This window comes from Paraburkholderia sp. BGA-UO-ETr-F21, assembly GCF_059567925.1.
Genome location: NZ_JCAQOY010000007.1, coordinates 228,575 through 342,911, shown reverse-complemented (window position 1 = coordinate 342,911; position 114,337 = coordinate 228,575). Strand labels below are relative to the sequence as shown.

101 protein-coding genes (2 of these 101 cut by a window edge) are annotated in these 114,337 nt (G+C 62.7%); 60 read left to right on the top strand and 41 right to left on the bottom strand.

All coding sequences use genetic code 11. The features are described 5' to 3' along the window. Window positions 1–338 carry the start of a helix-turn-helix domain-containing protein gene (locus tag AC57B1_RS06385; RefSeq protein WP_496416989.1) on the bottom strand. The gene continues 466 nt to the left of window position 1, outside the view, so 338 of the gene's 804 nt are visible here — the first part of the coding sequence; its start codon is at window positions 336–338; its stop codon lies off the left edge, out of view. A gap of 239 nt (window positions 339–577) precedes the next feature. Continuing rightward, a complete protein-coding gene (locus AC57B1_RS06380) occupies window positions 578–1,045 on the bottom strand; it encodes a universal stress protein (RefSeq protein ID WP_496416988.1) in 468 nt (155 codons plus the stop codon). 300 nt (window positions 1,046–1,345) lie between these two features. On the opposite strand from AC57B1_RS06380, the gene AC57B1_RS06375 reads away from it, so the two are divergent. Further along, window positions 1,346–2,035: a FadR/GntR family transcriptional regulator gene (locus tag AC57B1_RS06375; protein ID WP_408342171.1), complete on the top strand. Its 690-nt coding sequence runs from the start codon at window positions 1,346–1,348 to the stop codon at window positions 2,033–2,035. A 200-nt stretch (window positions 2,036–2,235) separates the two neighbouring features. Here the strand turns inward: AC57B1_RS06375 and AC57B1_RS06370 are convergent, their stop codons facing one another. Then, complete coding sequence (locus AC57B1_RS06370) at window positions 2,236–2,829, bottom strand: acyl-homoserine-lactone synthase (protein WP_091806628.1); 594 nt, start codon at window positions 2,827–2,829, stop codon at window positions 2,236–2,238. Window positions 2,830–2,983: 154 nt separating this feature from the next. Between AC57B1_RS06370 and AC57B1_RS06365 the strand changes: the two genes are divergently transcribed. Further along, window positions 2,984–3,298 (top strand): helix-turn-helix domain-containing protein, encoded by a 315-nt coding sequence (locus tag AC57B1_RS06365; RefSeq protein WP_091806631.1) that lies wholly within the window; start codon window positions 2,984–2,986, stop codon window positions 3,296–3,298. On the opposite strand, the gene AC57B1_RS06360 is transcribed toward AC57B1_RS06365, so the two are convergent. After that, on the bottom strand, window positions 3,282–3,986 hold the full coding sequence (locus tag AC57B1_RS06360) for a helix-turn-helix transcriptional regulator (protein WP_496416987.1): 705 nt from the start codon (window positions 3,984–3,986) through the stop codon (window positions 3,282–3,284). The two genes, AC57B1_RS06365 and AC57B1_RS06360, sit on opposite strands and share 17 nt — an antisense overlap. Window positions 3,987–4,499: 513 nt before the next feature. Between AC57B1_RS06360 and AC57B1_RS06355 the strand changes: the two genes are divergently transcribed. The 6 genes from AC57B1_RS06355 (at window position 4,500) to araD (ending at window position 11,626) form a co-directional block, all read left to right on the top strand. After that, on the top strand, window positions 4,500–5,444 hold the full coding sequence (locus tag AC57B1_RS06355) for an SMP-30/gluconolactonase/LRE family protein (RefSeq protein ID WP_496416986.1): 945 nt from the start codon (window positions 4,500–4,502) through the stop codon (window positions 5,442–5,444). A 239-nt stretch (window positions 5,445–5,683) separates the two neighbouring features. Then, the gene (locus AC57B1_RS06350; RefSeq protein WP_091806641.1) at window positions 5,684–6,853 is read left to right on the top strand and encodes an extracellular solute-binding protein; all 1,170 of its coding nucleotides are present in this window, start codon (window positions 5,684–5,686) and stop codon (window positions 6,851–6,853) included. Between the two features lie 84 nt (window positions 6,854–6,937). Next, a complete protein-coding gene (locus AC57B1_RS06345; RefSeq protein WP_496416985.1) occupies window positions 6,938–8,017 on the top strand; it encodes an ABC transporter ATP-binding protein in 1,080 nt (359 codons plus the stop codon). After that, window positions 8,014–8,892: an ABC transporter permease gene (locus tag AC57B1_RS06340; protein ID WP_496416984.1), complete on the top strand. Its 879-nt coding sequence runs from the start codon at window positions 8,014–8,016 to the stop codon at window positions 8,890–8,892. Before AC57B1_RS06345 ends, AC57B1_RS06340 begins: the two co-directional genes overlap by 4 nt. Then, window positions 8,892–9,830 (top strand): ABC transporter permease, encoded by a 939-nt coding sequence (locus tag AC57B1_RS06335; protein WP_496416983.1) that lies wholly within the window; start codon window positions 8,892–8,894, stop codon window positions 9,828–9,830. Before AC57B1_RS06340 ends, AC57B1_RS06335 begins: the two co-directional genes overlap by 1 nt. A 44-nt stretch (window positions 9,831–9,874) precedes the next feature. Then, complete coding sequence (gene araD / locus AC57B1_RS06330) at window positions 9,875–11,626, top strand: L-arabinonate dehydratase (RefSeq protein ID WP_496416982.1); 1,752 nt, start codon at window positions 9,875–9,877, stop codon at window positions 11,624–11,626. Window positions 11,627–11,729: 103 nt separating this feature from the next. Here araD and AC57B1_RS06325 read toward each other — a convergent pair whose 3' ends face one another. After that, a complete protein-coding gene (locus AC57B1_RS06325; RefSeq protein ID WP_496416981.1) occupies window positions 11,730–12,335 on the bottom strand; it encodes a short chain dehydrogenase in 606 nt (201 codons plus the stop codon). A 219-nt stretch (window positions 12,336–12,554) separates the two neighbouring features. Beyond that, window positions 12,555–13,007 (bottom strand): DUF3005 domain-containing protein, encoded by a 453-nt coding sequence (locus AC57B1_RS06320; RefSeq protein WP_496417043.1) that lies wholly within the window; start codon window positions 13,005–13,007, stop codon window positions 12,555–12,557. Between the two features lie 312 nt (window positions 13,008–13,319). Between AC57B1_RS06320 and AC57B1_RS06315 the strand changes: the two genes are divergently transcribed. The 3 genes from AC57B1_RS06315 (at window position 13,320) to AC57B1_RS06305 (ending at window position 15,535) form a co-directional block, all read left to right on the top strand. Beyond that, window positions 13,320–13,553 carry a hypothetical protein gene (locus tag AC57B1_RS06315; RefSeq protein ID WP_091806656.1) on the top strand — a complete coding sequence of 78 codons (234 nt, stop codon included), beginning with the start codon at window positions 13,320–13,322 and terminating at the stop codon, window positions 13,551–13,553. Between the two features lie 162 nt (window positions 13,554–13,715). Next, window positions 13,716–14,642 (top strand): serine O-acetyltransferase EpsC, encoded by a 927-nt coding sequence (epsC, locus tag AC57B1_RS06310; protein ID WP_408342184.1) that lies wholly within the window; start codon window positions 13,716–13,718, stop codon window positions 14,640–14,642. A gap of 71 nt (window positions 14,643–14,713) precedes the next feature. Then, a complete protein-coding gene (locus AC57B1_RS06305; protein WP_091806659.1) occupies window positions 14,714–15,535 on the top strand; it encodes an AraC family transcriptional regulator in 822 nt (273 codons plus the stop codon). 63 nt (window positions 15,536–15,598) lie between these two features. Here AC57B1_RS06305 and AC57B1_RS06300 read toward each other — a convergent pair whose 3' ends face one another. The 3 genes from AC57B1_RS06300 to AC57B1_RS06290 form a co-directional block, all read right to left on the bottom strand. Next, window positions 15,599–16,054 (bottom strand): metal-dependent hydrolase, encoded by a 456-nt coding sequence (locus AC57B1_RS06300; protein WP_496416980.1) that lies wholly within the window; start codon window positions 16,052–16,054, stop codon window positions 15,599–15,601. A gap of 140 nt (window positions 16,055–16,194) precedes the next feature. Next, window positions 16,195–16,665: a hypothetical protein gene (locus tag AC57B1_RS06295; RefSeq protein WP_091806663.1), complete on the bottom strand. Its 471-nt coding sequence runs from the start codon at window positions 16,663–16,665 to the stop codon at window positions 16,195–16,197. A 190-nt stretch (window positions 16,666–16,855) separates the two neighbouring features. After that, window positions 16,856–18,007 carry a porin gene (locus AC57B1_RS06290; RefSeq protein ID WP_496416979.1) on the bottom strand — a complete coding sequence of 384 codons (1,152 nt, stop codon included), beginning with the start codon at window positions 18,005–18,007 and terminating at the stop codon, window positions 16,856–16,858. Window positions 18,008–18,632: 625 nt separating this feature from the next. Between AC57B1_RS06290 and AC57B1_RS06285 the strand changes: the two genes are divergently transcribed. Both AC57B1_RS06285 and AC57B1_RS06280 read left to right on the top strand, forming a co-directional pair. Further along, window positions 18,633–19,169: a hypothetical protein gene (locus tag AC57B1_RS06285; RefSeq protein ID WP_091806669.1), complete on the top strand. Its 537-nt coding sequence runs from the start codon at window positions 18,633–18,635 to the stop codon at window positions 19,167–19,169. 209 nt (window positions 19,170–19,378) lie between these two features. After that, window positions 19,379–21,331: a PhoX family protein gene (locus AC57B1_RS06280; protein ID WP_496416978.1), complete on the top strand. Its 1,953-nt coding sequence runs from the start codon at window positions 19,379–19,381 to the stop codon at window positions 21,329–21,331. Between the two features lie 233 nt (window positions 21,332–21,564). Here AC57B1_RS06280 and AC57B1_RS06275 read toward each other — a convergent pair whose 3' ends face one another. Next, window positions 21,565–21,999 (bottom strand): hypothetical protein, encoded by a 435-nt coding sequence (locus tag AC57B1_RS06275; RefSeq protein WP_091806675.1) that lies wholly within the window; start codon window positions 21,997–21,999, stop codon window positions 21,565–21,567. A 237-nt stretch (window positions 22,000–22,236) separates the two neighbouring features. On the opposite strand from AC57B1_RS06275, the gene AC57B1_RS06270 reads away from it, so the two are divergent. From AC57B1_RS06270 to ggt, 6 genes are all read left to right on the top strand, one after another. Continuing rightward, window positions 22,237–22,938: a CDP-alcohol phosphatidyltransferase family protein gene (locus tag AC57B1_RS06270; protein ID WP_408342191.1), complete on the top strand. Its 702-nt coding sequence runs from the start codon at window positions 22,237–22,239 to the stop codon at window positions 22,936–22,938. Further along, the gene (locus AC57B1_RS06265) at window positions 22,935–23,747 is read left to right on the top strand and encodes a HalD/BesD family halogenase (protein ID WP_496416977.1); all 813 of its coding nucleotides are present in this window, start codon (window positions 22,935–22,937) and stop codon (window positions 23,745–23,747) included. The genes AC57B1_RS06270 and AC57B1_RS06265 overlap by 4 nt, the downstream gene beginning before the upstream one ends. Continuing rightward, a complete protein-coding gene (locus tag AC57B1_RS06260) occupies window positions 23,744–24,763 on the top strand; it encodes a flippase-like domain-containing protein (RefSeq protein ID WP_408293762.1) in 1,020 nt (339 codons plus the stop codon). Before AC57B1_RS06265 ends, AC57B1_RS06260 begins: the two co-directional genes overlap by 4 nt. A gap of 27 nt (window positions 24,764–24,790) precedes the next feature. Further along, window positions 24,791–25,555, top strand: coding sequence for a phosphocholine cytidylyltransferase family protein (locus AC57B1_RS06255; protein ID WP_091806687.1), 765 nt, complete (start codon window positions 24,791–24,793; stop codon window positions 25,553–25,555). Window positions 25,556–25,789: 234 nt separating this feature from the next. After that, window positions 25,790–27,193 carry an MFS transporter gene (locus AC57B1_RS06250; protein WP_408342194.1) on the top strand — a complete coding sequence of 468 codons (1,404 nt, stop codon included), beginning with the start codon at window positions 25,790–25,792 and terminating at the stop codon, window positions 27,191–27,193. Window positions 27,194–27,413: 220 nt separating this feature from the next. Continuing rightward, window positions 27,414–29,147, top strand: a complete 1,734-nt coding sequence (gene ggt / locus AC57B1_RS06245; protein WP_408342196.1) for a gamma-glutamyltransferase — start codon at window positions 27,414–27,416, stop codon at window positions 29,145–29,147. A gap of 119 nt (window positions 29,148–29,266) precedes the next feature. On the opposite strand, the gene AC57B1_RS06240 is transcribed toward ggt, so the two are convergent. After that, the gene (locus tag AC57B1_RS06240) at window positions 29,267–30,313 is read right to left on the bottom strand and encodes a S1C family serine protease (RefSeq protein WP_091806696.1); all 1,047 of its coding nucleotides are present in this window, start codon (window positions 30,311–30,313) and stop codon (window positions 29,267–29,269) included. A gap of 241 nt (window positions 30,314–30,554) precedes the next feature. Between AC57B1_RS06240 and AC57B1_RS06235 the strand changes: the two genes are divergently transcribed. Both AC57B1_RS06235 and ppk2 read left to right on the top strand, forming a co-directional pair. Then, window positions 30,555–30,953 (top strand): VOC family protein, encoded by a 399-nt coding sequence (locus tag AC57B1_RS06235; RefSeq protein ID WP_496416976.1) that lies wholly within the window; start codon window positions 30,555–30,557, stop codon window positions 30,951–30,953. A 153-nt stretch (window positions 30,954–31,106) separates the two neighbouring features. Continuing rightward, window positions 31,107–32,033, top strand: a complete 927-nt coding sequence (gene ppk2, locus AC57B1_RS06230; protein ID WP_091806702.1) for a polyphosphate kinase 2 — start codon at window positions 31,107–31,109, stop codon at window positions 32,031–32,033. Between the two features lie 97 nt (window positions 32,034–32,130). Here ppk2 and AC57B1_RS06225 read toward each other — a convergent pair whose 3' ends face one another. Continuing rightward, window positions 32,131–33,717 (bottom strand): inorganic phosphate transporter, encoded by a 1,587-nt coding sequence (locus AC57B1_RS06225; RefSeq protein ID WP_496416975.1) that lies wholly within the window; start codon window positions 33,715–33,717, stop codon window positions 32,131–32,133. A 269-nt stretch (window positions 33,718–33,986) separates the two neighbouring features. Here AC57B1_RS06225 and AC57B1_RS06220 point away from each other — a divergent pair, with 269 nt between their 5' ends. Beyond that, entirely contained in the window at window positions 33,987–34,874 is an 888-nt protein-coding gene (locus AC57B1_RS06220; RefSeq protein ID WP_496416974.1) for a CHAD domain-containing protein, read from the top strand. Window positions 34,875–35,000: 126 nt separating this feature from the next. Next, window positions 35,001–36,575: a GGDEF domain-containing protein gene (locus AC57B1_RS06215; RefSeq protein WP_496416973.1), complete on the top strand. Its 1,575-nt coding sequence runs from the start codon at window positions 35,001–35,003 to the stop codon at window positions 36,573–36,575. 31 nt (window positions 36,576–36,606) lie between these two features. Here AC57B1_RS06215 and AC57B1_RS06210 read toward each other — a convergent pair whose 3' ends face one another. Further along, window positions 36,607–37,653, bottom strand: coding sequence for a VTT domain-containing protein (locus AC57B1_RS06210; RefSeq protein WP_496416972.1), 1,047 nt, complete (start codon window positions 37,651–37,653; stop codon window positions 36,607–36,609). Between the two features lie 282 nt (window positions 37,654–37,935). On the opposite strand from AC57B1_RS06210, the gene AC57B1_RS06205 reads away from it, so the two are divergent. After that, complete coding sequence (locus tag AC57B1_RS06205) at window positions 37,936–38,841, top strand: DMT family transporter (protein ID WP_496416971.1); 906 nt, start codon at window positions 37,936–37,938, stop codon at window positions 38,839–38,841. A 27-nt stretch (window positions 38,842–38,868) separates the two neighbouring features. Here AC57B1_RS06205 and folE read toward each other — a convergent pair whose 3' ends face one another. Together folE and AC57B1_RS06195 are read right to left on the bottom strand one after the other, a co-directional pair. Next, entirely contained in the window at window positions 38,869–39,507 is a 639-nt protein-coding gene (gene folE, locus AC57B1_RS06200) for a GTP cyclohydrolase I FolE (protein WP_408342210.1), read from the bottom strand. A gap of 152 nt (window positions 39,508–39,659) precedes the next feature. Then, window positions 39,660–40,589, bottom strand: a complete 930-nt coding sequence (locus tag AC57B1_RS06195) for a LysR family transcriptional regulator (RefSeq protein WP_408342212.1) — start codon at window positions 40,587–40,589, stop codon at window positions 39,660–39,662. 386 nt (window positions 40,590–40,975) lie between these two features. On the opposite strand from AC57B1_RS06195, the gene AC57B1_RS06190 reads away from it, so the two are divergent. From AC57B1_RS06190 to wecB, 11 genes are all read left to right on the top strand, one after another. Further along, a complete protein-coding gene (locus AC57B1_RS06190; RefSeq protein WP_408342214.1) occupies window positions 40,976–41,683 on the top strand; it encodes a 3-oxoacid CoA-transferase subunit A in 708 nt (235 codons plus the stop codon). A 13-nt stretch (window positions 41,684–41,696) separates the two neighbouring features. Then, entirely contained in the window at window positions 41,697–42,356 is a 660-nt protein-coding gene (locus AC57B1_RS06185) for a 3-oxoacid CoA-transferase subunit B (RefSeq protein WP_091806724.1), read from the top strand. 47 nt (window positions 42,357–42,403) lie between these two features. Next, complete coding sequence (locus AC57B1_RS06180) at window positions 42,404–43,783, top strand: 3-carboxy-cis,cis-muconate cycloisomerase (protein ID WP_408342216.1); 1,380 nt, start codon at window positions 42,404–42,406, stop codon at window positions 43,781–43,783. 5 nt (window positions 43,784–43,788) lie between these two features. Then, window positions 43,789–44,580, top strand: coding sequence for a 3-oxoadipate enol-lactonase (gene pcaD / locus AC57B1_RS06175; RefSeq protein WP_496416970.1), 792 nt, complete (start codon window positions 43,789–43,791; stop codon window positions 44,578–44,580). Continuing rightward, entirely contained in the window at window positions 44,577–44,972 is a 396-nt protein-coding gene (pcaC, locus tag AC57B1_RS06170; protein WP_091806734.1) for a 4-carboxymuconolactone decarboxylase, read from the top strand. The genes pcaD and pcaC overlap by 4 nt, the downstream gene beginning before the upstream one ends. 63 nt (window positions 44,973–45,035) lie before the next feature. Next, the gene (locus AC57B1_RS06165) at window positions 45,036–45,257 is read left to right on the top strand and encodes a hypothetical protein (protein WP_496416969.1); all 222 of its coding nucleotides are present in this window, start codon (window positions 45,036–45,038) and stop codon (window positions 45,255–45,257) included. 236 nt (window positions 45,258–45,493) lie between these two features. Further along, a complete protein-coding gene (locus tag AC57B1_RS06160; RefSeq protein WP_496416968.1) occupies window positions 45,494–46,342 on the top strand; it encodes an ABC transporter permease in 849 nt (282 codons plus the stop codon). Between the two features lie 12 nt (window positions 46,343–46,354). Further along, on the top strand, window positions 46,355–47,713 hold the full coding sequence (locus AC57B1_RS06155) for an ABC transporter ATP-binding protein (RefSeq protein ID WP_496416967.1): 1,359 nt from the start codon (window positions 46,355–46,357) through the stop codon (window positions 47,711–47,713). Window positions 47,714–47,929: 216 nt separating this feature from the next. Next, window positions 47,930–50,473 carry a glycosyltransferase gene (locus tag AC57B1_RS06150; RefSeq protein ID WP_496416966.1) on the top strand — a complete coding sequence of 848 codons (2,544 nt, stop codon included), beginning with the start codon at window positions 47,930–47,932 and terminating at the stop codon, window positions 50,471–50,473. A 66-nt stretch (window positions 50,474–50,539) separates the two neighbouring features. Next, on the top strand, window positions 50,540–51,727 hold the full coding sequence (locus tag AC57B1_RS06145) for a methyltransferase domain-containing protein (protein WP_496416965.1): 1,188 nt from the start codon (window positions 50,540–50,542) through the stop codon (window positions 51,725–51,727). 67 nt (window positions 51,728–51,794) lie between these two features. Next, window positions 51,795–52,898: a non-hydrolyzing UDP-N-acetylglucosamine 2-epimerase gene (wecB, locus tag AC57B1_RS06140; RefSeq protein ID WP_408342228.1), complete on the top strand. Its 1,104-nt coding sequence runs from the start codon at window positions 51,795–51,797 to the stop codon at window positions 52,896–52,898. A gap of 21 nt (window positions 52,899–52,919) precedes the next feature. On the opposite strand, the gene AC57B1_RS06135 is transcribed toward wecB, so the two are convergent. Beyond that, window positions 52,920–53,648 (bottom strand): TetR/AcrR family transcriptional regulator, encoded by a 729-nt coding sequence (locus AC57B1_RS06135; protein WP_408184293.1) that lies wholly within the window; start codon window positions 53,646–53,648, stop codon window positions 52,920–52,922. Window positions 53,649–54,021: 373 nt separating this feature from the next. Between AC57B1_RS06135 and AC57B1_RS06130 the strand changes: the two genes are divergently transcribed. The 11 genes from AC57B1_RS06130 (at window position 54,022) to AC57B1_RS06080 (ending at window position 68,190) form a co-directional block, all read left to right on the top strand. Then, on the top strand, window positions 54,022–55,629 hold the full coding sequence (locus AC57B1_RS06130; protein WP_496416964.1) for a 6-hydroxynicotinate reductase: 1,608 nt from the start codon (window positions 54,022–54,024) through the stop codon (window positions 55,627–55,629). Window positions 55,630–55,696: 67 nt separating this feature from the next. Then, complete coding sequence (locus AC57B1_RS06125) at window positions 55,697–56,635, top strand: UPF0280 family protein (RefSeq protein ID WP_496416963.1); 939 nt, start codon at window positions 55,697–55,699, stop codon at window positions 56,633–56,635. Beyond that, window positions 56,611–57,201 carry an amino acid synthesis family protein gene (locus tag AC57B1_RS06120; RefSeq protein ID WP_408184290.1) on the top strand — a complete coding sequence of 197 codons (591 nt, stop codon included), beginning with the start codon at window positions 56,611–56,613 and terminating at the stop codon, window positions 57,199–57,201. Before AC57B1_RS06125 ends, AC57B1_RS06120 begins: the two co-directional genes overlap by 25 nt. Window positions 57,202–57,261: 60 nt before the next feature. Next, window positions 57,262–57,846, top strand: a complete 585-nt coding sequence (locus AC57B1_RS06115; protein ID WP_496416962.1) for an amino acid synthesis family protein — start codon at window positions 57,262–57,264, stop codon at window positions 57,844–57,846. Window positions 57,847–57,986: 140 nt separating this feature from the next. Further along, complete coding sequence (locus tag AC57B1_RS06110) at window positions 57,987–59,927, top strand: ABC transporter permease (protein ID WP_496416961.1); 1,941 nt, start codon at window positions 57,987–57,989, stop codon at window positions 59,925–59,927. Next, the gene (locus AC57B1_RS06105; protein ID WP_408184287.1) at window positions 59,924–60,733 is read left to right on the top strand and encodes an ABC transporter ATP-binding protein; all 810 of its coding nucleotides are present in this window, start codon (window positions 59,924–59,926) and stop codon (window positions 60,731–60,733) included. Before AC57B1_RS06110 ends, AC57B1_RS06105 begins: the two co-directional genes overlap by 4 nt. Further along, the gene (locus AC57B1_RS06100) at window positions 60,730–61,443 is read left to right on the top strand and encodes an ABC transporter ATP-binding protein (protein ID WP_408342236.1); all 714 of its coding nucleotides are present in this window, start codon (window positions 60,730–60,732) and stop codon (window positions 61,441–61,443) included. The genes AC57B1_RS06105 and AC57B1_RS06100 overlap by 4 nt, the downstream gene beginning before the upstream one ends. A 74-nt stretch (window positions 61,444–61,517) precedes the next feature. Next, complete coding sequence (locus AC57B1_RS06095; RefSeq protein ID WP_408342238.1) at window positions 61,518–62,717, top strand: amidohydrolase family protein; 1,200 nt, start codon at window positions 61,518–61,520, stop codon at window positions 62,715–62,717. A 40-nt stretch (window positions 62,718–62,757) separates the two neighbouring features. Further along, window positions 62,758–63,276: a (2Fe-2S)-binding protein gene (locus AC57B1_RS06090; protein WP_496416960.1), complete on the top strand. Its 519-nt coding sequence runs from the start codon at window positions 62,758–62,760 to the stop codon at window positions 63,274–63,276. Then, window positions 63,273–66,881, top strand: a complete 3,609-nt coding sequence (locus AC57B1_RS06085) for a molybdopterin cofactor-binding domain-containing protein (protein WP_496416959.1) — start codon at window positions 63,273–63,275, stop codon at window positions 66,879–66,881. Before AC57B1_RS06090 ends, AC57B1_RS06085 begins: the two co-directional genes overlap by 4 nt. A gap of 100 nt (window positions 66,882–66,981) precedes the next feature. Then, window positions 66,982–68,190: an ABC transporter substrate-binding protein gene (locus AC57B1_RS06080; protein WP_091806787.1), complete on the top strand. Its 1,209-nt coding sequence runs from the start codon at window positions 66,982–66,984 to the stop codon at window positions 68,188–68,190. 177 nt (window positions 68,191–68,367) lie between these two features. Here AC57B1_RS06080 and AC57B1_RS06075 read toward each other — a convergent pair whose 3' ends face one another. Beyond that, window positions 68,368–68,619, bottom strand: coding sequence for a hypothetical protein (locus tag AC57B1_RS06075; protein WP_007178046.1), 252 nt, complete (start codon window positions 68,617–68,619; stop codon window positions 68,368–68,370). Between the two features lie 285 nt (window positions 68,620–68,904). On the opposite strand from AC57B1_RS06075, the gene AC57B1_RS06070 reads away from it, so the two are divergent. Then, window positions 68,905–69,423, top strand: coding sequence for a DUF6496 domain-containing protein (locus AC57B1_RS06070; RefSeq protein ID WP_408184282.1), 519 nt, complete (start codon window positions 68,905–68,907; stop codon window positions 69,421–69,423). A gap of 93 nt (window positions 69,424–69,516) precedes the next feature. Here AC57B1_RS06070 and aptA read toward each other — a convergent pair whose 3' ends face one another. Beyond that, a complete protein-coding gene (aptA, locus tag AC57B1_RS06065) occupies window positions 69,517–70,845 on the bottom strand; it encodes an omega-aminotransferase AptA (RefSeq protein WP_408342246.1) in 1,329 nt (442 codons plus the stop codon). Between the two features lie 218 nt (window positions 70,846–71,063). On the opposite strand from aptA, the gene AC57B1_RS06060 reads away from it, so the two are divergent. Continuing rightward, the gene (locus tag AC57B1_RS06060) at window positions 71,064–72,479 is read left to right on the top strand and encodes an aminotransferase-like domain-containing protein (protein ID WP_496416958.1); all 1,416 of its coding nucleotides are present in this window, start codon (window positions 71,064–71,066) and stop codon (window positions 72,477–72,479) included. A gap of 8 nt (window positions 72,480–72,487) precedes the next feature. On the opposite strand, the gene AC57B1_RS06055 is transcribed toward AC57B1_RS06060, so the two are convergent. The 6 genes from AC57B1_RS06055 to AC57B1_RS06030 all read right to left on the bottom strand — a co-directional run bounded on the left by AC57B1_RS06055 (window position 72,488) and on the right by AC57B1_RS06030 (window position 79,067). Next, a complete protein-coding gene (locus AC57B1_RS06055) occupies window positions 72,488–73,111 on the bottom strand; it encodes a LysE family translocator (RefSeq protein WP_091806795.1) in 624 nt (207 codons plus the stop codon). Window positions 73,112–73,307: 196 nt separating this feature from the next. Then, entirely contained in the window at window positions 73,308–74,780 is a 1,473-nt protein-coding gene (locus AC57B1_RS06050; protein ID WP_496417042.1) for a DEAD/DEAH box helicase, read from the bottom strand. Between the two features lie 28 nt (window positions 74,781–74,808). Continuing rightward, window positions 74,809–75,105, bottom strand: a complete 297-nt coding sequence (locus AC57B1_RS06045; protein WP_408342252.1) for a hypothetical protein — start codon at window positions 75,103–75,105, stop codon at window positions 74,809–74,811. A gap of 43 nt (window positions 75,106–75,148) precedes the next feature. Further along, window positions 75,149–76,477, bottom strand: a complete 1,329-nt coding sequence (locus AC57B1_RS06040; RefSeq protein ID WP_496416957.1) for an NAD(P)/FAD-dependent oxidoreductase — start codon at window positions 76,475–76,477, stop codon at window positions 75,149–75,151. Window positions 76,478–76,707: 230 nt separating this feature from the next. Continuing rightward, a complete protein-coding gene (locus tag AC57B1_RS06035) occupies window positions 76,708–77,526 on the bottom strand; it encodes a class I SAM-dependent methyltransferase (protein WP_496416956.1) in 819 nt (272 codons plus the stop codon). A gap of 239 nt (window positions 77,527–77,765) precedes the next feature. Continuing rightward, window positions 77,766–79,067, bottom strand: a complete 1,302-nt coding sequence (locus tag AC57B1_RS06030; protein WP_496417041.1) for an aspartate aminotransferase family protein — start codon at window positions 79,065–79,067, stop codon at window positions 77,766–77,768. Between the two features lie 76 nt (window positions 79,068–79,143). Here AC57B1_RS06030 and AC57B1_RS06025 point away from each other — a divergent pair, with 76 nt between their 5' ends. Next, window positions 79,144–80,028, top strand: a complete 885-nt coding sequence (locus AC57B1_RS06025; protein WP_408342258.1) for a LysR family transcriptional regulator — start codon at window positions 79,144–79,146, stop codon at window positions 80,026–80,028. Between the two features lie 117 nt (window positions 80,029–80,145). Here AC57B1_RS06025 and AC57B1_RS06020 read toward each other — a convergent pair whose 3' ends face one another. Continuing rightward, window positions 80,146–81,033: a LysR family transcriptional regulator gene (locus AC57B1_RS06020; protein ID WP_408342260.1), complete on the bottom strand. Its 888-nt coding sequence runs from the start codon at window positions 81,031–81,033 to the stop codon at window positions 80,146–80,148. Between the two features lie 128 nt (window positions 81,034–81,161). Here AC57B1_RS06020 and AC57B1_RS06015 point away from each other — a divergent pair, with 128 nt between their 5' ends. The 5 genes from AC57B1_RS06015 to ilvD all read left to right on the top strand — a co-directional run bounded on the left by AC57B1_RS06015 (window position 81,162) and on the right by ilvD (window position 89,758). Beyond that, a complete protein-coding gene (locus tag AC57B1_RS06015) occupies window positions 81,162–81,821 on the top strand; it encodes an NADPH-dependent F420 reductase (RefSeq protein ID WP_496416955.1) in 660 nt (219 codons plus the stop codon). 1,034 nt (window positions 81,822–82,855) lie between these two features. After that, window positions 82,856–83,926, top strand: a complete 1,071-nt coding sequence (locus tag AC57B1_RS06010) for a formylglycine-generating enzyme family protein (protein WP_496416954.1) — start codon at window positions 82,856–82,858, stop codon at window positions 83,924–83,926. A gap of 133 nt (window positions 83,927–84,059) precedes the next feature. Continuing rightward, window positions 84,060–85,616: an arylsulfatase gene (locus tag AC57B1_RS06005; RefSeq protein WP_496417040.1), complete on the top strand. Its 1,557-nt coding sequence runs from the start codon at window positions 84,060–84,062 to the stop codon at window positions 85,614–85,616. 71 nt (window positions 85,617–85,687) lie between these two features. Then, on the top strand, window positions 85,688–87,667 hold the full coding sequence (locus AC57B1_RS06000; RefSeq protein WP_496416953.1) for a bifunctional metallophosphatase/5'-nucleotidase: 1,980 nt from the start codon (window positions 85,688–85,690) through the stop codon (window positions 87,665–87,667). 228 nt (window positions 87,668–87,895) lie between these two features. Then, window positions 87,896–89,758, top strand: coding sequence for a dihydroxy-acid dehydratase (gene ilvD, locus AC57B1_RS05995; protein ID WP_408185514.1), 1,863 nt, complete (start codon window positions 87,896–87,898; stop codon window positions 89,756–89,758). A gap of 214 nt (window positions 89,759–89,972) precedes the next feature. Here the strand turns inward: ilvD and AC57B1_RS05990 are convergent, their stop codons facing one another. Further along, a complete protein-coding gene (locus tag AC57B1_RS05990; protein ID WP_408185515.1) occupies window positions 89,973–90,620 on the bottom strand; it encodes a TetR/AcrR family transcriptional regulator in 648 nt (215 codons plus the stop codon). Between the two features lie 89 nt (window positions 90,621–90,709). Between AC57B1_RS05990 and AC57B1_RS05985 the strand changes: the two genes are divergently transcribed. Then, window positions 90,710–91,591, top strand: coding sequence for an aldo/keto reductase family oxidoreductase (locus AC57B1_RS05985; RefSeq protein WP_496416952.1), 882 nt, complete (start codon window positions 90,710–90,712; stop codon window positions 91,589–91,591). A gap of 249 nt (window positions 91,592–91,840) precedes the next feature. Then, a complete protein-coding gene (locus AC57B1_RS05980; protein WP_496416951.1) occupies window positions 91,841–92,629 on the top strand; it encodes an alpha/beta fold hydrolase in 789 nt (262 codons plus the stop codon). 65 nt (window positions 92,630–92,694) lie between these two features. On the opposite strand, the gene AC57B1_RS05975 is transcribed toward AC57B1_RS05980, so the two are convergent. The 4 genes from AC57B1_RS05975 to AC57B1_RS05960 all read right to left on the bottom strand — a co-directional run bounded on the left by AC57B1_RS05975 (window position 92,695) and on the right by AC57B1_RS05960 (window position 96,855). Continuing rightward, the gene (locus AC57B1_RS05975) at window positions 92,695–93,663 is read right to left on the bottom strand and encodes a LysR family transcriptional regulator (RefSeq protein WP_496416950.1); all 969 of its coding nucleotides are present in this window, start codon (window positions 93,661–93,663) and stop codon (window positions 92,695–92,697) included. A gap of 114 nt (window positions 93,664–93,777) precedes the next feature. Next, complete coding sequence (locus AC57B1_RS05970) at window positions 93,778–94,581, bottom strand: sulfite exporter TauE/SafE family protein (RefSeq protein ID WP_496416949.1); 804 nt, start codon at window positions 94,579–94,581, stop codon at window positions 93,778–93,780. 33 nt (window positions 94,582–94,614) lie between these two features. Further along, window positions 94,615–95,934 carry an NAD(P)/FAD-dependent oxidoreductase gene (locus AC57B1_RS05965; protein WP_408300152.1) on the bottom strand — a complete coding sequence of 440 codons (1,320 nt, stop codon included), beginning with the start codon at window positions 95,932–95,934 and terminating at the stop codon, window positions 94,615–94,617. Between the two features lie 39 nt (window positions 95,935–95,973). Beyond that, on the bottom strand, window positions 95,974–96,855 hold the full coding sequence (locus tag AC57B1_RS05960) for an MBL fold metallo-hydrolase (RefSeq protein WP_496416948.1): 882 nt from the start codon (window positions 96,853–96,855) through the stop codon (window positions 95,974–95,976). A 318-nt stretch (window positions 96,856–97,173) separates the two neighbouring features. On the opposite strand from AC57B1_RS05960, the gene AC57B1_RS05955 reads away from it, so the two are divergent. The 3 genes from AC57B1_RS05955 to AC57B1_RS05945 all read left to right on the top strand — a co-directional run bounded on the left by AC57B1_RS05955 (window position 97,174) and on the right by AC57B1_RS05945 (window position 101,040). After that, window positions 97,174–98,532, top strand: a complete 1,359-nt coding sequence (locus AC57B1_RS05955; RefSeq protein WP_496417039.1) for a sigma-54 interaction domain-containing protein — start codon at window positions 97,174–97,176, stop codon at window positions 98,530–98,532. 342 nt (window positions 98,533–98,874) lie between these two features. Then, window positions 98,875–99,819, top strand: a complete 945-nt coding sequence (locus AC57B1_RS05950; RefSeq protein WP_496416947.1) for a cupin — start codon at window positions 98,875–98,877, stop codon at window positions 99,817–99,819. A gap of 306 nt (window positions 99,820–100,125) precedes the next feature. Continuing rightward, window positions 100,126–101,040, top strand: a complete 915-nt coding sequence (locus AC57B1_RS05945) for a LysR family transcriptional regulator (protein ID WP_496416946.1) — start codon at window positions 100,126–100,128, stop codon at window positions 101,038–101,040. A gap of 48 nt (window positions 101,041–101,088) precedes the next feature. Here AC57B1_RS05945 and AC57B1_RS05940 read toward each other — a convergent pair whose 3' ends face one another. The 8 genes from AC57B1_RS05940 to AC57B1_RS05905 form a co-directional block, all read right to left on the bottom strand. Then, window positions 101,089–101,490: a hypothetical protein gene (locus AC57B1_RS05940; RefSeq protein ID WP_496416945.1), complete on the bottom strand. Its 402-nt coding sequence runs from the start codon at window positions 101,488–101,490 to the stop codon at window positions 101,089–101,091. An 84-nt stretch (window positions 101,491–101,574) separates the two neighbouring features. Then, window positions 101,575–103,254 carry an FGGY-family carbohydrate kinase gene (locus AC57B1_RS05935; protein ID WP_496416944.1) on the bottom strand — a complete coding sequence of 560 codons (1,680 nt, stop codon included), beginning with the start codon at window positions 103,252–103,254 and terminating at the stop codon, window positions 101,575–101,577. Between the two features lie 94 nt (window positions 103,255–103,348). Further along, window positions 103,349–104,077 (bottom strand): SDR family oxidoreductase, encoded by a 729-nt coding sequence (locus AC57B1_RS05930; protein WP_408185527.1) that lies wholly within the window; start codon window positions 104,075–104,077, stop codon window positions 103,349–103,351. A 25-nt stretch (window positions 104,078–104,102) separates the two neighbouring features. Next, window positions 104,103–105,386 carry a sugar ABC transporter permease gene (locus AC57B1_RS05925; protein WP_218157140.1) on the bottom strand — a complete coding sequence of 428 codons (1,284 nt, stop codon included), beginning with the start codon at window positions 105,384–105,386 and terminating at the stop codon, window positions 104,103–104,105. A 14-nt stretch (window positions 105,387–105,400) separates the two neighbouring features. Continuing rightward, entirely contained in the window at window positions 105,401–106,204 is an 804-nt protein-coding gene (locus tag AC57B1_RS05920; protein ID WP_408185529.1) for an ATP-binding cassette domain-containing protein, read from the bottom strand. A gap of 68 nt (window positions 106,205–106,272) precedes the next feature. Continuing rightward, window positions 106,273–107,331: an ABC transporter substrate-binding protein gene (locus AC57B1_RS05915; protein WP_408483447.1), complete on the bottom strand. Its 1,059-nt coding sequence runs from the start codon at window positions 107,329–107,331 to the stop codon at window positions 106,273–106,275. Between the two features lie 79 nt (window positions 107,332–107,410). Next, on the bottom strand, window positions 107,411–108,394 hold the full coding sequence (locus AC57B1_RS05910) for an AraC family transcriptional regulator (RefSeq protein WP_496416943.1): 984 nt from the start codon (window positions 108,392–108,394) through the stop codon (window positions 107,411–107,413). A 347-nt stretch (window positions 108,395–108,741) separates the two neighbouring features. Next, window positions 108,742–109,593 carry an alpha/beta fold hydrolase gene (locus AC57B1_RS05905; RefSeq protein WP_408483449.1) on the bottom strand — a complete coding sequence of 284 codons (852 nt, stop codon included), beginning with the start codon at window positions 109,591–109,593 and terminating at the stop codon, window positions 108,742–108,744. Window positions 109,594–109,719: 126 nt separating this feature from the next. Here AC57B1_RS05905 and AC57B1_RS05900 point away from each other — a divergent pair, with 126 nt between their 5' ends. Next, window positions 109,720–110,541, top strand: a complete 822-nt coding sequence (locus AC57B1_RS05900; RefSeq protein WP_177205202.1) for a LysR substrate-binding domain-containing protein — start codon at window positions 109,720–109,722, stop codon at window positions 110,539–110,541. A gap of 30 nt (window positions 110,542–110,571) precedes the next feature. Here the strand turns inward: AC57B1_RS05900 and AC57B1_RS05895 are convergent, their stop codons facing one another. The 3 genes in view from AC57B1_RS05895 to AC57B1_RS05885 are tightly spaced (at most 32 nt apart) and all read right to left on the bottom strand, a layout consistent with a single transcriptional unit that may run on beyond the window. Continuing rightward, window positions 110,572–111,501 (bottom strand): CobW family GTP-binding protein, encoded by a 930-nt coding sequence (locus tag AC57B1_RS05895; protein ID WP_408342288.1) that lies wholly within the window; start codon window positions 111,499–111,501, stop codon window positions 110,572–110,574. Next, window positions 111,498–113,159: an amidohydrolase gene (locus AC57B1_RS05890; RefSeq protein ID WP_496416942.1), complete on the bottom strand. Its 1,662-nt coding sequence runs from the start codon at window positions 113,157–113,159 to the stop codon at window positions 111,498–111,500. Before AC57B1_RS05890 ends, AC57B1_RS05895 begins: the two co-directional genes overlap by 4 nt. 32 nt (window positions 113,160–113,191) lie before the next feature. Continuing rightward, window positions 113,192–114,337, bottom strand: partial view of a sodium:solute symporter family protein gene (locus AC57B1_RS05885; protein WP_091806949.1) — the 3' portion only. It continues 240 nt past the right edge of the window; 1,146 of the gene's 1,386 nt are visible here — the last part of the coding sequence; the start codon falls outside the window, past its right edge; the stop codon is at window positions 113,192–113,194.

Genomic DNA, 114,337 nt, shown 5'->3' with positions numbered 1-114,337 from the left:
TGTTCGCGGCCACCGCGGTGCGCCATGATGGTTTTCATCGAACCGGAACGCACCGCGTAAATATTGTCGAAACGGTCCCCGCTGCGATACAGCGCCTCACCTCGCGGCACGGAGCGCGCGGAGCATATGAGCGTTTCGAGTTTCGCGAGTTCGTCGGGCGACAGGCCGTGAGGCATGCAGAGTTGCCGCATCGCGCAACTCGAACAGCGCGCAGTGGTGCGCGTGCTTGCCCTTGACGACACCGCACGGCGGCTGCCGCGCGTTGGCAATGCGCTAGCGGCGGACGCGGTGGATTCAGCAGTTCCGTCGGAGCGCGTAACAGCAGTAGGAGTGAGCATGTTCTGCAGCCAATGGTCAGGTATTGAAGGATTGTCCCACCGGCCACACTGCCTGCTTCGCGACAAAATGACGCGTTCGGGAAGTTAGGTATCTTGATCGATATCGCTGGCGGCGATTCTGATGGAACTGCTATAAGCAATGAGCGGTGTGGCCCTGCTAGCGCTCCCGCACAAGGTCGTGCGTTGTAGCTCCGGCGCACGAGCAGCGAATACGCCGCGTGCGTGGCGCGGCGCTGCTTTCAGTCTGCGTCGCCGGTCTTACCTGCGGCGGATGGAACCAGCAGCACGGGCAAGCTCGCCTGGCGCACGCAGCGTTCGGCGACACTGCCGAGGATCAGGCGCTGAAAGCCGCGCCTTCCGTGCGTGCCCATCACCAGCAGATCGGCCTTGAAATGGGCGGCGGCTTTGAGCACTACCGTTGCCACATCATCGAGCGACGACGCCTCGCCTACCGCCAGCTCGCCCTTCACGCCGTGTTCGATCATGGTCTTGGCGAATTCAACGCCGAGTTCCTTGCCCTCTTCGACGAGACGGTTACGCAATACGGAGGGATCGTAGCCGGGCGCTTCGAAATAAAGCGGTGTGTTTTCGACGACATAGAACGGCCGCAAGATTGCGCCGTTGGATTTGGCGAGCGCGAGCGCTGCTTCGAACGCACGGCGCGAGGTATTGCTGCCGTCGACCGCTACAAGGATGCGTGTGTACATATCGACTCCGTGTCTCGAGGAATTGAATGCCGCTGCCGTTTCGATTGGCTGGGGCGATTGCCACGTTGATTGGCACTTCATTGCCAACGAAAGCTTAAATGGTCGCTGAAGAACATGCACTCAACCTGGATGTAAATCAAACTCTTGTCAAATTTTGCGTCGAGGTGTCTTGCCGGATAAGCGCCGGGCGGCCGGCACCTGTGGCATTCGCCGCACTTTGGACCGCATGGACGTGATCAGACCAGCACCGGGTTTGCCTTACAATTGGAGCCTACTCAGACAAGCTGCCGCAGCCCGCCGATGAACGAGCGCAAAACGAAGGGTTTGCCCGACAGAATTTACGGCGACATCCTCAACCGCATTGTCGAAGGCGAGTACAAGGAAGGGGAGCGCTTGCCAACCGAGCATGCGTTGGCCGAACGTTTTGCCACATCACGGCCAACGGTGCGCGAGGCGCTGGCGCGCTTGCGGGCCGACGGCATCATCGCGACGCGGCACGGATCGGGGACAACGGTTGCGCGTCGCCCGGACCCCGACGTGCGCCGCTTCGCCCCACTCGAAACGCTGTCCGACATACGCCGCTGCTATGAATTCCGCATCGTCACCGAAGCGGGCGCGGCGGAGCAGGCGGCGCTCAAAGCCGATGCCGACGACATGGCTGCCATCCAGCATGCATGGGACCAGTTAGAGCGCATCATCGAAACTCAGGGTATCGGCGCCCAGGACGACTTCATGTTCCACCTCGCGGTGGCGCGTGCGTCGAAGAACCCGTTCTTCATCACCGTCATGTCGTTCATCGAAGAGCAGATCCTTTTCAGCATGAACCTGTCGCGCAATCTTTCGCTGGTGAAGACGGTAGAGCGGCAGCGACTCGTGCAGGCGGAGCATAAGGCGGTGCTCGAAGCGATCCGCCGCAAGGACGGGCCGGCCGCCGGAAATGCGATGCGAGCGCATCTCGAGAACGCGCTCGACCGAATGTTCGGCTCCTGAGTCTCCCGCGCGCCGACGCCGAACGGTTGGGCCGAAGCGCCATGGCGCCGGCGCCCGCGGGGCGGAGCGGGCCCGGCAAGGCTCGCCCCGGCAAGGCCCGGCCCGTCCCGGCACCGCCCCGCCCCGTCCCGGCACCGCACGGCACGGCACGGCCACGCCAGCTGCGGCGAAATGGCGGTGCAGCAACTGCCGTGCAGCAGCTAGGCAGCAACGGCGATCGGTCCGAATAACGCGGTACGGGTCTTCGGACTCACCGCGATATCCAGCGCCACGGCCCGCTCCACGCCGATCTGCAACGGCGACCCAAGCCGGCTGATTTCGATCCCGGTCTTGCGCAGCAACCGCTCGATCGGCGTCGTGGTGACCGTGACATAACGCGTAATGCCCATCTGGTCGGCGAATGTCACCAGTTCGTGAATCGCCTGCATGGTGACGTCCGCAAAGCCAAACGATTGCTCCTCGCCGCCGGTTTCGATCGCGAACCGGCTCAATTCCCAGATATGCCGCCCAACCGGCGCCGCCGCGCCGTGGAGCAATTGCGGGAAAGTGTCCTTCAGCATATTCGGCCCCTCGGTCGGCATCAGGCGCCAACAGCCGCGCACCTGCCTGTTGTCGCCCTGGATCAGCATGTAATGCGGCCCGAGCGCGTCATAGCCGTCGATTTCCATGCCGGCGATTGTCGGAATATCCCACCCGAGCCGCCCGTGAAATACCCGGGCGCGCAGCCGGTACATCTCGTTGATGTCCTCGTTGTCGAATTCCTGACGCATTCCAATCCGGATTGCTGTTTGCATGACGTTCTCCTGAACGTGTTGGGGTACCCAATACGCAAGAAAACTTATGCATTTTGAATCGTTCCGCCACCTACCTACCTGGATAGGTGTGCATGCTTATCGGGTAAAGCAGAATTCGAGACAAGCACTTGCCCTCAACCGACAGGACACGAAAATGGAACTTCTCGAAAATCATTGGCAGCCGCAAACCGGCCTTCAAACGCGCCCGGCAGAGCCTTCCACGGCGGTTGACCGGGTTCTGATCATTGCTTACCGCAAAAAGAAAAAAGAGAGTCAGCGCCGTTTCTGGGCCCGCTTCGGTGTGACGCAGTCGCGTGGCAGCCGTTTCGAGTCGGGTGCTGAAATCCCGGCGCCGGTCGCCATCCTGCTCGGCCTGTATTTCACCAAAACCGTGTCCGACGCCGATCTGGGCCGCGCCGAGCGCGTGCTCTACAGCCGCGACGCCGCCTTGCTCAACCCGGGTCAATAAGCCCGAGCTGGGCTGCGATTACGGCCGCCGCGCGCCGCGAATTCACACCGAACTTCGTTCTGATGTTCTTCATGTGGAAGTTCACCACGGCTTCCGAACAGTTCAGGATGTGGGATATTTCCCACGTGGATTTGCCGCGTGCGGTCCATTTCAGGCATTCGCGTTCACGCGGCGTCAATTTGGGCAATAAGGTCTGGGCGTGCGTATTCAAATGCCGCTGGCTGATATCAATGACGAGATCACGCAGCAGTACGAGATTCGGCAATGCCAGGTTGATATGACGCCAGAACTCGTCGTTGGGATTGCTGTCATTGACGAAGCAAATCATGCCGGCTTCCTGGTTCGGTCCATGAATCGGCAATGTCACGCCGGCGCGCAGTCCGTGAGCACGCGCTTCCTCGTACATGGAAAGCTGCGGCGCGGTCGTGAAAATATCCGGTGACCAGATCAGCGGCGCCGCGCGTGTCGCGCAATGCGACACGGTCGGATCGATATGGACCAGTCCCTGCTCGTCATATTTACGGCGCCATACGGGCGCGTACGTGCTACGCACATAGGCGTCTTCGAGGCGGATCGTCGGGCGCGGCAGCATGGCGATCAGCAGCTTGTCGAACCCCCACGTCTCCGCAAGACCCGAGATTGCACCGAACCATTCCGCTTCGTCGGCGGCGTTCAGTAGCGGTGCCATCTCCTCGATAAAATGTAGCGGCAATTTTTACTCTCTCAGGCTCGCAAACATCCCGTTGCGGTTAATTGCGGTCGGCATTCGGTCCGGTGTTTTTTTATCTGCACAATCTATCACTAAAATTTAATTTGCAAAGCCAGAATGATTTCTAACAAAAAGGTTAAGGCCGCGCTATGGCGATCAGTGAGTTGCCTGTTTTGCCGCGATTTTATGGGCCAATTAAAATTTGCCGACTGTTAATGTCTCGCAACAGTGTTTTGATGCCAATCGTTAGCAACTTTATTGTGAAACTATTCTGATTGGCGATTCTTGCCAATATATCAGTCATAATCCCACTAATTGCCGAAATCGACCGGCACTGCCAGCCGACTGCCGCAGCATGCGCACCGCACGGCTCTATTGTCATACAAAAGCGAGGCGGAGTAATCTGCGATCTTCGCCGACAATACCGACAATTCGCGAGGCTCGCGTTGGAGCACGAATTCGCGCAAGCCAACCCCTACTTGAACCGCCAGCATGACCGACAACAGCCGACGCTATCCCGATCCTTCCATCTGTCAGTTCGATCCGCGCTTCAAGCCGCTGATTCTCGCTTCCGCCTCCGTCGAGTGTTTGTATCAAGGCGCGCGCTGGTCCGAGGGGCCGGTCTGGTTCGGCGACGGACGTTATCTGTTGTGGAGCGACATTCCGAACGACCGGATCCTGCGTTGGGACGAACCGAGCGGCACGGTGTCGACGTTTCGCCAGTCGTCGAACAACGCCAATGGGAATACGCGCGACCGGCAGGGTCGCCTCGTCAGTTGCGAGCATCTGACGCGCCGCGTTACGCGCACCGAATACGACGGCTCGATCACCGTGCTCGCCGATCGTTATCGCGGCAAGCGCTTCAACTCGCCGAACGACGTGATCGTGAAATCGGACGGCTCGATCTGGTTCAGCGATCCGACCTTCGGTATCGACGGTTTCTATGAGGGTGAGCGGCAGGAGTCCGAACTGCCGGCATGCGTGTACCGGGTCGACGGCCAAACCGGCGAAGTCTCCGTGGTTGCCGACGAGGTGTTGGGACCCAATGGCCTCGCGTTTTCGCCGGACGAGTCGGTCCTGTACATCGTCGAATCGCGCGGCGAGCCGCGCAAGATCCGCGCGTTCGACGTGGAAGGCGCCGGCACCGGCACCACGCTGACGAACAACCGGGTATTGATCGACGCGGGTCCGGGTACGCCGGACGGCTTTCGCGTCGATATTCACGGCAATTTGTGGTGCGGCTGGGGCATGGGCACGGACGAACTCGACGGCGTGCGCGTCTTCACACCGCAAGGCGAGCCGCTCGGCCATATCGCGTTGCCTGAACGTTGCGCGAACGTGTGTTTCGGCGGGCGACATCGCAACCGTCTTTTCATGGCGGCAAGCCACGGGCTTTATTCGCTCTATGTGAATACGCAAGGTGTGCAAGGCGGCTAGTTGTCTGGCAAGTTGTCATCAGATTTCATGAACGGCTCCGGGTTTGCCCTTGGATGCCGCGCGCAAACCATTGAACGGCAAGGATTCAGCGCCAGAACTGTTATTTTCGGCAGCCGGAAGCTGCCGCGAGCATTTGCTTGACATCAGCTGTCCCGCTTCGCTATGTTCCATTGGTAGAAAGACACCGTCCGCAGCGCAACCGATCGGCGGACTTACATACCAAGAAGCGAGGAGACGCAATGACTGTTTCAGACAGGTTGGCGCTCAGGCTGGTGTCCGTATGTCTCGCGGCGAGCGCCGCTTTCGCATCCGCCGCGCACGCGGCCGATCCGGTCACGCTCAATATCGTCGACGTGGCCGGCGATCTTCAACTCACGCAAAAGGGCTTCGAGGCCTTCAAGGCGAAGTACCCGAACCTCGTCGCCAATCTCACCTTCACGAACGCGCCCGCTCCACAACTGCCCGGCAAAATCAAGGCGATGCAGGCCGCGGGCCGCTCCGATATCGATCTCGTGCTGACCGGCACCGACGCGCTCGCCGCCGGCATCGAACAGTCTCTGTGGATGAAGCTGCTGCCCGACAACGCAGCGGCGTTCCCCGGCGTGCTCGACAAATACGCGCCGGGCCCGCGCAAGATGCAGGATCTCGCGCAGGGTTTCGGCCTCGAGGTCGCCTATATGCCGGCCGGTCCGCTGCTCGAGTACAACCCCGCCAAAGTCAGCGATCCGCCGAAAACGCCTGAGCAATTGCTGCAATGGTGCAAGGCGCATCCAGACAAGCTGATCTACGCACGGCCGGCGAATTCCGGCCCCGGCCGCACGTTTCTGATGGGCTTGCCCTACGTGCTCGGTGACAAGGATCCGCAGGATCCGATTCACGGTTGGGACAAGACGTGGGCCTTCCTCAAGCAACTGAACGATTGCATTCCTTACTATCCGGGCGGCACGTCGGCAGTGATGAAGGAGCTCGGCGAAGGCACGCGCGACATGACCGTTACCGTCACGGGCTGGGACATCAATCCGCGCGCGCTCGGCATCGTGCCGGCCGAATTCCGCGTGCAGGCGTTCGACAACATGACGTGGGTGAACGACGCGCATTACATGGTGATTCCGAAAGGCGTGCCGAAGGAAAAGCTGGACGTGCTCTACAAGCTGATGAATTTCATGCTCGAGCCGGCGCAGCAGGCCATGACCTACGACGACGGTTATTTCTATCCTGGTCCCGCGATCAAGGGCGTGAGCGTCGAGCAGGCGCCCGCGCACAGCCAGGATGTGCTGAAGAAATACGGCCGGCCGGAATACGCGAAGCTACTCGCCGAGCGTCCGCATGCATTGCCGCTCAATGCCGCCGCGATGGTCGCGGCATTCAAGAAATGGGACACCGAGGTCGGCGCGCAGAAGACCAAATAGTCTGCGCGTGTGGCCATGCATGCATGGCGTTGCGATCCACGCGTGGTGCGTGACACGACGCGCCACGCGCATCAGGAAACCGCCATGAAGCATCACTTTGAGCAGTTGCGGCTCGATTCGGTGAGCCGCAGTTTCACGAATGCGGAAGGCCACGCGATCGCGGCGCTGCGCGGACTCGACCTGACGATCCGGCGCGGCGAGTTCATCGCGTTACTCGGGCCTTCGGGGTGTGGCAAATCGACGGCGCTGAATTGCATCGCCGGATTGCAGCCGTTGAGCGGCGGCGGCATCTGGCTCGACGACAAACGTATCGACGTACTGCCGCCGGAGAAGCGCGGCTTCGGCATGGTGTTTCAGAACTACGCGCTATTTCCGCATATGAGCGTGCTGGACAATGTCGGCTTCGGGCTGAAAATGCGCGGCGTCGGCAAGAGCGACGCCATGCGCCGCGCGCGCGAAGCGTTGCAGCTCGTGCAACTGGTCGGACATGAACGCAAGCTGCCCGGACAACTTTCCGGTGGCCAGCAGCAGCGTGTGGCGATTGCGCGCGCAATCGTGATCGAGCCGCCGCTGATCCTGATGGACGAACCGCTATCGAACCTCGATACCAGACTGCGGATCGAAATGCGCGCGGAGATTCGCCGCATTCATAGCCAGCTCGAACGCGCGACGCTCTACGTGACCCACGATCAGGACGAAGCGCTTTCCATGGCCGACCGCATTGTCGTGATGAAGGAGGGTGTGGTGCAACAGGTGGCCACGCCGAAAGAGGTCTATACGCGGCCTCAGAATCTGCATGTCGCACGTTTCATGGGCTATCGCAACGTGGCCGAATTCGAACTCGAAGGCATGCAGGGCGAAGGCGTGCTGGTGAGTGCAAACGGTGTACGTTTGATCGGCATGCCAATGGCCGGTTTCAACAGCAAACGCGTGAGTGTCGCGCTGCGTCCCGAAGATATGGAACGCGCCGCGCCCGGCGCGGACAATGCCTTCGACGCGCTGGTGACTACCGTCGAATACGGTGGCCGCGATTCGTTGCTGCGGGTGAAGACCGCATTCGGCGATATCTGGGCGCGCGTGGGCGGAGAATTCGCGGAGGGCGAGCGCATCAGCCTGCGTGTGCCGCCCTCGCGCACGCTCGTCTACGAGGCAGAGGCCGCATGAATACGCCCACGCTGTCGCCGCCGCTCGCGCCGCGCGACGCCAAGGCGTGGCTCGTCACGCCGGCGTTGACCTTCATTGTCGCGTTGTTCATCTATCCGTTTGCGTATGGTCTGGTGCTGTCGTTCCGGCCGATGAACGGCGGTGGCCTCTGGGCCAACTATCTGGCGTTCTTCACCGACACGTCGATGTGGCCGACCATTCTCGTCACGCTCAAGCTCGCGGTGCCCGCCACGCTCATCAACGTGGGCGTCTCGGTGCCGGTGGCGTTCGCACTGCGGCGCTACTCGCGCTATCAGAAGCTGGTCACGACGCTGCTGGTGATTCCCGTGACTCTGGGCACGGTGTTGATCGCGGATGGCATGCTCACGTACTTCGGCCCGAACGGCTGGTTTCCGCAGGCGCTGCAGGGTCTGCATCTCTATACGCGCGAAGTGCGCCTCACGCATAACTTCTGGGGCGTGCTGATCTCGCTGATCGTGTCGGGTTTTCCGTTCGCGTTTCTGCTGACGCTCTCGTACGTGACCGGCATCGACCCGACGCTCGCGAGCGCGGCGGCGACGCTCGGCGCCAGTCCGTGGCAGCAGTTTCGCCGCATCTATCTGCCGCTGCTCGTGCCGGGGTTGACGATGGCGGCGTGTCTGTCGTTCGTGCAGGCGTTTTCGGTGTTTCCTTCGGCGGTGCTGCTCGGCGCGCCCGCCGGCCCGACCCGAGTGATGTCGATCGCCGCCGCCGAGGCTGCCTTCGAAAGCTACGATTATTCGCTGGCCTCCGCGATCGCGATGGTGATGGGCTTCGTGCAACTCGTGGTGGTTGCCGCGATGCTCGGCGCGCGTCGCTTCTTCTACAGCGGTCCGGTGACGGGAGGCAAAGGCTGATGACGACCGAGCATCGCGCGGCGCCGCGTTCGTGGCCGGCGTCGGCTTCGAAAGATCACGACGACGGCGCGCACGAGCCGGATAAGCGTACCGGCCACGGCCGGCAGCGCACCAGCGTGCCGGGCCGCATCTGGCGCGTGCTCGTATGGGGCGCGATGGTGTTCTTCCTCCTCAACGTGGTGCTGCTCATCGCGACCGTGGCGGTCAATTCGGTGGCGACGCGCTGGTTCGGCACCCTGTTGCCGCAAGGCTTCACGTTGCATTGGTATGCGCAGGCGTGGGGCGATTTTCAACTGGCGAGCGTGTTGTGGGTGACCGTCGAAGTGGTCGGCGCAGTCGTGCTGCTGTCGGTCCTGCTCGGCGTGCCGGCGGCCTATGCGCTTGCGCGCGTGCAATTTCCCGGCAAGCGCCTCGCGATGCTGATCTTCCTGTTGCCGTTGATGGTGCCGCCCGTCACGTATGGCATTCCGATGGCGACGGTCATGTACAAGGTCGGCCTTGCCGGCACGCTGAGCGGCGTGATCCTGGCGAACCTCGTGCCCGCACTGCCGTTCGTCATTCTCGTGATGACACCGTTCATCGAACAGATCGATCCCAATCTCGAAGCGGCGGCGCGCATTTTCGGCGCCAACACGTTCCGCTATTTCCGCTACGTGCTGCTGCCGCTGCTCGTGCCCGGCATGCTGGCGGCCGGCTTGCTGGTGCTCGTGCGGACCATCGGCATGTTCGAGCTGACATTTTTCACCGCGGGGCCCGCGACGCAAACGCTCGTGGTCGCGCTGTACTACGCTGTATTTTCGACCGGCGTGCGCGCACCGCAGTCGATCGATGCGATGGCGATGATTTACATGGCGATCACGCTGATCTGGGTGCTGATCGCCCTGCAATTCGTGAGCCCGACGCAAATCGTGTCGCGCGTGAAGGAACAGAAGCGCTGAAGCAGACCCGAAAAAACGGGCGAAAGAGAAACGTGGAGTGGACATTGACGAAGAGAAAGCAACCCGAGGAACTGCGCAGTCACCGCTGGTACGGCGTGAACGATCTGCGCTCGTTCGGCCATCGCTCGCGCACCGCGCAGATGGGCTACAACCGCGAGGAATACGCCGGCAAACCGGTCATAGCAATTCTCAACACGTGGAGCGAGATCAACGCTTGCCACACCCATTTCAAACAGCGTGTCGAGGAAGTGAAGCGTGGCATCTGGCAGGCCGGCGGCTTTCCGGTCGAACTACCGGTGCAGACGCTCTCCGAACCCTTCCAGAAGCCGACTACGATGCTGTACCGCAACTTCCTCGCCATGGAAGCCGAAGAGACCCTGCGCTCCTATCCCGCTGATGGCGTCGTGCTGATGGGCGGTTGCGACAAGACCACCCCGGCGTTGCTGATGGGCGCGATCTCGATGGACCTGCCGGCCATCTTCCTGCCCGCCGGCCCGATGCTGCGCGGCAACTGGAACGGCGTGACGCTCGGCTCCGGCTCCGACTCGTGGAAGTATTGGGCCGAACTGCGCGCGAGCACGATCACGCAGGATGACTGGCAAGGCATCGAAGGCGGCATCGCTCGTTCGCCGGGCCACTGCATGACGATGGGCACCGCGTCGACCATGACGAGCGCGGCCGAAGCGCTCGGCTTCACGCTGCCCGGTTTCGCGTCGATCCCCGCCGCGGATTCCCGTCATGCGCAGATGGCGGCGAAAACCGGCATGCGCATTGTCGAGATGGTGTGGGAAGACCTCAAGCCTTCCGATCTCCTCACTGCCGGTTCCGTCGATAACGCGGTGACCACGTGCCTCGCGCTCTCCGGTTCGACCAACGCGATCGTGCATATGATCGCGCTGGCGCGCCGCGCGGGCATCGAGTTGACGCTCGATCGCTACGACGACATTGCGCGCCGCACGCCGGTGCTGGCGAACATTCGTCCGACCGGCGCGTATCTGATGGAGGACTTTTTCTATGCGGGCGGTTTGCGCGCTTTGCTCGCGGAACTGGGTGAACTGATCGACCGATCGCAGCAAACCGTCAATGGCCGCACGCTCGGCGAGAATCTCGAAGGCGCGCGGATTTTCAACGACGAGGTGATTCGCCGCCGCGACAAGCCGCTTCTGCCCAACAGCAGCCTTGCGGTGCTACGCGGCAATATCGCGCCCGACGGCGCCGTGATCAAACCCGGCGCCGCCGAGCCGCATCTGCTCGTGCATACCGGCCGCGCGGTGGTGTTCGCGGATTACAACGACATGGCCGCGCGCATCGACGACGAGACGCTCGACATCGACGAGAACTGCGTGATCGTGCTTCAGCATGCCGGGCCGGTCGGGGCGCCGGGCATGCCTGAATGGGGGCAATTGCCTATACCGCGGAAGTTGCTGCAAAAAGGCGTGCGCGATATGGTGCGTATCTCGGATGCGCGGATGAGCGGGACGAGTTACGGCGCGTGCGTGCTGCATGTGGCGCCGGAGTCATTCATCGGCGGGCCGTTTGCCCTGATTGAGAGCGGCGACATGATCGAACTCGACGTTCCGCAACGCAGACTCAACCTGTTGGTGACGGACGAGGAACTGGCGCGGCGCAAGGCCGCGTGGGTCAAACCGGCGCCGCGCTTTACACGCGGCTACGGCGCACTGCATCAGGCGCACGTGATGCAAGCGAATCAAGGTTGTGACTTCGACTTCCTGCAGCGCGGCGGCGCGCATGCAGCGCCGGAGCCGGACGCCGCGGGCGAGCCGGAGATTCACTGAGTTTATCGAGGGCCGTCGAGAGCTTGACGTAGCCGCCGCAGAGTGGCGACAACACTGAGCGGGGCGCGCGATACGGCCGGGCCGCATCGCGCGAATCCTTGCGTCAATATCCCACGCGATACACGCGGCCGGTTTGCGCGCCTTCCACACTGCGCAGATAGGCCATCGCCGCACGTTGCGCCGTAACCGGCTCGAAGCCGCGGAAGTAGGGCGCATAAGCGTCCATCGCTTCAGTGAGCACGGTCGGGCTCACCACATTGATGCGAATGCCACGCGGCAATTCGATCGCCGCGCCGCGCACGAAACCTTCGAGTGCCAGATTCACGGTGGTCGCGCTCGCGCCCTGCAGAATCGGCTCGTCGCCGATGATGCCGCTTGTCAGCGTGAACGAGCCGCCGTCGTTCACATATTGCTGGGCGGCGAGCACCACGTTGATCTGCCCCATCAGCTTGTCGCGCAGCCCGACCCAGAACTGTTCGACGCTCATGTCGGGCAGCGGACCGAAATGCACTTTGCCGGTCGTGGTGACGACGCCGTCCACTTTGCCGATCTCGCGAAAGAGCCGCTCGACGCTCGCCGGGGCGGTGCTGTCGACCTGATATTGGCCGCGCGTCGCGCCGACTTCGATCACCTCATGGCGCGCCTTCAGTTCTGCGCTGACTGCCTGGCCCAACGTGCCCGTGGCGCCGATCACGACGATTTTTTTCATCTCATGCTCCGTTGAGGGTTAACTTCCCGTCGATTGTGCCGGCACTTGTCAGAGGGAAAAAGACTCGCCAGCGCGCAGGTCCTGCAACCCGGAGTTTCTAATCACAGTAAAAAGCGCGCATCGTGAATCAAACGATGCGCGCTTCGCAATATACGGATTAATCGGGGCCGCCGTCGAAATTCAAACGGCGACGATAAATAGAGACGCAAGGCGAATGTTTTATTTCACCCGATGTAATTCGATCAGCCGGGTAGGCCGCAGATGATTCAGCGCGTAATGAATGCGGCCGCGTTCCTGACGGCTGCCGACCGGGCGCGGATCGTCGAATTGATGATCCGCCGAATACGCGCCCTGGGGCTCGATCATGCCTTTGTCGATGACCGTATAGCCCGGCTCGAGCGCAAGCAGCAGATGATTGCCGCCAACCCGGCTGTCAAAGCCGGCCATACCGTCGTGCGCCTCGGGCACGCTGTTCGAAAGGGTGGCATTGCTGGTGGTGATCTCGTCGGGCGAGATCGGGCTGTGGCCTGCTATGCGCGCGGCTTCGAGATTCTTGCCGTCGGTGTCGACGGTGCTGTCATGCGTGCGGTCGTTGTGCAGTTCCGTCGAGTTCGTGCCGCTGCTGGCCGCGGGTTGAGTCGCATCTGCTGGCTTGTTGATATCGCTGTTCATCATGCATTCTCCTTTAAAGAGGACATGGTGTGACGTGCAGCAAAACCCGTTCCGCCTCGCACAAACCCTGATTTACTTGCGCACGCACCGCGCTTTTGCCGCAGTGGCGTGACAAGGTATTGCGCTGGCGATTGCGACCGCTATTCTTTTCGTTTTTTTTAATGGACGCGTATTTTCTACAGAGTATGATCTTACTCCGACGAGCGAAGCGCGGTTAAATTCACGACACAGGGCACGGCTGTTTTTTCACAGTCGGCAGCCCGTCTGCGCGCTACTCAAAACATTCTACGGGGCCGTCAGGGCGGGTGACACATGCACTTCGATGCTGCATTCACACATCGCGGCTATTTGTTGAATTGCGCGCCTGCGCGCGCGGGAGATGGTACTTGGCAACCTTACGTGGTCATCTCCCGTTCGAGCGACGGCGAACTGGTCGCCAATCGTTTCTTCCCCACCGACTTGCGCTTTCCTGACGAAGCGGGCGCCATTGCCCACGCGCGCGATTGGGCAGTGCGCTGGATCGATGCGAGCAGCGTGACCATCTGAGCAGCGCCTGCGCCTGCGCCTGCACCTGCACGTCATGGGCCGTATCTCATGACCCGCGTGTCGTGCTCACGCTCGCGCGGCGCTGCGCGAGCCGCGGGAAAACGCGGTAATCTCTTGGCATAATCACTTCGAACCGTGCTCATCGCACGGCGCTGTCCTTTTATGCCTAATGTGCCTTCCCAGAACTGGGGCCTCGAACAGATCGTCGCGGACCTGCGCGCGTCGCGTGAAGAATTGCATCGCACGCGGCATCCGCTCGGCATTCGCGAACTGCCTTCGCGCGAAGCGGTCATCAGCATCGTCGCTGGCCTGCGCGCCGCGCTCTTTCCCACGCATTACGGCGCGCCTGATCTGACTGACGAAACCGTCGACTACTACGTCGGCCACACGCTTGAAAGCACGTTGCGGCTGCTGGCGGAACAGATTCGCCGCGCCTTGCGGTTCTTGCCCGAGTTCGGCGAAACACCGGATGCGGATCTGCAGGCGCGCGCGTTCGACGTCGCGCGTGAATTCGGCACGCAGTTGCCAGGCATTCGCGCGCTGCTGGTCAGCGACATACAGGCAGCTTTCACCGGCGATCCGGCGGCACAGCACATCACCGAAATTCTGCTCTGCTATCCGGGCGTGTGGGCGATGACACATCATCGGCTCGCCCACGCGTTGCATCGCCTGGGTGTGCCGCTGCTCGCGCGGTTCATCAACGAGATCGCGCACTCGGCAACCGGCATCGACATTCACCCGGGCGCGACGATCGGGCCGAGTTTCTTTATCGACCACGGCACGGGTGTCGTGATCGGCGAGACCGCGATCATCGGCGAACGCGTACGGGTGTATCAGGCAGTGACCCTAGGTGCGAAGAGTTTCGCCGCGGACCTCGACGGCACGTTGATCAAGGGCAATGCACGCCATCCGATCGTCGAGGACGACGTGGTGATTTATGCCGGCGCGACGATTCTCGGGCGCGTGACGATCGGGCGTGGCTCGGTGATCGGCGGCAACGTGTGGCTCACGCACAGCGTGCCGCCGGGCAGCAGCGTGTCTCAAGGCAAGATTCGCGAAGGCGAGCGGACCGACGAGGGGCGGCAGTGATACGCTGCCCGGCTGGCGAGCCTTGGCGTGCCCTGACGCGCGAACTTCACGTTAGCGGCTGAGAAGCGACCATGCCGCGCGGCCGCGTTCACATGCCTCGCTGCGCGATTGCGGGCGTCGAAGCGACGGTCGCCGAAACGGCGCACGCGTTTCCACGTCATTCGCACGACCGCTTCGGCGTTGGCGTGATCGTCAGCGGCGGGCATCGGTCGGCGAGCGGACGTGGCCTCGTCGAAGCGCGAGCCAACGACGCGATCATGGTCAACCCCGGCGAAGTCCACGACGGCAGTCCGCTCGACGAGCGCGGGCGCGCATGGCGCATGTTGTATTTCGAACCGGCCATGCTCATCGGCGCCGCGGCCGAACTGACGGGCACGGCGGCGCGCGAAATCGAACTCACGCAGCCGGTGGCGCACGATCCCTTGCTGAAGCGTTGGTTCGAGCGGCTCTTCGCCGTCGCGGTGGAGGCGCGATCCGTGCAGGACGAGTTGATGCGCGAGGAGGCGTTGCTCGACCTGTTCGGCCATCTGGTTCGCGTGCATGCCACGCAGCCCGCACGCGCACGGTCGACTGACGCATGGGGGCCGATTGCGCGCGCGAAAGCACGCATCGACGACGATCCATCCTCTCCGCTCACGCTGGCCGATCTCGCGGCCGATGCCGGCATGAGCCGATTCCAGTTGTTGCGAGGCTTCGCGCATGAGACGGGGCTGCCGCCGCACGCGTACCGAATGCAGCGTCGCGTGGCACTCGCGAGGCACTGCATCGCGCAGGGCGCAGCGCTTGCCGATGCAGCCGCCGCAGCGGGCTTTGCCGATCAGAGCCACATGACGCGAGCGTTCGTGCGCCTGCTCGGCGTGACGCCCGCGAACTTCGCCGCAGCGTTGCGCTGACGTTTATCCGATTCTCAAATGCTGCAGCAGAGAAACGCCATGTACGCCGTGCAACCAGACGTGCTACCCGACAAACCACGCCGCCGCCCACGAAGCCGCCACCACGATCAGATCGCAGTGCCCGCTATTCCAAAGATTCAACGAATGCCTGCCGGCGACCCAGGGCACGCCTAGCGGATTCGGCCAATCGGCAAACAGATGCATCAGGCCGCCGCAGGCGAATCCGAACGCCGGCGCGGCATAGACCGAATGCCCGAGCCAGTGGTACGACATGGCGAGCAACGCGAGCCATCCCACGCCCCAATGCGTGAGCGTGCGATGCGTGATCCACAAACGCCGGGCGCGCGACCACCACGCCACTTCGAGCCAGTCCGGCGCTGTACTCCCGGCCACGCCGGTGATGAAACTCAACAGCACCCCAAGATGAAATGAACCGCCGCCGCCGATGCGCGCGACGATCGCCGCCGCGATGACGCCGGCCGCGAAACCGGTAGCGTGATGTGCCTTGCTGGATGCCATCGAGACTCGCGGCGCAGCGCCGCGTAAAAGACAAAGGGCGGCTATGTTCGCAGATGCGCGGATAAAAAAATAGCCGACACGCGAGTTAAAAAAAATCGCGTATCGGCGTGGCGTTCGAGACGTGCGCGTTTGACCGAAGCTCAGGTCGCGCAGCGTGCAATGTCGAAGCGCATTTCCGGTTCCGGTGGATCGTCCGGAGCGTTCGCGGGATGCATCACCTTGATGACGGATCCTGCGTGCGACGGCGTCAGCGTGACGAAATACGAATTGTTCGAATCCGAGCCGACCGCGATCTCCGTCGTGCCGCCCACGCGCGACGTGCGCATGCGTGACAAACGGCTTTCAAGGCAATCGGCTATGTCGGCAGGAGCGCGTGACGAAGACACGTAGATCATCGGCAGGGACGCGTCGCGGGCGGGGCCGCTGGATGAGCCGCAGCCGGCCAGAACGGCAAGCGTGGCAGCAGCGGGGACAAGCAGGAGAAGTCTTTTCATGGTCCGGTCGTCGGCGTCCCCGGTCGTATGCGGGAACTTGGGGCGCGGGCGAAGCGCAGTGCGATTGAACGCGACGTGATGCTTCGCGACGAAGCTGCCGTTCAGCCGCAACGACACGCAGGTGTGACGGCAAGGAAGGCAGCCGGGCTCAGTATACCCACCGGGTGCGCGCGCCGTCACTAGTCATAGCCGCCTGCATTGTGTCCAAACGTAAGGCCATGAAAAAACCCGCGACGCGATCGTGTCGCGCGCGGGTTGACCGCGCAGCGAATCGGTAGACTCGCTGCGCACAGACCACTGAAAAGGCTTAGAAGCGGTGACGCAGGCCGACTGCCGCCGCCACCTGATTGCCGGTCGACGAGGGCGCCAGCGTGTTGATCGCCGCGACGTTCGAGCCAAAGTTGCCGAGCTCACCCGAAGCATGCTGGTACACGCCTTCCACGTACACGTCGGTGCGCTTGCTCAGCGCGTAGTCGCCTTGCAGCGACACCGTGTGCCACTTCGGATCGCCCGAGCCGTTCGAGCCGGACATCTTGCCGTCGGTGAACGTGTACGACGCCGCAAGGCTCAGTGCCGGCGTCAGTGCGTAGCGGCCGTTCACTTCGTAGTTGTCCATATGCAGGTTGGTGCCTGCGACGCCAGGCAAGGTCGTGCCGCCGACGTCCACGCCGCTGATGCCGTCCAGTTGCGTGTGCGTGTAGACAAAGCCGACCGTCGCCGGGCCGTACGTATAGTTGATGCCCGCGCCGTACGTGCGTTGCAGATCGGCCGCGACTGCTGCGGTTCCGTCGCCTTGCGACACAGCACCGCTCAGGTTCGAGCTGCCCGACTTGTTCAATTGCAGGTAAGCCGCGGCAAAGCTCAGCGGACCGTTGTCGTAAGAAGCACCCACGCTCCATGCGCGGTTGTTCGAGAACTCGCCGGACGCGTTGCTGAAGCCGTACAGGCCGCCGAACTTGAGGCCCGCATAATTCGCGCTCGTGTACTTCACGGCGTTCTTGATCGAGAACGAGTTGTCCAGATTGTCGTTGTCGAGCGGGTGAGCCGCGAGGTTGTTGCCGTAACCCGCGCCGGCTGCGGACAGCGGTGCCAGGTAGTCGACCACGGAGTCATATTGACGGCCAAGCGTCAGCGCGCCGTACTTATCGCTCTGCAGACCGACGAAGGCCTGGCGATTGAACATCGTGTTGTTTTCCGAGTACTTGCCGTTGTTCAGATTGAAGCCGCTTTCCAACGTGAAGATGGCGTGCAGACCGCCGCCCAGATCTTCATTGCCGCGCAGGCCGAAGTACGTGTCCGATGCCACGCCGCTGCCTTGTTGCCAGTTGCTGTGGCCGCCCTGGTTGTTCGAGTACACGATACCGGCGTCCAGCGTGCCGTACAACGTCACGCTGCTCTGCGCGTGGGCGGTGATGGCAACCGCGCCCAGGAGGCCTGCTGCGATGAGGTTTTTTTTCATGGTTAGATAGCTCCGAAACAGTGCGTAGAGAATCGCATCCCAGTGCTTACCGCCGATTACGCCGGCTGCCTGACGATCCGGGGCGAAGTGTAGTCCCGTTATTCCTATCTTAAATTGCAAATGACACAACAATTAGTTTTGAAATTCGTAATAGATGGCTGTTAATTGGGTAAGTGCGGATAAATAAAGAAGAAACATGTCGGGTGAGGAATACACTCTGCCCATGTCAATACCAAAGATGTTGCCAGACTGCGACGCCACGTCGCAGCCCATGAGCAGAAAGGGTTGGCGTTATTTAGAGATACATTGGGATTCATTCTGTTTTCTGCAACGTACTCTTCCATTTCATGTGCTCTATCCTCGTGAATTAGGGTTATACAATTCGGCTCACCCCTTGACCAAGGGTGTCTTTTTCATCTTTTAATACGCGGCTCAAGGGCCGCGTTTTTTTATGGTTTTTATAATCGGCTTATAGCTTCCGCGAATAGCGGCATTGATGATTGCCATTGGCGATTGCATGGTCCCGGCTTGTCCGTTCGTCAGAGGGCGGCGTTCGCCGCGTGTGAGGCGGGTAGAATTGCGTGCCTGAGAATGTTTCCGCCCCGCGAACGTGAGTGAACCTGCAATGACCGATACACCCCTTCCATCGTCCGACTCCCCTGAAGATTTCACGACGGAAGGCTCGTCCGAACTGGGCGAAACCGTGCACGAAGCACGCCTGTGGCGCGACGACGGTTGGACCGCGCGCGTCATCAAGAATGAAGACGACGAAGGCTGGGCCGTCGAAATGATCAAGGACGGCGAAGCGGAACCCGCCCTCGTCGGACCGTGGACGATGGGCCGCAACAAGAAAGATCCGAAGCCGCTGGACACGTCCGCGTTCAATACGCTGGTGAAGACGGCGTCTGAAGTGCTGCGCCGTCATGAGCAGCAACTGCGCGCGCAGCTGCATAAGGAAGTGCGGGTGGCGAGCGCGGATGGCAACGACGAACTCGACATCACGCTCGACATCGTTCCCGACGAAGACGAACCGTACGCCGTGCTGACCGCGCTCGACACCTTCGGCGAACAGCTCGCGCAAGTGCAGGTCGCGCCCAATTTCAAGCTCAGCAAGGCGAGCGCCGCGGCGTGGGTCGAGAACGAATTTCGCCGGCCGGGTTAGAAACCGGTCGCGCGTGAGAGCGGATTGGGTGAGCCGGGTGGCTGACCGAAGGCTAAATAAAACATTACCAAAGCCTGTCAATATACTTTCACAATCACTTCATAGAATCCTCGCGTCATAGCGGCGCGAGCGTGAACCATGTGGTTTGGGTCTGAGTGCGTGCCGGCTGTGCATTCACCCACGCTACCCAAACACTGGATCACGACAACATGGCAGAGCCGTTCGACCTTTCCCGCCGCAAGGCCCTGAAACTCATCGCGGGCATGCCGATGCTGCCGCTCGGCGGGCTTGCCACGGCCTCGATGCTGACCGCTTGCGGGGGCAGCGACGATCTGGCCACGCCGGTCAAACCGGCCGCCAACTTCGTCTCCGCGGCGTTCGCCAGCATGGCCGCGCCGACCCTGGCCGATCCGGCCGCGATGGCGAAAACCACAGTCGGCTCGACCTTGACGGTGCAACTGAGCGACGGCAGCAGCCGCACGTTCAAGCTCGCGTACCAGCCGTTCTTCGTGACCGGCGACAGCGTGCCGAACATCAAGGGTGGGACGATCCTGGCGGGCGGCTATTTCGACATCAACAATCAACCGATCATCGATAAGTCGGTTGCGGGCAAGGAGCGGCAGTTCTACTCGGATTGCCCGGACGGCAGTTCGCTGATCCGTCTCGACAATCCGACGGTGAAAGGTCTCAAGGGCAACGCCGTATTCGCCGTCGTGCAGTTCGAATACACGACGCGCGATCAGAGTCTGGTGTCGATGTACGGCCAGCTGCCGTCGCCGATCGCCGTGCTGACGCTCGATCAGGACCCGGCCACCGGCAAGCTCACGCTCGCGGGCTATTCGAACGTGGATACGTCGACGGCACATGGTTTGTGGATTACCTGCGGGGCGAGCCTGTCGCCGTGGAACACGCATCTGTCGAGCGAAGAATACGAGCCGGACGCCACCACGATTGCCACGAACAGCCAGTTCAAGGGCTTCAGCCGCAGTCTGTATGGCGACGAAACGACCGCGAACCCTTATCACTATGGCCATCTGCCGGAAGTGACCGTCAATCCGGATGGCACCGGCACGATCAGGAAGCACTATTGCCTCGGCCGTATCTCGCACGAACTGATTCAGGTGATGCCGGACAAGCGCACCGTCCTGATGGGCGACGACGCGACCAACGGCGGCCTGTTCATGTTCATCGCGGATCGCGAAGCCGATCTGTCGGCGGGTACGCTGTACGTCGCAAAGTGGACCCAGGTGTCCGCGAGCGGTGCGGGCGCGGCGACGCTGTCGTGGATCAACCTGGGTCATGCGACCAGCGACGAAATCGAGGCGCTTGCCAACCGGCTGCGCGCGAGCGACATCATGGACGTCGCGACCAAAGACCCGCTCGATCCGACCTACACGAAGATCAACTACAACGGCACCTTCAACTGGGTGCGCATCAAGCCCGGCATGACGCAGGCGGCGACCTTTCTCGAAACGCATCGCTATGCGGCGCTGGCCGGCGGCAGCATGGGTTTCACGAAGCTCGAGGGCACGACGGTCAACATCAAGGACAAGGTGCTGTATTCGGCGATGTCGCGTATCGAGAAGTCGATGGTGCGCGGCAATGCCGCTTCCACCGACGTGGCCGTCGACAAGACGATCAACGCCGGCGCGGTCTACGCGCTGAATATGAAGGGCGGCCAGCGTGACCGCAGCGGTGGCGCGATCAACAGCGAATGGGTGCCGGTGGATATGGCCGCACCGGCGGCGCTGGTCGGCGAGGACCTGTCAGCGCCCGACGCGCTCGGCAACACCGCGAATCCGGAGCGCATTGCGAACCCGGACAATCTCAAGTTCTCGGAAAAGCTGCGCACGCTCTTTATCGGCGAGGACAGCGGCCTGCACGTGAACAACTTCCTGTGGGCGTACAACGTCGATACAAAGACGCTCGCTCGCGTGCTGTCTTGCCCGGCGGGCGCCGAGTCGACAGGCCTGCACGCCGTCGACGAAATCAACGGCTGGACTTACGTGATGAGCAACTTCCAGCACGTCGGCGACTGGGAAAGTCCGTTGCACGACAAGGTCAAATCGACGCTCGACCCGCTCGTGCGGGCGAACTACAAGGACCGCTTCGGCGCGACGGTGGGGTATCTGACGGCGGACCCGGCGGCGATCAAGTTGTAACGTTGGGAGACGGGACGGCCTGTCTTGGGCCATCTGGCTGAGGAGTCAGCAAAGGCGAATCTCGCGATAATTTGCGGTTTCTCCTTGGCTGGCTCATGCAGTGGACCAGCACGGCTGGGCCCTGTTGGACAGGAGGCGGATAGACGCCCTGGCAGGCCCCGGAAAATCCATCTGCCATCGTTATAACGGGGGGGCTTCGGCTTTCTATCCGCCTATTGGCCATTCCACCCGCCTCAACTCCGCTTGCAGAAAATCGCGGTAATGAGCGGTGCTACGCGATGCACGATCGCCGTGCTGCCCGAGCCGGCCACCGCTTTCTGCACCTTGGCCTCGCTGCCGACCACTACGACCCCATAGGCCGAGCGGGCGACCGGCTCGCCGTCGCCGACGCGGAACATCGGGTCGTCTTTTTCGTATCCGACCACCGCGAACACGTGAAAGCCGTATGCGGTCAGATCCGCGCCTGACACCGGCGAGAAAGCGTTGATCGAATTGCTTTCCACGCGCGTTGGCTTCGGATCGATCATCTGTTGCTGCGCGAGGTCGGCAATGAACTGGTGACCGCTTTCGTTACAGGAGAGCGGTGCGTCGAGCGCGGTGGCGTAGCTGACGAGCGGCAGCGCGGCGGCGCCCAGAGCAAGGAGTACAGACGAAAGAAAGCGTTTCATAAGCGTGGACGGCGGCCCGGTTCGATGTAGTGTGTTCGCAACGGGCGGGCGCGATGTCGAGACCCGGAGAGAGCTTGCGCATCGAAATGTTCCCGCGTGGCAGGCGCAACTGCCTTGCACTTTATCGCGATTCGGCAAATCTTGCTTCGCGGCCGGCACCGATCGGCAACGATCGAAGCGAAAGGAAACATACAGGAAGAAAGCAATCTTTTTCGATCCCGTATATATTTCCGGGTTATGAATTCGCGACCCCAAACTCCAACTTCCGTTCCGCCGCCCAGAACATGGGACGCGCGGCTCGCTCGCCGGCTCGTGACTCCGCTTGTGAACACGTGGGTCACGCCCAATCATCTGACCACGCTGCGCCTCTTGATCGGGCTGGCAGGCGCGCTGTGCCTCGCTCACGGCGAGTTTGCGTGGGTCAACGCAGGCGCCTTGCTGATCGTGCTGTCGAACTTCGTTGACCATACGGATGGCGAACTCGCTCGCATCGGCGGAAAGTCGAGCCGGATCGGTCATTTTTACGACCTCGCTTGCGACGCCCTCGTGACCGTCATGCTGTTCGTCGGCATGGGCGTCGGGGCGGGCGCCACGCGCATCGGCGCACTGAACGTTGCCCCGGGTGTGCTCGGCGCCGTGGCCGGCGTGGCGATCGCGCTGATCTTTTTCCTGCGCATGCGCATCGAGGAGATGGCCGGCAAGGCGGGCACGAAGCAGGCCTTCGTCGGCGGTTTCGAAACCGAAGACGTGTTGTATCTGCTGCCCATCGTCACGCTGACGAGCGTCGTCATGCCCTTCGTCGTAGTGGCGTCGATCGGCGCGCCGCTCTTCGCCGCCTGGGTGGTGGTCGACTACTGGCGTGTGGCGCGCCGTGCCGCCCGCCCGGCGTCCGTTAAAGCCGACGCTTCCGAAACCAGTGAAATGTGGGCCAGCGAATGAGTATGCACGCCGAAGACGACGTGATTGCGCCTGTGCCCGTAGAAGGTTTGCCGGCTGCGTCGCCCGCACCGAATGCCGATCGTGCGGTCGCGAGCCGCACGCGCACGTTCGACAACTCGCGTCTGCGCAAGGATTTTGCCGACCAGGACGCGTTCCTTTATCTGGAAGACTTCCTCGCGCCCGAAGTCACGGCGCAGCTCGTCCACAGCGCCCGATCGCTGCTCGACGAAGTAAACCGCAACTATTTGCCGGGGCATAAGCAGGGCGGCAGCGTCAGCCGTCATACGATCGACCGCCTCGCGCCGTTCATTGCCGAGCTGTACCGCTCGAAGGAATTGATCGGCTGGCTCGAGCAACTGAGCGGCGACAAGCTGCAGGTTTCGCCTGCCGACGATCCGCATGCCTACGCGCTGTACTACTACACCCGGCCAGGCGACCACATCGGCTGGCACTACGATACTTCGTACTATGATGGTCGCCGCTACACGCTGCTGCTTGGCGTGATCGACGAATCGTCGTGCCGGCTCGACTACGAACTGCACACGCGCAATCCCGATGTCGCGGATCAACCGGGTTCGGTGCAGATCCCGCCGGGCGGCCTCGTGTTTTTCGACGGCGACAAGCTGCGCCACCGCATCACGCCCGCCGGCCCGAACGAAATGCGCGTGTCGCTCACGTTCGAGTACGTGACGGATCCCAACATGCGGCCGTGGCGTCGCTTCATTTCGAACATGAAGGACGCGATTGCGTACTTCGGTTTCCGCCAGGTTTTTCGTCAGATGACCCAGCGCGGGAAGGACCACGCATGAGCCGCGCGGCCCTGATTCTGCTGTCGATCGGGACGGCGTTGTTTGTCGGCTTGCTCGCGTGGCAGGGTTTCGGCTCGGTCGCCTCGACGCTGCTTACCGCCGGCTGGGGGCTCGCGCTCGTCGCGGCCTTTCACCTCGTACCGCTCGTTCTCGACGCCGGCGCGATCTCGGTGCTGTTCCAGCGCCGTCGCGACGGCGTGCATCACGATCTGTCGTTGCGCGACGCGATGTTCGCGCGCTGGATCGGCGAATCGGTGAATAGCCTGTTGCCGGCCGGCCAGATCGGCGGACCGGTGGTCATGGTGCGGCAATTGTCCCAGCGTGGCATGCGCATGCGCGACGCGGCCGCCGCGATCACCGTCAGCACGACCGCGCAGGCGCTCGCGCAAATCGTCTTCGCGCTGGGCGGCCTGCTGCTGTTCGGCGCTTATGCGGCGCACGGCGCGCTGCACGACCTGCAAACGGCCACGCTGATCGCCACCGGCGTGCTGGGCGCGATGATCGTCGGGTTCTACTATGCGCAGCGGCGTGGTCTGTTCGGCCGGCTGCTCGGCGTGGTCTCGAAGGTGTTCGGCAAGCGCGACTGGTCGTCGTTGATGACGCGGGCCGAAGCCGTCGACGCCGCCGTACAGGCCATGTACCGCGAACGCGGCCGCGTGGCGGCGAGCTTCGCCATGAGTCTCGTGGGCTGGATCGTCGGCACGGTGGAGGTGTGGCTCGCGCTGCGCTTTCTCGGCCATCCGGTCGACTGGGTCGACGCACTGTTGCTCGAAAGTCTGGGGCAAGCCATTCGCGGCGCCGCATTCATGATTCCCGGCTCGCTCGGCGTGCAGGAGGGCGGCTACCTGTTGCTCGCGCCACTGGTCGGTTTGCCGCCAGACGCGGCGTTGGCGCTGTCGCTCGCCAAGCGCGCGCGCGAAATCCTGCTAGGCTTGCCGGGTCTGCTGGTTTTGCACTTCAGCGAAAGAAGCTGGCAACGGCGCCGCGCCTTGGGGCGCGTGCCCGCTGTCGATTAATCTCCGTATTTTTTCAAAGGACCGCGCATGCGTGCCATCATCCTCGCAGCGGGCCTCGGCCTGCGTCTCCAGCAACCGCCACAAGCTCAGTTCCCGAAGTGCCTGCTGCAATTCGACGGCGTGAGCCTGCTCGAACGGCATCTGCAAATGCTCGAAAACGCCGGCGTGACCGAAGTCGTGCTGGCGCTCGGCTTTCAGCCGGAATCGGTGCAGGCGGAACTGGAGCGCATCAACTGGCCGCATAAGGTCGAGACCGTGCTGAACACGCGTTACGACCTGGGCAGCGTGCTGACGGTACACACGGTGGCCGAGGCGCTCACGCGCGGCGGCGACGTGCTGTTGATGGACGCCGACGTGCTTTACGACGAGCGTATTCTGAGCGCGTTGGTAGCGGGTGAGACGGTGAACCGCCTGTTGATCGACCGCGATTTCGAAGCCGGCGACGAGCCGGTCAAGCTGTGCCTGAAAGACGACGTGCCGGTCGAACTGCGCAAGCAGCTCGCCGTGAATCTGGAGTACGACACCATCGGCGAGTCGGTCGGGTTCTTCCGCTTCCGTCAGGAAACCGCGCAACGCTTCGCGCAGATCGTGGCCGGCTATGTGGATAGCGGCCGGGCCAACATGCCGCACGAAGAGGCGGTGCGCGACCTGCTGCTGGAGCGCAGCCAGGTGTTCCATACCGCCGACGTGACCGGCGCGCCGTGGATCGAAATCGACTTCCCGAACGACGTGGCTCGCGCGAGCACCGAGATCCTGCCGCAATTGCAGCCGCTGGTCAGCGCGTCGCGCTGAGTTTTCCGGCGCATTGCCGTCGACACTGAAGGATCAGAGCTTGGGCCGGCTGAATGCCGGCCCAAGCTTTTTTGCGCTTATCCCTCGCGGTTTCGCCTCGTCCGCTGCTTCGTTGCGCGCTCAACCATCGCGCGCGCATGCATACGAAAACACCTTGCGCAACAACATCTGTTGCCGATGCGATGCCATAATCGACGCTTTACACCGACGGCCTTGCAACCCGTCGTCCTGCCAATGCCTCTTGCTTTAGGCACTTTCATTGTTCCGCTGATCGTCGCGTGTGCGATGTTCATGGAAAACGTGGACGGCACGGTCATCGTGACGTCGCTGCCGGTTCTGGCGCGCGATCTCGGCCAGGATCCCATCACTCTCAAGCTGGCCGTGACCGCGTATGTCATCGGCCTCGGCGTCTTCATTCCTATCTGCGGCTGGGTGGCTGACCGCTTCGGTTCGCGCACGGTGTTTCGCACGGCCATTGGCATTTTCATGGCCGGCTCGCTGATGTGCGCGGCCTCCACCTCGCTCGGCACCTTTGTGGTCGCGCGCTTCGTGCAAGGCATTGGCGGCGCGATGATGGTGCCGGTGGGCCGCATCATCATTTTCCGTTCCGTGCCGAAATCCGACTTCATTCGCGCGGTCAACTATCTGACCGTGCCGGCTTTGCTCGGACCCGTGGTCGGGCCGCCGCTGGGCGGTTTCATCACCACCTATCTGCATTGGCGTCTCATCTTCTTCATCAACATTCCAATTGGACTGCTGGGGATCTGGCTGGCGAACAAACACATCGCCAACGTGCGCGAGGCGCATCCCGGCCGGCTCGACTGGACCGGCTTCGCTTTGTCCGCGAGCGGCGCGTCGCTGTTCATGCTTGGGCTTTCGCTGGTGGGCGGCGAGCTGGTGTCGAACACGGTGTCGGTTGGCATGTGCGTGGTCGGCGTGGTGTTGCTGTTGCTTTACGCGCTGTACGCGAGCCGGGTCGAATTGCCCGTGCTCGATCTGCGGCTGTTGCGCATTCCGAGCTTTCACGCGAGCGTGGTGGGCGGCTCGCTGTTTCGCATCGGTTTCGGGGCTGTGCCGTTTCTGCTGCCGCTTGCCTTGCAGGAAGGCTTGGGCATGACCGCGTTCAAGTCGGGGTCGATCACGTGCGCGTCCGCGTTCGGGTCGATTTTCATGAAAGCTGCAGCGTCGCGCATTCTCGGGCGGTTTGGTTTCCGCACTGTACTAATGTTCAACGCGGTTTGCGCGGGTCTTGCCATTGCCGTATACGGTCTGTTTTTTCCCGGCACGCCGCACTGGCTGATCTGGGGTGTCGTGCTGTTCGGCGGCTTCTTTCCCTCTCTGCAATTCACGTCGCTCAATACCTTGGCCTATGCGGACATTCCCAGTCGCGACGTGGGGCGCGCGACGAGCGTGGCGAGCGTCATCCAGCAGATTTCACTGGGTCTCGGTGTGACGATCGCGGGCATCGTCCTGCAAATTTCGCATAACGTGCAGGGTCATTCCGCCATCGTGTTCTCCGATTTCTGGCCGGCTTTTCTCGTGGTCGGCCTGTTCTCGCTCATGTCGATTCCCATCACTGCGCGGCTGCCGCATGGCGCCGGCGATGAGATTGCGCGCGGCAGTCGCGGCCGCGCATGAGCAGAACGCATGTTGCGCATTGGCGCGGCATGCATTTTGCTGACCACGCCTGTTCAGGGCGTTTCGAGCGGCGATTCTCCGCGCGACCAAACCGGGTTCTTTGTTGTGCCGCTATATCGACCCTACGATAACTAGCGGCTTTGCAACGAGCGGTTCACATGGTAAAAGCCCAAGGCAATGCTTGTAATCATTAGTCGAAGGTCGTCCTGGGGGATTGGCAATGAGGTTGTTCCGCAATGTTAAATCGTCGGTCAGCGGATTCGCGCTGGTCACGCTCGTTTCTGTCTCGACCGGTTTTCTGGAGGCCACGCCCGCACTCGCGAAGCCGCCTGCAAAAGCCCAGCCCGCCGTACTCACCGCCTCTGCAATTGCGGTGGCCGACAAGTTCAGCGCCGATGCTGCCGAGCAGATCTTCAAGGAAGGCGGCAATGCCGTCGACGCAGCGGTCGCGATTGCCTTCACGCTCGCCGTGACGTATCCGGAAGCGGGCAACATCGGCGGCGGCGGGTTCATGACGCTCTACGTCGACGGCAAGCCGTATTTTCTCGACTATCGCGAGCGTGCTCCGCTCGCCGCGACCAAAAACATGTATCTCGACGACAAGGGCGAGGTCATCAAAGGCATGAGCCTGTTCGGCTACCGCGCGGTGGGTGTGCCGGGCACCGTCGACGGCATGTGGCAGGCGCAGCGCCGCTTCGGCAAGCTCACGTGGAAGCAGGTGCTCGCGCCGGCCATCCACTACGCGCGCGATGGTTTCGAGGTCAGCCAGCAATTGCAGGAACGCCGCGACGATGCCGCGAAAGACTTCGCCGGCAAGACCAACTTCGATACCTACTTCGGCAATCTGAAACAGGGCGTCAATTTCAAGCAACCTGACCTCGCCGCTGTATTGCAGCGCATTTCCGATCAAGGCGCCAAAGACTTCTATCAGGGCAAGACGGCCGATCTGATCGCGGCGTCCATGCGCGGTCACGGTCTTATCACCAAGGCCGATCTGCAGCAGTACAAAGCAGTATGGCGTGAACCGATTCAGGCCGACTGGAATGGCTATCGCGTCTACACGGCGCCGCCTCCGAGTTCGGGTGGCATCGGTCTCGTGCAATTGCTGAAGATGAAGGCCGACATTGCACCCGACTTCAAGGACGTCACGCTGAATTCCGCGCAATACGTGCATCTGATCGCGGAGATCGAAAAGCGCGTGTTCGCCGACCGCGCGCAGTATCTCGGCGACCCTGACTTCTACAAAGTGCCCGTCGCTCAACTGACCGACGACGCGTATATCGCCAAACGCGCCGCCGAAGTGAATCCGAATGCGCCTTCGGACACGAAGAGCGTGCAGCCCGGCCTCGGCACGTCGATGCCGGAGAAAGCGGAAACCACGCACTTCTCGGTGATCGACAAGTGGGGTAACGCCGTGTCGAATACTTACACCATCAACGGCTATTTTGGTTCGGGCGTGGTGGCGGACCGCACGGGCATCGTGCTGAACGACGAGATGGACGACTTCTCCGCAAAACCGGGCGTCGCGAATATGTTCGGCGTAGTGGGCAGCGACGCGAACTCGATCGAACCGAAGAAGCGGCCGCTCTCCTCGATGAGTCCGACCATTCTCACGAAGGACGGCAAGGTCTCGCTCGTGATCGGCACACCGGGCGGCTCGCGCATCTTCACGTCGATCTTCCAGGTGATCAACAACGTCTACGACTACAACATGCCGCTGCAGCAGGCTGTTGCCGCAATGCGCTTTCATCATCAACTGTTGCCGCCGAATACGATCTTCTGGGAGCCGTACAAGCCGATCGATGGAGAACTGGCGAAGCAGATCGAAGCCAAGGGCTACACGCTGAAGGGGCAGGACTTCAGCGGCGATATCCAGGCGATCAAGGTCAACGGCGATACGCCGGAAGCCGCAGCCGATCCACGCGGGCGTGGTGTGACGCGTGTAATTCAGTAAGCGTTGTTGCAGGGAGTCGGGCGCTGCATTTCCTAAGATGCATCGCCGCTAATGGAAAGCCTCGCGTTCAATCGAACGCGAGGCTTTTTTGCTTCGCGGGTGCGCCCAGTGCCCTTGCATCAGCCAGCCTGCTCGACCGGTGTCAGCGTCAATTCGAGCCGCTGCGCGCCGCGCAATACCGTCACGTTGACGGGTCTGTCGATACGCGATGCGTCGAGTGTGCGCTGCAGGCTGTCCACGTCCTGCACGGTCTGCGTATCGATCGCAATGATCGTATCGTCCGTGCGCAAACCGCCGAGCGCGGCCGGGCTGCCTTTGACGATCTCCATGACGTGCACGCCGCTTTCCGAGTTCAGGCCGAAATAGCGCTGCACACGGCGCGACAGCGGCGTGGTGGTGCCGGCCACGCCGATATACGCCCGCCGCACGCGGCCATGCGCGAAGATCTGCATGATGACCCACTTGGCGGTGTCGATCGCCGTGGCAAAGCAGATCGCCTGCGCGCCGGGAATGATCGCGGTATTCACGCCGATCACCTGACCCGCCGAATTGATCAGCGGCCCGCCCGAATTGCCGGGATTGAGCGCTGCGTCGGTCTGGATCACGTCGTAGATCATGCGCCCGGAGTTAGAACGCAGTGAGCGGCCGAGCGCAGAGACCACGCCGGTAGTGACGGTTTGCGCGAGGCCGAGTGGATTGCCGACCGCTATCGCGATCTGCCCGACGCGCAGCTTCGACGACTCGCCGAGTTCGACGTGCGGCAACGGCTCGGGAGAGCCGATCCGCAAGACGGCCAGATCGCTGCCGGGATCGTCGCCGACCAGATCGGCGTCGAATTTCGCGCCGTCGGCGAGCGTCACCTCGATGTGGGTGGCGCCGTGTACGACGTGACTATTGGTGAGCAGATAACCGTCGGGTGTGAACAGAAAGCCCGAGCCTGTGCCGCCACGCGTGTCGCGGCGTCCGCGACTCGACGGGTCGCCGGGCAGCCGGCGTTCGACGGAAATGAAGGCGACCGCCTGCTGGACGCGTTCCAGCGCGCCAATCACCGTGCGGGAGTAGGCGTCGAGCAGGGCGTCGTCGGCTAAAGGATTGAGTGTTTCGGGCCCGGGGGCGTCGGATGCGGCGCGCGACAGGTCATCGATGAAGCGTGGGCGGCTTCCCATGGGGATGCTCCGGATAAACGGAATTGCAGATGCGGGGCGTCGCGAAGGTTTTCAAGTGCGCTGGGGCGAGTTGCGCAGGCGCGGCCTGTGAGACACTTTCTGAGTGAGCCGCGAGCCGCAAACCTGCAGTCCGGCCGGCCCAGCCCAATCCAGCCCGCTCGGCACGAGCGCCACGTTCGCCGGCGCGGCATGCACCATGCTGATCACATCGCGAGCCCGCCATACCCAGGAGACAGCCGCCATGAACTCACCCGCCACGTCACCCTCGTCGAACGGGCCCATTGAACCGCGCATCGAATCCATCAGCGCGATCACGCTCGCCACCCACGATATGCCGCGCGCCGTGCTGTTTTACGAAGCGCTCGGCTTTCCCATGAAATTCGGCGGTCCACAGGAGGCGTTTACATCGTTCGCCTTCGGCGATTCGTATCTGAACCTGATCGTGGATGCGCGCGCACCGGTCGCCTGGTGGGGCCGCGTGATCATCTATGTCGCCGACGTCGACGCGCTTTATCGCAAAGCGCTGGCGGCGGGCCTCAAGCCGTCGCTGGAGCCGTCCGATGCGCCGTGGGGCGAGCGCTATTTCCACATCACGGATCCGGACGGCCACGAAATCAGCTTCGCGAAACCGTTGCGCTAGCGCCGGATCGCCGCACAAACTCGCTATCATGGACGTCGAAAGGCGCGGGCGCTGCCGGTAACACGGCTGACACTTGCCGCTTCGATAATCGAGCGCGTCTGCGTCGCGCTTCCCGCCGCGCGCCTAATCATTTCCGTTGCCAGGAGAGCCGCAATGAAAGAGCAGGACCCGAGACCTGAAGCCGAATTGATGGCAGAGCGGCAGCGCCGTTTCGAAGAGGACCTGATCGATGCGTACGACGAGGAACTCGAGATGGAGGTCGACGACCGCATCATCGACGGCGCGGAGGGTTTCACACCGGAGCACCGCGAAGCGCGCAAGATGTACTTCCGCGAGCTGTTCCGGCTGCAAGGCGAACTCGTCAAGCTGCAGGACTGGATCGTGCAAACCGGCCACCGCCTCGTGGTCATTTTCGAGGGGCGCGATGCGGCCGGCAAGGGCGGCGCGATCAAACGCATCACGCAACGGCTCAATCCGCGTGTGTGCCGCGTGGCGGCGCTGCCCGCGCCGAACAACCGCGAACGCACGCAATGGTATTTCCAGCGATATGTGTCGCATCTGCCGGCGGGCGGCGAAATGGTGCTGTTCGATCGCAGCTGGTACAACCGCGCGGGCGTCGAACGCGTAATGAATTTTTGCAGCGACGAAGAGTACGAAGAGTTCTTCCGTTCGGTGCCGGAATTCGAAAAAATGCTGGCGCGAAGCGGCGTGCAGATCCTCAAGTACTGGTTTTCGATTACCGACGAGGAACAGGAAATCCGCTTTCAGAACCGCATTCACGATCCGCTGAAGCAGTGGAAGCTGAGTCCCATGGACCTCGAAAGCCGCCGCCGCTGGGAGGCCTATACGCAGGCCAAGGAAGTGATGCTGCAACGCTCGCACATTCCCGAAGCACCGTGGTGGGTCGTGCAGGCGGTGGACAAGAAGCGCGCGCGCTTGAACTGTATTCATCACTTGCTGAGCCAGGTGCCGTATCACGAGATCGAGCACTCTCGTGTCGAATTGCCCGCGCGCGTCTATCACGACGAATACAGCCGCCAGCCGGTGCCGTCGTCGATGATCGTGCCCGAAGTGTATTGATTCTTCGGCATACGGCGGGGTGAAAAAAAGCGCGGCCAAATGTGAGCCGCGCTTTTTTACGCCGCGGCCGGTTCCGGAACCGGCCGTCGCGCGGAGTTCAGAACACCGCCCGGAAAACCCAGTACAAGCCCGCAGCCAGCGCGATGGAAGCCGGCAACGTCAGCACCCAGGCAAGAACCAGACTGCGCACGGTGCCCCATTGCAGGCCGGAACCGTTGGCCGCCATCGTGCCGGCCACGCCCGAGGACAGCACGTGCGTCGTGGAAACCGGCAGGCCGTATGCGTCGGCGGCGCCGATCGTCAGCATCGCCACCAATTCCGCCGATGCGCCCTGTCCGTACGTCAAATGCTGCTTGCCGATCTTTTCGCCGACCGTCACGACAATGCGCTTCCATCCCACCATGGTGCCCAGACCGAGCGCAATCGCCACCGCGACCTTGACCCACGTCGGAATGAACTTGGTGGCGTGATCGGTCTGCGCCTTGAAGTTGTCGATCGCTTTGGCGTCGTCGGGCGCGAAAGCCGGTTGCCTGGCTTTGTCCATCAGGCGGATCGCCTCGGAAGCCACGTACATGTTGTTGCGCACGTTATCCACGAGGCCCTGCGGCACCGCGGCCATCGATCCAGACGCGCCGACCTGGCCGGCAATGATCTCGGTCAGTTGCTGCAAGGCACGCAACGTGGCGGGCGTCAGCTGGCGCGTGCGGACATAAGCCTCGACGTCGGCGCGTGGATTGGTGGAAGGCGCGGCGCCCTGGGTGTATTTGGCGAGCGTCGCGGAGGTTTGATGCGCGACGGCGAGGAAGGTTTGCGTTTCCGCCGGCGTGACAGCCTTGTTCAGCGCGTAGGCGGTGGGCACCGTGCCGATCAGGATCAGCATGATGAGGCCCATGCCTTTCTGGCCGTCGTTCGAGCCATGCGCGAACGAAACGCCCGTGCAGGTCAGAATCAGCAGGCTGCGGATCCAGAACGGCGGCGGCTCCTTGCCCTTCGGTTCGGCATACAGCGCCGGAATGCGCACGACGGCCTTCAGGATCAGCAGCAGCAAGCCAGCTGCGAGAAAGCCCACCAGCGGCGAGAACAGCAGCGACTTGCCGACGCCGAGCGCCTGGTTCCAGTCCACGCCGCTCGTGCCGTTGCTGCCGTGTATCAATTGATTCATCAAGCCGACGCCGATAATCGAGCCGATCAGCGTATGCGAACTCGACGACGGCAGTCCGAAATACCAGGTGCCGAGATTCCAGATGATCGCGGCGATCAGCAGCGCGAAGACCATGGCAAAACCGGCGCTGCTGCCGACCTGCAAGATCAGCTCGACCGGCAGCAACTGCAGAATGCCGAAGGCGACGGCGCCGCTCGACGTGAGCACGCCGAGAAAATTCCATCCGCCCGACCACACCACGGCGATGTTCGGCGCAAGCGAATGCGTGTAGATGACAGTCGCGACCGCGTTCGCCGTATCGTGAAAGCCGTTGACGAATTCGAAGCCGAGCGCGATCAGCAGCGCAACACCGAGCAGCAGATAAGGCAGAGCCGAGCTTTCGCGAACGGGCTGTAAATCATCCATTAAGTGCACGGCGCAATACACGGCGCCGACCAGAATCACCGCGAGAAAGATGACGAGGCCGATACTGCGCCCCTTTCCGCTAGCAGTGCCTGATTGTGGATACGAAAGTTCCGGCATGACGGGAGCCTCAAGGTTTGTCGCGGAACTTCCGATGCTGCGGGGGCGGTGTGTCGCAATGATGACAGTGGCGTGACGCCCGAGGCGCGCAGCCGCTGGACGCGCACCTCGGTGGAACACGGCGTGAAAAATTGTCCGATCGGAATGCTCAGCTGTCCGAAAAGGACTTTGATGGGCGGACGACCGGGAGGCCGAAATGCTGGCTAAGCGCTTACCGACTGGGCCCTTTTTTTGCTAGGCTGTCAGAACGGTGTATTCAGGGATCTTCAATGAAACGCGAGAGCCACAAAGCCGATCCACGCTCCAGTGACAGCGATCCACCCGCTGCTGCGCCTTCCGCGCAAGCGGCCTTCGCCTCGTTCGCGGCGCCGCTCGTCGATGAAGCGATCGAACACACCAATGCGGTGCGCGAAGACGCATCACCTGAAGCACTGCACAAATTGCGGGTCTCGCTGCGGCGTTTGCGTTCGTTGTGGTGGGCCTTCGCACCATTGCTCGAAAAAGGCGAGAGCACGCGGCAACGCGCGCTCTACCAGTTTCTGGCCACGGCCGCCGGCAAAACGCGCGACTGGGACATTCTGATCGAATTGCTGACGAGCGACGACCGTGGCGCACGTTGCGCCGGCCCCGCTCTGGCGCCCAAACTTCAGGACGCTCGCGGCGGCGCAATGGCGACGAGCCGCGAAACGCTCTCGAATGCCGACGTCAAACATCTGTTGCGCGAAGCCTTGTCGAGCGCTTCCAAAGAACTGAACACGTCCCATGAACGCACGCCGCTGCGGAAATTCGCCATGCAACGCGTGGCGACTTCCGAGAATTCCTTGAAAAAGCGGATGAAACGCGCGCGTCGTGCGAAGCGATCCAATTACGCTGCCTTTCACAATGTCAGGAAGGCGGGGAAGAAGCTGCGCTATCTGCTCGAGTTTTTCGGGCCAGTCCTGAGCGGCGGGCGCAAACGTACTCTCAAACGCCTGAAGCAGATCCAGAAACGTTTCGGTGCGCTGAACGACGTGGTCGCTAGCGAGATGTTGTTGCACGAGAATAGGACCCTGCTTGACGGCGCCGGCACTGGCGATACCGACTCGGCGCTTCAGTGGCTCAAGCAGGAACGCAAACGGAGGATGCGCGCGGCAGCGGGACTGCTGCGCAAATTGTGATGCTGCGCGCATCGTCGCGCGCTTCTGCGAACGAAATGGCACAGATGGCATCCGAATAACAACATGGGACGCGCATCCGCATGAGCGGGACGCATGCGGATTATTTGCGAAGGAGGCGATGCGCACGTGGCACATCAAACGCTTTCGCTGCGTCGGCGCTTGCGCAAGCGATTGCGCGTCTATAGCGCCGGTGTTTCGCGATACGTGGGTAACCATCCGTCTTTCGTCGGGGTAGCGGGCACGCTGGTGGCCGTTTCGATGGCGGGCTTGACACTGCTGACGCTCGGCAACGGACGCGCCGACGCGCTCGATCACGCGCGTGAGACATCGAGAAACCTCGTCGCGATCATATCCACTGACCTCGCGCGCAACGTCGAAATCTACGATCTGTCGCTGCATGCCATGGTGGACGGGGCGCGCAACGAAGCCTCCTGGACGTTGCCCGCCGACGTGCAGCGCGCGGTGCTCTTCGACCGGGCGACAACCGCGGCGTACCTGGGCGGCGCGTACGTGATCGGTCGAGACGGACAGATCATCGCCTCGCAGAACGGCGAGGTGAATGACGCGATCCGCCTCGCCGACCGCGACTATTTTCTCGTGCATCAGCGCAGCCCAGCCGTTGGCCTGTATTTCTCGCATCCGTTCCGTTCGCGCCTGCGCGACGGCAAACTCACCATCGGTCTGACGCGACGCATTGGCGAAGCGGACGGCAGCTTTGCCGGCGTTGCGCTGCTGGCCATTCGCATCGAATATTTTCAACATCTGCTGGACCGGATCGACACGGGCCGGCTGGGATCGGTATTCATCGTGATGGACGACGGCACCCTGGTCGCGCGCAAGCCGTTTTCCCCGCGCGATATCGGCTCGAGCATCGCGAAGTCGCCGACGTTCCAGGTCATGGCCGCGCACGACGCGGGCGCGTACGAGGCGAATTCGGCCGTGGACGGCGTGCGGCGTATCTACACCTACGCACGCGTGCCAGGCACGCCGCTGATCGCGGTGGTCGCTCCCGCCGTGGACGACGTGCTGGCGCCGTGGCGCCACCGCAGCCGGATTACCGCGGCACTCACGCTCGCGTTCGGGGCGGTATTCGTGATGGTGTCGTGGCTGTTGTCGTTGGCATTGCGTGACAAGCTGCGCGCGCAAGCGGCGCTGGTCCGGCTCGCCGCGACCGACCCGCTCACCGGACTGAGCAATCGTCGCGTGCTCGACACCCGGCTCGACGAAGAGTGGCGGCGCGCGCGGCGCAGCGGGCAACCGTTGTCGGTGCTGTTCATCGACATCGATCACTTCAAGCAATTCAATGACACCTACGGCCATGCTAGCGGCGACGAGGCCTTGATCGCCGTGGCCGAATGCATTTCGGCGACGGTGCGCCGTTGGGTCGACCTGGTGGCGCGGTACGGCGGCGAAGAGTTCGCCGTGATCTTGCCGGAGACGCCGGCCGAGGGCGCGCTCACCGTGGCCGAGATGATTCGCCGCCAGGTGCAGGAGCAGGATGTCATTCACAGGGACGGCGAAGCGGTCAGCGTGACGGTGAGCGTGGGTTGCGCGACCTGCGTGCCGGCCGAGGGCGCCAACGCTCTCGATCTGCTGGCAGCAGCGGACCGGCAGCTTTACGCAGCCAAAGCGGCCGGCCGTAATCGCATCAGATCGGCTGGGTGGGCGGAGCGTCCCATAGCGCAAGATTCGCCATCGTAAACGGCCCGGACTGAGCCGCTAATGGTGCGGCTCAAGTGCCTTGATTGCTGCGCGGGGCGAAGCCGCGCAGCGTAATGGCGCCGTGGGCCTCACCGCCGAGTTGCGGCGCGCGTCTGCCGGTGAACAGCTCGTCGGTGGGTGGCAGCGGTTCGACCGGAAAACCGCGCCGCTGCCAGGCGTCGAGGCCGCCCCTGAGTGCGCGAATCCTCGTATAACCGTTGTCCCGCATGCGTTGCGTGATATCGACAGCCGTCGCGCTGTCCGGGCAGATGCAGTAGATCACCGTATCGTGCGCCCGCAGGGCGCCGTCAATCTGCTCCGGCGAGTGCGGATCGAACGCGAGCGCGCCCGGAATGCGGCGCGGCGCTTCGAGCGAAAAGGCTTGCGGGCGGGCGTCGAGCACCTTGGGCGGCGCGACGAGGCGCCAGCCAGGGACGGCGGCTTGGGCTGCGGCATCCGCGGCGGCTTGCGCGAAACGGCGGCGCTCGCGGCGCCGTTGTTGCAAACGAAACATGAGATAAATCAGGGCGGCGGCCAGCAGAATGTCGATGACAGTGCCGCCGCGCGCTTTGACGAACTCGACCAGCATGTGCAGTTGCCGTTCCGCGGCAGCGCCGCCGAGCAGCCAGAAATTGGCCCAAGCGAGGACGCCGGCAAGATCCCAGGCCGCATAGATGCGCGCATCGACGGCGGTCGTGCCCATCAGCGGCGGGGTGATGAGTGCGAGTCCGGGGACGAACTTCGAGATCGACACGAGCGGCACGCCGAAACGCTCGAACAGCGCGCGCGCTTTATTGACCTTCGGATAGACAGCCGGCGAGAGGCGGCCTAACGCGGCGATCAGCTTGCGGCCATACAGGCGGCCGGCCGCGAACCATGCGCCGTCGCCGATCAGCGCGCCGAGCACGGCGGCGGCGAGAATCGGCCAGAAGGACAGGGTGCCGGCAGCGATCGCGGAGCCCGCGAAGAGCAGCACGGGAACCGCGGGAATCGGCACGCCGAGTCGCGTCAACAGGACGTTGAGGAACACGACCGCGCCGCCCCAGGTCGATACTGCCGAAGACGGAAACTCTACCAATTGAGAAACTCCTGTTCTTGCGGTTGAGCCGGCGTGCCGTGCGGCCTTTCTGGAGGGAGGCAAAGTGTGTTCCCGAAGAGCCCGATTGCGGGGTCCGCGCCGACCGTTGTAGCCGCTCGCTCAGGATACTCGATGGATCTGGCGCGGGGGCAGCATTGAAGGCGTCGGCGTGATTCCGCAAACCCGAGTCATTGACTCACTCTCTCGCTGCAATTTCATTCAAGACCGTCGGCTGGCGTACGCCTAATCTTCGTGCTCGTTCCAACTACACAGGACAGCACCATGAACTCGCGGCATGCCGGATACCTGTTTTGCGCGCTGGCCATGATTGGGGTCGGCAGCACGGTGGTGGTCAGTAAATCGATCGCGGCCGGGCTGCCGCCGTTCAGCGCCACCGCGCTGCGTTTCGCGATTGCCTTTCCCCTGTTCGTGCTGGTAATGCGCTGGCGCGGCGTGCGCTGGCCGCGTCTGGACCGGCGCGATACCTTGCTCGTGATCGCCCAGGCAGGTGCGGGCAGCGTCGGCTACACGGTGTTGCTGATCTGCGGGATGAAGCTCGCCTCGGCTGCCGATGCCGGCGTGATTGCCGGCACCTTGCCCGCCGTGTCGGCCGGTGTCGCCATGCTCGCGCTCGGTGAGCGCCCCGGGCCCGCGCTGCTCGGCGCGATCCTGCTGGCGACGGCCGGCGTGCTGGTCTGCACCGTGCATCTCGACGCGTTCCCTGCGCCGCATGCAGCCAGTTCGCTGGCGGGCAACGTGCTCGTGTTCCTTGCGATTGTCTGCGAGGCGTTGTTCATCCTGCTCAATCGCAAGCTGCGCACGGCGGTTGCGCCGTTGCCGCTGTCGGCGTTGATGTGCGGTATCGGCTTCGCGGTCGCGATCGTGCCCGCCTGCTTCGAACGACCGTGGACGCTGCCGGTCGATGCCAGTGCACTGGTTGGCGTGCTCTATTACGCGCTGGTGCCGACCGTGGCGGGCTTCGTGCTCTGGTACGCGGGCGCCGCGCGAATCAGCGGCGCGGAAGCGGGGCTGATGACCGCGCTCGTGCCGGTGAGCGCGGTGGCGTTGGCCGCGCTGCTGCTGCGCGAACCCGTCAGCGCGGCGCAATTGGCCGGTGTCGCGTGCGTGCTGGGCGCGGTGTTGCTGGCCACCTTCGGGGAGATGCGCAGAAGGCCCGGCGTGGCATGAGGCGCTGTTGTCGAAGCTGGGCTGTGCCTACGTGTTGGAGACAGCCACCACGCCCGGATTGCCGACGATCGACAGAAACTCGCGGCGCGTGGACGGATCCGTGCGGAACGTGCCGAGCATGCGCGAGGTGACCATCGTCACGCCGGCCTTGTGCACGCCGCGAGTCGACATGCATTGATGCGCGGCTTCGAGAATCACGCCGACACCCGCCGGTTGCAGCACGTCGTTCAAGGTGTCGGCGATTTGCACCGTCATCTTTTCCTGGATCTGCAGGCGCTTGGCGAACGCATCGACGAGGCGCGCCAGCTTCGAGATGCCGACCACGCGATGCTGCGGCAAATACGCCACGTGCGCGCGCCCGATGATCGGCACCATGTGATGTTCGCAATAGCTCTCGAAGCGGATGTCTTTCAGCACGATCATTTCGTCGTAGCCGTCCACTTCGGAGAAGGTGCGGGCAAGGATCTCGCGGGGGTCGACCTGGTAGCCCGCGTAAAACTCCTCGTATGAGCGCACCACGCGCGCGGGCGTATCGATCAGACCTTCACGCGCCGGATCGTCGCCGGCCCAGCGCAGCAGCACGCGAACGGCTGCTTCGGCTTCCTCGCGGCTCGGGCGCTCTGCTGCGGCCGTGGGTTTGATCTTCTTTGCCTTGCTGCTGGTCATCCGTCGCTCCTCCGGGATCGCGCGTCGACGCTGTACGGAGCGCGCGGGTTCAATGAGTGCGGCCATTGTTCCATGTTTTTCACCATGCCGTGGCGATGTCCCTTCTCGTCTCATGCAACATCGCCGCTATCAGTGCGCTGATAGTCCGCCGCTCATTTCGGCCATTCGTCCATCGCGTCGTTGAACAGTTCGGCGACCACGCTGCGCAGCCAGCCTGCGCGCGGATCGTTATGAAACTTGCGATGCCAATGCTGCCGCAGATCGAAATGCGGCAACGGCAGTGGCGGCTCGACCAGCGTGATCGACGCGTGCTCCGACACGTACGCGAAGCCGATCGCGTGCGGCACGGTCGCCAGCAGGTCGGTGCGCGCGAGGATGAAGGGCAGGCTCATGAAGTGGGGCGTTTCGAGCACCGCGCGGCGCTTGATGCGCTTCTTCTCGAGGTAGTGTTCGAGCACTTCCTGGCTGCGTCCTTCGGCGCGCACGACCGCGTGGCCCGCCGCCACGTATTGCGCCAGCGTGAGCGGCGCCTTCGAAAGCGGATGACCCGTGCGCATCAGGCAGATGAACCGATGGGTGAAGAGCCGCTGCTGAAAGAAGTTGTTGCCCGACAGATCGGGGAAATAGCCGACGGCGAGGTCGATGTCGCCCGATTCAAGCCCGCGCTCCACCTGCGACGGTGAGAGCGTTACAGAGCGCAGGTTTGCGAACGGCGCGCGTTCCGCGAAAAGTTGCAGAAGCCGCGGCAGAAACACGATCTCGCCGACGTCCGAGAGCGCGATCGAGAAAGTGCGCGTGCTGGTGGCCGGGTCGAATTCCTGCACGTCGAGCATGCCTTTCTCGATACGCAGAAGCGCGTCGCGCGCGGCGGGCAGGATGGCGAGGGCGCGCGGCGTCGGCTCCATGCCTTTGGACGTGCGCACGAACAGTGGATCGTCGAAGTACTCGCGCAATTTTCCCAGCGCGGTGCTCACGCGCGGCTGGCTCACGCCGAGCTGCTCGGCCGCACGGCTGACATTGCGGGTGTCCTCCATGGCGACGAGGTAAGGGATCAGGTTCAGATCCAGGTTCGTTTCAGACATGCTTCCGTGACCTGTGAGGCGGGGCGGGGTATGCGATATGAGGATAGAGGTTAGCCCAATAATCCTTGTCTGGGATAGTGCGGCTTGCCCGCTATCGGCAGGCGAAGCACACAACAAAACCTGCACAACGCGCGGTAAAACCTATGATTAAGGGGAATTCCCTGCCTTGACAACCTGCCCGAAGGACAACCATAATCGCCTGAACGTTCGCTAAACGAATCCATGTTCATACAGCGAACAAATTTGAAGCGAGCTAACCGACGGCGCCAGCCCGCATCCGCACTTGGCGAGCCACCGCCCGCATTGGCCCGGAGACCGTTCCGCCCACGCTCTGCCTGAAACGCAGCCAGCCTCGCGGCACGCAGCGCCCCAAAAGGAAATTCGACATGATCAACAAGATTTTCGAGTCACTTCAGTCGGCCGTCGCCGATGTCCAGGACGGCGCGACCGTCATGATCGGCGGCTTCGGCACGGCCGGCATGCCGTCGGAATTGATCGACGCGCTCATTGAACAGGGCGCGCGCGACCTCACCATCGTCAACAACAATGCCGGTAACGGCGATATCGGCCTCGCGGCGCTGCTCAAGGCCAAGCGCGTGCGCAAGATCATCTGCTCGTTCCCGCGCCAGACCGATTCGTATGTGTTCGACGCGTTGTATCGCGCCGGAGAGATCGAACTGGAACTGGTGCCGCAGGGCAATCTCGCGGAGCGCATTCGTGCGGCAGGCGCGGGTATCGGCGGCTTCTTCACACCGACCGGTTACGGCACCAAGCTCGCCGAAGGCAAGGAAACGCGCCTGATCGACGGCCGGCACTATGTGCTGGAGTCGCCGCTGCATGCCGACTTCGCGCTGATCAAGGCGTACCAAGGCGATCGCTGGGGTAATCTCACGTATCGCAAGACGGCTCGCAATTTCGGACCGATCATGGCAAGCGCGGCGAAAACCGCGATCGTGCAGGTGTCGCAAGTCGTGCCGCTCGGAGCGCTCGATCCCGAAGTGATCGTTACGCCCGGCATTTTCGTGCAGCGCGTGATCGAAGTGCCGCAAGCGGCGCACGCCCCGCTGCCCAATCCTCACGACGCTGCCGCCTGAACCGGAGACCGACATGAAAAAACTGACCCGCGATGAAATGGCCAAGCGCGTTGCGCTGGATATTCCCGAAGGCGCCTACGTGAACCTCGGCATCGGCGTGCCGACGCTGGTGGCCAACCATCTCGCCGCCGACAAGGAAATCTTCCTGCACAGTGAAAACGGTTTGCTCGGCATGGGCCCGGCGCCCGCCAAAGGCGAGGAAGACGACGAACTGATCAACGCCGGCAAGCAGCACGTCACCTTGCTCACGGGCGGCTGCTATTTCCACCATGCGGATTCGTTCGCGATGATGCGCGGCGGCCATCTGGATTTCTGCGTGCTCGGCGCCTTCCAGGTGTCGGCCACGGGCGATCTGGCGAACTGGCACACCGGCGCGCCCGACGCGATTCCCGCCGTTGGCGGCGCGATGGATCTCGCGATCGGCGCGAAGCAGGTCTATGTCATGATGGAGCACCTGACCAAGCAGGGCGAGAGCAAGATCGCCGCCGAATGCAGCTACCCGGTAACGGGTGTGGGTTGCGTCGACCGCATCTATACGGACCTTGCGATGATCGATGTCACGGATCAGGGGCTCGTGGTGCGCGAGATTTTCTCGGATATCGATTTCGATGCACTGCACAAGCTGACCGGCGTGCCGCTGATCGACGGTACGCAAGCCGCAAACGCGGCCTGACGCGCGGCGGCGCTTTCAATTTCGATACTTCGGCCACTCACGCCATCATGCTCGACTCCAGCGCCCGCCTGACGGGCCTTCTTTGCGGCACGCAGCCCATGAACGACATCTGGGCGCCGCGTGCCACGCTGCAACGGATGCTCGACGTGGAAGCAGCGCTCGCGCGCGCGTCAGCCGCGCATAACGTCATCCCACATACGGCGGTGGGCGCCATCGAGGCCGCCTGCCAGGCCGATCAACTCGACGCCGACGCGCTCGCGCGCGACGCCGCGCTCGGCGGCAATCTCGCGATTCCGCTCGTCAAGCAGCTCACCGCGCGCGTCAAGGCGGCCGACGCCGAAGCGTCGAAATACGTGCATTGGGGCGCCACCAGCCAGGACATCATCGACACGGCGACGGTGCTGCAATTGCGCGACACCTTCGATCTCCTCGACGACAGCCTGCAATCCACCTGTCACGCCGTGGCGAAACTCGCGGCCACGCACCGCGCCACGCCGATGATCGGCCGCACCTGGTTGCAGCAGGCGCTGCCCATCACGCTCGGCCTGAAATTCGCGCAATGGCTCGACGCATTGCTGCGTCATCGCGAGCGGCTCGATGCGTTGCGCACCCGCGTGCTGGTGCTGCAATTCGGCGGCGCAGCGGGCACGCTGGCGAGCCTGCGCGATGCCGCGCCGCAAGTCACCCAATCGCTTGCACGAGAACTTGGCCTTGCCGTGCCGACGCTGCCCTGGCACACGCAGCGTGATCGCATAGCCGAAACGGCCTCGCTGTTCGGCATGCTGATCGGCACGCTCGGCAAGATCGCGCGCGACATCTCGCTGCAGATGCAAACCGAAATCGACGAACTCGCCGAACCGGCCGCGGCCGGCAAAGGCGGTTCGTCGACCATGCCGCACAAGCGCAACCCGGTCGGCTGCGCGGCGGTGCTGACGGCGGCCACGCGTGCGCCGGGGCTGGTCGCCACGGTGTTCGCGGGCATGGTGCAGGAGCACGAACGCGCGCTCGGCGGCTGGCAAGCCGAGTGGGATGCGTTGCCGGATCTGGCGCGCCTCGCGGGCGGCGCACTCGCCAACATCGAACAGATCGCCGTGGGGCTGAACGTGAACGTGCCGCGGCTCGCGGCCAATCTCGACATCACGCATGGCCTGATTCTCGGCGAAGCGGTCATGCTCGCGCTCGGCGACAGCATCGGCCGGCTCGACGCGCATCATCTGGTGGAGCGTGCGTCGAAAGCCGCGATCCGCGACGGGCAAACCCTTTTCGACGTGCTTGCCGCAGACCCGGCCGTGACCGAACATCTTCCGCTCGAGCGTCTGAAGCAATTGCTCGATCCTGCTCACTATGTCGGCCAGGCGCACGCTTATGTGGACGCCGCGCTGGCACTTCACACCACGCGCTCGCAGCGCGACCATTCCAGGGAGTAACCGGCATGCCTTACGCCGCAGTCAACGGCACCGAGCTTCATTATCGAATCGACGGCGACCGCCACGGCAACGCGCCGTGGATCGTCCTGTCGAATTCGCTCGGCGCCGATCTGTCCATGTGGGCGCCGCAAGTCGCGGCGCTGTCCAAACACTTTCGCGTGCTGCGCTACGACACACGCGGCCACGGCCATTCGGAAGCGCCGAAAGGCCCCTACACGATCGAGCAACTCACCGGCGACGTGCTCGGCCTGATGGACACGCTGAAGATCGCCCGCGCGAATTTCTGCGGACTCTCGATGGGCGGGCTGACCGGCGTTGCGTTGGCGGCGCGCCACGCGGATCGTATCGAGCGCGTCGTGCTGTGCAATACGGCCGCGCGCATCGGTTCGCCGGAAGTGTGGGTGCCGCGCGCCGCGAAAGCGCGCAGCGAAGGTATGGCCGCGCTGGCCGATGCCGTTCTGCCGCGCTGGTTCACGGCGGACTATATCGAGCGCGAGCCGGTGGTGCTGGCCATGATTCGCGACGTGTTCACGCACACCGACAAGGAAGGCTACGCGTCGAATTGCGATGCGATCGACGCCGCCGACCTGCGCCCCGAGGCACCCGGCATCAAGGTGCCCGCGCTGGTGATCAGCGGCACGCACGATCTGGCCGCCACGCCGGCGCAAGGCCGCGAACTGGCGCAGGCGATAGCGGGCGCGCGTTACGTGGAACTGGACGCCTCGCATATTTCGAATATCGAGAAAGCCGACGCTTTCACGAAGACCGTGATCGACTTCCTGACGGAGCAGAAATGAACGACGAAGACCGTTACGAAGCCGGGCTCGGTGTGCGCCGTGCGGTGCTCGGCAGTGCGCACGTCGACCGGTCGCTCGCGAACCGTACTGAACTGACGGAAGAGTTTCAGAATTTCATCACGCGCTATGCGTGGGGCGAAATCTGGACGCGCGACGGTTTGCCGCGCCACACGCGCAGCCTGCTGACCATCGCGATGATGGTCGCGCTCAACCGCAGCGAAGAGCTCGCCCTGCATCTGCGGGCCGCGAAGAATAACGGTGTGACGCGCGAGCAGATCAAGGAAGTGCTGCTGCAAACCGCGATCTATTGCGGTGTGCCGGCGGCGAATTCGGCGTTTCACCTGGCGGACAAATTGTTTCGTGAGGATGATGCCGCGGCCGCGCAGCCGTAAGCAATGCAATCGAGATGACGAGCCAGGCAGCGTGCGAATGCACGCTGCTTCCGAACATCGACGATGTTCGATTTCATCCAGCCTGCAACGGGCTGTGATACGGATACCTGGTATCCGGCGGGCGCTCGACATGAACGCCGCGCACTGCGGGATTCGGTCGCATTCCACTTCTCTCGATTTTTGCAGAAAATTCCTGCACTGAAGTCGAATATTCCCGCAACCGTTTCTGACTTTCTTCTTTGCGCATCATCATTTTCTAAGGTTTTAGCCGACCCAATTCGTTGACAATACGAATGCTGGTGAGCTTTCGGTTATTAATCTTTTGCACATTTTAGATGTGAATTTAACTACTTCAAGATAGTGATATTCGTTCGCGCGAGTTTGGCAAGACCGTAGGGTTATTCAAGCGCAATGGAGCAGGCACCGACTGGCGAAATCCCGGCAGGTTCATTCGTCGCCGCATGATTTGCCTCTTCGTTGACCGTTAAATCAGCCGGCGCTGTTCAAGGCGATCTGCCAATATGAGCTTTACCTATAAACACGATGGTCGCGAGGAATCTCATCCTCGTGCTCATTTTCGCGATCTTTTGTTGGTTCCCTGGCAGCAACGCCAGCTTATCGTCGCGCTAACCAGGCGGGATATATTGAGCCGATATCGCGGATCGGTAATGGGGCTGGCGTGGTCTATCGTTCAGCCGTTGATCATGCTCGCCATGTACACGGTTGTTTTCGGCACGCTGTTGAAATCGCGCTGGCCAGGAACCGACACTAGTTTTCAGTTCGCGGTGATTCTGTTCGTGGGCCTCATTCTCTTCAATTTCTTCGCCGAGTGCCTGAATAGAGCGCCGACCATTATCACGACCAACGCGAACTACGTGACAAAGGTCGTCTTTCCTCTTGAAATCCTGCCGTGGATTACCGTCGCCTCGGCGGCATTTCACTTCATGACGAGTCTTGCCGTCTGGGTTGTCTTCGCGCTGTGCGTCTACGGAAAGCTTCAATGGACGATCGTCTTTTTGCCGGCGCTCTTCATTCCGCTCGCGTTTGTCGGCGTGGGTGTGGGTTGGCTGTTCGCCGCCACCGGCGTCTACGTGCGCGACCTGACCTATGTCACCACGCTGCTTTCATCCCTGTTGATGTTCCTGTCGCCGGTTTTCTACGCGCTCGATACTTTGACGCCCGCTTTCAGGGCACTCATTCTGGCCAATCCGCTGACTTTCATCATCGAGCAGGCACGAGCGGTCATGATCGCGGGCGAGTTGCCTGACTTTGCGGGGATCGCGATCTATCTGCCATGCAGCATCGCTTTCGCGTGGCTCTGTCTGGCCTGGTTCCAGAAGACACGCGAAGGATTCGCGGACGTTCTGTAAAGGCCGAAGCTCATGGAAATGAATCAGGTTGGCAAGCCTGAAACCACGATTCAGGTGACAGGTGCGTCGAAGCGTTTCGACATATACGAAACGCCGCTCGACCGTCTCAAGCATATCGTCTTCCCAAAACGCACCGGGTATTCGCGGGAATTCTGGGCGCTTCGGGACGTTTCGCTCTCGGTCACACGCGGCGAAACGGTCGGCATCATTGGGCGCAACGGGTCCGGCAAGTCCACGCTCTTGCAGATAATTTGCGGAACACTGCGCCCCACCCAGGGTGACATCGCGATCAACGGTCGCGTGGCGGCGCTGCTCGAATTGGGAGCCGGTTTCAATCTGGAGTTTTCCGGTCGGGAAAACGTCTATCTGAACGCCGCCATGCTGGGAATGACTGCCGACCAGATCGATCGGAAATTCGCCAGCATCGAGCAGTTCGCGGAAATTGGCGATTTCATCGATCAGCCAGTCAAAACTTACTCGAGCGGCATGTATGTGCGCCTCGCGTTTGCCGTGGCCATTCACGTCGACCCGGCGGTCTTGATCATCGACGAAGCCCTTGCCGTGGGCGACGCGCGCTTCCAGGCCAAATGCTTCAACAAGATCAAGGAACTCAAGGATTCAGGTGTCACGATTCTTTTCGTGTCGCATGACGTCGGCTCGGTGCGAACCTTGTGTGAGCGTGCCGTCTGGCTCGATGGTGGGCGGGTTCGGATGGCGGGCAACGCGTTCGCCGTTACCGCGCAATACACGCAGTTCATGTCCGAAGGACTCGGCGAAAGCGAAGCGATCGGAGTGTCCGGTCAGTCGGCAGACAGCGCGGCCGGTGTTGAGGAAGAAGCGAAGCAGAACGATCAGGCCGCTGAAAGCGCGGGGCGGATCGCCCCAACTGCCAGTGACGAACCGATCAACCATTGGGGAACGCACGTCGGATCGATCGTGTCGGCCCAGGTCCTGAACTCGGCCGGTCGGCGCCAAAGCGTGTTCACGGCATTCGAGCCGATGATCGTCCGCCTGGCGATCCAGATTCCTGAAGGCATCGATCGCCGCGCGCTGAGCGTGGCTTTCTCCATTAAGGATACGAAAGGCACGGATCTGATCGTCCGGACCACTCACGACGAGAAAGGCATTGACTTCGATTTCGAAGGCAGTGAGTTCGACATCGCGTTTCGCCTGAGAAACCAGCTCAACACAGGCCGGTATCTGCTCGTGGCGGCCCTCGAAGACCGGTCTGCCGCAGTGCCGCAGTACTACGAGTACATCGAGGGCGCCGGCTATTTCTCTTCCTATGTTGAAAGCGATAGATACGGGCTGTTCCTGCCGGATATCACAGAAGAAATACGCATGGAAGAAACGCCTTCAGACAGGCGGTGACGGCATCAGAAAGAGCAATTGGAATAACGGCGACTCGAGAGGTTGGCCATGGACAGACAAGAAGCAATGCCAAACGTAACGCGGAGACACACCCTCGCATCGGTCACGAAGCGGAGCACTTCGATCTCAGACGCGGATGCTCTCATCACGCAACACGAGCAGATTGCAGAGGAGCAGCGTCTCGCGCGCAGAGACCGGTACACACTGGCGAAGCGGTTGTCGGACGCGCTGTCGGAAATCCATAGTCTCAAGCGCTCGCTGAACGACGTGTCGAGCGAGCTTGTGCGCGAGGTTCGCGAGCGCGAGCGTGTGCAGGGCTCCCTTGGCGAAATTTTCGAAAGCAGTTCGTGGAAGTTGACCGCGCCAATGCGACGGATTGCGAGCGCGGTTTATGCGCTGGCGGCGCGCGGCAAGACGCAGACGCCGGCGGTTGCCGTTGTACCCATGCATGACGTCCTGCCCGTAGCCGGCGGAGACTACGAAGTCCATACACGCGCCCAGGCGGCATACTTTGGGAACTACGCGAAGGAACCCTCGAAACAAAGAAGGCACCAGATCAGCCGCCTGCTTACGGCGCATCCGGACCGCCGGGGTGTGGTGCTGTGCCCGGTTGCCTACGATCTTTCGCTCAAGCAGCGTCCCGACCACCTCATGGCCGAGTTCGCAAAGGCGGGCTATCTTTGCGTGATGCTGGAGTACGGCGGTCTTTATCCCGTGATCCAGCCCAAGTCAAACAACCTGTACGTGTCCAACATGGTCGAGGATTTCCTCGGCTATTTTCAGGACGAGCCGGTCACGCTCTATCTTCACTGGCCCGGTTTCAAGTACGTCGCCGAAATCTGCCGTGCCGCATTGACGATTTACGATGTTCTCGATGACCTGACCATCTTCGCGAACTACTCCGACGTCATGCGTTGCGACCACGAGGTCTTGCTGCAGATCGCGAATGTCTGCCTGTTCTCGTCGAATCGGCTGTACGAGGCGAACCGCGCGAAGGTCACGAATGCGCTGCTGCTGGAAAACGGGGTTTATCCGGAAGACTTCGTTCACGGCGAGCGCGAGCGATGCGACGTGCCGGCGAAGCTGTACGAGATGGTGGCGAACCGGAAGGTAGTCGGCTACCACGGTGCAATTTCCGAGTTGCTCGATTTTGATTTGCTCGACGAAATCGTGCGACTCGACGGCGTGGTGATGCTGTTCGTCGGTCCTGTCGTCGCTTTCGAGCCGCAATACAGCGTCGAGGTTCAGGAGCGCATGGAGCGTCTGAAGACGTTCGACAATTTCATTCACCTCGGCCCGAAACCGTATGCCGAACTGAAGCACTATCTCGCCTGGATCGATGTCGGTATTGTGCCGTTCGTTGTCAGCGAGAAAACCGACCCCGTTTCGCCGCTGAAGCTGTTCGAGTATCTGGCCGCCGGGAAACCGGTGATCGGCACGCCGACCCGGACCATCAGGGAATACGAACACGCCATTATCGTCGCCTCGGGAATCGACTTCGTCGACGCAGTAGCGAGCGGCCAGTGGTCCTCCGCGTACACGGAGGCGTCCGCAGAGGTTGCGAACGCGCACGCCTGGCCGGTGCTTCACGCGCCGTTGCTCAGACAGGTCAACGCCGGGAACGTGACGAGGCTGACGGCCGCTTGCGCACGGCGCACGGTGAAGGTGGACATCATCAACGTCAACTTCTACGACTGGAACGGCGAAACCGTCTATAAGGGCGGGGCGGAACGCTACGTCTACGACCTCGCAGTCGTGCTGCATGGCATGGGCTGCGAGGTTCGTCTGTTGCAGAACGCCCGGGAGCCGTTCGAGCGCGATTTCCGAGGCGTCAAGGTAGTCGGGATCAATGCCGCCGACAATCTGGATTTCGACGTGATGTCTGGCAAGTACGCCCAATTCTGCGCGGATGTCGATCTCATTATCGCGTCACCGACTGAACTTGCCGCGTCGCTCGGGAAAAACAAGCGCGTTATCTCGATCAACCACGGCATTCATTGGGACGGAGCCTCCAATAACCTCGCCACATTTGACCGGGGACGCTATGAACCGTTGTTCCGCGCGCTGCGCAACAGCGACCAATGCGTGTGTGTCGATACGAATTTCATCAACTGGGTGCGAACCTATGACTGGGCGCTCGCCAATACACTCACGTACGTCCCGAACTACGTCGATCTCGAGTCTTTCAGGAGCCATCCGAAGAACTTCGAGACGGAGGAGTTATGCGTTCTGCTGCCGCGCCGGCTTTATGAAGCGCGAGGTCTCTATCTGACCATCAACGCGTTCGATCTCCTGTTTTCGCGGCGCCCGGACATCCGCCTGGTCCTGTGCGGTCAGGCGATCGACCACGATGCGCAAGCGGTGAAAGCGTTCATGGCGCGTCATCCGCACAGGGTGACGTGGATCGAATACGACATGGAGGACATGTACAAAGCTTATGTCGACAGCCATATCGTGCTGGTGCCGACCATGTATTCGGAAGGAACCTCGCTATCCTGTATCGAGGCGCTGGCGACCAATAACGCGGTCATAGCGACCAACGTCGGCGGACTGCCGAACCTGATCGTCGACGGGTACAACGGCAAGCTGATCCGTGCGGACTATATCGAGCTTGCGGCCGCTATCGAAGAACTGGCCGACGATCGAACGAGGCTCGCGAGACTCGCGGCGCACGGACTCGAGTCCTCGGCCGCGTTTGCCAAGCAGGAATGGGAAAAGCGCTGGCGCGAAGTCATCGAAAGCACACTGACTGTCGACTAGGCATCTTTGCTCCCTATCGCGAACGTCCGCGCATTCAATCGAATGAGCAGACCAACAGGCCTTGTAATGACAGACATCAACTCAAAGCAATACTGGGACCATCGTTTTTCGACGGACTGGGTCTCTGCCGGCGGACATGGCCAAACGCGATTTTTCGCGACGATTGCGGCTACGCTGATGCCGGACTGGTTCAAGGACCTGATGTTGCGCGAGCAATGGAAGATTTGCGACTGGGGTTGTGCGGAGGGGCAGGGCGTAGATGAACTGAGCAAATGGCTTGGCGTGAACTCGATCACCGGAGTCGATATTTCGGAAGTGGCGATCGAGAAGGCCCGGGCCTCCTTTCCCCATGGGTGTTTCAAAGCGCAGTCTCTCGACGAGCTAGACGACTACGACGTCATTTTTTCGTCGAATACGCTTGAGCATTTCGACCGCCCGTTCGATGTTGTCACACGGCTTGCGGAGCACACCAGGCGTTTTCTGGTTCTGCTTCTGCCGTTTCAGGAATATGACCGGATCCCCGAGCATTTCTTCACGTTCGACCTGGCCAACATTCCCGTCTGTCCGGTGCCCGGTTTCGCCGCAGTGGCCTGCCGCGTCGTCGACACGTCGAAAATCAATATCAACTACTGGAACGGGAAACAGATATTGCTCGTCTACGCGCGGCTCTCGGCGCTCGGAGACACTCGGCCCGATCTGCGCAATTTCTTTGTTGGCGACGATACTTACGAGGCGTTTGCGCGAAAGCGCAGTGAAGGCATTGCACAGATGCATGCCTTAGAGAGGGAGCAGTTCGCGGCACAGCTTGCTCAAACTCATAGCGAGCGTGCTGCGACGACCGCGCGTCTCGAATCGACAGAGAACACGCTGCAGCAAGTATGCGCAGAACTCGATGCGGAGAAGATGAAGCAGAAGCGCTTGCAAGAGACGCTCTCCGAACGGGATCAAGCACTCGACGAATTGAAGCAAGCGCTCAGCGAGCGGGAGCAGACAGTCCGCGAACTAACACGAGCAATCACCGAACGCGACCAGACAATGGGCGAAGCGAGCCAGGAACGCCGCGCTCTGTCCGTGGAGATTGCTTCGCTTCATGCGGGCATCAAAAAACACAAGGACGAAGGCGAACATTGCGCCGCGTTGCTGACCGAAGTCCGAGCGCATGCGGACGCGGTCGAAAGGCAATTGAACACGATGCTGCGCTCGAAGACCTGGCGGCTCAGAAGCGCGATCCGCCGGTTGGTCGGTAGAGCCTGACCGTGCGAAGGCACACCATCGACTGCGACTGCCCATCCTTTATCAAGTCCCCATACCGGAAAACGCCGTGAAAAAACGTAAGATCATCGTCACTATCGGAACGCGTCCCGAAGCTGTGAAAATGGCGCCGCTCGTCAAGCGGTTGCAGCGCGAAGACTGGGCGGACTGCCGCGTCCTGGCAACGGCGCAGCATCGCGGCATGCTCGATCAGGTGTTGCGTCTGTTCGAGATCGAAGCCGATATCGACCTCGATATCATGCAACCCAATCAGTCGCTACCCATGCTGACATCGCGGCTCATGGTTCGCCTCGATGATGTCCTTGCCGCCGAACAGCCCGACGTGCTGCTCGCGCAGGGCGATACGACCACTGTACTGACGGCGGCGCTCGCATCCTTTTACCGGCGCGTGCCGGTCGGGCATGTCGAAGCCGGACTGAGAACCGGTGATCTGTCGAATCCGTTTCCGGAAGAAATGAATCGTGTGGTCGCAAGCCGGCTTGCGCGCTGGCATTTCGCACCGACGGAGACCGCGAAACAGAATCTCCTCACAGAAGGTATCGATGCAGCGAGCGTGTTCGTCACCGGCAACACGGTCATCGACGCGTTGCTGGACGTGGCAGGGCGCTGCGATGGTGCAACGCCTTTCAAAGGCGATAGCCGGCTGATTCTAGCGACCTCGCACCGTCGCGAGAATTTTGGCGAGGCGTTTCAGAACATTCTTCGAGCAATCAAATCGATCGCCGATAACAATCCCGACGTTCATGTGCTCTATCCGGTTCACCCGAATCCGAACGTGCGTGAAACGGCCTACGCCCATCTCGACAACCATCCACGGATCACGCTGTGCGAACCCCTGGATTACCTACCGTTCGTTGCGGCGATGAAGCAGGCCTATCTGATCCTGACCGACTCCGGTGGCGTGCAGGAGGAGGCGCCCGCGCTCGGCAAACCGGTGCTCGTGCTACGGCGCGAGACAGAGCGCCCGGAGGCGGTCGCGCACGAGGTCGTCAAGCTCGTGGGCACCGAATACGCCGACATTGTCTCGAACACGCAACGGCTACTCGACGACCCGGCCGAATACAAGCGTATGGCGCGAGGCGTGTCGCCTTATGGTGACGGCCACGCGTGCGGACGAATCGTAAGCGTATTGAGAGATCACTTTCAGGTGTAGCGCCATCTTGCGGCGGAGCGGTTATGCCTCGCTATTCTGGCTTGCCTCGTTCACCGCGACCGTGAGCGCCGCCGCATCCGGCGGCACCGGCAAACTCGACCGCACCGCGCGCAGCACCGTGTCCTTGATCACCTCGCACCAATGCTCGAGCGCCGCCTTCTCCATGAGCGGCTCACCCAGAAACGCGCCCAACGTGTACTGATTGGCGTTATAAAAATACCCGAGCGAGGCGATCATCAAATACACATCGCGCGCTTTGACATCGGCACGGAACACCTGCTGCGCCTGACCCGCGTCCAATAACTTCTGCACCACCGAAATTGCATAGCCGGAAATCTCCTTAAGTTTGAGGGATTTCTTCGCGTGCTTGCCTTGATGCAGATTTTCGCTGGAGAGCAGCGTGACGAACTCGGGATGATCGAGGTAGTACTGCCAGACGAACTCGACCATCTGTTCGAGCCCATGCACCGGGTTGGCCAGGTCGAGATCGAGCTTGCTTTCCGCCTCGTTGAACTGCGTGTAGATCGTTTCCAGAACCTCGACGAACAACTGTTCCTTGCTGCCGAAGTAGTAATAAATCATGCGGTCGTGCGAGCGCGCCGCCTTCGAAATACTCTCCACGCGGCCACTCGCATAGCCCTGCTTGGCAAAGACCTTGATGGCCGCTTTCAGAATCTTGGCGCGAGTGTCCTGCGCCTGTTTCGCACGGATGCCGGTAGCGCCCGGTTTGCGGGCGGCGGTGGGACTCATGGCGGTCTCGGATCTCTTGTTAGCGTAGGTTGAACGGCACGCGCCGCAGCCGGCCAGGCACGGGCGCGCCTTCATCATACAGCCCGCATGGACGGTTGCGGGATGCGCTGCGCGATCATTCACTTCGGCGTAGATTGAAGCGTCATTCAGACGGTGATGTCGCGTTGCACCAATCACGCGCATGCCAGTAAATACGTTGCGCAGACTAAATTGATCGAGTAGATTTCTAACGAGTTTGGTGTAGCGGATACTACACGAACGGTGAGTGGCCGCAACATGGAAGTTGGCGGGTCACGCGAAAGTGCCTTCAAACAAGGGCTATTCGTGAGCCGAAGCGGGACCGATTGTAATGTCGTCGTATGGGAACCCCACCATGACAGAACATACGAAGGTCGATTTCGGAGCGGAAAGCGTCGACGGTGAAACCGCTTCGACGCCGGGTCCGACCGTGCTCGAGAAGGCGGCGCCGCGCAGCGAGCGGATGGCGTCGAACAAGATTGAATGCAACGCGTGCCCGGTGCTGTGTCAAATATCAGCAGGGCGCACCGGCGCATGCGACCGTTATGCGAACGCCGACGGCAGGCTGATTCGTGTCGATCCGGTGGTGTTCCTGTCGCACGCGCCTTTAACAGCCGAAGCGGGCGCAGGCAGCGCGAACGCCACGATCGAATTTGGTGCGGCTTCCGAAGTGCGGGACCCCACGGCCGAACAGGCGCTGTTCGTGACCGGCGTCGGCGCATCCTCCACGTATCCCGACTACAAACCGGCGCCCTTTATCGTTGCTTCGAAACTCGACGACGTCGACATGATCACGGTCGTCACGGAAGGCATTTTCAGCTACTGCAGCTTCAAGGTGAAGATCGACACCGACCGCTTCCTCGGGCCGGAGCAGTCGAACGTGCGTTGCCAGGGCGAGATCGTCGGCCATGTGACGACGGCCGAATACGGTTCGCAGATGCTGAGCCTCGGCGGCGTGCATCATCTTACCGGCGGCAGCAAGAAAGAAGGCCGCGTGACGTGCGACATGATGCTCGCGCTCGGCAACAAGGAGGCGGTGGAACTGAGCATCGATGGCGGCGCGAGTCTGGTGATTCGCGCGGGCGCTGCGCCGATTGTCGACGGTGTCGAGGAGCAGCGCATGCGCGTGGGCTGCGGGTCGGCCACGATCGGCATCTTCGCGAAGCAATGGTTCGGTCATGCCGACGAAGTGGTGGTCGTCGACGATCACATTACCGGCGTGCTGACCGAGCATCAGGCGGGTCGCTGTCTCGGCATGACGCGCTCAGGTCTGAAGATTCGCGGACGCAAGTCGACGCCGGGCCGTTATTTTCAGGTGGCCAATCCCGGCACGGGTTGGGGCGGCACCGACATTCAGGACCCGCTCGCGATTGTCGAAGGCTTCGATCCTGCCGTCGCCAGGCCCGGTATGCGCCTGCTGATGGTATCCACCACCGGCGAGCACGCGCAGTGGTACGAACTCGATCAGGATCTCGTGCCGCGCATCGCGGCGATGCCGGAGGCGGTGCGCCGCACGGTCGAACGGATCGGCGAGAACTGCGAGCCGTCGCTGGCCACCGTGCTGTTTCTCGGCGGCGCGGGCGGCAGCCTGCGGGCGGGTGCCACGGAAAACCCGGTGCTGCTCACGCGCGCGATCAAACAGAAACTGGTCAACGTGACCTGCGGCGGCGCGCCGGCTTACGTGTGGCCGGGCGGCGGCATCACGGTGATGGTGGATGTCTCGCGCATGCCCGACCGTTCGTTCGGCACGGTGCCGACACCCGCCATTGTCGCGCCGATCGAATTCACCATGACCTATGACGCGTATCGCGATCTGGGTGGTCATCTCGACGCGGTGCGCTCACTAGAGAGCATATTGGCCAACGGGCCGGAGCATACGGAAGGCGCGCCGCTCGCGCGCCGAACCGTGGCGCGCAATCCCGACAATCCGTGGCCGCCCGCCATGCCGCCGATGCTCGGTTAACGGCGCCGCCCGCGCCGATCTAAACAACCCAACGCACCTAAAAGACGCAACGCACGTAACGGACACGATGAACCCAACCCGCACCCGACTCGATGCGACCCGCTGGCACTGGCAGCATGGGCCGATCGATCTGATCCTCAGCGCGGACGGCACGCCTTCGGCGGTGCAGGCCGCGTATGAGGCGTGCTGGGCGCGTTTTGTCGACGTGTTGCCGGAGCTGGTGGGCGAGTTGCCGCGGCTTCGGCAGCCTGTGCCGGCCGACTCGACGTTGAACGGCACAGCGTTGCAAGGCGCGGTTGCCCGTCGCATGTGGTCGGCCTGTCATCCTCACCGGGCGCGCTACATCACGCCGATGGCGGCGGTGGCGGGCAGCGTCGCCGATGAATTGATCACGGCGTTTGCGCGCGAAGACATCTCGCGCGCATTCATCAACAATGGCGGCGACATTGCGCTTTATCTGACCGAGGAACAGCAATACCGCGTCGGCGTGTTCGCCGACCTCGCATCGTTCTCGCCCGTGCGGCTGTCACGCGATCAGACGCTCGACGCCAACCTGACGCTCGACGCGAACCTGCCGGTACGCGGCATTGCGACGAGCGGCTGGCGCGGCCGCAGCTTCAGCCTCGGCATTGCCGACAGCGTCACCGTGCTCGCGCGCAACGCCGCCGCCGCGGACGCCGCCGCGACGATGATCGCCAATGCCGTCGATCTGGATCGCGCGGGGATCTTGCGGCGTCCGGCTTCGTCGTTGAAGGACGATAGCGACCTCGGCGACATGCTCGTCACAGTCGACGTGCCGTCCTTACCGCAGCCGCTGATCGATTTCGCGCTGGCGCGTGGCGTCGAAGCCGCCCAGCATTTGCTCGCACAAGGCTTGATTGAAGGCGCCGCGCTTTTCCTGCAAGGGCGGGTGCGCGTGGTTGGCATTCAGGACACAGGCGGGTTGCTCACGCAGCGCGCACAGATAAAAACGGAGGCTCCGTGTTCGAAATACGCCGCGTGCTGACGCACGTCGAAGACATCTTCCACGAGTTCGGGCCCGCGCCCGCGCAGCCGCTCAGGCGCGGCGCGATTGCCGCGGTGATGACGAACCCGTTCGCCGGGCGCTACGAAGCGAAAATCGAGCACGCAATGGAAGCGCTCAAGCCGATCGGCTTCGATATGGCGCAACGGTTGCTGGCGGCGATGGCGGTGCCGCATGCGTCGATTGAAAGTTACGGCAAGGGCGCGATTGTCGGCTCGCGTGGCGAACTGGAGCACGGCGCGTTGTGGCATGTGCCGGGAGGCTATGCGATGCGTGAGTTGCTGGAGAAGAACGGCGTGCCGACCAACGCCATCGTGCCGTCGACCAAGAAGGTCGGCGCGCCGTCCACCGCGCTCGACGTGCCGCTCACGCATGTCAATGCAAGCTACGTGCGCAGCCATTTCGACGCGATCGAAGTGCGCGTGCCCGGCGCGCCCGCAGCGGACGAGCTGGTGTATATCCTCGTGATGAGCACGGGGCAGCGCGTGCACGCGCGGGTGGGCGGCCTCGCGAAAGAGGCGATCGTGGGCAAGGACGGTTTGCGCTGAGCGCGCCTCGCTGGCGCACGGAAAATAACGCAGAGCAGGCATCGGAACTCGGAGAGCGAAATGGCAATCAAGCTTCGCAAGCTGGTCGTGCAAGTGGATGAAACACGCATTGAAATGGGCCAGGCCGTCGAGCCGCCGGCGCGCCGAGCCGTTGCAATTGCGGTGATCGATAACCCTTATGCCGGCCGCTACGAAGCCAAACTCGACGCGCTGATCGAAGCGGGCGAGGAGTTGGGCGCGTTGCTCGGCAACAAGTGTGTCGAAGCGCTCGGCATCGCGCCGGGCGACGCGCAAAGCTATGGCAAGGCTGCTATCGTCGGCGAGGCGGGCGAACTGGAGCATGCCGCCGCGATCCTGCATCCGAAGCTCGGCGCGCCACTGCGCGCGGCGGTGGAGAAAGGCGCGGCACTGGTGCCGTCCGCAAAGAAGATGGGCACGCTCGGCACCGCGATCGACGTGCCGCTCGGCCACAAAGACGCCGCCTTCGTGCGCAGTCATTTCGATGCGATCGAAGCGCGCGTGCCGGACGCGCCGCGTGCGAACGAAATTGTCGTCGCTGTCGCGGTAACGGCGTCAGGCCGGCCGCTGCCGCGCATCGGCGGGTTGCAGGTGAGCGAGATCAAAGGCGAAGACGGTCTGCGCTGAGTTTGCATCCGTTTATTTCGCTGTTACTGTCCTGCCGTTGACGCGTGCGTGCATGGTGCCGCACGCGCTGCAACGTCTGCTGATCGTATCGAATGCGCGAGGCCGCGCACTCGCCGTTCAGCAAGCTGCCGAGGGTCGCGATGTTTTCGAATTTGCTGGTACAGCTGGTCAACGGACTCGCCGACGCGTCGACGCTGTTTCTCGTCGCCGCCGGTTTGTCGTTGATCTTCGGCGTGACACGTATCGTCAACTTCGCGCACGGCTCGTTCTATATGTTCGGCATCTATGTCGCGTATAGCATCGCGAGCCGTTTCGGGCACACGGCGGGTGGCTTCTGGCTGTCGGTGCTGGCTGCGGCGCTGGTGGTCGCTGTGCTGGGCGCGCTAGTCGAGATGATCGTTCTGCGCCGCATCTACCAGGCGCCCGAGCTGTTTCATCTGCTCGCCACGTTCGCGCTGGTGCTGATCTTTCGCGATGCCGCGCTGTGGCTGTGGGGCCCGGAAGACCTGTTCGGCCCACGTGCGCCGCATCTGGCGGGCGCGGTCGATTTCCTCGGCCATCCGCTGCCTACCTACGACATTGCCTTGATCGTGATCGGTCCCGTGGTGTTGCTGCTGCTCTGGTACGCGTTGACCCGCACGCGCTGGGGCACGCTGGTGCGCGCCGCCACGCAGGATCGCGAGATGCTTGGCGCGCTCGGCATCAATCAGGCGTGGCTGTTTACCGGTGTGTTTTTCGTCGGCGCGTTTCTCGCCGGGTTGGGCGGCGCGCTGCAAGGGCCACGCATGTCGGCGAATCTGTCACTGGATCTGGAGACGATCGGCAACGCGTTCGTGGTGGTGGTGGTCGGCGGCATGGGTTCGATTCCGGGTGCGTTCATTGCCGCGCTGATCATCGCGGAGATCAAGGCGCTGTGCATCGGTATCGGCCACGTGACGATCTTCGGCGTCGGTCTGTCGTTGAGCCGCTTCACGCTGGTGGCTGAATTCGTCGTGATGGCGGTCGTGCTGGTGGTGCGTCCGTGGGGTCTGCTCGGCCGCGCGAGCGCCGCGGTTCGTGGCATGGCGGCGCCGGAAACGCCTTTGCGTCCGGCGGGCAAGCGACTCAAATGGCTGGCCGCCATCGCGTTGCTGGTTCTCGTGCTGGCGCCGCTCGCGGCCAACGCATTTCCGTACATGCCCGTATTGCTGGTCGAGATCCTGATCGCCGTGCTGTTCGCGACCAGTCTGCATTTCATCATGGGACCGGGCGGCATGCATTCGTTCGGCCACGCCGCCTACTTCGGACTGGGCGCATACGGCGCCGCGCTATTCCTCAAAGTATTGAATTTGCCGATGGAAGCCGCGTTGCTGCTCGGCCCGCTATTGGCGGTGGCCGGCGCGCTGGTGTTCGGCTGGTTCTGCGTGCGCCTCTCCGGCGTCTATCTCGCGATGCTGACGCTCGCGTTCGCGCAGATCGTCTGGTCGGTCGTATTCCAGTGGGACGACGTGACGGGCGGCAGCAACGGCATTCTCGGTTTGTGGCCGTCGAACTGGTTGTCGTCGCCGGTGGCCTTTTACTACGTGACGCTCGCCTGCGCCGTGGTCGGCGTGTGGCTGTTGCGCAAGATGTTGTTTTCGCCGCTGGGTTACGCCATGCGGGCCTCGCGTGACTCCGTGCTGCGCGCCGAGGCGATCGGCATCGACGTGAAACGCGTGCAATGGGCCGCGTTCGTGATCGCGTCGCTGTTCTGCGGACTCGCCGGATCGCTCTATGCATTCTCGAAGGGCACGATTTCGCCGGAAGTGATCAGCGTGAGCCGTTCGGTGGACGGCCTCGTGATGGTGCTGCTCGGCGGCTTGCAGACACTCACCGGGCCGATTGTGGGCGCGGCCGTGTTCACGTGGCTGCAGGACACCGTCGCGCGGCAAACCGACTACTGGCAGGCGCTGCTGGGCTTCGCGATCCTGCTGTTGGTGATCGCGTTTCCGCAGGGGATCGTCGGCTTCATTCGCGAGCGTTTCGGCGACGATACCGCCGACCCGGCTGAAAAGAGCGCCGTCCCGCCTGCTCAGCGCGCGGCGATCAAGGAGGGGCTATGAGCTTGCTGCGCGTCAGCGGTCTCTCCAAATCGTTCGGCGGGCTCAAGGCGGTCGAGAACGTTTCCTTCGATCTCGAAGCGGGTCAATTGCTGGCCCTGCTCGGGCCGAACGGTGCGGGCAAGTCCACCTGTTTCAACATGGTCAACGGTCAGTTGACGCCTTCGTCCGGATCGATTCGTCTCGACGGTCATGAACTGGTCGGCATGCGTCCGCGCGACATCTGGCGGCTGGGCGTGGGCCGCACGTTTCAGATTGCCGCGACCTTCAACTCCATGACCGTGATCGAGAATGTGCAGATGGCGCTGGTCTCGCGCGAACGCCAGACCTTCGGGCTATGGAAGCCCGCCCGTTCGCGCTACGCCGACGAAGCCCTCGCGCTGCTCGACCAGGTCGGCATGGCCGCGGACGCGAACCGCGCGTGCGGCGTGCTCGCTTATGGCGATGTGAAGCGTGTGGAACTCGCGATTGCGCTGGCCAATCGCCCCAAGCTGCTGCTGATGGATGAACCCACCGCCGGCATGGCGCCGAAGGAGCGCAACGAGCTGATGGCGCTGACCAAACGTCTGGTCACCGAACACCAGATCGGCGTGCTGTTTACCGAGCACAGCATGGACGTCGTATTCGCCTACGCCGATCGCATGATCGTGCTCGCGCGCGGCAAGCTGATTGCCGAAGGCGACGCCGAGACGATCCGCAACGACCCGCGCGTGCAGGAAGTCTATTTCGGCACCGGCAAGACCTTCCAGCCGCACGCACCGCTGCACGACGCAGCCGGCGGCCATCAAGGCCAGGGAGCATTGCAATGAGCGAGCCGATGCTGAAAGTCTCCGGCCTCAACGCGTTCTATGGCCGCGCACATATTCTGTTCGACGTCGGCCTCGAAGTCGGCCGAGGCGAAGTCGTGGCGCTAATGGGCCGCAACGGCGCGGGCAAATCGACCACGATGAAAGCGGTGATGGGCCTGCTGCCGCGCCGGCACGGCGAAGTGAGTTTTCGCGGCCACAACATCACGGCGTTGCCGCCGTACAAGATCGCGCGCATGGGCATGGGCTTCGTGCCCGAGGATCGTCGCGTGTTCGCGGATCTGACCGTGATGGAGAACCTCGACACCGGCCGTCAGCCGCCGCGCGAAGGTGCACCGCAATGGACGCCGGAAAAACTGTTCCGCCTCTTTCCCAATCTCGGCGAAATGCCGCAACGTCCGGGCGGCCAGATGAGCGGCGGCGAGCAGCAGATGCTCACCGTGTCGCGCACCCTGATGGGCAATCCGTATCTGGTGCTGCTCGACGAACCGTCCGAAGGCGTGGCGCCGGTGATCGTCGAACAGATGGCGAACATGATTCTCGAACTCAAGCGCGAAGGGCTGTCGATCCTGTTGTCCGAACAGAACCTGCACTTCGCCGAGCTCGTCAGTGACCGCGCGTACGTGCTCGAAAAAGGGCAGATCCGCTTCAGCGGCACGATCGGCGAACTCGCACAGAACGAAACAGTGAGGCGCGCTTATCTGAGCGTGTGAATCCATCGGCGCGTGCGAATCACACGCGGTCGCGCGTCGCGGGCGCCGGACAGTCGTTGTGAAAGGAGAAGCAGATGGCAGCAGAGACGTTGACAGGCTTGTCGGGCAAGGTCGCGGTAACGAACATCGGGCTGCTGTTATCCGGCGATATCGATCAGCCGATTCTCGACGCCAACACGCTGGTGATCGACGACGGCGTGATCGTCGCAGTCGGCCGCGAAAAGGACTGCGATCTCGAAGGCGCGCGCACGACGGTCGATTGCAAAGGCACGACGGTCGCGCCAGGTCTGATCGACTCGCATGTGCATCCCGTTTTCGGCGACTGGACGCCGCGCCAGAATCAGATGGGCTGGATCGAATCGAATCTGAACGGCGGCGTGACCACGATGATTTCCGCCGGCGAAGTGCATTTGCCCGGCCGCCCAAAAGACGTGCTCGGCGTCAAGGCGCTCGCCATTACCGCGCAACGTTCGTTCGAGGGCATGCGCGGCGCGGGTGTCGGCGGCGGCGTCAAGGTGATGGCGGGCGCACCGGTGATCGAGAAGGGGATGGTCGAGGAGGACTTCAAGGAGCTTTCGGAAGCGGGTGTCAAGCTGCTCGGCGAAGTCGGCCTGGGCAGTGTGAAGGGCGGCGAAGAAGCCGCGCAGATGGTGGCGTGGGCGCGCAAGTACGGCATTCAGAGCACGATTCACACGGGTGGTCCGTCGATTCCCGGCTCGGGCCTGATCGATCGCGACGTGGTGCTCGCCGCCGACGCGGACGTGATCGGCCACATCAACGGCGGGCATACGTCGCTGTCTTACCAGCATGTCTGCGATCTGTGCGAGCAGTCGAGCCGCGCGCTGGAAATCGTCCACAACGGTAATGAACGGATCGCCTTGCTGACCGCGCGCCATGCGATCGAATTGAAGTGTCCACACCGGATCATTCTCGGCACGGATAGTCCCGCCGGTTCCGGCGTGCAACCGCTCGGCATTTTGCGGATGATCGCGCTGATCTCAAGCCTTGCCGACGTGCCCGCGGAAATCGCCTTCTGCTTCGCGACGGGCAACACCGCGCGTCAACGTAATCTGCGCCAGGGGCTAATCGAAGTGGGCCGTCCCGCCGACCTCGTGTTCATGGACCGCGCGCAACACACGGCCGCCGATACGCTGCTCGAAAGCGTGCAGCTTGGCGATATTCCGGGCGTGGGCATGGTGATGATCGACGGGCTGATTCGCTGCCGGCGCAGCCGCAATACGCCACCGGCCACCGAAGTGCCGGTGGTGCTGTGAACGCCGATCGTACGGCTCGCGCAGCGGGGCTGGCACGCTCATGAACCGCCCCGCGCCTCTTACGCTGAAGGTGAACGGCGCGACGCATCTCGTCAGCGCCGCGGCCGACACGCCGCTGCTCTATCTGCTGCGTAACGACCTCGCACTGAACGGTCCGAAATTCGGCTGCGGTCTCGGCGAATGCGGCGCGTGCACGGTCCTGCTCGACGGCATGCCGACGCGCGCGTGCGTCACCACGGCAAAGGTCGCGTTGGGCCGCGAAATCACTACGCTCGAAGGACTCGGTACGCGCGCCGCGCTGCATCCGGTGCAGCAGGCGTTTATCGAAGAGCAGGCCGCGCAGTGCGGCTATTGCCTGAACGGCATGATCATGACGGCCAAGGCGCTGCTCGATCGCGATCCGCATCCGAGCGTCGAGACGATCCGGCGCGAGTTGTCGCGCAATCTGTGCCGTTGCGGCACGCATGTCGAGATCGTGCGCGCGGTGCAGCGCGCCGCTGAATTGCTCGCGGCGCAAGCGGGGGCGCAATCCGCCGTGCATGAAGGAGCGCGTGCATGACCGGCCCGGACTTCAGCGTCGATCGACGCGCCGCGCCACCTTCGCGACAACAGCTCTATGACGCGCAGAGCGTGCTGATCGTCACGCGGCCGCCGCAGGCGCCGGTCAAGCCGGCAATCGGTCAGCCGGGTTCGCGTTCGTCGTTCGTGCCGACCGAGGCGGACCTGTTCCTCGTGGTGCGCGACGACGGCAGCGTGGTCGCGTTCAACGGTCACGTCGATCTCGGCACCGGCATCGGCACGGCGCTCGCGCAGATCGTCGCGGAAGAACTGGATGTGCCGTTGACACGCGTGTCGATCGTGCTCGGCCATACGCGTGAAGCGCCGAATCAGGGGCCGACGATCGCCAGCGCGACGATCCAGATATCGGCGGTGCCATTGAGACACGCCGCGGCGCAGGCGCGGCAATTTCTGCTGGCTGAGGCGGCGGCGCGGTTCAGCGTGAGCGTCGAGCAACTCGACGTACGTGACGGTGTGGTTTTTCAACGCGACGGCGATACTGCCGCGAAAGGCATCGGCTACGGCGATCTGGTGAGCGGGAAACGTGTCGAACTGAAGCTCGATACGAACGCGCCGCTAAAGTCGCCTGACACCTACAGAATCGTCGGCAGGAGCGCGCCGCGCGTCGATATTCCCGCGAAGGCCACCGGCGAATTGAGTTTCGTGCATGACGTACGCGTGCCGGGCATGTTGCACGGTCGAGTGGTGCGTCCGCCCTATGCCGGTGTCGCGCAGGGCGACTTCATGGGCAACAGCCTGCTGCGCGTGGATGAAGATTCCGTTAGCGATTTGCCCGGTATCGTGAAGGTCGTCGTGATTCGCGACTTCGTCGGTATCGTGGCGGAGCGTGAGGAAATCGCGCAGCAGGCCGTGAAGCGGCTGCGCGTGCAATGGAAAGCGGTTGAAGGCCTGCCAGCGCTCGAAACCAGCGAGGACGTGGAAGCGGCCTTGCGCGCGAATCCGGCCAAACGGCGCGATCTGGTGATCGAAGGCGACGTCGATGCAGCGCTGGCGCAAGAGTCCGGTCGCAAGCTGGAACGCACTTACGTGTGGCCATTTCAGATGCACGCATCGATCGGACCTTCGTGCGCGGTGGCCGACTATCGCGAGGGCGCGTTGAAGGTCTGGTCGGGTACGCAGAATCCGCATTCGCTGCGCGCCGATCTCGCGTTGCTGATGAGCATGGACGAAGCGCACATCGAGATCGTGCGGATGGATGCGGCCGGCTGCTACGGCCGCAATTGCGCGGACGATGTCGCCGCCGACGCCGCGCTGCTCTCGCGCGCCGCCGGCAGTCCGGTGCGCGTGCAACTTTCGCGCGAAGACGAGCATGCGTGGGAGCCGAAAGGCGCCGCGCAATTGATGGACGTGCGCGGCGCGTTGAATGCCGAGGGCGAACTGGCCGCCTACGACTTTGCGACGCGCTATCCGTCCAACGATGCGCCGACGCTGGCGCTGCTCCTGACCGGCACGATCGCCGCGCAGCCGCAGGTGTTCGAAATGGGCGACCGCACGGCCGTGCCGCCATACGATTACCGCACCATGCGTATCGTTTGCGACGACACGCCGCCGATCGTGCGGGCGTCGTGGTTGCGCGGCGTGTCCGCGTTGCCGAACACGTTCGCGCACGAGTCGTTCATCGACGAACTCGCGGCGCAGGCGGGCGTCGATCCGGTCGAGTTTCGTCTGAAGCACCTGCGCGATCCACGCGCGATCGAGCTGGTCAAAGCCGTCGCGGAGAAAGCCGGGTGGGAGCCGCGTAGCGCCGAACTCAAAGAGGATGAAGGCGACATCGCACGCGGGCGGGGTTTCGCTTATGCCCGCTACGTGCATAGCAAATTTCCCGGCTTCGGCGCGGCGTGGTCCGCGTGGGTGGCCGATGTGGAAGTCAATCGCAAGAGCGGCGAGCTGGCGGTGACGCGCGTGGTGGTCGGCCAGGATACCGGCACGATGGTGAATCCCGACGGCGTGCGTCATCAGATACACGGCAACGTGATTCAGGCGACGAGCCGTGCGCTGAAAGAACGTGTGACGTTCGGCGAGAATGCGGTGACGAGCCAGGAGTGGGGCGCGTATCCGATCCTGACCTTCCGCGAAGTGCCCGTGATCGACGTGGTGATGATGCCGCGCCACGGCGAGCCGCCGATGGGCGCGGGCGAATCCGCGTCGCTGCCTGGCGCGGCTGCGATCGCCAATGCGCTCTTCGATGCCACGGGCGTGCGTTTTCGCCGGCCGCCCTTTACGCCCGAAACGATCCGCGCCGCGCTTGCCGATGCGCAAGCCGAAGACAAGGCGGCGCGCAGGAAGAAGCGCTGGCGATTGGGTTTTTTAGGCGCTTTCGCGGCGGGCGCAGTGGGTTGGCTCGGCGCATTTTCGCTCGCGCCGCACGCTATCGCACCGATCGCGCCGCCACTGGCGAGCGCGTTTCCGGCTGATCTCGTGGCGCGCGGCAAACTGCTGGCGTCGCTCGGCAATTGCGCGGTCTGCCATACCGCGCACAACGGCGTGCCGAACGCCGGCGGCAAACCGCTCGATACGCCCTTCGGCACCGTGTACAGCACCAACATCACGCCGGACGGCCTGACCGGCATCGGCAACTGGTCGCTCGAAGCGTTCATGCGGGCGATGCGGCAAGGCATCAGCCGCGATGGACATCGTCTCTATCCGGTCTTCCCGTACACCTCGTTCCAGAACACTTCCGACGACGATCTGAAAGCGCTCTTCGCCTACCTGATGGCGCAAACGCCAGTGCGCTCGCGCCCGCCGGAAACGAAGCTGGCGTATCCGTTCAGCGTGCGACCGCTCATGGCCGCATGGAACGGACTCTTTCTCGGACGCACGGCTTTCACCGCCAGTGCGACGCAAAGCGCGCAATGGAATCGCGGCGCGTATCTGGTGAATGGGCTCGGCCATTGCAGCGCGTGTCATACGCCGCGCAATGCATTCGGCGCCGAGAAAGCCGGCGCGGCATTCATGGGCGGCGGTGTCGCCGAAGGCTGGGAAGCGCCTGCCTTGTCGACGCTTTCGAACGCGCCGGTGCCCTGGAGCGAGGACGAACTGTTCAGCTATTTGCGCACCGGCCACGCACCGCTGCACGGCGTCGCGGCGGGGCCGATGGCGCCTGTGGTCGGCGATCTGGCGGCGCTGCCCGACAGCGATATTCGCGCAATGGCCACCTATCTCAGTTCGCTTAGCCCGTTGGAACCGAACGCGGATCCGGTCGCGGTCGCACGCCAGGTTGAACAGGCGAGCGCGATCTCAGGCGCGCCGACTGGCCTCGGCGCGCGACTCTTCGACGGCGCGTGCGCCGCCTGTCATCACACCGGTAGCGGGCCGCAATTGTTCGGCGCGCATCCATCGCTCGCGCTCAACACGAATCTGCACAGCGCGACGCCTGATAACCTGATTCGCGTGATTCTCGACGGCATCGGCTCGCCTGCGCGTCCCGAACTCGGTACGATGCCGGCTTACCGAGACAGTTTCAACGACGCCCAGGTGGCCGAACTCGTGTCGTACCTGCGTCAGCAATTCGCCGGTGGCAAGCCGGCCTGGCAGAACGTCACGGCGAGCGTCACCCGGATTCGCGCGACGGCGCGAGCCGATTGAGCCGATTGAGTCGAGATGGGTCGAGATAAATCGCGAGCCGCTCGAACACCTGATAACAACGACCAGCATTCCCGCAATCCTTTTGATAACGGAGAAACGCATGACCACGCGCGCAGGATGGATTTCTCGCCTCATGGTGCCGACCGTACTGTCGTTCGCCGCTTTGAGCGCGAGCGCACAGCAGACCATCAAGATCGGCGAGATCAATAGTTACAAGGCGCAGCCCGCCTTTCTCGGGCCTTACAAGAACGGCTGGAATCTCGCGCTCGACCAGGTGAATGCCGCGGGCGGCGTGCTCGGCAAACAACTCGAGGTGGTATCGCGCGACGACAACGGCAATCCCGGCGACACGATTCGCGTCGCGCAGGAACTGATCGCACGCGAGCAGGTGCAATTGCTGTTCGGCGGCTTCCTCTCGAACACCGGCCTCGCACTGGCCGACTTCTCGAAGCAGAAGAAGATTTTCTTCCTTGCTGCTGAACCGCTGACCGACAAGATCGTGTGGGCCGACGGCAACAAATACACGTACCGTTTGCGACCTTCCACATATATGCAGGTGGCGATGCTCGTGCCCGAAGCCGCCAAGCTGAAGAAGAAGCGCTGGGCGCTGGTCTATCCGAACTACGAGTATGGGCAATCGGCGGTGGCGACCTTCAAGAAACTGCTGACGGCGGCGCAGCCCGATGTGCAGTTCGTCGCCGAACAGGCCACGCCGCTCGGCAACGTCGATGCGGGCGCGGTGACGCAGGCGATCGCCGATGCCAAGCCGGACGCGATTTTCAACGTGCTGTTCGGCGCGGACCTCGGCAAGTTCGTGCGTGAGGGCAATACGCGCGGACTCTTCAAGGATCGCAGCGTGGTGTCGCTGCTCACGGGCGAGCCGGATTATCTCGACCCGCTGGGCGCGGAAGCGCCGACCGGCTGGATCGTCACGGGCTACCCGTGGTATTCGATCGATACGGCCGCCAACAAGAAGTTCGTCGACGCCTATCAGGCCAAGTACCACGACTATCCGCGGCTCGGCTCGGTGGTGGGATATTCGGCGTTGATGTCGATTGCCGCGGGGATCAAGAAGGCCGGGTCGGTCGATCCGGATAAGCTCGCCGCCGCGTTCAAGGGCCTCGGCGTGGAGACGCCGTTCGGGCCGATCACCTATCGGGCCCAGGACAATCAGTCCACCATGGGCGCGTACGTCGGCGTGACGGGGTTGAAAGACGGCAAGGGCGTGATGACGTCCTACCGGTATATCGATGGCGCGAGCGTTCAGCCGTCGGATGCCGAGGTCAAGAAGCTGCGGCCCGCCGAGTGAGGTCGTGACGCCTGCGGCGCACGGCGCCGCAGGCGGGTAGCGCGGTGCACGACGTTCGAACTCGCGGCCACTTGCGGGTCGAGGCGGCCAGCGACCGCAGGTGTATGCGGCCACCCACGCGAGCGTCAACGCGGCCCCCAAGAGGTAGCGCGCGGCGACAAACGGAGAATCGGCGGACTACTCCTCCGCGTCGTGCTCGATCACGAATCGCTTCAGATAAGCCAGCACGGCGGCTTCGACCGCGCGATGATCCGCGGTGCTCTTGGAGCCCGCATTTTCTTCGTCGCCGAACAGGGTGGAGGGCGCGTTGTGCACGTCCACTTCCTGGCCTTCGCGAAAGACGCGAATCTCATGGACGTCTTCGGCGTATTCGGCGATCCAGTGCACGCCTTCAATATGCGCGCCTGCGCGAACGGTAGGGATTTTCATGGACGTCTCCCGTCGGGCCGGACCACGCGCCAACCCTTGCCAATACCATACGCTGTCCAACTGACCGGCGCGAGTTCTGTCCGCCGGTTTCTTGATGTTTCGCCGCGATTCCGCGCATTCCTCGAATTTTTGCCACCGTTCGAGCTCCGCTTCGCAATTCCTTGCGCCGGGCGCGATGGCGCCGACTTCATCGCATGAGGGCGCTTTGGTGGGGACTGCCCAGCGCGCCGCGCTGCGGCACACCCGTTGCTGCATGACATGGGCCACAACCAACCGGAGAATGTCATGCCCGAACAGAAAACCCTCAAGCGTGCCCACGCCGACAAGCGCGCGGGCAAGTCGTCGAGCACCCAGGCCGGCGAATTCGTCAAGGAACAGGTCGACAAGGTGCGTGCCGGCAAGCACGGCGTCAGGTCGGCCAAGCAGGCGATTGCGATTGGGCTCTCGGAAGCGCGGCGCGCGGGCGTCGCCGTGAAGTCGCCCAAGAAGGGCGCTGCGAGCGAGTCCACGCGCAAGAAAGCCGCCACTGATAAAGCCGCGGGTCAGCACAAGAGCACCACGAAGAAGAGCGCGGAGTCGACGGCGAAACGCTCGCGCGCCGCCACCAATGCATTGAAGCGTGAGGGAAGCGCCGGCGCATCGCGCACGGCGCTGTCGAAGCAGACAAAGACGGCCGCGGCCAAACGTCCGGCGGCGAGCCGTTCCGCTGCGGCGAAGAAGGCCGCCGCGACGAAGGGTGCTGCGGGCCGCTCTGCGGCGGCCAAGAAGGCGGCCCATACGAGGGCTTCGCGCGCGCACCATTGATAGCGCGCATTCGGGGCGCATCTGGCGCGCGTTTGCCAGGCATTTGCCGATCAGGCGGCGCACACGATGCGCGCCGCCTGATCGAGTGCTGAATTACTGCACCGTAGCCAGCACGTCGCCCACGGTCTTGAAGATGTGCGCAATCTGCTCTTCGTTGATGATGAGCGGCGGCGAGAACGCGAGGATATCGCCCGTAAAGCGCACCAGCACGCCCGCTTCGAAGCATTTGACGAACGCCTCGTAAGCGCGCGCGCCCGGTGCGCCGTCGCGCGATTCAAGTTCCACGCCGGCGATCAGGCCGAGGTTGCGCACGTCCTTCACATGCTTCGCGCCGCGCAGCGAGTGGGCGGCGGCTTCGAACGTCGGCGCGAGCGTCGCGGCGCGTTCGAACAGCCCCTCGTTGCGGTACAGGTCGAGCGTGGCAATCGCGGCTGCCGTGGCGGCCGGGTGAGCCGAATACGTATAGCCGTGGAACAATTCGATCGCGCCTTGCGCGCCGCTGTTCACGATCGTGTCGTGGATCGTGCGGCTTGCGGCCACCGCGCCCATCGGGATCGCGGCATTGTTGATCGCCTTCGCCATCGTGATCAGGTCTGGCGTGACGCCGAAATACTCGCTCGCCGTGGCCTTGCCGACGCGGCCGAAACCGGTAATCACTTCGTCGAAAATCAGCAGGATGCCGTGCTTCGTGCAGATCTCGCGCAGCTTTTGCAGATAGCCTTGCGGGGGAATCAGCACGCCCGTCGAGCCGGCCACCGGTTCGACGATCACGGCGGCGATCGTGGATGCATCGTGCAGCGTGACGATGCGCTCCAGTTCTTCGGCGAGATGCGCGCCCCAGGCCGGCTGGCCTTTCGAGAATGCGTTCTGTTCGAGGTTATGCGTGTGCGGCAGGTGATCGACTGCGGGCAGCAGCGCGCCCGAGAAGGTCTTGCGGTTCGTGGCGATGCCGCCGACCGAGATGCCGCCAAAGCCCACGCCGTGATAGCCGCGCTCGCGGCCGATCAGGCGGGTACGCTGGCCTTCGCCGCGCGAACGGTGATAAGCCAGCGCGATTTTCAGCGCGGTGTCGACCGATTCCGAACCCGAGTTCGTGAAGAAGATGCGATCCAGACCTTCCGGCATCAGTTCGGCAACTTTCGTGGCCGCTTCGAAGGCGAGCGGGTGGCCCATCTGGAAAGTCGGCGCGAAATCCAGTTTGGAGAGCTGCTGGGTAATCGCAGCGATGATTTCCTCGCGGCCGTGGCCGGCATTCACGCACCACAGACCCGCGCAACCGTCGAGCACTTCACGCCCGTCCGAGCTGCGGTAATACATGCCCTTGGCCGATTCCAGCAGGCGCGGCGCGGCCTTGAACTGGCGGTTGGCGGTAAAGGGCATCCAGAAAGACGACAGATCGTCGATGACGGGGCGCGAAGTCATGTGTGTTTCCTCGAAAGTGGATCCCCAGGGAGACTTCCTTTGGGGCGTAGCAAAACTGTAGCGTTCGCGGTTTAATGGCGGCATAAACAGTTGACGCAGTGTGGCGCTAACTGTGTTGGTGGATTCGCACTAACTGTGTCGATGCGCGCCGGACCGGGGGTCGGGCTCCGTCATTCGCCCGTTCAGCCGCCCGCCGCGGCCCGTTTTTCGTCCTGACCATGATCGAACTAGAACTCGAGCGCGACCGGCGCGCCGCTCCCACGCTCGTCGAGCAGGTGGTGCAAGGCTTCGCGCGCGCCATCGAGGCGCAGTCGCTGCGCGCCGGCGCGCTGCTGCCGTCGGTGCGCCAGCTGGCGCAAAGCCACGACCTGAGCACCTTCACGGTCACGGAGGCGTACAACCGGCTCGTTTCGATGGGGCTCGTGGTCGCGCGGCGCGGTTCCGGCTATCGCGTGGCGGCGCGCTCGCAATCCACGCGGGTTGCCGCCACCGACTGGCAGCCGCCGAGCCTCACCGCAACCTGGCTCCTGTCCGACGTGTTCGCCGACCATTCCGTGCCGATCAAGGCGGGCGGCGGCTGGCTGCCGAACGAGTGGATCAACGAAACCGGTTTGCAGCACGCGCTGCGGGCGGTAAGCCGGGTGCCGGCTGCGCGCCTTGGCGACTACGGGCATCCGTATGGATTCGTGCCGTTGCGCGAACGGATCGCCGAGCAACTCGACCGGCGCGGCTTGCCCGTGGATGTCGCCAATGTCCTGCTTACGCAAGGCGCGACCCAGGCGCTGGATCTGATCGTACGCACCCTGCTGCGCGCGGGCGACGCCGTTATCGTCGAAGATCCCGGCTATTGCAATCTGCTGCAGATTCTCAAGCTGGCGGGCCTCGAGGTGCATGGCGTGCCGCGCACGCCGGCGGGCGTCGATACGGACGTGCTCGAAGCGCTGGTCGCGCAGCACAAGCCGAAGGCGATCTTCGTCAATACCACGCTGCAGAATCCGACCGGCGCGACCTTTGGCATGTCGGCTGCGTTCCGCTTGCTGCAGATTGCCGAGCGTCAGCGCATGTGGGTGATCGAAGACGACGTGAGCCGCGAACTCGCGCCATCCGGCGCGCCGCTTTTCGCGGCCATGGAAGGCTTACAGCGCGTGCTCTACGTTGGCGGCTTTTCGAAGACGGTGACGCCGGGGCTGCGCTGCGGCTATGTGGTCGCCGAACGCGCCGTACTGCGTGAGCTGGCGCGTACGAAGATGGCGGTGGGTTTGACGTCGTCGGAGGCGATCGAGCGGATCGTCGACAAGGTGTTGCTGGAGGGGCGCTACGCGCGTCACGTGGAAGCCGTCAACGAGCGTCTCAAGCTCGCGCATGCGACCGTTGAGGAGCGGCTCGATTCGCTCGGTCTGGAGCTGTTTCACCGGCCGCGCGCGGGGCTGTTCCTGTGGGCGCGCTTGCCGGTCGACGCGGAGCGGGCCGGCGAAGTGGCGACGGCCGCGCTTTCACACGGCATCTGGCTCGCGCCGGGCTCCTACTTCCGTCCCGACGATGCCCCGAGCGCCTGGTTCCGCTTCAACGCGCCATATTCAACTGACGACGCGTTGTGGCGCTTCATCGAGCGGGTCGGGCAGGGCGCGTTATAGCTGTCGGTTCACGCGCTCTGGCCGAGCAGCTTCAGCGCGATCGGATACAGCGACAGCACCAGCAGCAGGGCCATGGCCACATTGAAGATACGCAGCCGCTTCGGGTCCGATAGCACCTGCCGCATGGCGGTGCCGAAACCTGCCCACAGGCAGATGCACGGAAAACCGATCACGTAGAAGATCACCGCCATGGCGATGGCGTTCATGCTGTAGCTCTCGCTGAGGTGGATCGTCGTGGCGGCGGTCAGCACCATCATCCATGCCTTCGGATTGACCCACTGGAAGGCGATGGCTTCGTAGAACTTCATGGGCCGGCGCTCGCCTTTCTTCACCTTCAACTCACCCGAGGTGCCGATCTTCCACGCGAGGTAGAGCAGATAAGCGACGCTCGCGACTTCGAGCACGGTGTACAGCACGGGGAAATGGACGAAGGCTTCGCCCAGACCAATGCCGACCGACAGCATCAACAGCACGACGCCGGCGCTGATGCCGGACAGATGCGGCAGCGTGCGGCGAAACCCGAAATTGACCCCGGAGGCCAGCAACATGGTGTTGTTCGGACCGGGCGTGATCGTGGTGACGAGCGCGAACAGGATGCCGGCGGGCAGCGCACTGAGACTGAGATAAGACATGAAATGCTCCGCTGTCGGTCAAAAGGAGATGGGAGCATTCTAGCGATCGTGGCCGGTACAGTACCTGTACGGTTTTTGAGATGGTGTCCGGTACGGGTGGCGGCGATGAGGATGGTCTTTGCGCGATCGCTGCTGTCTGCCAGTAGACCGTAAACCGCCAGCCTGTTCGAAGGCTGACGTTATTCAACCCCACGGATCAAGGTTGACGTTTGCCGCGGCCACCCGCGGGTTTGCTAGCCGGTTTGCGTGAACCCGCAGTTGGCTTGCCGGCGGGTTTGCTGCGTGGCTTTTGCACGCTGAATGGGCTGCCGCCGGACAAGCTTGTGCCGCTCGTGCCGCTCGTGCCGCTCGTGCTTTTTCCCGCGGCCGCAGCGCGTTGCGCCGCGGGCTTGCGTTTGTTTTCGCCACCTTGCGGGCGCGGTTTCTTGCTGAGCACCTGTATGGCGCCTGCCGCGGCATGCGGGACTTTGGGCTTCTTAGGCTTCTTGGGTTTCTTGATGATCTGGCCCGTCGCGCTGGTTTCCGGCACGCGGTGTTCGGCTTCAAAACCCGGCTCTTCTTCACGGGGCAGTGTTTGCCGGATCAGTGCTTCAATCGCGGCCAGTTGAGGCGCTTCATCGGCACACACGAGAGACACCGCCACGCCGCTGGCGCCCGCGCGTCCGGTACGGCCAATACGATGTACGTAGTCTTGCGCCACGATCGGCAGATCGACGTTGATCACCAGCGGCAGGTCGTCGATATCCAGTCCGCGCGCAGCCACATCGGTGGCTACCAGCATATGTACTTCGCGCGTCTTGAAGCGCTCCAGCGCACGCAGACGCGCGGGTTGCGGTTTGTCGCCGTGGATGGTGTCGACCGCATAGCCCGCTTCATCCAGCATGGCCGCCAGGTAATCCACGCCATTGCGGGTTTTGACGAACACCAGCGCGTGTTGCCAGTTGTTCTCGGCCACAAGGTGCATGAAGAGGTCAGGCTTGTTCCTCTTATCCACCGGCACTACCCATTGCTTGATCTTGCTGGCCGTCGCATTGGGCGGGCTGACGCTGATATTGACTGGGCCGCGCAGAATGCCCGCCGCCATGGCGCGGATATCATCGGTAAATGTGGCGGAGAACAGTAGGGTCTGGCGCTGAGCGGGCAAGGCGGCAAAGACGGCGTTGAGCTCGCGCGCAAAGCCCAGATCCAGCATGCGGTCGGCTTCATCCAGCACCAGCGTTTGTACTTGATCAAACTGCACCGCATTTTGGCGATGGAGATCCAGCAAACGGCCCGGCGTGGCAACGAGCACATCCACGCCTTTGCGCAACTTCATCATCTGCGGGTTGATACTCACACCGCCGTAGGCGGCTAGAAATCGTAAGTCGAGGCCCTTGCCGTAATCGACGAAGCTTTGCAGCACCTGTTCGGCCAGTTCACGCGTGGGCACCAGCACAAGAACACGCGCGCGGTTGCTGGACACCGCCGGGCCGTGTTGCACGAGCCGTTGCAGCAGCGGCAGCGCAAAACCTGCCGTTTTGCCTGTGCCGGTTTGTGCCGCAGCCATGACGTCCTTGCCACTGAGCACAGCAGGAATCGCCTTGGCCTGAATCGGCGTGGGTGTCTGGTAATTGAGGTCCTGCAGATTACGCAGCAAGGGATCGATCAGGCCAAGCGAGGCAAAAGACATTGGCGTATTCCGGGCTAAAGCCGCGATTTTAGCTGTTGCCGCCTGATTTCGGCGCAGATCGATGGTCAAGCGCATCGACGCTGATCGCCACTGAAAAACGTAGCTTGCCGGGCACCGCGTCCGCACGCTGTACTCGGTTAGCAATGACGTAATCGTGCACCGAAATCGGCTTTTGGCCCGTTATCTGCTCGACCAGATCTTTAGTGCCAGCGAACTCGCCTGCCTGATAGCCGCAATACACCGACTTAATGTGCTGGATGAAATACGGCGGCAATCCAAATTGGTTATGCGCTCGCCCGTATGGTGAATCGTACTGGAGCTTCAATCTCCGAAGCGGGCTGCCGCGATAGCTCGTTCGCCGCCTCGACTCACATCATTTCGGGGCGGCTCAGTTTCGTTCCGTCGGAAAAGCGGGCAAGTTGGTAGGGGTTAATGTCGAACTGCAGCGCCTCGTCCATTACCAGCCGGCTCACGAGCACCCCTGCGCCTGGCCCAAGCCCAAAGCCGTGTCCACTGAACCCGGACGCGATCACGAGACCGGGTTTCGCATTAACCTTCGAGATGACGGGAACGAGGTCCGGCGTCGTGTCGATCGCGCCCGCCCATGCGTGAGCGATCCGCAAGCCCGCGAGCTCGGGAAACACGCTGGCCACGTTTTGCAGGGCACGTCCGAGCCATTCGGTATCGGGCCGGGGATCCAGCACCCGCGTTGCTTCGAACGGCGAGACGTCATCGTCGCGCCAGCTCGCGCTTGCCTCCGGTCCGTGGAAGAAGCTGGCACCGACGCGAACCTTCAGTTTTTTCTTCAGCTTGCTGCGGAACATGGTGCGAAACTTCACCGAATGCCGCAGGTTTTGCGGCGCGAGTTCCACGCGCCCATAGCCGGGGACAGCGATCGTGTAGCCGCCGTCCAACCGTCTCCTCAGCGCGAAGTTAGGCCCCGAGAAACAGCCTTCGATGACCCCCGGCGCCTCAGCAGTTCGCAACGCCGTTCCCATCACGTTGATGGAGGGTAGATCGATGCCGTGATGCTGGCAGAACAACGCGCTCCAGGCGCCTCCCGCGAGAACGACGGTATCGGCTGCGAGCCGGCCGCGTTCTGTCCAGATGCCGGAAACACGCCCCGCACTCGTGTCGAGACTTCGTACCGCGCAGTTCTGAAATACCTTCGCGCCGAGACCTTGCGCGCCGCGAGCAATCGCAGGCGCGGCTTTCGACGGCTCGGCGCGGCCGTCCGTGACCGACCACAGCCCGCCAGCCCACTTCGCGCGTCCGGACGGAATGCGCGCGGCCAACTCGCGCGCACTGAGGATCTCGCTGTTAAAGCCGACTTCCCGGGCGCGGGCCAGCCACGATTCCCATTGCGCGATGTCAGACTGATGCTCCGTGCCGTACAGGATGCCCGCCTGACGAAACCCAATGTCCTCGCCCAGTTCCTCGCTCAGTTCGCTCCAGCGCTTGAGGCTCTGCATCGCGAGGGGCAACTCATGGAGGTCGCGATTCTGCTGACGCACCCAGCCCCAATTACGCCCCGACTGCTCGCAGCCGATGACGCCCTTTTCGAGCAGAGCCACCTGGACGCCGCGACGTGCCAGTTCATACGCAGTGCTGACGCCAATAATGCCGCCGCCTATTACCGCGACATCACATCGCTCGGGGAAACCTTCGCTGTCCGTGACTTCGTCGATCCTTAGCATTTCACCGCCGTTGGTTGCCGCTTACCGGTAGGTTACGGCTGTCGAGACCATCGGAGATGCGCAACTGAAGGACGATTTCATCTTCCGAAGGTCATGGCCAAGATTTTGGTGTCTTCGACCGCTTCGCCGATAGGACGATCCTGTTGTATCCCAAAGGGATACAACGATAGGCCACCAGGCACTGAGGCAAATCGTGAATCGTCTAGCGAAGAAGGCAGCGGTTCGCTCTGTCAGCGCCGGACGAGGACCACGTGCGCCTGGGTCTTTGCGTCGACAGATCCCGTGCCGAATCGCTCAATGATCGCGGTCTCACACGCTGTCGTAGCCTCGTCAATACCCGCACCGTGACGGGCCTCGATCTCGTTGCGCAACGGCGTCCCCTGGCAATAGGCAACGGCCGCCACGCGAGCCGATGCCGCGCGGCTGCGCGCCGCAATCGTCTCGAACTGCGGCGCTGCACTGAAGCCCGCATCCGCGAGGTCGCGCGAAATGACTTGCGTGTCGAAATAGCCGTGCGGTGTGCGCACCATGAAGAGCGGCGGGTCCAGGGGGAAGAGGCTGGCGAGCGCCGCCGTGACGGTATCGGCTAACTCGTTTTCCTCGATACGATCCCAAACGTTGAACAGAAACACGCCGCCGCGCCGAAGTACGCGCCGAGCTTCGGAAAACGCGCGCGCTTTGTCCGGAAAGAACATGGCCCCGAACTGGCAGACGACAACGTCGAAGCTCGCGTCGTCGAACGGTAGCCGGGTCGCGTCTGCCTGTTGCCATATTACCGGCCTTGGAGTGCCGATTGCCGCGGCGCGATCGAGCATCGGCTGATTCAGGTCGGTTGCAACGAGGTCGACATGCGCGGGCAATGCATACGCCATCGCGCGGGTCACTACGCCAGTGCCGGCTGCGGTCTCAAGCACGTGGGACGGATGGTGCGCAGCTACCCGCTGCGCGAGATCCACCGCGTAGGGTTCGAAGATCAGCGGAACAAGATGGCTGTCGTAGAGCTCGGGTATTGAGCCAGCGAAGCGGATGTCGGTACCAATGCTGTCCATAGCGCCTCCTTCTTGCTCTTGCGGAAATTATAGGCCCGGTGAGACGTTTGACGGCTTTCCCCACGAACGCGTGGCGTTACCCTTGAAGCAGTGATGTGGTCCAACCGTTGCGCCTGGATCCCGGAGAGGCGCTTTCTCCGAGATCGACGCACATGCTCGAACATGTATCGAACTTTATCGCCGTAGTCACCCTCACCCGAGATCAAGTTCGAAGCAGTCGAATCCAACCGGTTAGTTAATCAAAGCGAACGCTCGATTGCCTGCCCGAGCAGCGCCAGCCCCAGGTCGATCTCATCCTCGCGCACGGTCAACGGCGGCGCGATCCGGAAGACCCCGCCCATACCGGGCAATTGCACGATATTCATGCTGAGCCCCAGGTTCATGCACTCGCGGGTGATTTTGGCGCCTAGTCCATCCGCCGGCTCCTTGGTGCGGCGGTCTTTGACGATCTCCATGCCGAGAAGCAGCCCTCGTCCGCGAATGTCGCCGATGCACTCGAAGCGTTCCATCAGATCCAGCAGCCCGCGTTTGAGGCGCGCGCCCATCACGTTCGCACGCGCAACCAGCCCTTCACGCTCGACCACATCCAGCACCCGCAGACCAACGGCCGCAGGAAGTGGGTCGGACACATGGGTCGTATAGAACAGATAACCCAGTTCATGGGCGCGCTCTTCGATCTCGGCCGAGGTCACGACGGCCGCGAGCGGCAGACCGGCGCCCAGCGTCTTCGACAGGGTGAGAATATCGGGCGTGACGCCGTCGCGTTGACAGGCGAACATTGCGCCGGTGCGCCCGATGCCGGTTTGCGCTTCATCGAGAATCAACAGCATGCCGCGCTCTTCGCATTTGCGCTTCAGTGCGGCCATGTAACCTTCCGGCAGTTCGATGATGCCGCCCGAACTGAGAATCGGCTCGGCAATAAAGGCGGCGAGATTGCCACTCGACTGACGATCGATGAGATCGAACGCGTAGTCCAGCTCCGCCAGATAATCGTATTCACCATGGCGCTCGAAACGCGGCCGATACGGAAACGGAGCAGGGATTGCAAATGAGCCGACGGCGGCGGGGCCGACGCCTTTGCGACCGGCACTGTAGGTAGCGGATGCCGCACCGCCCGTCATGCCGTGCCACGACTGCGCGAAACCGACTATTTCATATTTGCCGGTGACCAGCTTCGCCATGCGAATGGCGGCTTCATTCGATTCCGCGCCTGTACTGAGCAGCAGAGCCCGGTCGAGTCCGTCAGGGGTGATCTCGGCCAGCCGGGTCGCCAGGTCGACAACCGGACGCGACAGCATCCCGCTAAAAAGATGATCGAGCTTGCCGGCGTATTCATTAATGACCGCCACGATGTCCGGATGGCTGTGCCCAAGCACCGCGCTCATTTGCCCCGAGGTGAAATCAAGAATCGCGCGGCCGTCCGCGTCATAGACGAAACTGCCCTGCGCGCGCTCGATGATCATCGGCTCGAAGGTGCCGCCGTAGCGAATCAGGTGCTGCCTGGCGTTGCGCCAGAAAGTTGCATCGTTGTTCCGGGACACTTTGCTTCTCCTTGGCCTGGGCGGGAATGCTTGCAGTCTAAATGGCTCTCTGGTTTCATAGAACCTAATAGTTCTTATGGAAGATAGAAGTGGGCCTAATATCTTGAGTCTTTCACTCGAAATCGATCTGCTGCGTTCGTTCATCGTCGTGGCCGAAGTCCGGTCGCTCAGCCGCGCGGCGAACCGGATCGGCCGGACCCAGTCCGCGCTGAGTCAGCAGATGAAACGCCTCGAAGAAATCATCGACCAGCCGCTGTTCCAGCGCACGGGGCGCGGCGTGGTGCTGACGAATCCCGGCGAACGCCTGTTGATCCACGCGCAACGTATTCTGCGACTGCACGACGAAGCGATCGCCGATCTGTCGGGCAAGGGGCTGTCGGGCACGATCCGCTTCGGCTGCCCGGACGACTACGCCGCTGTTTTCCTGCCGCATTTACTGCGTCAGTTTTCGAGCCTGCATCCTCATGCGCTGGTGGAAGTCGTCTGCGCGCCAACGCCGCGCCTGCTCGAACAACTGGAAATGCATGCACTCGACCTTGCGATGATCTCGTTGCCGGAAGACGCGGCCAACGACGAAATCATTCGTCGCGAACCGTTAGTCTGGGTCGGCTGCCCGGGGCTGGATTCCGCGCACTTCGACCCGTTGCCGCTGGCGCTCTCCGATCCCGACACGCTCGACCATGTGGCAGCATGCGAAGCGCTGCGACGCGCGGGCAGGGCTTACCGCATCGCCTATGCGAGCAGCAGTCTCGCCGGTCTCACGGCGCTGGTCCGTTCGGGGCAGGCGTTCGCTGTCATCACGCAGACTGCCGTCGCCGCCGATCTCCAAGTACTCAATGGCGATCCGACGCTTCCGCCGTTGCCCACTATCGGTATTTCCCTGAGGTTCGAGCGGAAGCGTCCCGCTCATCTGATCACGGTATTCGCGGAACACATCAGGCTGACATTGCCGTTGCTGTGATCGATCGGACTCGGAAGACGGCGGTGGTCCAGCGATGGGCGGCGCTCAGTTCAGTCGCCTGTCGCGTGCCGGTGGTTTGCGCGAGATGCAGCAGTGATCGGCCGCAAGTGCGCGATCTCACGGTCCGAATTCCTCGACCAGCAAATCAATGAAAGTGCGCAATTTCGGCGTAGCGCGCCTCGCGGTAAAGAGCGCGTGCATTGGGCGTTCCGGCGCCTCGTACTTGCGCAGAAGACGTACGAGCCGGCCTGCGGCAATGTCGTCCCTGACTGCGATCTCCGGCGCGAGCGCGATGCCAAAGCCGTCAATCGCAGCGGCGATCAATGCCTTCGTATCGTTGGCCTGAAAGCGCCCGCTGACCGTTACCGCATGTTTGCCGCGCGCGCTGCCGAAGACCCATTCGTTGTACGGAGGTAGTGACGTGAAGGAGAATCCAAGGCATTCATGCTTGGCCAGTGCTTCCGGCGTTTTGGGTTCACCACGCTCTTCCAGATAAGCCGGCGACGCACAGGCGAGCAGTCGATACGGCATCAGCGGTTTCGCGATCATCGACGAATCCGACAGCGCGCCGAGCCGGATCGCCACTTCATACCCTTCATCCACGAGATCCACAAAACGATCGGTCAACGTGAGATCGACCTGGACTTCGGGATGCTCGCGAAGATAGCGGGTAATCAACGGTGCGAGGCAACACGATCCAAATGTGACCGGCGCAGTGACACGCAGGCGTCCGCGCGGCGAGGCTGAGAAATCCATCGCTACCGATTCCGCCGCCTCAGCATCCGCCAGCAGGGCCTTGCAGCGCTCATAGAAAATCTGGCCGATTTCAGTGAGGCTTTGGCGCCGGGTTGTCCGGGCAAGGAGCGGCGCGCCGACGCGCTCTTCGAGTGCGATCACATGTCGTCCAGCCATTTGCGACGAGATACCGAAGGCGAGAGCGGCCGCCGCAAACGAGCCGCTTTCGGCGGCTTTCACGAAGATGGCCATGCTGGTCAGGCGGTCCATGATTCCCCACTCATAGTTTCTACAGGCGAACCAGAATCATCGTTTATCTCGGTTAGGTTTTCAATCATAGTGATTGCAGGGTGCAGGCGGCGAATGGTGCCGCCGGCACATTCAATAGGAGATTGAAAATGAAGATGGGTATTCTGGGTGCGGGATTTATTGGCAGGGCGCTCGCGACGCTGGCAAAACAGAACGGTTACGAGGTGATGATCAGCAATTCGCGAGGTCCGGAAACGCTGATGAGCACGGCAGCGGCGATAGGTTGCCGCGTCGGGACCGCGCGTGAGGCGGCGGTATTCGGCGACGTGGTCGTGGTCGCGGTGCCGCTGCGCAGCTATCTCACGCTGCCGGTTGCGGAACTGGAAGGGAAGATAGTGATCGACACCTGCAACTATTATCCCGAACGCGACGGCCATATCGATGCGTTGGACCAGTACACCCTGACCACCAGCGAACTGATGGCGCGCCACTTGCACGGAGCGAGGCTCGTGAAGGCGTTCAACGCGATTCTCGCCAGGGATCTCGAAACCGACGGCGTCCCGCCAGGAAGACCCGATAGACGCGCGTTGCCAATCGCAGGGGACGACGTTGCGGCGAAGCAGGTGGTCGCCGGCATTCTCGATCAATTCGGCTTCGATGCCGTCGATGCGGGCTCGCTGTCCGCGAGTTGGCGCTTTGAACGGGCGAAGCCCGCCTATTGTGTTCGGCAGGATCGTGCCGGGTTGCTGGAGAAGTTGGCGCAAGCCGAGCGAAAAGTAGAGTTGCCGCATGGTTCGTGGCGGCACTAGGCACTAGGCATGTTGCTGCTCCTGGCAAGCTGCGGCGCGGATGCTTCGTCGGGGAAAGTCTGTACGAGTGGGAGAGTGGTGGCGACCAGCAGAGGAGAGATGGCCGCTACGTGAGAACGATGACTAGGGTAAGTGATGGGTTAGGAGCGCTTTCGTCCAGCCGTGCAGTTGGTCGCCCGCCACCCGAAACGTGGCCGATCGAGCCGCGATTTCCACCTGGCGCTATTTCGTCGATAGTTCGCCTGCTTTCTTGCCTGCGGGTAGCGGTCCAGGCACGACCTTCGCCCCCGCGTCCTTGAGCGGCCGATTGAACGAGACGTTGATCGTATGAATTTGGTGCGTCCGGTGTGCGCAAAGGCACCGGCCACCTTGGTGCGTCTGCATTTCGGCAAATGCCGGCGATTGGCGCAGCAGTCGCATGAAATTCCGCTGCGCTTCGGCGTCCTTTAACAAGTCGGTCGCCTCATACGGCTAATGATCAATGTGACCGCCAGCGGCAGGAAACCCATGGCGGTACGTCGCTAATGATTAGATTGCCTAATAAGTTGAATCGCGCTTAAGCGGGCCGGCCGGCTCGGCATAAGGTTGATCCCGGTCAATCCGCCTAATTGGTCGGGTAGTACTGTTCGTGGACACATCGTGGACATCCGGCTTTAATTCTAAGAGGAATGGCTCGATGTTGGAGGCTGGTTCGCATCAGCACGTCAGCTGGTTTGAGGCATTGCCGTTTGTCCTCGTGCCTGAAAGAACGCGAGATTTTTTGCTGAATAGTCCCTGAGTGCGAAGACGGCAAGCCGGATCAAGATGCCAGTAGATCGGCGTGCCGGCTTTTCCATTCACCGAACTGGAGCTTGGACGTGACACGTAGAATTACTAAGGAACTCGTGTCGCCTTCGAATCGGCGCCGCGACGTCGGTGGCACAGTTGCGCTTCGTCCCGGCCGTACTCGTTGGGCGTGGGGACTTGTTGCAATCGGCCTCATCAGCGCCGTTCTTGGCTGGAGTCTCTCCACCTGGCATTCACGATCCCCGTCAATGAGCCAGCCTCAGATCGTCCTCGGCGATGGCAAGCGCGGCCCTGAAGGTATGGCCTGGATCCCCGCCGGCCAGTTCCTGATGGGCAGCGACCACAAGCTTTCCAGGCCCAATGAACGCCCGGCTCATAAGGTACGCGTGCATGGTTTCTGGATGGACCGGCACCACGTCACCAACGCCGAGTTTCGCCAGTTCGTCGCGGCTACGGGTTACGTGAGCACCGCGGAGAAGAAACCCGATTGGGAAACCTTGCGTGTGCAGTTGCCTCCAGGTACGCCGCGTCCATCGGACGCTAACCTCGTGCCCGGCGCGATGGTCTTTGTCGGCACAAGCCGCCCGGTTCCCCTGCAGGATTATTCGGCGTGGTGGCGTTTCGTGCCGGGTGCCGACTGGCGCCATCCGACGGGACCGGGTAGTTCGATAGAAGGCAAGGACGACCATCCGGTCGTGCAGGTGTCTTACGAAGATGCCCAGGCGTACGCAAAGTGGGCAGGCAAACGCCTGCCGACGGAGGCCGAGTGGGAATACGCCGCGCGCGGCGGACTCGAGCAGGCTACCTACACCTGGGGCGATCAGTTCGCACCGGACGGAAAGCAGATGGCCAACGTGTGGGAGGGTCAGCGACCTCAACCTTTCCCGGTAGTCAGCGCGAAAGCCGGCGGCGCGGTGGGCACCAGCGCGGTGGGTACGTTTCCGCCCAATGGATATGGCCTTTCGGATATGACTGGAAATGCATGGCAATGGGTAGCGGACTGGTACAGGGCGGATGAATTTCAGCGCGAAGCCGCTACCGGAAAGGTGGTTTTGAATCCTTCCGGACCGCAGGACGCCTGGGATCCGGACGAAGCGGGTGTGCCGGAAAACGCACCTCGGCGAGTCACTCGAGGCGGGTCGTTTCTGTGCAATTCGAGCTACTGCCTGAGCTACCGACCGAGCGCCCGGCGTGGGACCGATCCATACAACAGCATGTCGCACCTTGGTTTTCGCCTGGTGATGAATGACGAAGATTGGGGGCGCCGAACCGCGAGCGTCAATCGGCCTGAAGGTGTCCTTACGGGCAGCCCCGGTTGATGAGGCTGATTGACGCCCGCGCACAACACGAGCTGACAGGCGCAGCCTCGCTGCCTGCATGGCGGCACTATGAAGAACATCAACGGAGAAAACCATGAGCCAATTCATACGCTGGCGCGCCCGTTTGCTGACAATGACGCTTGTCGCGGCAACGTTCCCCGCTGTCGCACAGCAAAGCAAGCCGAACATCCTGATTATCTGGGGTGACGACATCGGGGGATTCAATATCAGTGCCTATAACCAGGGGGTGATGGGTTACAGGACGCCGAACATCGACCGGATCGGCCGGGAAGGCGCTCTCTTCACCGACTGGTACGGCCAGCAAAGCTGCACTGCCGGCCGCGCCGCCTTCATTACCGGACAATCGCCGATTCGTACCGGCCTGACCAAGGTAGGCTTACCCGGCGCGCCAGAAGGGCTGCAAAAGGAAGATGTAACGCTGGCAGAACTGCTTAAGCCGCAGGGTTATGCAACGGGACAGTTCGGGAAGAATCACCTCGGCGACCGCAATGAGTTTTTGCCCACGGTGCACGGTTTCGATGAATCCTTCGGTAACCTGTATCACCTGAATGCGGACGAAGAGCCCGAAAGAGCCGACTATCCGAAGAATCCGCAGTTCAAGGCAAAGTTCGGCCCGCGCGGCGTACTCCATTGCTTCGCCACCGATCGGGACGATACCACCGTGGATCCGCGGTTCGGAAAGATGGGCAAACAGAGATGCGAGGACACGGGCGCACTCACGGCGAAACGCATGGAAACGGTGGACGACGAGATTACCGCCAGCACGCTTCAGTTCATGGAGAAGGCACATCAGGAGGGCAAGCCATTCTTCATCTGGTGGAACGCGTCCCACATGCATGTTTTCACGCATCTGAAGCCTGAATCGGTGGGCAAGACAGGCCTCGGCATTTATCCGGACGGGATGGTGGAGCACGATGGATTGGTCGGCGTGTTGCTCAAGAAACTCGACGATCTGGGCATTGCCAACAATACCATCGTCATGTACTCGACCGATAACGGCGCCGAGTCAATGAGCTGGCCTGATGGTGGCACCACCATGTTTCGCGGCGAGAAGAATACCAACTGGGAAGGGGGCTATCGCGTGCCGACTCTCATGCGTTGGCCGGGTGTCATCAAGCCTGGCACGGTGGTCAATGACATTGGTGCGCACGAAGACATGATCCCAACGCTGATGGCCGCGACAGGCGACGGCACGGTTAAGGAAGACTTGCTGAAGGGTCGGAAGGTCGGGTCGAGGACGTTTAAGGTGCACCTCGACGGTTACAACCTGCTGCCTGCGCTGAAAGGAGACGGTGCATGGCCGCGCCATGAATTCATTTACTGGACTGACGACGGCAGCGTTGCCGCTCTGCGCTACGATCAGTACAAGGTCACCTTCCTGAAGCAGAACGCCCACGGACTCGCGGTATGGCAGCAGCCATTCGAAGAGCTGCGCGCACCGATGCTGGCGAACCTGCGCAGCGATCCCTTCGAACGCGCCGAATACGAAGGCATGGACTACAACCGCTGGTACATCGAACACATGTTCGCTTTCGCACCCGCGGCGGCTTACGTCGGACAATGGTTGCAGAGTTTCAAGGACTTCCCGCCGCGCCAGAAACCGGGCAGCTTCAATCTCGACCGTGTGATGGAGGCGGTAACAAGTCAGCAGACCCACGGTGGTAACTAATTCGCCAGCGATCCGGGGTTTGTTCGGTCAATTGGAATAGGCACGTCGATCATAAATAGTAAGGATGGGAAATGAAAATCCCGATTTCTGATCGACAGGCAACAGCAACCGAGGTGCCGGAAGGAAAAGAGGTGTCGTCTTGCGTATCGAGCGAAGCACACACCCGTCGTCAGTTTCTGGCCGGTTCAGTTGCTGTCGGCGCCAGCATGTTGCTGCATGGGAACGTAGCCTTGACGGGACACGGGACGAAGACCTTCACGATCCTGCACACCAACGACATGCATTCTGCTTTCATCGGAATGGGCCCCTCGTCGGATTACACCCCGTTCAAGCTCAACGCCGATAAAACGCGCGGTGGATTTGCCCGGCTAGCCGCCATGATCGCCAAAAGAAGGAAGGAGCGCGAAAAGGTGGGTCCTGTACTGGTGCTGGATGCCGGCGACTACAGCATGGGGACCGCGTTTGGGGCTGCGACCCGCGAAATTGGCGGAGAGCTTCGACTCATGTCGAGGATGGGTTACGACGCTACGACTTTCGGCAATCATGAGTTCGATCTTGGGCCGGATGGCCTCGGCAAATCCATCGGCGTAGCGAGTAAGGCGGGCCCGATTCCGGCGGTGCTCGCCTCCAATACCGACCTTTCCGCAAATGACGCCTCGTTGACCGACCTTCAGCGTCTGTCGAAGGATGGACTCATCCGTCGTTACCTCGTGATCGAGCGCGGTGGCATCCGCTTCGGCATCTTCGGCGTGCTCGGTAAGGAGGCCGTGATTTACACCACTGGCGGCGCCGTATCGTTCTCCAACGCCAACGAGGCCGCCGTGGAAATGGTGAAGGTGCTTCGCGAGTCGGAGAAGGTGGAGGTGGTCATCTGCCTCAGCCATGGCGGCGTCGAGAAAGGGAAAGACGGGCAGTACAGCGGGGGCGACGACGTTCTCGTAGCCGAGCAGGCGCCGGGCATCGACGTGGTTATCGGCGGTCACAGCCACACCGCACTGCGGCAACCAATCATCGTCAACGAGCGTACGCCCGTAGTCCAAACCGGGAAGGAGGGAGAGAACCTCGGCGAACTGGTGCTCACAATCGATGGCGGCAAACTGGCGGTCGAGTCGTACCGCCTTTATGCGATCGACGACACCATTGCCGGCGACCGGGGCACGGAAGACGAGATCAACGGGTTCGGTAAGGTTGTTACCAAGGCAGTGTTCGCATCTCGCGGTTACAGCGTCAATGAGCCCCTGGCTAAAGTACCGCAGGATCTGCCCAATACGTTCACCGATATCGCCGCCAGCACGTTACTCGCGAACCTCGTCACTGATGCCTTCAGAAACGCCACCAGGGCCGACATCGGTTTTACCGCCAACGGTCTGATGCGAGCGGGACTAAAGCGGGGCAAGTCGGGCGTGCAAACCGTCTACGATGTGTTCTCGGTGGCACCGCTTGGCGCTGGCGTCATCGATCCGACGGCAGGCAGTGCGCTTGTAACCGCGTGGTTCACCGGGGCTGAACTGAAGAATCTGCTCGAATTTCTGCTGGTAAACAACCCGACTCACCCCGGCGAATATTTCCCCCGCTCTTCGGGAATGCGGTTTCGTTACGACCACTCGCGCCCGGCGTTCGATGTGGTGACGGCCGTCGAAATGGGGGATCTGGAGCGCGGCTACCGCGCGATCGACATCAGCGGAAAGAACCAAGGTCTGTACAGTCTGAGTTGCCCGCTCTACCTCGGCTTGATCATCGCGGCCATTCCGAAGTTCACCAAGGGCAAACTCGCTCTTGAACCCAAGAAGCAGGACGGTCAACCTCTTAAGTCCAAAGTCGAGGCGCTAAACGACGTTCGTGGAGATACACCCTACCTCCTGCCGCCGCCGGGTACGCTGGACACGAGTGAAGTCGCGACCGGGGCAGGCACAAACGGGGTTCGCGAGATCAAGGAATGGCAAGCGATTATGGATCACCTCCGCAGTCTGCCGGTCGAACGCAAAGGCGAGTTGCCAACGATCCCCGTCGACGCCCGCGCTTCAGAGATCCGGGCGATCAAAGCAGGCTGAGCCGGGACACATTAATATCTTTTCCGACCTAATCCAGCCAGAAAAATATATTGGACGTCTTACTCGCTCTCTCGCATTATTCGTCCATTCTCGTCGCACACCGTCCGCGCTATCGCACGCCACCGCTCACGGGGCAGTGGTAAGCCATCATCGCCCGTCAAGGCACGACTGGCCGGGCTGCGCCGGGGGCAACTCAAACTTAAACGACCCCAATATCTGAGGATACAGATGCCTGAATATCGTTCACGAACTTCGACTCATGGTCGCAACATGGCCGGCGCGCGCGCTTTGTGGCGCGCTACCGGCATGAAGGACGGTGATTTCGGCAAGCCCATTATTGCGGTGGTGAACTCGTTCACCCAGTTCGTGCCCGGCCATGTACATTTGCGCGACCTCGGCGCGCTGGTCGCGAAGCAGATCGAAGCGGCCGGCGGCGTCGCCAAGGAATTCAACACCATCGCAGTGGACGACGGCATCGCCATGGGCCACGGCGGCATGCTGTACTCGCTGCCTTCGCGCGAACTGATCGCCGACTCGGTGGAATACATGGTCAACGCGCACTGCGCCGACGCCATGGTCTGCATCTCCAATTGCGACAAGATCACGCCGGGCATGCTGATGGCCGCCATGCGCCTGAACATCCCGGTGGTCTTCGTCTCCGGCGGTCCGATGGAAGCCGGCAAGGTCAAATCGCCGAAAGACGGCCAGGTGATCGCCAAGATCGACCTGATCGACGCGATGATCAAGGCGGCCGACTCGAGCGTCAGCGACGCGGAAGTCGCGGAAATCGAGCGCAATGCCTGCCCGACGTGCGGTTCCTGCTCGGGCATGTTCACGGCGAACTCGATGAATTGCCTGACCGAAGCGATCGGTCTGGCGCTGCCCGGCAACGGCACGATCGTCGCCACGCACGCATGGCGCAAGGGTCTGTTCGAGCAGGCGGGCCGTCTGGTGGTGGACTTGTGCCGCCGCTACTACCAGGAAGAAGACGCGTCGGTCCTGCCGCGCAGCATCGCCACCAAGCAGGCATTCGAGAACGCCATGGCGCTCGACGTGGCCATGGGCGGTTCGACCAATACCGTGCTTCACCTGTTGGCGGCGGCGCAGGAAGCCGGTGTCGATTTCACCATGTCCGACATCGATCGCATCTCGCGCAAAGTGCCATGCCTGTGCAAAGCCGCGCCCGCTACCGACAAATACCATATCGAAGACGTGCACCGTGCCGGCGGCATCCTCGGTATTCTCGGCGAACTGGCTCGCGCGGACCTGCTCGACCTGTCGTGCGGCAACGTGCATAGCGGCACGCTGGGCGACGCGATCGCCAAATGGGACATCGCGGGCGGTGCGGGCGAAGAAGCGCAGAAGTTCTTCCGCGCGGCTCCGGGCGGCATTCCGACCACCGTCGCGTTCAGCCAGGAAGCCACGTTCACCTCGCTGGATACCGATCGCAAGACCGGCTGTATCCGCAGCAAGGAGAGTGCGTATTCGAAAGACGGCGGTCTCGCGGTGCTGTACGGCAACCTCGCGGACAAGGGTTGTATCGTCAAGACCGCGGGTGTCGACGAATCTCAGTGGATTTTCTCGGGGCGTGCGCGCGTTTTCGAGAGCCAGGACGATGCCGTCGAAGCCATTCTGGGCGACAAGGTCGTGGCCGGCGATGTGGTCGTGATCCGCTACGAAGGCCCCAAGGGCGGTCCCGGCATGCAGGAAATGCTTTACCCGACGTCGTATCTGAAATCGAAGGGCTTGGGCAAGACCTGTGCGCTCTTCACCGACGGCCGTTTTTCCGGCGGTTCGTCCGGGCTGGTGATCGGGCACGCGTCGCCGGAAGCGGCCGAAGGCGGCACGATCGGCCTGGTGGAAGACGGCGATGTGATCGAGATCGACATTCCCAAGCGCAAGATGCACCTGGTGGTGTCGGACGAGGAACTGGCGAACCGCCGTGCAGCCATGGAAGCACGCGGCGACAAGGCGTGGATGCCGGTTGCTCGCGAGCGCGTGGTGTCGCAGGCGTTGCAGGCCTATGCGGCGCTGGCCACCTCCGCCGACCGCGGTGCGGTGCGGGATATCTCGCAACTGAAGCGCAAGTGAAGTGCCAAGGTCCCGTCGCGGTCAGGCGATCAGGACCAGGAGTCGACACGCCGGGTAATGCCCGGCGGTCGCGTTGCTGCTCGACCTGAAAAGCGTCGGGCAGCAACTGTCCCTGACGGCCGCGCCCTTGCAACGAGGGCAGGCCGCCGGGACTTTCCGCGCGCAGATTTCACTGCGTGTGGCGTCGGCAGATCAGCACCTGCCGCGTATGAGGCTACGCAGCCGAATACTTCGGACCCGCTTCGCGTTCCAGATACCCCAGACAGAGCGACTCGAGTTGGCCGCGAAGCTTGCGGATCATGGATTGCGGCGGCTTCCCTTCGAGCAGCGAACGTACAGGGCCGGCCAATGCGCCCATGAACATGAAAGTGGTCGTGGGAATGTCGTCAAAATGCGCGTCGGACGCCGTCTTCAGCATCGCTTCTAGCGCCACGCGGTGACGTGACTGCACTTCGCGAACGTAGTCGCGCGAGTCGAGTTCGAGCGCCACCGCGTATAGAGCACGCGATTCGTCCAGATTCTCCGTCTTTGCTTTCACGAACGCCGCGACGACAGCCTTCACCATCGTCGATAAGGAAGCGCTGTGCGCTGACAAGGCGGCGGCCTCCATTGCGCTCACCACCTTTTCCAGATGCCGTTGCAGCACGGCGAAGAGAAGCGCCTGCTTTTGCGGGAAGTACTGGTAAAGCGTGCCGACCGAAACGCCGGCTCTCTCCGCCACCCGGATCGTGGTGAGCCGCTGCAACCCCTCGGCCAGCAAAACCTGAATAGTCGCGTCGAAAATCGCGTCCACGGTCGCTTGGGAACGCGCCTGTTGCGGCTGTTTGCGGGCGCTCAGCCCCTGTCCGTTATCCGTGCGCATATGCGAATTCACAATCTGAATGATTATTCGTATTCTAGTCGAACGTGTTGCGGCTACTGCAACAACAATCCGAACGAAGGAGTGGATCGATGACGGAAGTTACGCGGGCAGGTACTTTTCAACTTGGCGAGCGTCCTGTGACGCGCATGGGTTACGGTGCGATGCAGCTAGCGGGGCCGCACGTTTTCGGGCCACCGAAAGACCGCGCCGCGGCGATAGCGGTGCTTCGTGCTGCAATCGAAAGCGGAATCACCCACATCGACACGAGCGATTTTTACGGCCCCCATGTGACGAATCAGCTCATTCGTGAGGCGCTTCATCCTTATCCCGATGCGCTAACGATTGTCACGAAGGTGGGCGCCAGCCGAGGGAGCGATGCCTCGTGGAACCTTGCGTCGTCGGCGGCCGAACTGGAATCGGCGGTGCATGACAACCTTCGCCATCTCGGTCTGGATGCGCTCGACGTCGTGAACTTTCGCGTGATGTTCGACGTGGGTGCACCGGCCGAGGGCGACATCGAGGCGCCGCTAACCGCGCTTGCGGAACTTCAGGCGAAAGGCTTGATTCGTCACATCGGGCTGAGCAATGTGACCGCAAAGCAGATCGCGCAAGGACGCACGATCACGAAGATTGCGTGCGTGCAGAACATGTACAACCTGGCTCATCGTAACGATGACGCGCTGATCGACAGTCTTGCCGAAGATGGCATCGCGTATGTTCCGTTTTTCCCGCTCGGCGGCTTCTCTCCGCTGCAGGCCGAAGCGTTGAGCGCTGCTGCAGACCAATGCGACGCGACACCAATGCAGGTGGCCCTTGCCTGGTTGTTGCAGCGTTCGCCGAACATCCTGCTGATACCTGGCACCTCGTCGGTCGAGCATCTGAAGCAGAACATCGCAAGCGTGAACCTTCGTTTGCCAGAGGATGTCTTGTCGTCGTTGGACACCATCGGTTCCGGGAATACGAAAGACTAAGGTGCTCGTGTCCCGCGAGATGTACTCGTGCATGAAGGCGTGGCCGAACCGCCGGAACATGATGCCGCGTTGCCATAAACCTTCGCAAAGCGACTATGGCTGCATTTCGATCGTCCTACGATCGACTGCCGATAAAAAGACGGTAATTATCAAACGGAGCGGCCAAACCTAAGATGCCTTCTTGATTCGGGTCGGACCTGATCCGATCCGCCACCGTGCCATCGGCACACCAGATCAGGGAGCATCGCAATGGATATCCGGACGAGCGGCGCGAGAATTCGCGTCAGGGAGCAGGGGGAGGGAGAACGGGCACTCGTGTTCCTTCACTACTGGGGCGGATCGTCCCGCACTTGGGACGGCGTCGTCGGCCGCTTGTCGACGCCATGCCGAACCGTTGCCACCGATCATCGCGGATGGGGTGACTCGGACGCGCCCGAGCACGGCTACACGATTGCCGATCTCGCGAACGATGCACAAGAGGTCATCGAAACACTGGGACTGCGGCGCTACATTCTGGTCGGTCATTCAATGGGCGGAAAAGTAGCGCAGTTGCTTGCGTCCCGGCGACCTGCGGGATTGCAGGGCCTGGTGCTCGTGGCGCCGTCGCCGCCTTCGCCCATGGCTCTTCCTGAAGAGCAGCGCGCGGCGATGGCAGCAGCCTATGATTCGCGCGAGTCGATCGAGTGGGTGCTGGACAACGTACTCACGGCGAATCCGCTCACGCCGGCCTGTCGTGAGCAAGTCATCGCCGACAGCCTGCGCGGTGCGCCGCAAGCCAAAGCTGCGTGGCCACGCACCGCTATGCTCGAAGACATTACTGACGATGTGAGGTCCATCAATGTTCCCGTGCTGGTGATTGCCGGCGAGTTGGACAAAGTTGATCGTGTGGAGACGTTACAGAAGGAGTTGCTGCCCCGGATTGCAGGCGCGCGCTTGCAGGTATTGCCGGGGATCGGCCATCTGTCGCCGCTCGAGGCACCCGAGGCGGTCGCGGCGGCGATCGAGAAGTTCGTGGCCGCCGAAAACGCCGCCGCATAGCTCGTGCATAGACGACGTGTCACGCGCATGCGGCGCCACGCTGAGCGGCACGCCGCTTCTGCCGCCTAGGACTTCACCCGTTTTGGCTTGTCGGAGGAACGACGCGGGCTGGCGCTACGCCGCGTCGGAATGCGATCCCACGGCGGATCGTCTCCGAATGCCGCCACCAGATGCTCGAGGAACCGGCGCACTTTGAGTGGCATGTGACGCGCGCTCGGATAGACCGCCTGGATCGTCAATTCCGAGGTGTGGTACTCCGGCAGCAGTTCGACGAGTTTTCCAAGCGCGATCTGCTCTCCAAACACGAACGTGGGTCCATAAACGATACCGGCTCCGGCGAGTGCCGCGGCAAGCAGCATCTGGGTGTTGTTGGCCGAGATCCGGCTCGGCCCGTCGATCACATGCGAACGGCGTTTCGCATCGACCAGCGTCCAGTCTCCCACGGACACAGCTTCACTGAACGTGAGCCGCGGCGCCTGCCGCAGGTCGTCCGGATTGCGCGGCGCTCCGTGACGCCTGAGATAGTCTGGGGACGCGCAGATCACCATTCGACACGGTGCGAGCCGGCGCGCGATCAACCCCGAATCGGGCAAACGCCCAATTCGAATCGCAACATCGACACCGGCTTCGAGCAGGTCGACGTATCGGTCACTCAACGACACTTCGATTTTGACCTGCGGATTGTCTTCCACAAAGCTCGCGAGCACGTCGCCGAGATGCATGGCGCCGAAAGTGACCGGAGCGGAAATGCGCAGCACGCCACCAGGGGCCCCGTGTGCATCACCCGCCTCGCGATTGGCCTCGTCGTAGGCTTCGAGGATCTGTTTGCAGCGTTGGTAATAGTTTTGACCGATGTCGGTCAGGCTCAGACGGCGCGTCGTGCGCTGGAGCAGTCTTACATTCAGTTCGGCTTCGATCGCACTCACGTATTTGCCGGCCATCGCGGCGGATAACCCGAAACGTCGCGCGGCGGCTGCAAGACTGCCTTCATCGACCGCCGCGACGAACACGCCCATGCCAGTCAACCGGTCCATTTGCTCCTCGATTCGATAGCTGGATTATCGGATGGGTCAGCATAAACGAAAATACCCAACTTCCAGCCAACTCCAGGAAACGGGAACGCAGCAACTTTGCTGCGACAGGCGAAGTCAGGCGATCGCGGCCTTCGCCATCAGCCCCAGCGCGACGCATATCAGGATGGTCGCGAAACCGAGTTGCACCTGGTGCGCCGGGAGACGGTGCGACGCGGCGCGTCCTGCGAGCATGCCCGCGCCAGTGGCGAGGCTGAACCACAGCACCACTTCGAGCGGCAGCGGCGCGCCGTGGCGCATCGTGGCGATGACACCGCCGCCGCCGACCAGTGTGATGACCAGAAGCGAGGTAGCCACGACACCGTGCATCGGCACGTTGGTCAGCTTGCGCATCATCGGCACGATGATGAATCCTCCGCCGACACCGAGCATGCCGGTCATCAGTCCGGTAACCGCACCCGTTGCCGCGAGCGCCGCGCCCGTCGCCCACGACCAGACGAGCCGGCCGGTCGCAGGGTTGACGCGCGCCACGCACAGCGCCGATTCGGGCTGCGGTGCCGGACCGCTGCGGAGTGTCTGGCGTAGCAGCCGGACCGCGACGATCAGCATCACGCTCGCAAAGAGCGCAAGCAGCAGGCGTTGTGGCAACGCGTGGGCGAGACGGGCGCCCACGGCGGTCGCTGGAATGCCGGCGATCGCCATGAACAGCGCGGCACGATATCGGACAAGCCGCTTGCGGAAGGCTTCAAGTGCGCCGACCGCGGCACTGCTCGATACGGCGACGAGCGCGACCGGCGTGGCCTGCTGCATTGGCCAGCCCATCCCGAACACCAGCGCGGGCACCGCGAGAATGCCGCCGCCCGCGCCCGTCAGACCAAGCAACGCGCCGACGATCGCGCCGAGAAGAAGTGAGATCAGCATCGATAGCCTTGAGGGTTGATGACAAGCCGCCGCTCATTCGGCGAGACGGGGATGGGCGAGCCACTCCTTGCCTTTGAGCATGCCGCGCCAATAGAGCGGCGGCAGGATGCGCTCCTTCAGCAGCCAGGCGAGCCGCGATGGATGCTTGCCGTCGATCAGCCAGCCGGGGAACGTCGGTGCGACCTTGCCGCCGTAGAGAAACTCGGCGAGCACGATCTTGCCGCGTTCGACCGTGAGCGGACACGATCCGTATCCGTCGTACGTTGCGACACCCGACATTGCGCCGAGCGCCGCGAGCACGTTGTGCGCGACGACGGGCGCCTGCTTGCGAGCGGCGGCCGCTGTCTTTGCGTTGGGCGTGTTCGTTACGTCGCCGAGCCCGTAGACGTTATCGAAGCGCTTGTGGCGCAGCGTGCTCTGGTCGACGTCGACCCAGCCCGCCGCGTCGGCAAGCGGACTGACGGCGATGAAGTCGGGCGCGGTCTGCGGCGGCACCACGTGGATCATGTCGAATTCCGTTTCGACACGTTCGGGCGCGCCGCCCGCCACCGTACGCGTGAAAGTGGCGCGCTTCGCCTCGCCGTCGATCGCGCTCAGGTTGAATCCGAAATTCAGCTTGATGCCGTAACTCTCGACGTATTTCATCAGCGCGGGCACGTAGTCGGCCACGCCGAACAGCACCGCTCCCGCGTTATAAAACTCGACGTCGATCCCGCCGAGCCTCCCGGTGCGCTGCCAGTGATCGGAGGACAGATACATCGCCTTTTGCGGCGCGCCGGCGCATTTGATCGGCATCGGCGGCTGCGTGAAGAGCGCGCGTCCGCCCTTTAGGCCCTGTACGAGGCGCCACGTGTACGGGGCGAGGTCGTAGCGATAGTTCGAGGTGACGCCATTGCGGCCGAGGGTCTGCGGCAACCCTTCGACGGCGTTCCAGTTGAGCTTGAGCCCCGCGCAGACGATGAGCTGGCTATACCTGACAACGCGGCAACCCTCGAGCACCAGCGCATTGTTCTCCGGCTCGAACGCCGCTACGGCGGCCTTGATCCGGTGCACCCTGGCCGGCAGCACGTCGTCCATGGTGCGCGCCGTCGTCTCGGGCCGGAACACACCGGCGCCGACCATCGTCCAACCCGGCTGGTAGTAGTGCGTGTCGGCCGGATCGATCACGGCGATATCCAGACCCGGCGCGCGCGCGAGCAGGCTCGACGCTGTCGCGATGCCCGCGGCGCCGGCCCCCACGATCACGACGTCGTGCCGCTCCTGTGAGACGACGAGGGGCGACGCGATCCGCCCGGCAAGGCCGGTCAGGTCGTGGCCGGCAGCTTGCGGGTTCGTGTGCTTTCTGATTTCCATTGCTTCTCCTAACTATTGTGCCGACGCTCAACGCACCCGTCAGAGCGCATTCACCGGAATCTTGATGTACGAAACACCGTTACTCTCGGGCTCGGGCAGATGGCCGGCGCGCATGTTCACCTGAACGGAAGGAAGAATCAGAACAGGCATATCGAGCGTTGCATCGCGGGCCTTGCGCATTTCGACGAAGGCCTGCTCGGGTGTTCCTTCGCGTACGTGAATGTTGTGCTCGCGTTCGTCCGCGACCGAGCTTTCGTACTGCACCGGACGACCACCCGGCTGATAGTCGTGGCACATGTAAAGGCGTGTTTGCGAAGGCAGGCTCAGGACACGGCGGATCGAGCGGTACAGGGTGGACGCGTCGCCGCCCGGAAAGTCGCAGCGGGCGGTGCCGTAATCGGGCATGAAGAGCGTGTCGCCCACGAATGCCGCGTGGTCGTCGCCGTCGCTCACGACATAGGTGACGCACGCCGGCGTGTGGCCGGGCGTGTGCATCACGCGCACTTGCAGCTGTCCCAAGGTGAAGGTTTCGCCGTCGGCGAAGAGGTGATCGAACTGCGAGCCGTCCGTGGCAAACCCATGCCCGGCATTGAAGAGCTTGCCGAACACCTGCTGCACGCGCGTGACCTGATCGCCGATCGCGATTCGCCCGCCTAGCCGTTCCTTGAGATACGGCGCGGCGGACAGATGGTCCGCGTGCACATGCGTCTCCAGCAACCATTGCACGCTTGCGCCTAGTGCTTCGACACGGGCGGCTAGCCGATCGGCCGACACGGTTCGCGTCCGGCCCGACTTCGGGTCGTAATCGAGCACGCTGTCGATCAGCGCGCATTGCTGCGAGCGCGGATCCAGCAGCAGATAGCTGATGGTCCACGTGGCGGGGTCGAAGAATCCTTCGACGATAAATTGGCTGGCTGTCATTGCAGTCGGTCCTCGTGCCGGACGGGCTGTCCAGCAACATTCGGAGGCGACTTCAATCAAGTATCGTGCCAATCGCGCCTTAGTTTCGCGCGGAGGTTCTAAATCCATGATCTACATCGATTTTTATGTGCCCCACAGCGTTCTGAATCGGCGCGCGCCAGAGCGAACGTCCAATGGCGGACTGCCACCGTCTGCCATATGGCAGTCGTGGCAGAAATGGCAGTCGGCGCGTATAGTGCTCCTTCCTCGACGAATTTCCGGTCTGCGACCATGATCCTGCCCGAGCCCTCATCCGCCCCGAGCGCTTCGTCTGATGCGATGCCCGCGCAGCCTGGCGCCCCCGAGATTGCCGCTCTCGTCTCCTATCTGGAATACGACCCGCAGCCGTCGATCGTGCTCGACCCGGACTACCGCATTCTTGCGGCCAACACTGCGTACCGGCGGCAGTTCGGGGTCGCGGGGCAGCCGCACGTTGGGCGCCGTTGCTACCAGGTATCGCACCACTACGACGTACCGTGCGACCAGGCGGGCGAGCATTGCCCGATGAAGCGGGCGTCCGAACTCCGCAGCGCGGATCGCGTGCTGCACATCCATCACACGCCGCGCGGCCCCGAGCATGTGGACGTGGAATTGCGGCCAATCTTCGACACGCGGCGCGAGATCGTCGCGTATGTCGAGCGGCTCTCGACGGTGCGCGGCGCCTCCGCGCGGCCAAGCGTAGACGGGTTGGTGGGACGCGCGCCTGCGTTCAACGAAGCGCTCGCGGCATTGCAGCGTGTCGCGCCCTCGATGTTGCCTGTCCTGCTGCTCGGCGAGTCCGGCACGGGCAAGGAACTGTTCGCCCATGCGCTGCACGAGGCGAGCGATCGGGCACAACGGCCGTTCGTGGTGGTCGACTGCTCTGGCATCACGGAGACGCTGTTCGAAAGCGAATTGTTCGGCTACGAGAAAGGTTCGTTCACCGGTGCCGTCAACCGCAAGCCTGGGCTCGTCGAGACGGCCCAAGGCGGGACTCTGTTTCTCGACGAAATAGGCGATGTGCCATTGTCGATGCAGGTCAAGCTGCTGCGTCTCATCGAGACGGGCGCATTTCGCCGCGTCGGCAGCGTGGAGACGCAGCGCGCGGACTTCCGGCTCGTCGCCGCGACGCACAAGCCCCTTGAGCAGATGCTGGCGGCCGGACAGTTCCGCTCGGATCTGTATTTCCGGATCAGCGCGTTCCCGATTCGTTTGCCCGCGTTGCGCGACCGCGCCGACGACATTCCATTGCTGGTGGATTCAACGCTGCAACGCATCGCCTCGGGGCGCGATACCGCGCCGCGCAAGACTTCGGTCGCACCGGAGGCGCTCGCACTGCTACGCGCGTATCGCTGGCCGGGCAATATTCGCGAGCTGCGCAATGTGCTCGAGCGCGCGAGCCTGCTGGCCGACGATGGCGTGATCCGGCCGGAACATCTGCCGGAGATCGTCAGGGGCGAGGTGCCGTCGGCGAGGCCAGAGCATGCCGCCTTACGCCATGCTGGTCGCACGAAGCTCACGGATGCCGAACTGGCCCGCATAGCAGCGGGTTTCGTGGGGATGCGCAGAGACCTTGCAGCACAACTCGGCATTAGCGAGCGCACGCTGTACCGGCGGCTGAAGGCTCTCGACCAGGTTGACTCCAACGGCGAGCACTAAAGAAAAGCATTGCACGCGTTGACCGTCCGCGGCATAGAAAAAGCGCAGTGCAGGCGGTTCAAATGCACGCCATCTGGCGTGCGCGCTGTGCCAGGCATTCCGGCCGCCGGGCGCACTATCAACACGAGAAACACGAAGCGAATTGGCGATCAGCGCGCGTCCCGCCAGGCAACTCTCGCCTCATCAAAAGATCACAACCGCGGTCGCTTGCCTTACCCCCAAACCTGAAAACTCATTTGCGCCGAGGGCACTACCGGCGCGGTTTGCCAGAACGTAAATTCATTTCACGACTTCGCTGCAAACACAGCGGAGCTGGCCAACCTCGATTTCAGGAGCAACAACATGCTTGATCGCACCGACGCAGCCCTTCTGGCAGACGACACCAACGTCACCGATAGCGCGCAATACTTCGAATACACCAAAGCGGCCAACCCGATTGGTGCAAAGCTGATTTCACGCGTTCCCTTCAAGACGTTCCCCGCTGACCTGTATGCCGACGGGCCGACTCGCGTCGTTGCGCTCGATCTGTCAGCGGAACTGGGTTGCGACGCGCCGGCGACCGGCCCGGGGTTGGTCGCCAACTTCGTTCGGATTCTGAAGGGGGAGCGCGTCGAACTGGACCCGCTGGCCACATCGCAGATTTTCTATGTCATTCGCGGATCGGGATCGGCGGTGCAGGGCGGACACACGATTTCATTTACGCAAGGCGCGTTCTTCTCGTTGCCCGGCGGTATCGAATCCACGATTTCGGCGCTCGAAGATGTCGCGTTGTACTACGTTACCGACGCGCCATTGCTGACTTACCTGGGAGTGGATTCGGTTTCTCCGCGATTCGTCCCGACCTTGTATCCGGCGCAACGCGCCGAGGCCGAACTGCAGAAAGTCGCCAAGGATACGCATGCCGCGCTTCGTAGCCGTATTTCCGTGCTGCTGGCCAACGCCAGTTTTCCGCAAACCCGCACGGTGACGCACGTGCTGTGGGCAATGTTCGGTTTGCTTCCCGGAAAGTCGGTTCAGAAGCCGCACCGTCATCAGTCGATTGCGCTGGACTTCATCGTTGATTGTCCGCAGGGATGCTATAGCCTCGTCGGCACGGAACTGGACGAGCAGGGCAATATTGCGGACGCCACCCGAGTCGATTGGGCGCCGGGCCTCGCGTTCGTGACGCCGCCGGGATACTGGCACGCCCACTTCAATGAATCGGACGAAGATGCCCGGCTCATTCCCATTCAGGACGCAGGCTTGCAAACTTATTTGCGCGCACTGGATATCCGCTTTGCCAAATAAGCAGGCTGTCATCGAGCAATAGAAAAGTCTCTGTCCGTCGTACTCGGCGAGCCCGTCGCGCACTTCCAGTGCGTGACGGGCTCGCCATTGAACTGATCGCAAGCCAAGGGTTTTGCACAAACGACATGGGCGCAGCCTCGGCCTTCTGCCATCTGTTCCGGCGAATGAATTCGGGTTCAGCACGCACGCCGGCGGTGTGAAGGCTGATATCGTAAGCTACCCTGCATTGACAGTGCGTGCCGGCTGAAACGCCCAGATTCGATTGAAGGGCGCCGCGCCCAGCCGCAGTCCACTTTGGATTTCCACATGGATTACTTCGCAGCAGTCCGGACATTCGTGCGCGCAGCCGAACTGGGTAGTCTCACTCGCGCTGCCCAGGAGTTGTCTATCAAGACGTCGACCGCGTCGCGACATTTGAACGAACTCGAAGCCGATCTCCGCATTGCGCTTTTTAACCGGTCGACTCGTGGGCTCTCGCTCACGGAGGGCGGCAAGGTGTTCTACTCGCGCGTCTCGGAGGTGCTCACTCAGTTGAAGGATGCCAAGGACGCAACGTCGTCGCTCAACCAGAGTCCTTCCGGGGTGTTGCGTGTGACGCTGCCTGTTTCGTTCGGGCGGAAACACGTCGTGCCGCACATCGGCGAATTCATGGACCGGTATCGCGATATCGATATCGATGCAATTTTCACGGACGACGTCCTCAATCTCATCGAGTCACAGGTCGATCTGGGCATCCGCATAGGCGCGTTGCAGGATTCGTCGCTAATGGCCCGCCGTCTCGCGCCGCACCGCGAGTTGGCATGCGCGGCGCCGGCGTATGTGAAGGCGAGCGGCGCACCCGTTACGCCCGCTGCGCTGAAAGATCACGCTTGCCTGATGTTCTCGCGAACAGCGGGGAATGTCTGGTACGTGAGGCCTCGGGCAGACACGGCGTCCGAGTGGCAGAAGGCGAGCGCGAGTGGCCGCCTCACGATCGACGATACCGATGCATTGCTTGCAGTCACGTTGGCTGGAAGAGGGATCGCCCTACTGCCCAGCTGGCTGGCGGACGAAGCACTCGGCGACGGTCGTCTCACACGCATATTGCCGGACTGGGAGATCCGTTCGTCGCGCGAAGAAGCTTCGATCTGGGCGGTTTATCCGAGGAAGAAAACGGTGTCGTCCAAGGTTCGGTCGTTTATCGACTTTCTCGCTGAAAAACTTGGCGAGACGCCGCACTGACATACCACGACCTGTGGGAATCGTCAGCGCCTCGCGCGGCGAGTGCAATCACTCCTCGCATTTCACGTCCTTCTTTTGCACGACGATAATCACCGGATACGTTCCCCGGTCCAGTTCGACGCGCGCGACCACGGCCATCGTCGTACTGTCGATATCGTCGTACACGCTGACTTTTTCATTCCGAAGGCTCGTGATGCCGGTGCAACCCGACGCGCGCCCTTCGTCGGAGACCTTGCATTGGATCGGGTTGTCCGCGAGGAAGCGATATCTGTCTCTGTCCGGGGTCGCCAGGTATTCGCGAAAGCTCTGTGCCGCCCCACCGATGCCGGTGACATACCCGATCGCGCACTCCAGTTTGGGCGTTTCGCTACCCGCGGGTGTTTCGGCGTTCGTCGTCACGCTCGCGGCCGCGATGACGACCGCGAGTGTCGATGCAAGGAGGTATTTCATGGCGCATGTCACGGTTGTCGGATCGAAGTGCTGGATTGTAAAGGCATCTCGCCCAACGCGGCGCCACCGTCGCCGTGGGTAGGTCTAGCGGATCTCTCTGGCCACGCTTTGCAGCTTCAGGAAGGCGCGATAGCGCGCCTCGTGCAGTTGCGCGATGTCGCTCGCGCCCGGTTCGTAGGTCTTGCTGATCTGCGACATCCTCGCCATTGCCGAGCGCACGTTATCGAACTGGCCGCCTGCCACGCCGCCCAGCATGGCGGCACCCAGCAGCACGGGCTCTTCCGCCTGCGTGGCGAGCACGGGTTTGCCCGTTGCATCCGCGAGCAGTTGCCGAACCAGATCGAGCCGCCCAGCGCCGCCGCTGATCACCACCCGCTCGATCGGCGCACCCGCGTTGGCCTGCGTTTCGATGATCTGCCGAAGTCCGTAACCGATACTGCACAGGCCCGCAATGTAGAGGGCGACGAGGCTGTCCAGGTCGTCTTCCATTCCAAGGCCCGCAATCACGGCCCTTGCGTGCGGGTCGGCCAGCGGAGCACGGTTCCCCAAGAACTCCGGCACGACATGCAGGCCGCCGGCCAGCAACGCGGTGCCTGACACACTATCGGCCGACTGCACGGCGAGGGCGGCGAGCAGGGCCGGCAAGGACTGGCCCTCGCGCTGCGCGCGAAGCCGTGCGTCGGAAGACGCGGGATGCATGGCAAGCAGTCGTTCGATGGCCGCGCCGGCTACCGATTGGCCGCCCTCGTTGAGCCAGGCATCCGGCACCATCGCCGAAAAATAAGGTCCCCACACGCCGGGCACGAAGACCGGACTGCGGGTCGTGGTCATCGTGCACGACGAGGTGCCGAACACATAGGCGAGACAGGACTCAGGGTCGCCATCGGCGCCGACCGTGCCGATGCCACCGGCATGGGCGTCGATCACGCCCGTGGCGACCGGCGTTCCGGTTCGCAGGCCGAGTTGCGCGGCGGCGTCCTCGGTCAGGCCGCTGCCCAGCGGTGTGCCGGGATCGACGACGCGCTGGCCGATGCGCGCAAAGGCTTCGTCCGCTAGCACGCCAAGGCCGACGCTGCGAAAGTAGCTCTCGTCCCAGCGCCGCTCGTGCGCCAGATAGGTCCACTTGCAAGTGACCGTGCAGGTCGACCTGGCCAGATCGCCGGTTGCGCGCCAGGTCAGGAAGTCGGTCAGATCGAAGAACTGCCAGGCCGCCGCGAAGACGCCCGGCCTGTTCTCGAGAAGCCACAGCAGCTTGGGCGTCTCCATTTCCGGCGAGATCTTGCCGCCGACATAGTTCAGCACTTCGTGACCCGTCGCGTTGATGCGCTCCGCCTGCGCCACGGCGCGGTGATCCATCCAGACGATGATGTCGCGCTCGGCCTGCTCCGAGGGGCCCACCGGCAATGGCTGGCCGCCCGCGCCGAGCACGACGAGCGAACAGGTGGCGTCGAAGCCGATCCCGGCGACCTGAGCCGGCGACACGGCGGCCTGCGACAGCGCGTCTTTCACGGAATCGCAGACAGCCGTCCAGATTTCGCCACTCGACTGCTCGACGATGGAACCGCTCGCATGGAACAGCGTGATGTCACGCCTGGCCGACGCCACCATACGGCCGGCGAGGTCGAAGAGTCCGGCCCGGGCACTGCCCGTGCCGACGTCCACGCCGATGACATAGCGCGCGTCGCGCGCGCTGTCCGCCGGGCTGTGGGTCGCACTGTGGGGCGATCTTTGACTCGCGCCGGAAGTCGGGTTCTCTGAGGTCATAGCTTGCTGCCTGCTCACTATCGCGTTAGGGGTTAGGGGTCGCGTTTCTGAAGGACGGCGGGCGGCCACAGCGGGCCAGCCCGGGTCGAGCGTTTCACAGATCGACGTTGTTCGGCAGGATCACGAGATCACGAATGGTCACGTTGCCCGGCCGCGTCAGCATGAAGAGTACGGCATCGGCGACCTCTTTGGGCTGCATCAGGCTGCCCGAGGCAAGCGCTTCATCCATCTTCGCTTTCGGCCAGTCGTCGAGCAGGGCCGTCACGACCGGGCCGGGCGCCACCGCGCCGACCCGCACGCCATGCTTGGCGAGCTGGCGGCGCGTCGTGTGAACGAAGGCCTGCACCGCGAATTTGGATGCCGTGTAGATCGGTTCCCAAACCACCGGCACGATCCCGGCGATCGAACTGGTGAAGATTATGTCGCCCGATTTCTGCGCGACCATGTGCGGCAGCACGGCGTGGACCGAGCGGAACGCGGCATTGATGTTCAGGTTCAGCACGCGGTCCCATTCGTCCGGATTGCCGTCCACCACATCGCCGCCGACGTACGCGCCGGCATTCGCATGGAAGATATCGAGGCCGCCCGCGAGTGCGAGGATTGATGGCAGCAGCGCGTCCACTTCCGATGGCTGCAGCAGATCCACCACCAGTGGCAGCGCGTTCGGCCCCAGTTCCGCGCAAAGTTGTTCGAGTCTCTCCCTGGCACGGTCGATCAGTACTACCTTCGCGCCTTGCGCGATCAGTACGCGCGCGCACTCGAGGCCGATGCCCGATGCCGCGCCCGTGATGGCGGCAACCTTTCCCTTGATGGATTCAGTCATTCGCTGTTCTCCTGGATTGCTGGAATTACGCGCGGCCATGCGAGACGCGGGACTGCCGGGCAAGCGAGTCGACGATCACCGCGATCGCCAGCACCGCGCCGGTGATCATGAAGCGCAACGAGGACGACAGGTTCAGTAGCGTCAGGCCGCTGGCGATCGACTGGATCACGATGATGCCCAGCACCGCTGAATACGCGCTGCCGCGGCCGCCGAACAGACTCGTGCCGCCGATCACCGCCGCGGCGATCGCGTTCAGGTTCACGTCGCCGCTGCCGGCCTGCTGACTGGCCGAGGCGAGCCGCGCCGCGGTCAGCACGCCGCCGAGCGCGGCGAGGCTCGCGCACAGCACGAAGGCACTCGTGTAGATGGCGCCGACCTTGATGCCGGCCCGCCGCGCGGCCTCGTGATTGCCGCCGACCGCGTGCATCGAGCGACCCCAGCGGGTTCTCTTGAGCGCGTAGTCCATCGCGACCGAGAGTCCGAGGAACACGCCGAACATCAGCGGGACGCCTCGCCCCTGGTTGAGATAGGCCACCACGGCCTCCAGAAGAACCGTAATGGCGAGGGCGCGTGCGAGCAGGCTGCCCACCGAGGGCGCGGAGAGCTGGGACGCGCGGCGGCGCTCGCGCGTGCGCAACCCGAGCGCCAGCATCACCGCACCCGGCGCCAGTGCGAGGAGATACGAAATCACGGCCGGGATGATGATGAGCTGCCCAAGATTCACTATCGCCGAACCGTAGGGCAGGTTGATCGAACCGGTCGCGCCGAGCACGTACAACTGCATGCCGAGGATCGCGAGCAGTCCGGCCAGCGTCGCCACGAAGCTCGGCATGCCGAGCCGGTTGAGCAGCAGCGCGTACAACGCGCCGATCAGCGCGCCGACGGCGATAGCGGCGACGATAGCCAGCAGCACCGGCCAGCCGTGATTGACCCAGAGCATGCCGACGAGCGCCGAAGCGAAGCCGCTCATCGAGCCGACCGAGAGGTCGATCTGTCCCACCATCAGCACACAGACGATGCCGAGCGAGATCACGCCCACCGTCGAGCAGTCGAACAGCAGATTGACCAGGTTGTCGGCCGAGAGGAACACCGGATTCAGGCTGGTGAACACGGTCCAGATGATGATCAGGCCCGCCACGACCGGCAACGAACCGAGATCGCCCGAGCGCACCCGTTCGACGAACTCGGAAACGGTGCCGCCGATCCCGGTGGCGTGCTTCACGCGGATATCGCTGCGGTCGAGCAGCGTGGACGGTTGCGGCTCGCCTTGCGGCTCACGCTGCGGGGCGCCTTGCATTTGATTGCTCATGATGGTTCCTTGGTTCAGGCACCCTGCTCGGACTGGCGCCGGCCGGCGCGGCGCGACACGGCGTTTTCGGTCGCGCCGGTGATCGCGGCGACCAGTTCCTGATTCGACGAGTCGGGATAGAAGACACCGTTGTTGCGGCCGAGCCGCAGCACCACGATGCGGTCCGCGACGGCGCGGACGTCCTCCATGTTGTGGCTGATCATGATGACGGCGTGGCCGCGGTCGCGCACCCGCTCGATCAGGTTCAGCACCTCGGCGGTTTGGGCCACGCCCAGCGCCGCCGTGGGTTCGTCGAGCATGATCAGCTTCGGGTCCAGCAGCAGCGAGCGCGCGATCGCCACGGTCTGGCGCTGCCCGCCCGAGAGCGAGGCGACCACGTCGCGCACGCTGGGAATGCGCGCCGACAGTTCGTTCAGAAGCGTCCAGGCTTTCACCTCCATGGCCACTTCGTCGAGGCGCAGCGGATTCAGTTCGCGCCCGAGATAGATGTTCGCGACGACATCGAGGTTTTCGCACAAGGCGAGGTCCTGGAACACCGTGGCGATGCCCAGATCGAGCGCCGCGCCCGGATCGGGCAGCGTGACTTCCTTGCCGCCGAAGGTGATGGTGCCGGTGCTGGGTTGATGGACTCCGGCGAGCACCTTCACCAGGGTTGATTTGCCGGCGCCGTTGTCGCCCACCAGGGCGACCACTTCGCCGGCATGCACGTCGAGCTCGATGTCCGTCAGGGCCGAGACCGCGCCGAAGTGCTTCGAGACGCCGCGCAGGCTCAGCACCAGTTCGCCGCGCCGGGATCGTGTTGTGGCCTGATCAGTCATGGGACGGATACCTCAAGGAGAGTTGACGGACCCGGCACGCGCCGGGTCCGTCCGGGGCTTGCGCCGGCTCAGTACGTGATGCCGAGCTTCTTGCAGCCTTCGGCATAGCGGTCGGTGCACAGATCCTTGCCGCTCGCGAAGCCCTTGTCGACGACCTCCGCCTTGAGGTTCTTCGCCGTGATGACCGCCGGCTTGAAGAGCTGCGACGGCGTATTGAACAACGTGGTTTCACCCTTCGGCGTCTGGCCGGACAGGAAACCGACCGCCACCTTCGCCGCCGCCGCCGCGACGATCTCGCTCGGCTTGAGGATCGTGTTGTATTCGTCGCCCGCGATGATCAACTGCAACCCCGCGATCGTCGCGTCGTTGCCGGTCACCGGCGGCACCGGATTGACGCCGGCTGCCTTGAACGCCGCAACGGCCCCGCCGCCCGTGCCGTCGTTGGCGGCCACTACGCCGACGATCTGCGAGCCGAAGCGGGTGATCTGTCCGCTGACCCATTGCTGGGCCTTCGGCGGAGCCCAGTCCGGCGTGTCGTACTCGGCCAGCGTCTTGTAGCCGCTGCCCTGCAAGCCGGCGTGGATGCCCTTCTTGATCAGCCCGGCCGCGGCGTCGGTCGGCGAACCGTTCACTTCGAGCACGCCGCCCTTGGTGGTCGGCACGCCCGAGTCTTTCAGGTGCTGGACGAGCGACTGCGCAATGGCCTTGCCGATGCCTTCGTTGTCGAACGACACGTAGTAGTTGGCCGGCGTGGAGGGCACAGGCCGGTCATAGGCGATGACCTTGATGCCCTGGCCCTGCGCCATATGGACGAGCGACGCCGCGGCCGTCGAGTCCACCGGGTCGAGCACGATCACCTTCGCGCCTTGTGCGATCACCGAGTTGAACTGCTGCTGCTGCGTCGCGACGTCGGCGTTGGCGTTCTGATAGAGCACCTTGCAGTCGGGGCAGAGCTTGCTCATTTCGGTCTTGAAGCCGGGGAAGTCATGTTGCTCGTAGCGCGTCGAGGCCTGGTCGGGCATCAGGAACGCGACCGTGCCACTTGGCGCAGCCAAAGCAGCGGTGCTGCCCAGCAAGCTCAGGCTCAGGGCGCTGGCGCCGATGAGTTGGTTCGAAAGTCTGGTCATCGCATGTCTCCGTTTTTAGAAAAATTCCGGCGAAGCTGCTGCCGTGTTTGGGCCTGGGTGAGCCTTCTTGTGAAGTTCGTCAGTTGGGCGGGGCGTGTCCGGCGAGGCGCCGGTCATGCGCGATGTCGGACGATTCGGTCGCGCTGGCCGCATTCAGTTGCTGATAAGCCCGCCATCGCGAGGGCGACATGTTCTTGAGCAACAGGAACTGACGGTTGAAATTCGAGAGGTTGTTGAATCCGACCTGGTAGCAGATATCGGTGATAGTCAGCTCGCCTGACATCAGCAACTGGCACGCGAGATTGATGCGCAGCCGGTTCACGTACTGGACGAAGGGCACGCCGGTGTGCCGGCGGAAAGATCGCGAGAAGGCGCTGACGCTTTGTCCCGAGAGTTCGGCCAATTCCGCTTCCCGTAACGCTTGTGACAGGTTCTTGCCGATATACGAGAGCACGTGATTGATGTGCGTCTCGGCATAACGAGCCGGGTCGGCGCGATAAGCGGCGCTCGCCAGCTTCGCGGGCTCGACGCTGTGCACGAGCAGGTCGAACAACGCGAGAAACAGCGTGATGCGCCGCATGCCTTGCGCGTTCAACATTTCGCGCATGATCGGCTCGGCGGCGGCGCCCGATTCCGCTGAGAACAGCACACCCCAGCGAGAAGCATCGAGCAACGGCTCCACGCGCCTGAGTTCGGGCAGAGCCTGAATGGCGCGCGCGATGAACGCGCCATCGAACTGCACGATAAGACAGCGCTCATCCACCCGATCGCCGCGCGGCACATTGCTGACCCAGTTGTGCGGCAGGTTCGAGCCCACCATCACGAGATTGCCCGGCGCGAAATTGCCGATGTAATCGCCGACGAAGTATTTGCCCGTGGTCGATGTGATCAGCTGAATTTCGTATTCAGGATGGAAGTGCCAGCGCACCGTGCGATAGGGATAACCATGCGACCACACCTTGAACGACTCATCGCGCGGTACGGCGACCAGTTCGAGATCCGGCGGGACGATTTTGGCGCAACGGGCGTCCGCATGCGCGGCGGCGCCCAGAGTGGTGTGCATCTGTCTTCCTCCTGAGCCGGCCTATTCTTTTGGGCGCGGTTCGCGCACAACGCATTGCACCTGGCTATGAGAGGAAGTTAATCCTGCTGAGGAGATGCCGCCACTGAAAATCGGGCCGCAAACTGATACTTAATTGCATTCGGGTAAGTCCGTACAGCGACGCCGCGTGGAAGAACGGCGCGGGTTCGCTGGCCGCGGAGAGCGGCTCTTTATCGGCAAATGCGTCGGCAAATGCGTCGGCAAATGCGATCGGCGAATGCGATCGGCGAATGCGATCGGCTGAGGAGGTGCGCGGCGAGCCGCGCTCCGACGCGAGGGGAGCGCGTCGGCGAACATCCGCAATGGAATCAGAAGCTGACGAACGCCTGCAGGAGCCGGTTGAACGCGCCGGCATTTGAGACATTCATGCCGTGCGACGCACCGGCAATGGTTTGCCTCTCCGCATAGCCGATCCATTCAGCGAGCTTCTCGACGTTGTTACGGAACATGCGGGGGCTGCGCTGCCCGTCGATCAGCAAGGTCCGGCATTTCACGTCGCGCGCCGCCTCATGGGAATAGGCGGGCAGGGGATCGCGGAACTGCTTGGGGAGCGTGTCCGCATTGTCGATCGCCATGGTGCGGAAGGACGCCGGACTCTTGCGCCATGATCCGGGTGCGCTCACCGAGTCGACGAAAAGCTCCAGTCCCGCGTCGATTTCCCGGCTCTCGATCAGGTCGGCGACGCGCGCACGCAGCACGTTGGTCGCGGGCGGCAGCGACGCCTCCGCCGTGCCGTCGATCTGCAGCGGGCCGCCCGGGTCCGCGAGCGTCAGCGATTTCACCAGCCGTGGATAGTCGCGCGCGACATGGAACGCCACGCAGCCGCCCCGCGAATGGCCGACCAGATGGACGGGCGCAAGGCCGATCGCCTCGATGAACTCGGCCAGTTCGGCGACGTGCGTTTGCCAGCCGAACTCGCCCTGAATGCAAGCCTCGTTCGCGGGCCAGTAGTGGCTCAGGCTCACCGAGATGCAGCGGAAATGCTGCGACAGTGCCGCGGTCTGCGCGCTCCAGTAGCGATAGTCGCAGAGCGAGCCGTGCACGAAGACCAGCGGCTCGCCCTCTCCGCACTCGACATACGGCACGCAGATGCCGGATGCGATGGTCGCAAACGACAATTCCGGTACGGCAAGCACTGAGAAATCGGTACGGGCGTTCATTGACTGGCTCCTTTGCGGTCACTATGCCCGATGTCACTGTCTTAGAAAATCGCGTAAAATTGATCGAATCTATTCACTTTTCTGATACCAAGCCCATTGAAAGCGCTCGACCTGGACGTGATGACCATGATCGTGGCTGTCGCCGACACCGGCAATATCAGCCGGGCGGCGGAAGTCGTGCATCGCTCGCAGTCTGCGGTGAGCATGCAGATCAAGACGCTCGAGAGCGCGCTCGGCAAGCCGCTGTTCGTACGCAAGCCGAGAAATGTGGTTCCGACGCAGGACGGCGAAGTGCTGCTGACCTACGCCCGCCGCATGCTCGCCTTGCGCGAGGAGGCGTGGGCCGCGGTGGTGCGGCCTGACGTGACCGGGCGAGTGAGCATCGGCGTGCCGGACGACTACGCGTCGTCGCTGCTGCCGCCGATCCTGAAGAAATTCTCCGCAAGCTATCCGAAGGTGGAGATTCAGGTGGTCGGTTTGCCGAGTGTCGCATTGGCGCCGATGGTGAAAGACGGCTCGGTCGATCTGGTGTGCGCAACGCGAGTGAAGGGCCTGTCCGGCGAGTTCATCCGGCTCGAGCCGATGGAGTGGGCAGCGGCGCCGAGCGCCGATGAAATCTGGCGCGAACGGCCGCTGCCGATCGCCGTGTTTCTGCCGGGCAGTGTGGCGCGGGAAAATGCCATTCGCAGCCTTGAACGCGCGAAGATTCCCTATCGGACCTCGTATGAAAGCCCGAGTCTGCTCGGCCTGCTGTCGATGGCCGAAGCAGGACTTGCGATTGTCCCCCTCGCGCGATGCGCGGTCCCGGCGCATTTCACGTTGCTCGGGCGTGCGCACGGCTTGCCCGAGATTCAGGCGCTCGAAATGGTGTTGGCGCGCAGCACCGCTTCGAAGCGACCGCCGTGTGATTTTCTGGCGGAGAAGATCGTTTCGGAGTTGAGGCGGTAGGTGCACCGGCGGTCTGCTGCGCTTCCGGGATCACGTGGCGATTTCCGCGCCCTTGAGAGCGGCAGTCGCCTCCGCCTGGTCTTTCGGATCGAACATGCCGATCAGCACGATCTGCGACTCCTCGCTGGTCCGGGCAGAGGACGCGCTGATCATCACGCGATTGCCGACCACATGCAACTCATGCAACGCGCCGTCACTCTCCAGACGGACGAACCCCTTCGCGCGCAACAGCTTCGCCGAAAAACCTTGCAGCGCTTCCTTGAGCTTCTTCCGGTTCAGGCACGCCTGGGTGGCGAACGAAAAGCTGCACAAGTCTCGCGGCATGGGAGAGGCGTGCAGCGATAGCGCGGGGGTGTCACGCGCAGGCGTCATATGCTGGTCGAAGATCAGACCGGGCGGCACGGCGGCGTGCGTCGCCTGCACCATGACGCGGCTGCGCGAGAGCGCTTCGACGCGCTCCGCGACCGCCCGGCGCGAAGGCCCGTCGAGCAGATCCATCTTGTTCAAAACGATGGCCGTGGCGCCCTCGATCTGCCGCTGCGCAATGTCGCCGACATAAGGATCGGCCAGCGTTGCTTCGATGCGCTCCGCGTCCACGAGCACGACGATGCCGTCCAGACGAAACGCGCGATCGAGCAAGCCGATCTGTGCGATGCGGAGCGGGTCGGACACGCCGCTCGCCTCGATGATCAGCAGATCCGGCGTATCGGGGCGCGCACTCACGGCGAGCAGCGCCTCGACCAGCCGGCCGCCGATCGAACAGCAGACGCAGCCGTTCTCCAGATTGATCACGTCGCCGGTGCGCTGGCGAATCAGCGAAGCATCGATATTGATCGAGCCGAAGTCATTGACGAGCACGGTGATGCGCCGCGATCCGGCGTTGCTCAGAACATGGTTGAGCAGTGTCGTCTTGCCGGCGCCGAGATAACCGCCGATAACGACAAGTGGAATCGCGCTCATCCGGCCGGCGCCTGGAAGATCCGGCCGCCGAGCACCGTGCCCCACACTTCCAGTTCCTTGAGACGCTGCGGCGCGACCTCGGCAGGATCTTCCGCGAGCACCGCGAAATCCGCGAATTTGCCGACTTCGATACTGCCCACCAGATGATCCATTTTCAGCGTGTAAGCGGCGCCGAGCGTGATTGCGCGCAACGCGTCGGCAATCGGCACGCGTTCGTTCACACCGAGCACGCGGCCTGACGACGTCTCGCGCTGCGAAGCGCACCACGCGGTGAACAGTGGATTCAGCGGCGTAATAGGCGCATCGGAATGAAACGCGAACGGAATGCCCAGGCGGCGCGCGGACTCCGCCGCGTTCATGCGATTCGCGCGGTCCGCACCCATGGTTTGCGTATAGTGCGCATCGCCCCAGTAGAAAATGTGGTTCGAGAAAAAATTGATGCACAGGCCGAGGCTTTTGGCTCGCGCCAGTTGACTCGCGTCGGCCATCTGGCAGTGCTGCAGCGTATGCCGGTGATCGCGGCGCGGATGGCGTGCGAGAAGCTGCTCGAACGCGTCGAGCACGAGTTGGGTCGCTTCGTTGCCGTTGGTGTGAACGTGAAGTTGCAGGCCCGCTTCGTGAAATGGCGCGAACACCTCGACGAACTGGCTCGGCGGAATCAGCCATAAGCCATTGGGCTTGCCGTTCAGATAGCCGGGCCATTTCAGGCGCGCGGTGAACCCTTGAATCGAACCGTCGACGATAAACTTGACGGGACCGAACTGCAGCTTAGGCGTGGCGGTCCGCATGGCGGCGAGCACCTGTTGAGCGCCGCCTTCAGGACTGCGTTGCGGTGCGAACGCAGGCACGATGCGCACCGGAAAATCCGCATTCGCGGTGACTTCGCGCAGGTTGCGATTGCCCAGTTCGGAGAAGTCGTTGACCAGATCGGTGGCGGTCGTCACGCCCGCGAGTTGGGCGACCCGGCCGAAATTCCAGATGGCGTTCGCGCTTTCGCTCGCGGCGATCGAGAGGCCCGAGCCGATCACGCGGTAGACCGGAAACATTGCCGCGAACTCCTGCAACTCGCCGGTCGGCTGGCCGCTGTCGTCTTTGTCGATGCCGTCGATATCCGTTTCCTCGTCGATGCCCGCGCGAGACAGCATGGCCGAATTGACGTTCATCAAGTGAACGCTCGCATGCAGGATCACGATGGGCCGCTCGGCGGACACCGTGTCCAGTTCCCGCACGGTCAGGCGAGCGGTGCCGAAGAAGATGGGATCGAAGCCCCAGGCGAGCAGTGCAGCGTCTGGGGACGTCATCTCCGCCTGGGCCGCGCGCAGGCGTTCGATCACGGCGTCCAGCGTCTTCAGGCCCGGCCAGCGCCGGCCATCGGGGCCGCGCCGGTCGTAGTAGCCGACATAAACGGCGTCCCACATCGCGCCTTCCATCAGATGGCAATGGCCTTCGACAAAACCAGGCATCAACACTTTGTCGTTGAAGGTGTCGATGATTTCGGCGTCGCCCCATTGCTGCACATCCTCTGCATCGCCAACCGAGAGGATCCTGCCGTCGCGAATCGCGACGTGTGTCGCGTAGGGCTGCATGGGATTCATCGTCACGATTTTCTTCGCGACGAACACCTGGGTCGTCGGGCGCTTCTCTTCTCGTTGAGTCATAGGGCTATGATCGAAGTTCGTTCAGCTCAGTTTCAACCCAGCGCGTGCGCGCGGCTCGGTTTCGCGGTGAGGTTCACCGCAGTGACGACCAGCAGGTTCACGCCGAGGCATACCAGCCCCAGATTGAAGCCGCCAAGGTCGATTTGCAGCACGTAAAGAATGATCGCCAGCACTTGCCCGGTCAACATGCCCGATGCAATGGCAGCCGGCCGCACGCGCAGTCCGAACAGAACGACCATCACGCCGGGGAAAAATTGCGTCACGCCGTAATAGGTGGTGTTGATCAGCGTGAGCATCAGATTCGGCGTGAGCAGCGTCATCACGATCGACACCAGCAGGTACAGCACGATCACCACCTTCGCGCTCGTTTTCTGGCGGGCCTCCGGCATGCCCGGCAGGAGATTGCGAGTCACGATCGGGCCGATCGCGAGACAGATGCCGGCCAGCACGAGCAGCCCGGACAGCGACGCGCCGGCGGCGACGAGGCCAAGCAGCCAACCCGGCAACAGCCGGATCGCGGCCGCGAAGAACGCTTCATTCGGCGAGGCGAGATGCAGGTTCTGACTGATCGCATAGTACGACGCGACCACGAGAAACGGATACATCAGCATGTAAAGCGGCATGGCGACCTGAGTGCGGCGGATCGTGTTGGCGCTCTTCGCGGTGAAAAAATTCTGTACCGCGAACGGCATGACGTAGAAGCCGAGCGACTGGAACAACATGGTGCTCATCGAGAAGGTCAGCTGGTGCGAGTTCATCCGGTTGCTCACATGCTGGCTGGCTGCATGAAAGACATCGGTCACCCCGACTTCCATCGATACGGCGACGCCGGTCACGACGATCGCCACGACCATCAGGATATCCTTGAGCACGGCGATATAAGCCGATGCCCGCACGCCCGCGATCGCGATATACGTGAACGCGAGCAATGCCGAAATCAGGATCAGATAGAGCGGTTTGAAGTTCCAGCCGAGACCGTTCAGCGCGGCAACGAGGCCGGTAAATTGCAGTTGGCCCCATGGCAAGAGAAACACGATCGCGGAGCCTGCAACGATCAGTTCGAGCGAGCGGCTCTGGAAATGTCCCTTGAACAGATCGGGCAGCGTGATCGCGTTGTAGCGCTTGCCGGCTTGCCAGATCTTCGGGCCGATGAAATAGCCCACCGGATAGGCGAGCAG

Excerpts from the sequence above, each read along its gene's own strand:
- AC57B1_RS06380 (WP_496416988.1), bottom strand. The coding sequence starts at position 1,045 with ATGTACACACGCATCCTTGTAGCGGTCGACGGCAGCAATACCTCGCGC.
- AC57B1_RS06375 (WP_408342171.1), top strand. The coding sequence starts at position 1,346 with ATGAACGAGCGCAAAACGAAGGGTTTGCCCGACAGAATTTACGGCGAC.
- AC57B1_RS06370 (WP_091806628.1), bottom strand. The coding sequence starts at position 2,829 with ATGCAAACAGCAATCCGGATTGGAATGCGTCAGGAATTCGACAACGAG.
- AC57B1_RS06365 (WP_091806631.1), top strand. The coding sequence starts at position 2,984 with ATGGAACTTCTCGAAAATCATTGGCAGCCGCAAACCGGCCTTCAAACG.
- AC57B1_RS06360 (WP_496416987.1), bottom strand. The coding sequence starts at position 3,986 with ATGGCACCGCTACTGAACGCCGCCGACGAAGCGGAATGGTTCGGTGCA.
- AC57B1_RS06355 (WP_496416986.1), top strand. The coding sequence starts at position 4,500 with ATGACCGACAACAGCCGACGCTATCCCGATCCTTCCATCTGTCAGTTC.
- AC57B1_RS06350 (WP_091806641.1), top strand. The coding sequence starts at position 5,684 with ATGACTGTTTCAGACAGGTTGGCGCTCAGGCTGGTGTCCGTATGTCTC.
- AC57B1_RS06345 (WP_496416985.1), top strand. The coding sequence starts at position 6,938 with ATGAAGCATCACTTTGAGCAGTTGCGGCTCGATTCGGTGAGCCGCAGT.
- AC57B1_RS06340 (WP_496416984.1), top strand. The coding sequence starts at position 8,014 with ATGAATACGCCCACGCTGTCGCCGCCGCTCGCGCCGCGCGACGCCAAG.
- AC57B1_RS06335 (WP_496416983.1), top strand. The coding sequence starts at position 8,892 with ATGACGACCGAGCATCGCGCGGCGCCGCGTTCGTGGCCGGCGTCGGCT.
- AC57B1_RS06325 (WP_496416981.1), bottom strand. The coding sequence starts at position 12,335 with ATGAAAAAAATCGTCGTGATCGGCGCCACGGGCACGTTGGGCCAGGCA.
- AC57B1_RS06320 (WP_496417043.1), bottom strand. The coding sequence starts at position 13,007 with ATGAACAGCGATATCAACAAGCCAGCAGATGCGACTCAACCCGCGGCC.
- AC57B1_RS06315 (WP_091806656.1), top strand. The coding sequence starts at position 13,320 with ATGCACTTCGATGCTGCATTCACACATCGCGGCTATTTGTTGAATTGC.
- epsC (WP_408342184.1), top strand. The coding sequence starts at position 13,716 with ATGCCTAATGTGCCTTCCCAGAACTGGGGCCTCGAACAGATCGTCGCG.
- AC57B1_RS06305 (WP_091806659.1), top strand. The coding sequence starts at position 14,714 with ATGCCGCGCGGCCGCGTTCACATGCCTCGCTGCGCGATTGCGGGCGTC.
- AC57B1_RS06300 (WP_496416980.1), bottom strand. The coding sequence starts at position 16,054 with ATGGCATCCAGCAAGGCACATCACGCTACCGGTTTCGCGGCCGGCGTC.
- AC57B1_RS06290 (WP_496416979.1), bottom strand. The coding sequence starts at position 18,007 with ATGAAAAAAAACCTCATCGCAGCAGGCCTCCTGGGCGCGGTTGCCATC.
- AC57B1_RS06285 (WP_091806669.1), top strand. The coding sequence starts at position 18,633 with ATGACCGATACACCCCTTCCATCGTCCGACTCCCCTGAAGATTTCACG.
- AC57B1_RS06280 (WP_496416978.1), top strand. The coding sequence starts at position 19,379 with ATGGCAGAGCCGTTCGACCTTTCCCGCCGCAAGGCCCTGAAACTCATC.
- AC57B1_RS06275 (WP_091806675.1), bottom strand. The coding sequence starts at position 21,999 with ATGAAACGCTTTCTTTCGTCTGTACTCCTTGCTCTGGGCGCCGCCGCG.
- AC57B1_RS06270 (WP_408342191.1), top strand. The coding sequence starts at position 22,237 with ATGAATTCGCGACCCCAAACTCCAACTTCCGTTCCGCCGCCCAGAACA.
- AC57B1_RS06265 (WP_496416977.1), top strand. The coding sequence starts at position 22,935 with ATGAGTATGCACGCCGAAGACGACGTGATTGCGCCTGTGCCCGTAGAA.
- AC57B1_RS06260 (WP_408293762.1), top strand. The coding sequence starts at position 23,744 with ATGAGCCGCGCGGCCCTGATTCTGCTGTCGATCGGGACGGCGTTGTTT.
- AC57B1_RS06255 (WP_091806687.1), top strand. The coding sequence starts at position 24,791 with ATGCGTGCCATCATCCTCGCAGCGGGCCTCGGCCTGCGTCTCCAGCAA.
- AC57B1_RS06250 (WP_408342194.1), top strand. The coding sequence starts at position 25,790 with ATGCCTCTTGCTTTAGGCACTTTCATTGTTCCGCTGATCGTCGCGTGT.
- ggt (WP_408342196.1), top strand. The coding sequence starts at position 27,414 with ATGAGGTTGTTCCGCAATGTTAAATCGTCGGTCAGCGGATTCGCGCTG.
- AC57B1_RS06240 (WP_091806696.1), bottom strand. The coding sequence starts at position 30,313 with ATGGGAAGCCGCCCACGCTTCATCGATGACCTGTCGCGCGCCGCATCC.
- AC57B1_RS06235 (WP_496416976.1), top strand. The coding sequence starts at position 30,555 with ATGAACTCACCCGCCACGTCACCCTCGTCGAACGGGCCCATTGAACCG.
- ppk2 (WP_091806702.1), top strand. The coding sequence starts at position 31,107 with ATGAAAGAGCAGGACCCGAGACCTGAAGCCGAATTGATGGCAGAGCGG.
- AC57B1_RS06225 (WP_496416975.1), bottom strand. The coding sequence starts at position 33,717 with ATGCCGGAACTTTCGTATCCACAATCAGGCACTGCTAGCGGAAAGGGG.
- AC57B1_RS06220 (WP_496416974.1), top strand. The coding sequence starts at position 33,987 with ATGAAACGCGAGAGCCACAAAGCCGATCCACGCTCCAGTGACAGCGAT.
- AC57B1_RS06205 (WP_496416971.1), top strand. The coding sequence starts at position 37,936 with ATGAACTCGCGGCATGCCGGATACCTGTTTTGCGCGCTGGCCATGATT.
- folE (WP_408342210.1), bottom strand. The coding sequence starts at position 39,507 with ATGACCAGCAGCAAGGCAAAGAAGATCAAACCCACGGCCGCAGCAGAG.
- AC57B1_RS06195 (WP_408342212.1), bottom strand. The coding sequence starts at position 40,589 with ATGTCTGAAACGAACCTGGATCTGAACCTGATCCCTTACCTCGTCGCC.
- AC57B1_RS06190 (WP_408342214.1), top strand. The coding sequence starts at position 40,976 with ATGATCAACAAGATTTTCGAGTCACTTCAGTCGGCCGTCGCCGATGTC.
- AC57B1_RS06185 (WP_091806724.1), top strand. The coding sequence starts at position 41,697 with ATGAAAAAACTGACCCGCGATGAAATGGCCAAGCGCGTTGCGCTGGAT.
- AC57B1_RS06180 (WP_408342216.1), top strand. The coding sequence starts at position 42,404 with ATGCTCGACTCCAGCGCCCGCCTGACGGGCCTTCTTTGCGGCACGCAG.
- pcaD (WP_496416970.1), top strand. The coding sequence starts at position 43,789 with ATGCCTTACGCCGCAGTCAACGGCACCGAGCTTCATTATCGAATCGAC.
- pcaC (WP_091806734.1), top strand. The coding sequence starts at position 44,577 with ATGAACGACGAAGACCGTTACGAAGCCGGGCTCGGTGTGCGCCGTGCG.
- AC57B1_RS06165 (WP_496416969.1), top strand. The coding sequence starts at position 45,036 with ATGTTCGATTTCATCCAGCCTGCAACGGGCTGTGATACGGATACCTGG.
- AC57B1_RS06160 (WP_496416968.1), top strand. The coding sequence starts at position 45,494 with ATGAGCTTTACCTATAAACACGATGGTCGCGAGGAATCTCATCCTCGT.
- AC57B1_RS06155 (WP_496416967.1), top strand. The coding sequence starts at position 46,355 with ATGGAAATGAATCAGGTTGGCAAGCCTGAAACCACGATTCAGGTGACA.
- AC57B1_RS06145 (WP_496416965.1), top strand. The coding sequence starts at position 50,540 with ATGACAGACATCAACTCAAAGCAATACTGGGACCATCGTTTTTCGACG.
- AC57B1_RS06135 (WP_408184293.1), bottom strand. The coding sequence starts at position 53,648 with ATGAGTCCCACCGCCGCCCGCAAACCGGGCGCTACCGGCATCCGTGCG.
- AC57B1_RS06130 (WP_496416964.1), top strand. The coding sequence starts at position 54,022 with ATGACAGAACATACGAAGGTCGATTTCGGAGCGGAAAGCGTCGACGGT.
- AC57B1_RS06125 (WP_496416963.1), top strand. The coding sequence starts at position 55,697 with ATGAACCCAACCCGCACCCGACTCGATGCGACCCGCTGGCACTGGCAG.
- AC57B1_RS06115 (WP_496416962.1), top strand. The coding sequence starts at position 57,262 with ATGGCAATCAAGCTTCGCAAGCTGGTCGTGCAAGTGGATGAAACACGC.
- AC57B1_RS06110 (WP_496416961.1), top strand. The coding sequence starts at position 57,987 with ATGTTTTCGAATTTGCTGGTACAGCTGGTCAACGGACTCGCCGACGCG.
- AC57B1_RS06105 (WP_408184287.1), top strand. The coding sequence starts at position 59,924 with ATGAGCTTGCTGCGCGTCAGCGGTCTCTCCAAATCGTTCGGCGGGCTC.
- AC57B1_RS06100 (WP_408342236.1), top strand. The coding sequence starts at position 60,730 with ATGAGCGAGCCGATGCTGAAAGTCTCCGGCCTCAACGCGTTCTATGGC.
- AC57B1_RS06095 (WP_408342238.1), top strand. The coding sequence starts at position 61,518 with ATGGCAGCAGAGACGTTGACAGGCTTGTCGGGCAAGGTCGCGGTAACG.
- AC57B1_RS06090 (WP_496416960.1), top strand. The coding sequence starts at position 62,758 with ATGAACCGCCCCGCGCCTCTTACGCTGAAGGTGAACGGCGCGACGCAT.
- AC57B1_RS06085 (WP_496416959.1), top strand. The coding sequence starts at position 63,273 with ATGACCGGCCCGGACTTCAGCGTCGATCGACGCGCCGCGCCACCTTCG.
- AC57B1_RS06080 (WP_091806787.1), top strand. The coding sequence starts at position 66,982 with ATGACCACGCGCGCAGGATGGATTTCTCGCCTCATGGTGCCGACCGTA.
- AC57B1_RS06075 (WP_007178046.1), bottom strand. The coding sequence starts at position 68,619 with ATGAAAATCCCTACCGTTCGCGCAGGCGCGCATATTGAAGGCGTGCAC.
- AC57B1_RS06070 (WP_408184282.1), top strand. The coding sequence starts at position 68,905 with ATGCCCGAACAGAAAACCCTCAAGCGTGCCCACGCCGACAAGCGCGCG.
- aptA (WP_408342246.1), bottom strand. The coding sequence starts at position 70,845 with ATGACTTCGCGCCCCGTCATCGACGATCTGTCGTCTTTCTGGATGCCC.
- AC57B1_RS06060 (WP_496416958.1), top strand. The coding sequence starts at position 71,064 with ATGATCGAACTAGAACTCGAGCGCGACCGGCGCGCCGCTCCCACGCTC.
- AC57B1_RS06055 (WP_091806795.1), bottom strand. The coding sequence starts at position 73,111 with ATGTCTTATCTCAGTCTCAGTGCGCTGCCCGCCGGCATCCTGTTCGCG.
- AC57B1_RS06050 (WP_496417042.1), bottom strand. The coding sequence starts at position 74,780 with ATGTCTTTTGCCTCGCTTGGCCTGATCGATCCCTTGCTGCGTAATCTG.
- AC57B1_RS06040 (WP_496416957.1), bottom strand. The coding sequence starts at position 76,477 with ATGCTAAGGATCGACGAAGTCACGGACAGCGAAGGTTTCCCCGAGCGA.
- AC57B1_RS06035 (WP_496416956.1), bottom strand. The coding sequence starts at position 77,526 with ATGGACAGCATTGGTACCGACATCCGCTTCGCTGGCTCAATACCCGAG.
- AC57B1_RS06025 (WP_408342258.1), top strand. The coding sequence starts at position 79,144 with ATGGAAGATAGAAGTGGGCCTAATATCTTGAGTCTTTCACTCGAAATC.
- AC57B1_RS06020 (WP_408342260.1), bottom strand. The coding sequence starts at position 81,033 with ATGGACCGCCTGACCAGCATGGCCATCTTCGTGAAAGCCGCCGAAAGC.
- AC57B1_RS06015 (WP_496416955.1), top strand. The coding sequence starts at position 81,162 with ATGAAGATGGGTATTCTGGGTGCGGGATTTATTGGCAGGGCGCTCGCG.
- AC57B1_RS06010 (WP_496416954.1), top strand. The coding sequence starts at position 82,856 with ATGAGCCAGCCTCAGATCGTCCTCGGCGATGGCAAGCGCGGCCCTGAA.
- AC57B1_RS06005 (WP_496417040.1), top strand. The coding sequence starts at position 84,060 with ATGACGCTTGTCGCGGCAACGTTCCCCGCTGTCGCACAGCAAAGCAAG.
- AC57B1_RS06000 (WP_496416953.1), top strand. The coding sequence starts at position 85,688 with ATGAAAATCCCGATTTCTGATCGACAGGCAACAGCAACCGAGGTGCCG.
- ilvD (WP_408185514.1), top strand. The coding sequence starts at position 87,896 with ATGCCTGAATATCGTTCACGAACTTCGACTCATGGTCGCAACATGGCC.
- AC57B1_RS05990 (WP_408185515.1), bottom strand. The coding sequence starts at position 90,620 with ATGCGCACGGATAACGGACAGGGGCTGAGCGCCCGCAAACAGCCGCAA.
- AC57B1_RS05985 (WP_496416952.1), top strand. The coding sequence starts at position 90,710 with ATGACGGAAGTTACGCGGGCAGGTACTTTTCAACTTGGCGAGCGTCCT.
- AC57B1_RS05980 (WP_496416951.1), top strand. The coding sequence starts at position 91,841 with ATGGATATCCGGACGAGCGGCGCGAGAATTCGCGTCAGGGAGCAGGGG.
- AC57B1_RS05975 (WP_496416950.1), bottom strand. The coding sequence starts at position 93,663 with ATGGACCGGTTGACTGGCATGGGCGTGTTCGTCGCGGCGGTCGATGAA.
- AC57B1_RS05970 (WP_496416949.1), bottom strand. The coding sequence starts at position 94,581 with ATGCTGATCTCACTTCTTCTCGGCGCGATCGTCGGCGCGTTGCTTGGT.
- AC57B1_RS05965 (WP_408300152.1), bottom strand. The coding sequence starts at position 95,934 with ATGGAAATCAGAAAGCACACGAACCCGCAAGCTGCCGGCCACGACCTG.
- AC57B1_RS05960 (WP_496416948.1), bottom strand. The coding sequence starts at position 96,855 with ATGACAGCCAGCCAATTTATCGTCGAAGGATTCTTCGACCCCGCCACG.
- AC57B1_RS05955 (WP_496417039.1), top strand. The coding sequence starts at position 97,174 with ATGCCCGCGCAGCCTGGCGCCCCCGAGATTGCCGCTCTCGTCTCCTAT.
- AC57B1_RS05950 (WP_496416947.1), top strand. The coding sequence starts at position 98,875 with ATGCTTGATCGCACCGACGCAGCCCTTCTGGCAGACGACACCAACGTC.
- AC57B1_RS05945 (WP_496416946.1), top strand. The coding sequence starts at position 100,126 with ATGGATTACTTCGCAGCAGTCCGGACATTCGTGCGCGCAGCCGAACTG.
- AC57B1_RS05940 (WP_496416945.1), bottom strand. The coding sequence starts at position 101,490 with ATGAAATACCTCCTTGCATCGACACTCGCGGTCGTCATCGCGGCCGCG.
- AC57B1_RS05935 (WP_496416944.1), bottom strand. The coding sequence starts at position 103,254 with ATGACCTCAGAGAACCCGACTTCCGGCGCGAGTCAAAGATCGCCCCAC.
- AC57B1_RS05930 (WP_408185527.1), bottom strand. The coding sequence starts at position 104,077 with ATGACTGAATCCATCAAGGGAAAGGTTGCCGCCATCACGGGCGCGGCA.
- AC57B1_RS05925 (WP_218157140.1), bottom strand. The coding sequence starts at position 105,386 with ATGAGCAATCAAATGCAAGGCGCCCCGCAGCGTGAGCCGCAAGGCGAG.
- AC57B1_RS05920 (WP_408185529.1), bottom strand. The coding sequence starts at position 106,204 with ATGACTGATCAGGCCACAACACGATCCCGGCGCGGCGAACTGGTGCTG.
- AC57B1_RS05915 (WP_408483447.1), bottom strand. The coding sequence starts at position 107,331 with ATGACCAGACTTTCGAACCAACTCATCGGCGCCAGCGCCCTGAGCCTG.
- AC57B1_RS05910 (WP_496416943.1), bottom strand. The coding sequence starts at position 108,394 with ATGCACACCACTCTGGGCGCCGCCGCGCATGCGGACGCCCGTTGCGCC.
- AC57B1_RS05905 (WP_408483449.1), bottom strand. The coding sequence starts at position 109,593 with ATGAACGCCCGTACCGATTTCTCAGTGCTTGCCGTACCGGAATTGTCG.
- AC57B1_RS05900 (WP_177205202.1), top strand. The coding sequence starts at position 109,720 with ATGATCGTGGCTGTCGCCGACACCGGCAATATCAGCCGGGCGGCGGAA.
- AC57B1_RS05895 (WP_408342288.1), bottom strand. The coding sequence starts at position 111,501 with ATGAGCGCGATTCCACTTGTCGTTATCGGCGGTTATCTCGGCGCCGGC.
- AC57B1_RS05890 (WP_496416942.1), bottom strand. The coding sequence starts at position 113,159 with ATGACTCAACGAGAAGAGAAGCGCCCGACGACCCAGGTGTTCGTCGCG.